The organism is Comamonas resistens (genome assembly GCF_030064165.1).
GTDB classification, from domain to species: Bacteria; Pseudomonadota; Gammaproteobacteria; order Burkholderiales; family Burkholderiaceae_C; genus Comamonas; species Comamonas resistens.
Map to the genome: position 1 here is coordinate 2214246 of NZ_CP125947.1, position 115343 is coordinate 2329588.

A 115343-nucleotide genomic window follows, 5' to 3' on the forward strand; every position below is an offset into this window, starting at 1 on the left:
GCGTTCCATTCTGGATCTGCTGCGCAAGGTCAACCGCGAACTGGGCGTGACCGTGGTGCTGATCACCCACCAGATGCTGGTGATCAAGCAGATTGCCGACCGTGTGGCCGTGATCGATGGCGGCGAGATCGCCGAGCTGGGTTCGGTCATCGATGTGTTCACCCGTCCTCAGCAGGCGATTACCAAGAGCCTGATCGACGAGATCGTGCCTCAGCAATTGCCTGAATCCGTGATGACCCGTGTGAGTCAGCTGGCCGCCCAGTTGCAGTCCGGTCAGCAAGGTCGGCTGCTGCGCCTGTCCTATGCGGGCGAGAGCGCCTATCAGCCCATTTTGTCGCACCTGATCCGCGAACTGGGTCTGGATCTGTCGATCCTGCACGGTCAGATCGACGAGATTCAGGAGCAGACCTTTGGCTCGCTGGCCGTGTATGCCAGTGGCGAGGCCGCCAAGATTGAGGCGGCCGTGGAACACCTGCGCGCCAGCGGTGTGCTGGTGCAGATCGTGCCGAGCAAGGACTGATAGAGATGTTTGAGAATTTTTCGGAAATGATGCTCCAGCTGCTGCTGGATTCCTTCTGGGAGACGCTGATCATGGTCGGCGTCTCGGGCCTGATCGGCGGCCTGATCGGTATTCCTCTGGGCGTGTTTCTGCGCCTGACCGACCATGGTGGCATTTTGCAGAACGGCCCGGCCAACAAGATCGTGGGCTGGATCGTCAACGCATTGCGCTCCACGCCTTTCATCATCTTGCTGGTGGCCATCATTCCGCTGACGCGGCTGATCACGGGCTCCTCCATCGGCACCTGGGCTGCCGTGGTGCCGTTGACGATTGCGGCCGCACCTTTCGTGGCCCGTCTGGTGGAGACCGCGCTGCGTGAGGTCGATGGCGGCCTGATCGAAGCAGCTCAGTCCATGGGCGCGACCACCGGCCAGATCGTCTGGAAGGTGCTGCTGCCCGAGGCGCTACCCGGCATCGTCGCGGGCCTGACCATCAGCTTCGTCAGCCTGACCGGCTACTCGGCCATGGCGGGCGCCATCGGCGGCGGTGGCCTGGGTGACCTGGGCATTCGCTATGGCTACCAGCGCTTCCTGCCCGACGTGATGCTGGTCGTGGTGATCATTCTGATTTTCTTTGTGCAAGCCATTCAAAGCCTGGGTGACTGGGCCGTACGTCGCCTCAGCCATCGCTGAGCAGCGGCGCACATTACAAAAAATTAAGAAAAGGGGCGCCGTCTGGAAACAGGCGCCAGCCCTAAAATGCAGGTTCAAAATTTTTTGAAAGGCCGCTCTTGTTCAAGGGCGGCCATGATTTTTTTTGGGTAGATAACAGCAAATGATGGATGGTTTGATTACCGGCCGACTGACCGGCGTTCCCGAAAGCCGCGTGGACCGCAACCGACGCCCCTATATGGTGGCTCGCATGCGCGCCAACGCTGGCGATGGTTCTTCGATTCCTGTGAATATCGTGGCTTTTGACAACGCACCCTGTGCGGTGCTGCGCAGCCTGTCCGAAGGCGATGCGATTGCGTTGCGCGGCAGCTTCACGCCCAAGGTCTGGATTGACAGACAGGAGGAGTCGCATGCCGTGCTGGACGTGGTGGCCCAGCAAGTGCTGGCCGCGCCCACGCTGTCCGACCTCTGAGTCAGCCCGCTGCCTCATCGCCATCAAAAGCCCGCCTCTGCATTGATGGCGGGCTTTTTTGTGAGCGCTTGCACAGGCATCTATCGCGCCGTAGTTTGCAAGTAAGCAAACTGTCTAAGCGCCAGCGTCCGTAGGCGCCGAGTAAGCGCTACAGTAGCCGCCACCTAACCCTCATAGGATTGACGCAAACAAGGGTGCGCCAAGAACTGTTGCCTGAAAGCGAAGCTCTTGCCTGAACCTGATTTGCGCAAGTCTTGCTTTATTTCCAGCGCAAGGATTTCTCATGCTGAACAAGCGCGCATTGCTGCGTAACTCTCTGGCCCTGGCTGCGGCCGCAACCCTGGGTCTGACTGCCCAGGCCGAAGAAAAGACCATCAAGATCGGCGTGACTGCCGGCCCCCACGCCCAGATCATGGAAGTGGTCAAGAAAGTGGCTGTCAAGAATGGTCTGAACCTCAAGATCATTGAGTTCGGTGACTATGTGCAGCCCAATGCAGCGCTATCGGCGGGCGACCTGGACGTCAACAGCTACCAGCATCGTCCCTATCTGGACGCCCAGGTCAAGGACCGTGGCTACAAGATCGGCTGGGTGGCTGATACCGTGAATTTCCCCATCGGCATCTACTCCAAGAAGATCAAGTCGCTGGCCGATCTGCCCAGCGGCGCCAAGTTCGGCCTCCCCAACGATCCCACCAATGGTGGCCGCGCATTGCTGCTGCTGCAGACCCAGGGGTTGATCAAACTCAAGGACGGCGCGGGTCTCAAGGCCACACCGCTGGATGTGGTGAGCAACCCCAAGAAGCTCAAGTTTGTCGAGCTTGACGCCGCCCAGCTGCCGCGCTCGCTGGACGATCTGGATGCTTCCACGGTCAATACCAACTTTGCCATCTCGGCCGGTCTGAACCCCAAGAAGGATGCGATTGCACTGGAATCAGCCAAGAACCCCTATGTGAACATCATGGTGGTGCGCGACGCCGACAAGAACCAGCCCTGGGTGGCCCAGCTGATCAAGTCCTATCACTCCGAGGAAGTGCGCCAGTTCATTGACAAGGAGTTCAAGGGCTCCGTCTTCCCGGCGTTCTAGAAGCTCCCCCTGAGCCGCTTTGCGGCTTCCCCTGGCCGGGCGCCCCCGAGGGGGACGGCAGCCTCGCTGCGCGGCGGCGCTTGCTTGCTGTCTCTTTGATGGGGCGTGCCTGGTTTGAGGGCATTGAGCGAAGCGCTGCACTTGCAGCGCTTTTTTTGACTCCTGATTTTGTAGCTGCTTGCGCTCACCCTTGCTGGTTTTTGGTTTGAAATTGCTGAAAACCCAATGTGGATAAGCGCTGGAAGCTATCTTTATTCAAGAGTCTGAAACCATTCGGCGATCGGGGCGCGGGTGGTGTGGGTCTGGTTGACGGGGGCGGCGTCGTCGGCCCAGCCCAAGGCCAGGCCGCAGACGATGTGCTGGTGTTCGGGCAGCTCCAGGACGCGGCGCACGGTGGCGGGGTAGGACGCCAGGGCACCGATGGCACAGCTGCCCAGGCCCATGGCTGCTGCGGCCAGTTGCAGACCGTAGAGCGTCATGCCCAGGTCCATATAGCCGCCGGGGCCGAAGTGGGAGTCTATGGTCACGACCAGCGCCACGGGGGCGTCAAAGAACCGGTAGTTGCGGGCAAACTGCGCGTCGCGCCCGGCGCGGTCGTCGCGGGCCACTCCGAGAGCGCTGTACAGGGCCTGCGCCGCCGCCACCTGGCGCTTGCGCAACTGCATGGGCATGGGGCGGGGGAAGTAGGCATAGTCTTCCTGCTCCGGGGCCTGGCTTTCAAAGTCCTGCAGCAGTGCATCCGTCAGTTGTTGGCGGCGCCGGCCTTGTACCGCTATCAGGCGCCCGGGTTGCAGATTGCCGCCGCTGGGCGCGCGTCTGGCAGCCAGAAGCAGCTGTTGCAGCAGTTCATCTGGCACGGCATCGGGCAGAAAAGCGCGGCTGGAGCGGCGCTGCAGCAGCCATTGCAAGGCTTGCGAATTTTGCATGGCGGTATCGTTCAATCGCATATCGGTCGCATATCGGTCAAGGGGCAGGTGCCATGAATGATGGTGGTTCTGTCATTGCAACCGCAGCACTCATCAGCAGTTATGCCAGCCACTGCACCAGAGTGCCGGCGCCAATGCCGCCAGCGCCTGCAATGGCGGCCATGCCCAGTGCGCCGGGTTGGCTGGCTGACTGCAGCTGAGCCAGGCAGCGCACCAGTGCGATCGCGCCCGATGCCCCGATAGGGTGGCCGCGAGCCAGGCCGCCGCCTTGGGCGTTGATCTGCTCGGGCTGCAGGCCCAGCGCCGCGCAGAAGGCCAGACCCTGCACGGCAAAGGCGTCATGCAGCTCGATCGCGGACAGCTCATCTACTGAGAGATCCGATTGCTGTAGCGCCTGCGCGCCACGTTGCAGCAGCTTGTGCGTGGCGGTGATGGAGGCAAGCATTGGCGTCTCGGGCGCTGCCCCTACGGAAGCGCTGGCCAGCCATTGGGCACGTGGCTTGAGCTGCCAGCGCGCGCATGCTTCGGGCGTGGCCAGCAGCAGCAGGGCTGCGCCATCGGCCTTGGCCGAGATGGTCAGTGCGCTCAGCCCGTGCATGTCGTCCAATCCGCTTTGCGCCACGATGGGCATGCGCGCCGCACGGCTGACGGTCAAGTTGCGGGGATAGGCGTCATGACCCAACCCTGCGAGCGCCGTGATTTCGGCACTCAGCAACGATTGCGCGGCCGTGGCGCGATGATGGCTTTGCAGGGCGTAGCGTTCCTGTGCCTGGCGGCTCAGGCCTTGCCGCTGGGCATAGTCGGCGGCGGACTGCAGCATGTCCGGGTCGCGCGCCGGGTCGGGGGCAAATGGCGGGCGCTCGTAGCTTTGTGGCAGCTCTTCGGCATGGCGCGGGCGGGTCTGGCGTATGGGGGCGCGGCTCCAGGCTTCGGCACCGCCTGCAATCACCATCTGCGCCTGGCCGGACTGCAACAGACCCACGGCCATGGCCACGGCATCCAGGCCGGAGCAGCATTGGGTATCGATGCTGTGGGCCGCGCAACTGTCGGGCAGGCCTGCAGCCAGAGCCAGCATGCGGGCGGGGTTGCCGCCGGCGCCCAGCGCATTGCCCAGCACCACGGCGTCTATGGCCTGAGGCGGCAGGCCGGGTTGCGCCAGCAGCGCCTGCAGCAGCGGCGCGCCCAGTTCGTGACAAGCCAGCTGGCTCAGCGCACCACCCACGGGCGCCACAGGGCTGCGGGTCCAGGCCAGAATGGGAACGCCGCTGGAGCTGGTCTTTAGCTGTGCCATGGCTGAAGCGCTGGCAGGTCGGCGGTGCTGCTGCCGGTGTTTTGCATTTGCTGCAGGGCTTTGCCAATGCGGCCGTGATCGGTCTTGCCGCTCGCGGTTTGCGGCCAGGCGCTGCATATCCACCACTGGCGAGGCACTTTGAACGCCTCGGTGCGTTCGCGCAGCCATTGGGCCAGTTGCAGTGCACCGGGCGGCTGGGTACCTGGCCGCCACTGCAGCACGGCCTGGACTTGCATGCCGCGCAGCGCATCGACCTGACCGTGCAGCGAAACCTGGGCAATCGCCGGATGGCTGGCCAGCAGGTTTTCCACCTCTTCGGGAAACAGATTCTTGCCCTGGGTGACGAGCATGCGGCTCTGGCGTCCCGCCAGGCAAAGCATGCCGCGTTCGTCGATATGGCCCATATCGCGCACGGACAGCCAGTCGCCGTCGCGCAGCACGGCCGTGGGGTCGTGGGCATCGCCCACATAGTCCATGAACAGCATGGGACTGCGGATATAGATCAGGCCGTCTTCGGCGTGAGCTGCTCCCGCCTGCGCAATGCAGGGGTCCGCAGTGGGACGGATATCGATTTCCACATTGCTGAAGGTGCGTCCAACGGCTTGCGGGCTGCTGGCTTCGTCGGCTTCCATCCAGGCGACAAAGCTGGCTTCGGATGCACCATAGAACTCGATGATGCGGGCCTTGGGAAAGAGCTTGCGCAGTGCAGGCGTGTGGTCGCGCATCCAGCGTGCGCCGCTGATGGTGATCAGCTCCACCTCGGGGATGGGCGCGATATGGCGGTGCTCGGCCCATTGCAGCATCAGCAGCAACTGGCTGGGCACGGCGACCAGGCAGGGCGTTGCGCCGCTGGCCAGAGTCGTCAGGCAGCGCGCGGCAGAGAATTTCTCCTGCATGACGGCGCCCGTGCCATACCAGATGCCTTGCATGGCGCCGAACAGAAACAGCGAGTGCGAAATACGGCCCGGCGCCAGGGTACGCTGGGCCACCAACGGGCCAAAGTCCTGCAGTCCCACACGAAAGCTCTCTGTCCACGAATGGTGGTGGCGCTTGAAACCCTTGGGCAGGCCAGTGCTGCCGGAGGTAAAGCCAGTATAGAAGGCGTCCAGCGGGTGGGCTGCGTCGTGGGTTGATGGTTGCAAAGGCAGCCAGCCCGCTATGCGCTGGCGTACAGCGGGCTGCCAGTCGGGGTCGGCCACGGCGGCGCAGCGGCCGCTGGCGATGATGGCGAGAAAATCCACCAGTCGTTGCAGTGTGGACTGGTTGGCGTCTATCAGCACCATCTGTGGCGCGCGCCTGGCAATCAGCGCCTGGCAGCGCTTCTGTACCTCTGCATGCAGCTGGGCAAAGTTCAGAGTGCCTGCTTCGCTTTGCAGGGCCACGACATCTGGTCGGTGCCGGGCCCAATGCGCAAGAGGGCCATGCACCAGCTGCCAGAAGCCTTGTAGCGGCGCATGGGCGGGAGCAAGGCCTCCAGCGGCTTGCATGGCAGTCACGTGGACAGAGTTCATTGACGTCCGCCAAAGCGCCAGTCAGGCATGCCGCGTGCAACAGTGTGGACGATGATGGCGCAGAGGATGCACTTGATGAAGTCGCCGGGCACAAAGGCCAGCGTCACCTTGAAGGCCTGGTCCAGGCTCATATTGGCCAGCAGCATCAGGCCCAGCACACCAAAGGCATGCAGGCACACCAGGCCGCCCAGCAGTGAAGCAATGAATGCGCTGATGGCCGTGCGGCGGGGCGAGCTTTGGGGAAGTGCGGCCATCAGAGCGCCCACTATGCAGGCTGCCAGCGCATAGCCGAGCAGATAGCCGGCAGACGGCGTCATGAATACGCCAAGGCCGCCGCGCCCGCCTGACAGCAGGGGTAGGCCTACGGCGACGGCTGCAAGGAACAGCAGCATGGATTGCAGGCCGCGCCAGGGGCCCAGCATGACGCCGGCCAGCATCACGCCCAGCGACTGGATGGTGATGGGCACACCCAGTGGCAGATCGATCTTGGGAATCAGGCCCATGACGGCCATGAGCGCCGCAAACAGCGAAACCTGCGCCATGGAGCGCGCGCCGCTGCGCGATACGGTGTGAGAGGGCGTGGTCATCATCAAATCTCCTAAAAACCCAGTCTTGCCCAGAGGGCATCAGCCACGCGGCGCGTGGCTTGCAGCATATGAATCGTCAGCGGGGCGATCAGACGCAGGCCGCCACTTTTGCCGGTGCGCAGCCGGTGCGCATCGTCGAGTTTTTTCCATTGCACAAAAAAATGCTCGGTAAAGCGCAGCATCAGCGCTATCTGCATGGCGACGCGCTCAACAGGGATGCCAAGTTTTGCCAGCGGCGAGAGCAGCCATTCCAGTACTTCCACCAAGTCGCTGGGGCGGGTGGTGATGGTCAGCGCAATTCCCAATGTGGAGGCACAGATCAGGCGCAGCGCGCTGACGGCCGCCAGCTCGTAGTTGCTCATAAAGGCATGAAAGCCAGCCACCAGCAGCGCGGCGATGATGACCGAGCACATGAGCCGCCGGGCGATCTGTGTGGCCTGCCCCAGAGACAACCAGAGGATCAGGCAAACCAGCCCGGCACCTGCCAGCAGCAAAGGGGAGTTTGTCAAAAACAATAGCGTTCCGCCTATCGCCAGCAGCAACAGCTTGAGGCCGGCGCGCCAGCCGTGCAGCCAGGTGGGGAACTCGCTGTAGAGGCTACCCATGAAGCGCCCCGCCTTGTGCGCGACTGTGTGCGCTTGCCGCAAGACGTGCGGCCACATCGGCCTCGTAGGCGCGGCAGACATGCGAGCCTGGACCGTCGCCGCGTATGCGACCTTGCTCCAGCCACAACACGCGCTCGAAGCCTCTGACATGGTCGAGCACATGGGTGGAGACCAGGATCTGCTGCGATGCTGCCGCAATATCCTGCGCCAGCTTTGCCTGGCCTGGCAGATCCAGGCTGGCGAAAGGCTCGTCCAGCAGCAGCACGCTGGGCGCGGCAATCAGCAAGGACAGCCAGCAGACCTGCTGACGTTGACCCTGGCTCAGGCTGCTGACCGCCCGCTCGGCCCAGTGAGCCAGCCCGCGTTGCGCCAGCATCTCGCGCGCCGCAGCCATGGCTTGCTGCTTGTTCAGACCCTTGGGGCGCAGGCCCAGTGCCAGCTCTTCTCCCACGGTGGGGAAGATGATCTGGTCATCGGGGTTCTGAAACATCAGGCCCACCAAGCCCGGCTTGCCCTGGCGTGCCTCCAATAGCGGCACGCCGTTGATCTGCACTTGACCGGTGGCCGGTGTTTCCAGCCCGCACAGCATGCGAAACAGGCTGGACTTGCCTGCTCCGTTGTCACCGATCACGCCAATGCGTCGCTCGGTCAGCTGCAGCTTGAGGCCGTCAAACACCGTGGTCTGACCGCGCTGCAGGCGCACGTCGACGATCTGCAGCTCGGTCATAGGGCCGGCAGCCGCAGGGCGGCGCTCCAACAGGGATGCAGGCAGGGAAGCACAGGGGCGGACAGCATGAAAACCAGAAACCTCGAATCAATTCACGCCACGGACACCCATGGCGAGGCGGATTCTAGCTCTGTGGAATTGCCTATAAAAGCTTTCAAAATCGAAGCTTTTTATGTGATTTGCATATAAGAAATCGCATCTTCAGTTTCCTGAATTTTGTGACTGAAGAAGGGGATGTTTTATCGACATTTGTAAGGCAGTTGAAGGTGATTTGCTTGCGGTTGAAAGATCCATGCCTTATCGGGATTGCTTTTGTATTTAACTCCGACGAAATTGAGGCAGAGGGTGTTGGAGAAGTCGGTGTAATCGACGAACTTGGCGGGTTTTGCAGGGCGTTTTCGATCGATTGCCATGCGATTGATTGCAAGAGATGCAAGGCGCAGTCTTGAAGGACTGGGTAAACCGTTTTTTCGAGGCGATTTGGCTTTGTTTGAGCGCATCAAAAAAGTCTCGGAAAAATGCAAGAAACGCTGTAGCACAGCACGGGAGACGGTGCGGGATGCAAAAAAAAGCGGGCCCAAGGCCCGCTTGGCCGTTCTGCAGGGCCAGCTAGAACTGGTAGCCAAGGCTGGTGCCCAGCATCCATTGACGCCCAGGTGCGGCTTCGTAATAGCGCTTGTTGCTCTCGTTGACGATGACGGAGCCGACATAGCTTTTGTCGGTCAGGTTGTCGATGCGGGCAAAAGTGTTGAGCTTCCAGGCCCCCAGGCGGTAGGTGTAGCCCACGCTGAGGCTGGCCACGTTGTAGCTGGGCGCGTAGACACTGTTGTCATCGTTGGCTGCGACCTGGCCCATGCGGCGCCAATCCAGACCCACGCGCCAGTCGGTGGCGGGAAACCAGTCCAGTCCCAGATAGGCCATGTTTTTGGCCGTGCCTGCGATACGTTTTCCGGCCGGAACAGTGGTTGTGCTGCCGTTTGAGTTCAGGTAGCCGTAGGCGCTACGCAGGCGGGCATCGAGCAAAGTCAAAGAGCCGTTGAGTCGAACTTGGGGATGAAGCCAGGCCGTGGTACTTAGCTCCAAGCCACGGCGGCGTGTCCTGCCTGCATTCTGGTAGCTGGTGTTGCCTTGATTGCTGGCCACCACAATCTCGTTGTCGGTCTGGGTCTGGAACAGTGCCGCAGATAAATCGCCGCGCATGCCTGCCATGTTGAAGCGCCGCTTGATGCCCAGTTCGGCGCTTGTGGAAACAGCGGGTTTGAGACTGAAGTTCAGGCCCGCAAGGTCACCTGGGCGGTAGGAAATCTCATTGAAAGTGGGCGTCTCCATGCCCCGACCCAGTGAGGCATAGAGAGTGCTGTCTTCGTTGAGCTGATGCTGCAGCGAGACCACTGGCAGAAGTTTGTGGAAGCCCGTGCTGCCGCTGCCGTTTCCGTCGGCCGGAAAGTGGTCGCTGGACTTGAACTGCACATTGCTCCAGCGCAGACCCGCATCAAGCTTCCACGTAGGAGCCAAAGCCCATGATGCCTGCAGATAGGGGTCGATATTGCTCAGCGTGTTGCGCTCGTCGCGCACCAGATCGCCTATCACGCCCAGCTGAGTTCCTGCAAAGTTCTTGTAGCCTTGGCGGTCTTCCTTGACGGTATTGGCAGACAGGCCCGCGATCAGCTTGAATTCGCTGTCGCCGAGCCGGTATTTGCCGCTCCAGCGTAGATCCAGGCCGCCATAGTCGCGTTGCAGACCGATGACGCCTCCCTTGAAGCCGGGTTGAGAGGCCTTGGGAGTGGACTGGAACTGCATCATTTCGCGTTGGCCCGCATAGACCATGAAGCGCAGTGCATTGCTGCCATCAAGCTGGCGTTCATAAGTCAGACCGGCCTGAGTCTGCTTGATGTGTTTGCGCGAGTCGTAGAGCAGGGCATTGGGCGTGGTCATGCGTGAATCCCTGGCCCAGTCTTCAGGGCTGATGCCGCCAGGGTCCTTGGCGTCGATTTTCACATGGTTGGCCACCAGTGTCAGCTTGCTGTACTCGTCCGGTTTGACGTCGATGCGCGCGTTGAACAGGTTTTTGTCGGCCGCGCTTTGCGCGCGGTAGCCGTCGGTGAGAAAGCGGCTGGCACCGAGCACATAGCCAATCCCGTTGGCTTCGCCCTTGGCTTTGAGGCCCAGGCGCTTTTGACCGTTGCTGCCCAGGGCGAAAGTGCTTTCAAGCCGGGGCTTGCCTTCGCCCTGTTCGGTATAGGCGTTGATGACACCGCCCGAAGCATTGCCGTAGAGCGCAGAGTAGGGACCACGCAGCACTTCCATGCGCTCCAGCGAGCCGATGTCGATATTGTTGGTCTGACCCTGGCCGTCGGGCATGGTGGCGGGAATTCCATCCACATAGATCTGTATGCCGCGCACGCCGAATGTGGAGCGGGCGCCAAAGCCGCGAATGGAAAGCTGCAGATCCTGGGCGTAGTTCTGGCGATTCTGCAACTGCAGGCCAGGCACGCTGACCAGCGATTCAGAAACATTGACCTGCCACTGGCGGTCACGCATGCGCTCGCCATCAATCAGGCTGATGGCTGCCGGTACCTGCTCCAGCGTGCTGGACTGCAAGGTGCTGCGGACGGTGACCTCTAAAAGCTGGGGCGTTGCTGCGTCCTGGGCCTGGGAGGGGGAAGTCAGCAGACTGGCTGTGATGACTGGCCAGCCGGCCAGACCACGCAGGCGTGGAAAACGCATTGAGATACCCTGGAGATAGTCACGAAAAAGCGGCTGCCGGTTTGACAGCCTGCCTTATCCTGTCCGGGTCGGAGCCATGCGTCACGGGGGCTATCCAGAATGTGGGCCCGCCGCATCGCTTTCAGCGTTGGCGGCCCGTGGTCTGCGCGTGGTCCATGGCGTCGATGATGGTGACGCCGGTTTGCTGTACACCGGGGGCATTGAAGCCCGGGCCTGGAGTGACCGCCGGGTGGTTCAGCAGCTTTTCCGCCATGCTGGGCTCGGCGGGACTGGCAGTTTGAGCTACGGGCTCCGATGCAGCCATATCGACGGGTTCGCTCTCGTTCTTGGCCGTGGGCGCTGTCTCCTGCGTGGATTGCAGATAGTCGTTGTAGCGCTGATAAGTCTGGCGCTCTTGCCGGCTTTGCTCCTGCTGCTTCGAGTATTTCAGGTATTGATAGCCGACGCCGAGCAGCACCATCGAAGCGACCAGAAACACCACCACTGCCGTCATGACCCAGTTTTCGTCGGAGCGCTGGAGAGCTGGCGGCTGGGAATGGGCTGGGTTGTGGAGCTTGGACATGTAGGGGTTGAGCCAGTTGCCGCTGCAGGGAGCGGGAAGCTGGAAGTATCTGGATGTTTTTAGCGTATCAAAAAAATATTGCCGCAGAGCATGTCCAGACAATTGTCGGGAACAAGATTTGTGCGCGCGCAAAAAAGCCGGGTGCCGCATGAGCGACCCCGGCTTAGCTGCTTCTCTATGCTATCTGAAAGATAGCTGAAGACGCTTTGTCAATCAGGCTGCAACGGCTTCCAGAGCTTCGATCTGAGCCTTGGCGCCCTGCACGGCGGTTTCACGGGCTTCGGGGCCCAGGCCCAGGCCTTCGGCGCGCACAAAGCTGATATCGGTCACGCCCATGAAGCCGAAGATCACCTTCAGATAGCTTTCCTGGTGTTCCATGGCTTGGCCGGCTTCGCTGGTCGAGTAGAAACCGCCACGAGCCGATGCCACGATGACTTTCTTGTCACCAGCCAGGCCGACCGGGCCTGTGGCGGTGTACTTGAATGTACGGCCCGCTTGGGCGATGCGGTCAAACCAGGCCTTGAGCTGGCTGGGGATGCTGAAGTTGTAGAAGGGAGCGCCAACCACGATCACGTCAGCCGCCAGGAACTGGCTTACCAGGGCTTCGGAGATGGCGTTTTCCTGGCGCTCGATCTCGGTGGAAGCGGCTTGGCCAGTGCGAAAGCCCATGGACTGTGCGTTCAGGTGAGTGGGGGCGTTCACGGCCAGATCCAGATAGTCCACACGGGCTTCGGGATGGGCTTGCTGCAGGTTGGCCACGATGCCGGCAGTCAGTTCACGCGAGACGGAGTTGGCGCCGGTGATTGCGGAGTCAATGTGCAGAATTTGCATGATGTTCTTTCAATCTCTGTCAAAAAAGGTGTTTGGAATGGATCAGGCCTTGATCTGCAAACAGCAAAACAGCGGCTAGATTCGTTTGTCGATGGGATAGATTATGGATTTGATGAGATTGAACGATAAGTCTGCAAAAATGCGATAGATTGTTCCAAATATCAATCCAATAAGAGCAGAGGATTTATGCATGGTCGATCTCAATGACATGCTGTACTTCGTCGAGGTGGTCGAGCGCGGAGGTTTTGCTGCTGCGGGGCGCGCTTTGGGCATTCCCAAGTCGCGGCTGTCCCGCCGCGTGGCGGATCTGGAGAGCTTCCTTGGTGTGCGGCTGCTGCAGCGCACCACACGCAAACTGTCGCTGACCCAGGTGGGCGAGACCTATCTGCGCCACTGTCAGGCCATGCGCGATGCGGCCCTGGCGGCGTCGGATGCGGTGGCCGAAGTGCAGACGGAGCCGCGCGGCACCATTCGCGTGACCTGCCCGGTAACGCTGGCCCAGACCGTGCTGGGTGAGCTGATGCCGCAGTTCCTGCGCAACTGCCCATTGGTGCAAGTGGAGATGCAGGTCACCAACCGGGCCGTGAATCTGGTGGAAGAAGGGGTGGATGTGGCGCTGCGTGTGCGCGCCAGCCTCGATGAAAGCGGCTCCATGGTGGTCAAGAGGCTCGATAGCTCGCGTCAGATTCTGGTAGCCAGCCCTGATTTGCTCGAGCGTCAAGGCACTCCCCGTACTCTGGAGGACCTGCAACTGCTGGACAGCATGTCCATGTCGGCTGTGGACGGGCACTCCAGTCTGCTGCTGGTGGGCCCCGAGGGCAAGGAGCACCGCTTGCAACTGCAGCCGCGCTATGTGGTCGATGATTTGCTGACGCTGAAATTTGCGGCCCTGGCTGGCAGCGGCATGTGCTGGCTGCCTGACTATATGTGCCAGCACGAGCTGGAGCAGGGCTCCCTGGTGCGGCTTCTGCCAGACTGGGCTCCGCCGCAAGGCATTGTGCATGCGGTGTTTCCGTCTCGGCGAGGGCTGGCGCCGGCGGTGCGCCACTTTCTGGATTTTCTGGGCGAGCAGATGCCGGGGCGCAGCAGCATCGAGCTGCATTAGCTTCTGCCCATAAGATAAGAACAAATCATTCGTTGGGTTTTGCCGGCCCGACTTTCACAATGCGGCCTGTTGAACAAGAGCCTCAGGAGGCCGCATGCATTCCCCTTACCGCATCGTCATCGTGCCGGGCTGGCGCAATTCCGGGCCGGGCCATTGGCAAAGTCTCTGGGCCGAGCAACTGCCCAATGCCGTGCGCGTGCAGCAGCAGGATTGGCTGGTGCCGCACCGCGATGCCTGGGTGGGGGCGCTGGAGGCATTGCTGCTGGCTGACGAGCGGCCTGCCGTCATCGTGGCGCACAGCCTGGGTTGCATCACCACGGCCCATGTGGGTGAAGAGGCGGCGGCGCGCATACATGGCGCGTTGCTGGTGGCTCCGGCAGACCCTGAGCGCCGAGCCCAGTTGGCTGACTTTGCGCCTGTGCCCTATGCACCGTTGCCCTATCGCAGTGTGTTGGTCGCCAGCAGCAACGACCCCTATTGCCCCATACGCCGTGCAGGCGCCTATGCGCGCGCCTGGGGCAGCGAGCTGGTGCGCCTGCAAAATGCCGGACATGTGAATATAGAGTCGGGTTTTGGGCCCTGGCCGCTGGGTTTGGCATTGCTGCAATCCTTGCTGGGAGAGCAGGCCTGGCACGGCAGCGGCCATGCGAGAGCGGTGGAAGCCTTGAGTGTTTAGCAAGGCGCGAGAGGGGTTTTAAAGCAGCGAAAGCTGCTTTTTTTATAGCTATAAGCGCTGTGTGTGCAAGGGCTTGATAGCTATTTGGCCTTGGTTTTATTTTATATATGAAAAATCAGAAAAACAAAGAAAAATATATTCTTTTGAGTTTTAAGGAGTCGTTCGCACAATGTCTACATCTGTACACATTGCTTAAGAAAAGGCCGCGAACCATGCATTCCGTGAAGCTCAAGACATTGTTGACATCCATCGCACTGGCAGCAGCAGGCGCTGCTTCTGCACAGACTCAGCTGCTCAATGTTTCCTATGACGTGGCCCGCGAGTTCTACAAGGATTACAACGCTGCCTTCATCGCTCATTACAAAAAGACCAAGGGCGTGGACATCAAGGTGGATCAGTCCCATGGCGGCTCCAGCGCCCAGGCGCGTGCCGTCAACGACGGTTTGGCTGCCGATGTGGTGACCTTCAATACGACCACCGATGTGGATTTTCTGGCTCAGAACGGCGTGGTCGCCAAGGATTGGAACAAGAAGTTCCCGCATGACGCATCGCCCACTACTTCGACCATGCTGTTCCTGGTGCGCAATGGCAATCCCAAGAATATCAAGGACTGGTCCGATCTGATCCGCCCCGACGTGAAGGTTGTGGTGGTCAACCCCAAGACCGGCGGCAATGGTCGCTATGCCTATCTGGCCGCCTGGGGCTCGGTACGTGAAAAGGGCGGCACCGATGCACAAGCCGCCGAATTCGTGCAAAAGCTCTACAAAAACGTGCCCGTGCTGGGCAAGGGCGGTCGTGACGCGACCAGCATCTTCCTGCAGCGCAATATCGGCGACGTGCTGATCACCTTTGAATCCGAAGTCGTGTCCGTGGACCGTGAATTCGGCCAGGGCAAGGTCGATGCCGTCTACCCGTCCGTGAGCATCGTGGCCGAGAACCCTGTGGCCGTGGTCGAGCGCACCGTGGCCAAGAAGGGCACGACCCAGTTGGCCAACGACTATCTGCAGTGGCTGTACTCCGATGAGGCCCAGGAAATCGCTGCCAAGCATGCGATCCGTCCGCGCTCCGAGGCCGTGCTCAAGAAGCACGCCGACCAGTTCAAGCCCATCAAGCAGTTCACCGTGGCCAAGTACTTTGGTTCTCTGACCGAAGCGCAAAAGGTGCACTTCAACGATGGCGGTCAGTTCGACAAGCTCTATACCCCCGGTAAATAACTGCTTCAGCCCCCGAGCCGCTTTGCCTGGGCGGCCCCACGGCGTCCCCCTCTCTCGCTGCGCGGGAGGGCGACGACATCCTCGCTGCGGGGCAGCCCTTGCTTGATGTCTCTGATCCGGGTCATACCCGGTATCTAGGAGCGGGGCGTGCACGCGAAACCTCTCCGAGTCTGACCTCCGATCTATGTCTTCTGCTGCTTTAGCCCCGCGCAAGGCGCGTAGCGCCAAACGTGTGTTGCCCGGTTTCGGGCTGACGCTGGGCTACACCATCTTCTATCTGAGCATCATTGTGCTCATCCCGCTGGTCGCCCTGCTAACCAAAAGCTTTTCCCTGACCTGGGAGCAGTTCTGGACTGCTGTTTCGGCTCCGGCCGTGGTTGCATCCTACGAGCTGTCTTTCACCATGTCTTTTATTGCGGCCTGCGTGAACGTGGTGTTCGGCATGCTGATCGCCTGGGTGCTGGTGCGCTACCGGTTTCCCGGCAAGAAGGTGGTGGATGCACTGGTGGATCTGCCCTTCGCCTTGCCTACGGCTGTTGCTGGCATCTCCCTGTCGGCCCTGTATGCGGGCAATGGCTGGATCGGGCAGTATTTCGAAGCCCTGGGTATTCAAATGGCCTACAACCCCAAGGGCATCGCCATCGCGCTGATCTTTATTGGCCTGCCATTTGTAGTGCGCACGGTGCAGCCGGTGCTTGAGGACTTCGAGAAGGAGTTGGAGGAGGCTGCGACCAGCCTCGGTGCGTCGCGCTGGCAGATTTTCTACAAGGTCATCCTGCCGCATATCGGCCCGGCCTTGCTCACGGGCTTCGCCATGGCATTTGCACGCGCCGTGGGCGAATACGGCTCGGTGATCTTTATCGCCGGCAATATCCCCATGGTTTCCGAAATCACTCCGCTGATCATCATGGCCAAGCTGGATCAGCATGATGTGGCAGGGGCCACGGCCGTGGCGGTGGTGATGCTGCTGATCTCTTTTGTATTGCTGCTGCTGATCAACGCGCTGCAGGCATGGCAGCGCAAGGCGCAGGGAGGCCGCTGATGTCCAATATTCATGCAACCATTCAAGCGCTGTTCCCCAATCTGCTGCCCATCTGGGCGCATCTGCTGACGGTTGTTGTCATTGCCCTGGTGGTCCTGCTGGCTCTGTACAAGATCACGGCACCGCCCAAGAGCGTCAAGCTCGAGAAGATGAGTACCACCGAGCCGCGCTGGGTGCGCTGGGTTCTGACCACGATGGCCCTGCTTTTCATGCTGGTCTTCCTGATCCTGCCGCTGCTGTCGGTGTTCGGCGAAGCGCTGCGCAAGGGCTGGGATGTCTATGTCACGGCGCTGGGTGAGCCCGATGCACTCTCGTCCATCAAGCTCACACTGATCACGGCGTTGATCGCCGTGCCGCTGAATCTGGTCTTCGGCGTGGCCGCCGCTTGGTGCATCGCCAAGTACGAATTCAAGGGCAAGGCATTTCTGACCACCTTGATTGATCTGCCGTTCTCGATCTCGCCCGTGGTGGCTGGCCTGATGTATGTGCTGGTGTTCGGCGCCAACGGCTGGCTGGGCCCCTGGTTGGCCGAGCATGGGATCCAGATCATCTTTGCCGTACCCGGCATCGTGCTGGCCACCGTGTTCGTGACCTTCCCCTTTATCGCCCGCGAGCTGATTCCTTTAATGCAAGCCCAGGGCAGCGACGAGGAACAGGCGGCGATTGTGCTTGGTGCCTCGGGCTGGCAGACCTTCTGGAACGTGACGCTGCCCAATATCAAATGGGGTCTGGTCTATGGCGTGATTCTGTGCAACGCCCGGGCCATGGGCGAGTTCGGTGCTGTGTCTGTGGTCTCGGGCCATATCCGCGGCCAGACCAACACCATGCCGCTGCATGTGGAAGTGCTGTATGCCGATTACCAGGCCGCAGCAGCCTTCGCCGTGGCGTCTCTGCTGGCGCTGCTGGCCCTGGTGACGCTGGTCATCAAGTCCCTCGCCGAGTGGCGTGCCGAGCAGCAGGCCAAGGCTGCAGCCGAAACGCCACCCGAGCGCCCAGGCCAGATCAGCCTCGCAACGAACCAAACCGCCAAGGCAGCCTGAGCTGCCAGGATCAGAACAAGAGATTCATCATGAGTATCGAAATTCGTAATGTCAGCAAGCAGTTTGGCGATTTTCAGGCCCTGCGCGATGTCAGCCTCGATATCAAGTCGGGCGAGCTGATTGCGCTGCTCGGGCCCTCCGGCTGCGGCAAGACCACGTTGCTGCGCATCATCGCTGGCCTGGAGACTGCCGATGTGGGCAGCATCCACTTCAGCGGTGAAGACACCACCGATGTTCATGTGCGTGACCGCAACGTGGGCTTTGTGTTCCAGCACTATGCGTTGTTCCGTCACATGACCGTGTTTGACAATGTGGCCTTTGGTCTGCGCGTCAAGCCGCGCAAGGAACGCCCCAGCGAAGCTGTGATCAAGGAGAAGGTCATGAAGCTGCTCAAGCTGGTGCAGCTGGACTGGATTTCCGACCGCTATCCCTCCCAGCTCTCGGGCGGTCAGCGTCAGCGCATTGCACTGGCTCGTGCCCTGGCGGTGGAGCCCAAGGTGCTGTTGCTGGACGAGCCCTTTGGCGCGCTGGATGCCAAGGTGCGCAAGGAGCTGCGCCGCTGGCTGCGCCAGTTGCACGACGAGTTGCATGTGACTTCCATTTTCGTGACCCATGACCAGGAAGAGGCGCTGGAGGTAGCCGATCGCGTGGTTGTCATCAACCAGGGCAAGATCGAACAGGAGGGCACGCCCCAGGAGGTCTGGGACAACCCGGCCACGCCTTTTGTCTACGGTTTCCTCGGCGATGTGAATCTGTTCAAGGGCCGTGCCAGCGATGGCCGGGTCTATCTGGACGATGGCATGCAGCTGGACAGCTCGGATGCGCGCGGAGCCAATGACAGTCAGGCTTTTGCCTACGTGCGTCCCCATGATCTGGAGGTGGAGCGTTATTCACCGGGTCAGAATCTTGACGCGCAAGGCCGCCCCACAGGCATCGTGGCCCAGCTGTCGAGAGCGATTGTGGTCGGCCCCATCGCAAGACTGGAACTTATTCCTTCCGAGAACACACCAAGCTCCGGTGATGCAGGGCAGGAGGCTTTGATCGAAGCCCAGATTCCTGCTCAGCAGTTCAAGGAAATGGGCCTGCGCGAAGGTGAGACCCTGGTGGTCACGCCACGCCGCGCCAAAGTCTTTTTGGATGAGGCTGCGGGGATATAGACTTCCCCTGCGCGGCTGCGTCGCTTTCCCCGGAAGGGGGTGGCGCCTTCGCTGCAGGGCTGCCTTTGCTCGGCACCTCTGACATGGGCTGCGACTTGTTCGCAGCCCATGGTCGTTCATGAATCGGGTTTATTCGATGAAAGAGATAGCTGATGCTTCAATGGTTTGAAACCGCGCCCCGGCGCATCCTGGCGCTGATCTGCGCTGCCTGTGTGGCCATGCTGGTGTTTGGCCTGTATCTGCAGCATGTGGTAGGGCTGGAGCCCTGCCCCATGTGCATCGTGCAGCGCTATGCACTGATTCTGGTAGCTATTTTCACAGGACTGGCAAGCCTTAGAGGCCAAAAAGGCTGGTGGATGAGCTTCGGTGTTCTGGCGCTGCTGACCAGCGGTTTCGGCGCCTTTGTCGCGGCACGCCAAAGCTGGCTGCAGTGGTATCCACCCGAGTTCGCCACCTGCGGCCGTGACTTCTATGGCATGATTGAGCACTACTCCTTCAGCCGCTCCATTCCCATGATCTTCCAGGGCTCGGGCGACTGCGCGGCCATTGACTGGACTTTGCTGGGCGGCTCGATTGCCAACTGGTCCTTTATCTGCTTCGCGCTGTTCTTCGTGCTCCTGGCCCTGCTTCTGGCCAAGGGTGGCAAGCGCTGAGCGCCATCGGATCCCCAAAGAAAAAGCCCCTAGGCCATGCGGCCCCGGGGCCTTTTTCATGGTCTGGAGGCGGCTCAGTCGCTTTCCGCGCTGCTGCCCATGAACACAGGGCCCGCCGTGCCGGGGACCCAGCCAGGATAGGTTTCCATCACCTCGGCAAACAGGGCAGAGTCGATCCAGCGCTGCAGCCAATCCTGTAGATGAGGCCATGGCTGTTCGTTCCACTGGGCTTCGTCGATGCGGGCGTACTGACGCACGAAGGGGCGCAGCGCCATGTCGGCCAGGCTCGGGTTCTGGCCAAACAGATAGCCGGAATCTTCCAGCTGGTCGTTGAGGTCGGACAACCAGGTCAGTGCATCGGCCTGGGCCTGGTTGACGGCTTCGGCATTATGGCGCTCGGGGTATTTGCAGCGGTCCAGCGCCTGCTTGAAGAAGCTGTCATTGCGTTCTATCAGCGCCAGCATTTCCTCAAGGCTGCCCTCGGTCGGAGTCAGCCAGCTGTCGGGGTCGTTGCCACGCAGGGCGTGCAGCATGACTTCCAGGCTTTGATCAATCACCTGTCCATCCTGCAGCACCAGCACAGGTACCGTGCCCTTGGGCGATGCGTCCAGCAAGGCCTGGGGCTTGTTGCGCAGATTGATTTCACGCAGCTCGCAGGCCAGGCCTGCATGTGCCAGCGCCAGACGGGCGCGGATGGCATAGGGGCAGCGGCGGAATGAGTACAGCGTGGGCAGGGCGGCGGGGGAGGGTGGTAAGTCGGACATGGAAACTTGGCCTCGGGAAAGAGAGGCGCAGAAAGGGGGCAGAATGCGCGGCCAGGCTGGCTAATGTACCTGTTGCCACGAAGCCTTGCATGGCCCTGTGCATAGGGCCATGTCTGGGACTATTTCGGTTGATCGCTGCTGTCCGTTGCGTCCAGGAGGCCTGCATCGCCGGTCGGTAACTCGCTCAGCCATTGCGCCAGCGGCATAGGTCGGCCGAACCAGTATCCCTGCAGACCCTGGCAGTGGTTGGCGGCCAGGAAGGCTGCCTGGGCTTGGGTTTCCACGCCTTCGGCAACCACGGCCAGACCGAGATGGTGTGCGACCGAAAGTATGGACTGCACGATGGCGGTGTCGCTGGCGCTGCCGGGCGTGTCCTTCACAAAGCTCTTGTCGATCTTGAGTTCGTACAGCGGCAGGCGCTTGAGGTAGGCAAAGCTCGAATAGCCGGTGCCGAAGTCGTCGATCGCAAACCGCAGGCCCAGGTTCACGAGCTGCGTCATGCGCTCGGCCGTGTCGTCCACGGCGGCGATCAGCAGACTTTCCGTGACTTCCAGCACCAGACGCTCGGCAGGCACGCCCGTGCGCTCCAGCAGCGAAGCCATGCGCTCGACAAAATCGTCCTGGCGAAACTGGAGCTGGCTCATGTTGACCGACAACGTGAGCTGTGGATGCGTGGCAGACAGCGCAGCCAATGTGGTGCAGGCCCGCTCCAGCACCCACTCTCCCAGACGCAGGATAAGGCCGGACTCTTCCGCCAGCGGGATGAACTGGTCCGGCGCTACCGCGCCGCGCTCAGGGTGGAACCAGCGCAGCAGCAGCTCTGCGCCAATGATTTGCCCCACCCCATTGACCTGTGACTGCGCGTAGATGGCAAACTGGCCCAGATCCCATGCGCGCTGCAGATCCTGCGCCAGGCTCAGCTCTTCCTGGGCACTGGCCTGCATCTCGGGCTCATAGAACGCCATGTGATTGCGTCCCGCAGCCTTGGCGCGGTACATGGCGGTATCGGCCTCCCGCAACATATCCTGGGCATCGGCCTGGCCGCGCGGAAACAGGGTGCCGCCAATGCTGCCCGTGCTGCTGTATGGGCGGTCCTGCAATGCATAAGGCGTGTCCAGCGCCTCGCGCAGACGTCTGGCCAGCGCTTCGGCTGCACGCCGGGCCGTTGCAAGGTCCTGTCCCAGGTCCTGGGCCAGCACCACGAATTCGTCGCCACCAAGACGGCCGACCAGGTCTTCGGGCCGCAGCAGGTCCTGTAGGCGCCGGGCCACCTGTATCAGCAGCGTGTCGCCCATGGCGTGGCCTTGAGCATCGTTGATGCGCTTGAAGTGGTCCAGGTCGATGAAGAACAGTGCTCCCATGCTTTCGTTGCGCCGAGCTCGCGTCAGCGCATGCTGGGCCTGTTCCACGAGCATGCGGCGGTTGGGCAGGCCGGTGAGTGCGTCGTAGTAGGCCAGACGGTGGGTGCGGGACTCCGCCTCCTTGCGCTCGGTAATATCGCGCGACAAGGCAATGAACGTGGGCTGGTCGCCGGGCTGTTCACCCTGCTTGCGTGCGATAGACAACTCGAACCAGTGCGTGCTGCCATCCGCCACGCGTAGTGGAAACTGCCAGCCGCGCGTGTTCCCGTCGCGTTCAGCCTGGGCGATGGCGTTCATATAAGCGGATGCGGCCTCGGGCGGCACGACTTCGGAAAGCAGGCGGCCCAGGAAATCGTCTGGAGGCGAGTGCAGCAGATCGCTGCGCGACGTGCGATGGCGCAGCAGACGCCCGTCGCGCGACAGCTCGAACAACAGGTCGGGGATGGCGCTGAGCGTGCTTTCCAGCTCGTCACGGGCGCTGCGCAGTTCCTGAGTCATGTTTCCGGCCAGTTGCTCCGCACGGTCACGTGCCGTCATGAGCACCCAGGCGAACCAGCCCGTGGCCAGGCTCAGAACCGCGCCAAGTGCCGCCACCACGGTGCTGTGCTGGTGGTCCGTGCGCTGTGAAAACGCGGCGGTGGGCGACATGGCCAGTGTCCAGGTGCGCCCGCCCACCTCGAAGTGGCGCAGCGTGGTCACGGCATTCGGTGCAGGCTTTGCATCCAGGACGAAAAGCCGATTCGCAGGGTCTGCATCGGGCGCATCGTAGATGGTGAGGGCCACGTCGGGCGCAAATTCCGGAGTCAGACTGTGAACGATGTCCTTGACCCGGAACGGCAGGCTTGCCCAGCCGCGCAGGGCAGCCGATTTTGCGCCGTGGCTGTACAGGGGCATATAAAGCACCGAGGAAATGTCCTGGTTGCGGTCGGTGTTCCTGTCCCGCGCCAGCACATAGCCTCGGCTCAAGGCTGGCTGCCCTGTGGCGGCACTTTGTGCCATGGCCTCGCGGGCCACATTGATGGTGTTGAGGTCGAAGCCCAGCGCAGCGCGCTTGCTCTCGCTCCAGGGCTCGATCTGCGTCATCGGGGCATAGGCTTCGCGCACGCCCGCAGGATGAACGTGGTAGTCGGCCATCCCGTCGGCACGCATCCGGGCCTCGTGGGCGTGGAGTTCTCGCGCCGGCACATGGGCAATCAGGGACACGCTGGCAAGGCCCGGGCGCGTTTCCTCCAGGTGCAGGGCTTGCATGTAGGAGCGGAATTCGCCGGGGCTCACGAATTCGGAGGCATCGAAATAGCCCTTGATACCACGCAGCACGATCTCGTAGGAGGCCATGCGGTCCTGGAGGCTGCTGGAAATCTGCTCCACCGCCAGGTCGAAATTGCGGCGCTCGCGCTCATGTGCGGCCTGGTTTTCGCTGTGCCAGTAAAGATAGGTCAGCCCCAGCATGACAGCGCAGAGCAAGACGGCCAGCAATGCCTGTAGCCCGATGCGAGAGCAGGGCGAGGAGCGATGGTTCATGAGCGACAGATGCGTGGGGCGGCGGGGTTCAGGTTGAAATGAATATCCGTAGGACTTACGCAAACAAGGATGTACAAGGAATATGCCCATAGGGCAAACGTCTTGCCTGAACCTGATTTGCGTAAGTCGTGATCCGGTAACCGCAAGTATGCAGGCTCAGCGGTGCCCCTTTGTTACCTGCAGACGGCCTGGCGTGATATGGCGCAATTCTGTTGGGACTTGCGCAAACAGGGATGTACCGGGGCGCTTCCCTTGTGGAAAAACGCTTGCCCGGGCCTGATTTGCGTAAGTCGTACCTGAGCCTCTCAGGCCGAATCCTGATCAAGTGCTTCGGCCGGCAAGCTGTTTGCCGAAGCCCCTTCATGCTGTAACTGCGCCAACAGCCAGTGCCTGAAGGTCTGCAGCGCAGAGCTGGCTTGGCGCGACTTGAGATGGGTGAGCCAGTAGGCACCGGTGTTCACCTCCTGCGCAAAAGGCCGCACCAGCCGACCCTGGTTCAGCATGTGCTCGAACAGGCGCGTGGGCAGCAGCGCAATGCCGGCTCCCTGGGCAGCGGCCTCGGCCAGGGTCAGCGAGGAATCGAACATGGCGCCGCGCGCCAGCGGCGCCGGCTGTCCGGCTGCCGCAAACCAGCCTTCCCATTCCTGCGCGCGGTAGGAGCGCAGCAGCGTCTGGCTGGCCAGGTCGCCGGGATGGCGCAGGCGTTGGGCCAGGGCCGGTGTGCACATGGGCGACAGCGGTGCACGCAGCAGCATGTCGGCACGCGTGCCGTGCCAGGAGCCATCGCCGAAGCGTACGGCTGCATCCAGCCCTTCGCCGGCCAGATCCACGCGGTTGTTGTTCGTAAGCAGGCGCAGGTCGATATAGGGGTGCAATTGCTGGAACTCGCTCAGGCGCGGTATCAGCCATCCGATGGCAAATGTGCCCACGACACCCACGGTCAGGATTTCACGCGGCCTGGGTTCTGCCAGTTGCTGCAGCGACAGGGCAATGCGCTCAAAGCTCTGGGACACAGCAGGCCATAGGGCATGGCCTTCGTCGGTCAGCGCCAAGCCTCGCGGCAGGCGGCGAAACAGTGGCTTGCCCAGGCGTTCTTCGAGGTTGCGGATGTGCTGGCTGACGGCGGCCTGGGTGACGTGGAGTTCCTCGGCGGCGCGGGTCAGGCTCAGGTGGCGTGCTGCGGCATCGAACATGCGCAGGGCATTGAGGGGCAGCTGCATGGATATAAGTTTATCTAATGGATGGTGTTAAATATTGTCGCTGGTTCAATCCAATTGCGGCTTCTACACTGGGAGGATCAAAAATAAAGCAAAGAGGAACTTATGCAAAGACGTCATCTTCTGGCATCCGGGCTGATGTTGGGGCTGGGCTCCTGGGGTTTGTCCGGCTGTGCCTCGAATACCCAAAAATGGTCCACCTCCAGTCTGCTGCAGACCAAGGATCTGGCCAGGCTGGAAGTGTCCTCCGGCGGGCGCCTGGGTCTGCATATGCTGGACACGGCCACAGGCTTCGAGGCAGGTTGGCGCAGCCAGGAGCGCTTTCCCATGTGCAGCACTTTTAAGACCCTGCTGGCTGCCCATGTTCTGCATGAGGCGCAGAACGGGGGGCCGCAGTTGCAGCGCCTCTATCAGTTCCAGCGCACTGACTTGGTGCCCTGGTCGCCGGTAACGGAAAAGCATGTGGGCACCGACGCAGGGATGACGCTGCAGCAGCTGTGCGAAGCCGCCGTCGTGGTGAGCGACAACACTGCGGCCAATCTGCTGCTCAAGGCTTCCGGCGGGCCTGCGGGGCTGACAGCATGGCTGCGTGAGCTGGGTGATGGCCAGACCAGGCTGGATCGGCATGAACCCGAACTCAACACGGCCATAGCAGGTGATGAGCGCGACAGCACCACGCCTGCGGCCATGCTCAGCACCTTGCACAAGCTGCTGTTGGGATCTGTGCTTTCAGATTCGGGGCGAGTCTTGCTGCAGCAGTGGCTGCTGGAAAGCCGCACGGGCGACAAGCGCCTGCGGGCAGGTATGCCTGCAGACTGGAAGGTGGGTGGCAAGACCGGCAGCGGCGAAAACGGCACGGCCAACGACACCTTGATCGTCTGGCCGGCAGCTCAGGCAGCGCCACTGCTGGTGACCGCCTATCTCACGGGCAGCCATCTTCCAGCAGAAGGCCGCGACGCGGTTCTGGCCCAGGCAGGCGATGTGGTACGGCGCTGGTATCAGGAGCTCTGATTGCCCTGAAGCCTTCATCGCGCGGGCGGGCGCCACACCATCGATGTGGCAATTGCCAATGTGCGTGATATGAGTTGGGGCGCAGAATAGGTCCATTGACCGCATGCTGTCCCCATCTCGCCTCGCCCATGCAACAAGAGCCAGATTTTTTCCATAACCTCAATGAAGAAATACGTGACGGCAAGCGCTGGCTGGAGCGTACCGTCGTTCTGGCCTATGCCGCTGCCGCGGGCCTGAGTGTTGTCGCCTTCACGCTGCTGGCCGACGCCGCCTTCGGCTTTTTCGAGCGCATCTATCAGTGGAATGGCGGCTGGCTGGTGCTGCTGTGGATGCCGGCTATCACGGCAGCGGCTGTCTGGGCCACGCGCAAATGGGCGCCAGGGGCCGGGGGCTCGGGCATTCCGCAGGTGATTGCGACGCTGGAGCCCTCGGTCGATGCAAGCTTGCGCAAGCGCTTTGTGTCCCTGTGGCTGTCGTTTTCCAAGATTGTCCTGTCCAGTACCGGCTTTCTGGCGGGCCTGTCCATCGGGCGCGAGGGGCCATCCGTGCAGGTGGCCGCCGGTGTCATGCATTCGGCAAGGCGCTGGCTGGGGCCCAACTCCGCCATCAATACCCATGCGCTGCTGGTGGCAGGCGGCGCGGCCGGCATTGCCGCGGCTTTCAATGCGCCGCTGGCCGGGGTGGTGTTTGCCATCGAAGAGCTGTCGCGCAGGCTGGAGTCACGCTCCAGTGGTCTGATCATTGCGGCCATTGTGCTGGCCGGCCTGATGGGGGTGTCGGTATTCGGCAATCTCAGCTACTTTGGTCGCATTCGCGTGCAGGAGCTGAGCTGGAATGATTTGCTGCCCTGTCTGGCGGTGGCTCTGACCTGCGGTGTGCTGGGCGGCTTGTTTGCCAAGCTGATGACGATTTCCCTGACCTCTTCGACGGAGCGGCTCAACAAGCTCAAGTCCCGTTTCCCGATTCGGTTTGCGGCGGCGCTGGCGCTGCTCATCGCCATCATCGGTCTGGTTACGGGCGGCGCCACATTTGGCGCGGGTTCCGAAGCGGTCAAGCACATGCTCCAGGGCGAGGCCGATGTGCCCGAGTTCTATGTCACGCTCAAGTTCATTGCGACCTGGCTGTCGGCCTGGGTCGGTGTGCCTGGCGGCATTTTTGCGCCCTCGCTGTCCATAGGTGCCGGTGTCGGCAACAACGTGGCCTCGATTGTCGGAACGACGGATATAGCGCCCGCCTTGATTGCAATGGGCATGGCCGCTTTTCTGGCTGCTGTCACCCAGGCGCCGCTGACGGCTTTCATCATCGTGATGGAGATGGTCGATGGTCACTCGCTGGTACTGAGCCTGATGGCTTCGGCCATGATTGCCAGCATGATCTCGCGCATGATCGCGCGGCCGCTGTATGAATCGCTGGCTCTGCACATGCTCAATGTGGCCAAGGCTTCCATGGTCCTGCCGGAGCCGCCGGCCCAGGATCAGACCGGACCGGACAGTCAGGCGCAAGACTCGGACCTCATGCCGGAAGACGTGGTGGAGGAGCAGCCAGCTCGGCAGCGCGAGCTGGAGTTCGACGCACAGCCGGATGCCGAAGCCCGGGATGCGGGAAATACTCCGCGCAGCTGAGTCGCGCATCTAAGCCGCGCGTCTTGCGATCCTTCAGCGATCCATTTGCTCGCGTGTCATAGGCGGCTGCTGCGCGTGCTTGCGGCTGGCTCCCGCGCGGCCGGCCTTGCTCCATTCATAGGCCTGACCGTCGGGGGTCTGGCCGTCTTCCACGGCCGCCACGCCCACGGGGCCGACCATATCGCGCAGCTCGGACGAAATCGTCACATGTGCATTGCGCAGATCGCCGCGCAGCAACTGGCATTGCTTGAGGGCCTCGCTCATCTGCGTGTCGCTGAAAGGCAGACATTGCGGCAGCCACTGGGGCTGCTCGCCCTCGGGCTGTTGGTTGCGAAGGTAATAGACAACGATGCTCATGTGCGCAAGGGTAACGCCAAATTTCGGCGCTTACCCGCAGGAACCCACATAGCCGCAGGCGGTGCAGAAATTGCATCCGTCCTTGCGGATCATGGCGTGTGCGCCGCAGTCGGGACACTTTTGACCACGGACCTGGCCACTGATGGCGGACTGGCTTTTGGGCGCTGACGCCGGCGAGGCGCTGGTGCTGGGCGTGGGCTGCGGCAGGCCCCGGTTGGCAATGATGCTCTGGATGGCATAGGCCAGCAGCGCGACCTCACTGTCATGCCACAGGGGGATGCGGGCTCCGTCATCACGCGTCTTGTAGCCATAGCGCACGGGGCCGCGGTCCCAGGCGACCTTGCGCAGGTCGGCCAGTGCCTTGTCCAGAAAGCCGCCGCGCGCGGCCAGGCTCAGGCTGCGCATGGTGGCCGTGATCCACTGCTGGCTCTCTCCCGTCTGGCCCACGGGCATGAAAAACTCTATGGGACGCTCCACACCATCGACCACCATGAAGCTGACCACCAGATACAGTCGCCTCACACCGTCATGGGTGAAATATTCGATCTTGTCGACCACGGCGTTGAGCGGCCCCTCGGGCCGGCGTTCGATCACGGTGTCCATCCCCGATCCCGCTGTATTGCCAGCTGGCGCTACGGGTGGCTCCACGGCCAGCACCGCGCCCAGCGTGTCGTTGGGGCGGTAGGTGGCGCAGCCCTTGAGTCCAGCTTCCCAGCATTCCATGTAAAGGTTCTTGAAGTCCTCGAATGGATAGTCGGCCGGGATGTTGACGGTCTTGGAGATCGATGTGTCGATATACGGCTGCACGCAGCGCATCATGGCCACATGCTCGCTGGCACTCATATCGAGCGCGCTGACGAAATAGTCAGGCAGCGGCGCTGCTTCGCCATGCAAGGATCGGTAAAGCCGGTAGGCATGGTCTTCGACGGTATAGAACTGTTCGCCGCCGTTGGCCGTGCGTTTTTTGCGCGTATAGGTCCACGAAAAAGGTGGCTCGATACCGTTGGATGCGTTGTCGGCAAAGGCCAGGGACACCGTGCCCGTGGGTGCGATGGACAGCAGATGGCTGTTGCGCAGGCCGTGCTTTTTGATGGCTGCGCGCAAATCCTTGGGCAGGCGTTTGGCAAAGCCGCTTTGCAGATATTGCTTGGCCTTGAAGAGAGGGAAGGCTCCTTTTTCCTGCGCCAGCGCAACCGATGCGCCGTAGGCCGCATCGCGCATGGTGCGGGCTATGGCTTCGGCTTGTCCCAGGCCCTCATCGCTGGCGTAGCGCAGACCCAGCAGGATCAAGGCATCGCCCAGGCCCGTGAAGCCCACGCCGATACGGCGCTTTTGCCGCGCTTCATGCTGCTGCTCGGGCAGCGGCCAGACGGTGGCGTCCAGCACATTGTCCAGTAGCCTCACCTGGATGGCGACGGCGGCGCTGAAGGCTTCCAGGTCGAAGCTCGCTTGCGGCGTGAAGGGTTCACGCACAAAGCGGGTGAGGATGATGGGGCCCAGATCGCAGCAGCCATACGGCGGCAGCGGCTGCTCGCCGCAGGGGTTGGTGGCGGCAATCTGCTCGGCATACCAGAGGTTGTTGTCGGCGTTGATATTGTCCAGAAACAGAATGCCGGGCTCTGCGAAGTCATAGGCCGACTGCATGATGGTGTTCCACAGCGTGCGTGCCGTTGTGCTTCGGTAGACCCAGAGCCCGTCGTCACGGCGATGGGCGCCGGCCTCAATCTGCGCATCGCCGGGGCGGGCGATATGCACCAGATCCCAGCCGGCATCGTCCTTGACGGCCTGCATGAAGGCGCTGCTGACGCCCACCGAGACATTGAAATTGTTCCAGCGGCCCTTTTGCCGCTTGGCCGTGATGAACTCCAGCACATCGGGGTGGTCTATGCGCAGCACGCCCATCTGGGCGCCGCGCCGCGCGCCGGCCGACTCCACCGTGGTGCACGATGCATCGAACACATCGATGAAAGAGCAGGGGCCCGAAGCATGCGAGAGCGTGCCCCGCACTAGCGCGCCACGTGGGCGCAGGTTGGAGAAGTCATAGCCCACGCCGCCGCCGCGGCGCATGGTTTCGGCCGCCTGCGACAGCGCGGTGTAGATGCCGGGGTTGCCCTGGGCGTCAAAGCCGTTGGTGGCGTCGGCCACGGGCTGGACAAAACAGTTGATCAGCGTGGCCTTGGTATCCAGTCCAGCGGCCGCCATGATGCGGCCCGCGCCAATGGCACCGCGCTGCAGATTGGCCAGAAACTGCTGCTCCCAGTGCTTTTGCAGCTCGGGTTTTTCTACTGCTGCCAGAGCCCGCGCCACGCGGGCAAACAGCTCTTGCTCCGACTGCTCGCCAGCGGCCAGATATTTTTCGGCCAGCACATCCAGGCTGATGGCCTGGGCAGGGAGTGTGTTCATGGCATGCCTCACGCAAATTTCATACTGGCTTTGTAGCGCAGACAGCTGGAATGTGCTGTGACGTAGCGCAACATCGACGCCGGAGCAGCTGCAGTAACCCCAGGCGCCTCATGTCGATTAGAGTGTGCTGACCACCTGTTCCATGCTTTGAAAGGCTCTGCGTCATGACAGTCAAAGTCTTGTGCTTCGGCATCTCGCTCGACGGTTACTCCGCCGGGCCGCGCCAGGATCTGGAGAACCCGCTGGGCGTCGGCGGCGCTGCACTCATGGAATGGTTCTTCCCCACCCAGGTCTTTCAGCGGATGCATGGGGGCGGCCATGGCGGTGAAACCGGCATGGACAACCGGATGGCCGAGCGCTCCTTCGACAACATCGGCGCCTGGATTCTGGGGCGCAATATGTTCGGCCCGGTGCGCGGCCCCTGGCCCGACGAAAACTGGAAGGGCTGGTGGGGCGATGAGCCTCCCTATCACGTTCCGACATTCGTGCTGACCCACCATGCCAGACCCATGCTGCGCATGCAGGGGGGCACGGACTTCCACTTCGTCACCGAGGGTGCGATGTCTGCGCTGGCGCAGGCCAGGGCTGCTGCGGGCGGGCGTGATATCCGCATCGGCGGCGGCACCGCCACGGTGCGCCAGTTTCTGCAGGCCGGGCTGGTCGATGAGCTGCATCTTGCCGTGCGCCCGGTATTGCTGGGCGAGGGCGAAAATCTCTGGCAAGGCCTCGATATGCGTGCCCTGGGCTATGAGGTGGCCGAGGTCATACAGGGCGAGCGTGCCACGCATGTCATGGTGCGCAAATCGAAACAGGGCTGACTCTCAAAAAAATAGCTGCAAGCGCTTGACGGGCAAGCGCTGCAGCTGTTTTTCGTGAAAGAAAATTACAGCTTCTTGACCAGCACCTGGCTCTTGCGGCTCCAGTTGTACTTGGCCTTGCGCGCTTCAGGCAGCCATTCGGGGTCCACGGGCTGAAAGCCGCGCTTGATGAACCAGTGCATGGTGCGCGTGGTCAGCACGAACATGCTCTCGCAACCCAGGGCGCGCGCGCGCTGCTCTATGCGCTTGAGCAGTTTTTCGCCGTCGCCCGTGCCCTGGCTTTTGGGCGAGACGGTCACGGCCGCCATTTCGGCGGTCTTGGCTTCAAGATAGGGGTGCAGGGCCGCGCAGCCGAAGATCACGCCGTCGTGCTCGATCACCGTATAGCTAGCGATGTCGCGCTCGATCTCGGTGCGGTCGCGCTTGACCAGCGTGCCGTCACGCTCGAAGGGTTCGATCAGCTGGATGATGCCGCCCACGTCGTCAATCGTGGCCTCGCGCAGCTCCTCGAGCTTTTCATCGATGATCATGGTGCCTATGCCGTCGTGCACATAGATTTCCAGCAGCAGTGCGCCGTCGGTGGAAAACGGCAGGATATGGCTGCGCTCCACGCCGTGCTCGCAGGCGCGCACGCAGTGCTGCAGGTAAAAGCCCACATCGGTAGGCTGCTGCGCCGGGGGGAGCTGGGTCAGCAGGCGGCGGGCCGCATCCAGCGGCAGCTCGGTGTCGATGGGGTTGTTTTCGTCGGGTGCGCCCGTGGGGTCCATGCGGATGCCAGGCACCTCGGTCAGGAACAGCAGCTTGTCGGCCTTGAGCTCGATGGCCACGCGGGTCGCCACTTCTTCCATGCTGAGATTGAAGGCTTCGCCCGTGGGCGAGAAACCGAAGGGCGAGACCAGCACCATGGCTTCGGAGTCCAGTGCGCTGCGAATGCCTTCCACGTCCACCTTGCGCACCAGACCCGAGTGCATGAAGTCCACGCCGTCGACAATGCCCACGGGGCGGGCCGTGAGGAAGTTGCCCGAGATCACGCGCACGCGCGCACCGGCCATGGGTGTGTTGGGCAGGCCCTGGCTGAAGGCGGCTTCGATCTCGTAACGCAGCTGGCCGGCCGCTTCCTGGGCGCAGTCCAGGGCGATGGAGTCGGTCACGCGCATGCCGTTGTAGTAGCGCGGCTCCTGGCCCTTGAGGCGCAATTGCTCGTTGACCTGGGGGCGGAAACCGTGCACCAGCACGATCTTCACGCCCATGGCCTGGATCATGGCCAGATCCTGCACGATGGAGCCGAGCTTGCCGGCATCGATGGCTTCACCGGTCAGGCCCACCACAAAGGTCTGGTGTCGGAACTTGTGGATATAGGGGGCCACGGACCGGAACCAGGGGACAAAGGTGAAGTTGAAAACGGTGGACATGACGGTGCGCGGAGACCTCGAAAAGCGGTAAAAAAGCCCGCGCTCCAATTTTCGTGGTCACGCAGGCCTGCGGCGCAAAGTGTAGCGGCTACTTGCGTCTCTCGCCCGCTTGCAGCAAGGATTTGTGTGCGCAGATCGCGCAGTCTGTGGTGTCGGAGATGCAGTGCTTTGAAAAAAATAGCGCATTGCGCTCACTGCAGGCTTGTTTGAAGCGTAAACAATCTTCAAAGCTATACATATAGAGCGCAGTCAGCTTTAATATTGATAGCATCAATGGCAAATCAGCAACTGTAGCTGGCTTGAGGCCGCTGGTCGGTGACCATGCCCGTGGATAATGATTTTTCATCAAATAGTGCGGTCCATACAGCGCAGCTTGTTGCAGGTGATATGCCTGCACGGCTGAAATGCATGGCCTGCCGGGCCCGGCCATTTCTGATTTTTTCTATTCAAGCGAATCTGTGGCTTGCATAAGTCTTATATGAAATTCAGCTGCTTCCCCTTGACCATGAGCCTGCTGATGGCGACGGCGGCGTTATCCGCCCAGGCCCAGGCGCAGACCACTGCGGCAGGCAGTTCAATGAGCTTCGAGCAGGCCCGCGCGGCGCTGCTCGAACGCTCCGAGCAGATGGCCGCCTCGGCCAAGGCCGTGGACAGCGCCCGCCTGCGCCGCGAGGGCATGCAGGGGCTGGGCGGCCCGTCGGTGGCCATCACCGGCATGGGCTACCGTTATTCGGCCAATGTCGACCTGGACCTCGACCCGGCGCGCCGCGCCCTGGGCAATGGCATCTCGCACCTGCCGCCGCAGCTGGGCGGCGCCGTGGGGCAACTGCCCAGCCTGCCGGCCAATTACGACCTGCAGCGCAAGAGCAATGTGGCCTCGGCCAGCCTCTCGGCCGTGTGGCCCATCTATATGGGCGGCCTGGGCGATGCGGTGCGCGGCGAACTTGACGCCATGACCGATGAAGCGCTGGCCGATGCCGCCACCAGCGCCGATCAGCTCAACACCTTGCTGGTGCAGCGCTATTTCACCACCCAGCTGGCCGAGCGTGCCGCGGCCTTGCGCCGCCGGGCGCTGGAGGGCGTGCGCGCCCATGACGACGCGGCCCAGCGCATGCTCAAGGCCGGCGTGATCGCCCAGGTCGAGCGGCTGCAGGCCAGCGCGGCCCTGGCCGATGCCCAGCAGCAGGCGCGCAAGGCCGACGACGATGCGCGCCTGGCACGCAGCGCCTTGCTGCGTACGGTACATGCAGCCGGCGGCGTGCGCCCCAGTTCCCCCTTGTTCGTCAGCAGCGAGGCCTTGCCGCCGCTGCAGCAATTCCTGGACGCGGCCCAGAGCCGCCATCCGGGCCTGAGCAAGGTGGCGGCCAAGCGCCGCCAGGCCGAGTCGCTGCACGATGCCACCGAGGCGTTGCGCAAGCCCCAGGTGCTGGCTTTTGGCATGCGTGAGGTCAATACCTCGGGCAAGCCCAACTGGGTGGCCGGCGTGGCCGTGCGCTGGACGCTGTGGGACAGCATAGACCGCGACAAGCTTGCGGCCGCCGGCCAGCGCAAGGTGGAGCAGGCCGAACTCACCGACGCCCAGGTGCGCTCCGACATCGCGCTGCTGGTGGAGAAAAACTGGCTTGCCGTGGAGCAGTCCCGCACCCGGTATCTGTCCGGCCAGGCCCAGGAGGATCTGGCGCGCGAGCTGCTGCGGCTGCGCGCGGCCGGCCTCAAGGAGGGCACCAGCACGGCGCTGGAGCTGATCGACGCCCAGCTCAACCTGGCCAAGGTGCAGACCGAACGCGCCGTGGCCGCCAACCAGTATGTGCAGGCGCTGGCCGCCTTGCTTGAAAGCACGGGACAGACCGACGATTTCACCCGCTACATGGCCCGTGCCGATATCCAGATCAAAGCAGACGCTCCATGAATACACCCGTACCGACCCCGCCACCCTCCAGCCCCAGCCCTGAAGTGCCGAAGCAGGCCAGGCGCCTGCCTGTGGCCGCGCTGATCGCCGCGGCCGCCGTGCTGATCTTCATCATCTGGGGCTTCTGGCGCGCCGCCCAGCCCGCGGCCCCGTATTTCCAGGGGCAGATGGAAGCGCGCGAGGCCGATATCGCGCCCAAGGTCACGGCCCGCATCTCCAAGGTGTATGTGAGCGAGGGTCAGATCATCCAGTCCGGCGACCTGCTGGTGGAAATGGACAGTCCCGAGGTGCAGGCCAAGCTGGCCCAGGCCCAGGCGGCCCGCGATGCGGCCCAGGCCGTGGCCGCCAAGGCCAGCAACGGAGCCCGGCCCGAGGAGGTGCAGATGGCCCGCCTGACCTGGCAGCGCGCCCAGGCGGCGGCCGAGCTGGCCAGAACCTCGTACGACCGCGTGCAGAGCCTGTTCAATCAAGGGCTGGTTTCGGCCCAGAAGCGCGACGAGGCCCAGACCAACTGGCGCGCCTCGGATGCCCAGGCACGGGCTGCCAAGGCACAGTACGACATGGCGGCCAGCGGTGCGCGCGCGGAGGACAGGACCGCCGCTGCCGCCCAGGCGCGCCAGGTCGAGGGCGTGGTGGCCGAGGTCAAGGCCGCAGAAGCCGAAACTCAGCTGCGCAGCCCCGTGGGCGGCGAGGTGGCGAATGTGCTGGCCAAGCAGGGCGAGCTGTCGCCCCAGGGCGTTTCGGTGGTCACCGTGGTGGACCTGAACGACCAATGGGTGGTGCTCAATGTGCGCGAGGACCAGCTGCAGCGCTTTGCGATGAAGAGCCGCTTCACGGGCCGGCTGCCGGCGCTGGACAACCGTGAGGCCGAGTTCGAGGTGTACTTCCTCGGCGTGCTGCCCGACTTCGCCACCTGGCGCACCACGCGCGGCAGCCAGGGCTTCGATGCGCGTACCTTCGAAGTGCGGGCGCGGCCAGCCAAGCCTATCGAGGGCGTGCGCCCCGGCATGAGCGTCATTGTCGAGGGTGGTGCGTGAGTCCCTTTGCCGCCAGCCTGCGCCGCGAATGGGGGCGGCTGCGGGCCAGCCCCTGGGACTGGGCCATGGTCAGCTGGCTGCCCATGCTGGCCCTGGGCCTGATGTGCTGGATTTTTTCGGCCGGCCAGCCTTACCGGCTGCCTATCGCCGTCTGGAACGAAGATCCTTCCTCGCTGTCTCGCCAGCTGGTGCGCATGCTGGCAGCCACACCGGGGCTGGAAGTGCGCCAGATCGTGCTCAACCGTGGCGAGGCCGCCGATGCGCTGCAGCGCATGGACGTCTATGGCGTGGTGCATATTCCGCCAGACCTGGCGCGTGACGTGAAGCATGGTGCGGGCGGCGCCATCACGCTGCTGCACAACGCACAACTGGCCACCGCATCGAGCCTGCTGCAGCGCGATGTGCGCCAGGTGGTGGGCACGCTGTCGGCCGGTGTTGAAATGCAGGTTGCGGCCAAGCGCGGCTCGCCCCACCAGGCGCTGCGCGTGCAAATGGAGCCCATCAAGACCCAGCTGGTGGCGCTGTTCAATGTCTCCACCAATTACGAGCAGTTCCTGGCCGCCACGCTGGTGCCCGCGCTAATCCATATCCTGGCCATGACGGCCGGTGCCTGGTCCGTGGGCCGCGAGCTGCGCGAGCACACCTTGGGTGAGTGGCTGAGCCCGGATGGACAGTCCGCGAGTCTGGCCAGAGTGGCGGCGGCCCTGTTGGGCAAGCTGCTGCTGCCGGCCGTGCTGCTCTGGGGCAGCGGCATGGCGGCTTTGCTGTATTTGGCGCAACTGCGTGGCTGGAGCGTGGCCGGCAGCATGGCATGGATTGGCGTGGGGCTGGCGGCCCTGGTGGTGCTGAGCCTGGCGGCGGGGGCCGCGCTGGCGGGCGTCACGCTTTCGCTGCGCACGGCGCTATCGGGCACGGGCCTGCTGTCGGCCCCGGCCTTCGCATTCAGCGGCGTGGGCTTTCCGCTGCTGGCCATGACGGGCAGCGCGCGCGGCTGGGCCCTGGCCATGCCGTACACCCATTACGCAAGGCTGCAGATCGAGCAGTGGCAGATGGGCGCACCCGTGGCTCAGACCCTGCCCGTGGTCGGCGGCCTACTGCTGGCCACTTTGGTGCTGCTGGCGCTGGCCGCTGCGGGACTGCTGCGCGGTCTGCAACGGCCCGACAAATGGGGAGGGCGCTGAGCCATGGACGCCCAAACCGGTTTTTTGCGCCTGTGGCTGGACAGCCTGGTGGCGATGCTGCGCGACAAGGGCGCGGTCCTGCTGCTGCTGGGGGCGCCCGTGCTCTACGGCTTTTTCTACCCCTGGTTCTACAGTTCCGAAGTGGTGCAGCGCGTGCCCGTGGCCGTGGTCGTGCAGGACAGCTCGGGCCTGGCCCGGCAGATGTTGCGCTTTGCCCAGGCCAGCCCGCGCATCCATCCGCAGCTGGTCACGGCCGATGAAGGCGAAGCGCGCGCGGCCGTGCTGCGCGGCGAGGTCATGGGCTATGCGCTGCTGCCGCGCGATCTCAAGCGCGATGTGCTGCGCCGCGCGAATGTGGTGATTCCCGTCTACGCCAATGGCGCCTATCCCTTGGTCAGCAAGCAGGTGCAATACGGTTTTGCCGAGGCTTTCGGCACCGTCTCGGCCGGCGTGGAGATCAAGCGTCTGCAGGCCGGTGGGCAGAGCGCGCCGCAGGCGGCCGTGAGCCGCTCGCCCGTGAACGCCCAGGCCGTGGCCCTGTTCAACCCCACCGAGGGCTATGGCAGCTTTGTGGTGGCGGCCGTGTCCGTGCTGATTCTGCAGCAGACCCTGCTGATGGGCAGTGCGCTGCTGGTCGGTACCTGGCGCGAGCAAGGTGCCGACCGCGTTGGCTCGCGCCAATGGCTGGCGCGGCTTTTGGCACTGTGCGTACCGGGCTGGCTGGCCGGGCTGTTCTATTTCGGCTGGATCTTCATCTGGCAGGACTTTCCGCACGGCGGTAACCCCTGGGGCGCGCTGGCGCTGCTGGCCTGCTTTGTGCCGGCCGTCGTGGGCTGCGCCTGCCTGCTGGGCTGGTGGCTGGCCGATCGCGAGCGGGCCCTGCAGGTGGTGCTGTTTTCCTCGATTCCACTGGCCTTTCTGGGCGGCTTCACCTGGCCCGTCGAGGCCTTGCCCGAGCCGCTGCAGTGGCTGCGCTGGCTCTCGCCGAGCACGGCCGGCATACAGGCCTCGCTGCGCTATAACCAGCTGGGCGCACCCCTGGTCGCTGCCCTGCCGCATCTGGCCTGGTTGGCCTGTATGGCGCTGACCAGCTGGCTGGCCGTGCTGTGGCTGGGGCGTCAGCCGCAGATTCCAAGGGGCTAGGGATCAGATCGGCGCAAGACCCTGGTTGGGCTTGCGCTGGTAGCTATGAATTTCATGCCGATACCATCTTCTGGCGACGCGCCTGCAGGCCCAGCATCAGCAGCACCACGGCCACCAGGGGCAGCATGCCGTAGTTGATGCCGTTCCAGCCGGCCGTATGCAGCAACTCGCCCGAGCCGAACGAGGCCACGGCCACGGTGCCGAATACCAGAAAATCGTTGAAGGCCTGGACCTTGGCGCGTTCGGCCGGGCGGTAGCACTCGGTCAGCAGGGCCGTGGCGCCGATGAAGCCGAAGTTCCAGCCCACGCCCAGCAGAATCAGCGCGCCCCAGAAGTGCAGCAGCTCCAGACCCAGCAGGGCCAGGCCGCCGGCCATGGCAATCATGATCAGCCCAAGAGCCGTGATGCGGCGCTTGCCGAAGTGCGCAATCAGCCGGCCCGTGACGAAGCTGGGCGCGAACATGGCCAGCACATGCCACTGTATGCCCAGCGCGGCTTCGCCCACGCTGTGGCCGCAGCCCACCATGGCCATGGGCGCGGCCGTCATCAGAAAGGCCATGAGGCCGTAGCTCACCACGCCGGCTGCGGCTGCCACAACAAACTGCGGCGAGCGTGCGATCTCCTTGAGCGGCCGCGCATCGCCGGCCACGGCTCTGGATTGGGGCGGCGGCAGGCGCAGGCCCATGAGCAGCGGCAGGGCCAGCAGGGCGAGCGCCGCCTGGCTGTAGAAGCTGCCAGCGAACGGTGTGGCGGGCAGGGCGTCGCGTGTCCAGATCACCACCTGCGGGCCGATGATGGCCGCAATCAGTCCGCCGACCATGACCCGCGAGATCGCCTTGGCCTGCTGCGCAGGCTCGTCCACCAGATCGGTGGCCGCAAAGCGGTAGCTCTGCACGCAGGCCGCATAGAACCCGGCCAGTGCCGTGCCTATGCAGAAAGTCACGAAATCGGAATGCGCAATGCCCTGGGCCGCGATGACGCCCGATACCACCCCCAGCAGCGCACCCAGCACATAGGCCTGGCGCCGGCCCAGGCGGTTCATGAGCCAGGCCGCGGGCAGGGTGGACAGGGCCAGGCCCAGCTGGTAGATGCTGACCGGCAGTGTGGACGCCGTGGGATTGCTCGACAGCTGCTGGCCGACCAGGCCGCCCAGCGAGATGATGATGGGCGGGGATGCGCCTCCCAGGGACTGGGCCGCAACCAGCAGGCCCATATTGCGGCGGGTGTTGTTATCTGTGCTCATGAAGTCGCCAAAATGCATTGCCAGCGGCAAGATTGGGCTATCTTGCCGCAAGCATATTGGCTTTGCATTAAGAGCCGCCAACAGCGCCCGGCAAATCTTTGATTTGTAGTTGAGACCAGGCACGAGGCCACAGGCAGTGCAGAGGCGTAGGACAAGGCAAAGCAATGACGTATAAGGGCGGTGGCAGCGGGTCCAGGGGCTGCCAACAGCCTGTTCCATCCCTAACCAAGCTCCGGCTTAGCTCGACTGAAGAACTCTATGTGGTTGCGAAAATTACTTCTCCTGTGTGGCCTGGCTTTGGGCCTGCAGAACATGGGCTGCGCATGGGCGGCGGGAAGGGCCGGCCATCAGCCAAGGCCCGAACTGTTCGAGGTCGTAAGCTGGGAGGCGGCCTATGGGGGGCGTATTGCCGGCAAACCGGTAAAGGTCACGCTCTGGCGGCTGGGCGGTGCTGTCATGGGAAATTACTGCTACGAGCCTTGTAATCCCAAGCGCAACGGCATTCGGCTTGAAGGTCTGGCCAATGGACAGGTGACGGAAACGCCTATCGATTTACCCAAGGGCCAGACCGAGGCAATGCCTTCCGGGCGTTGGCGCATAGGGCAATTGCCGGGACTTGCGCCACAGCAGATCAAGGGGCAATGGCAATCCATGGATGGCAAAAAGCAGTGGCCCCTGGAGCTGATCCTGGAGCCTTCGTCATTTGCCCATGCGGTCGATCAGGAGGTGCGCCTGATGATGAACCAGCGCATAGCCTCTCCCAAGGACTGCGATACGGACAGCAATCTGCAGGTATCGGCGCTGCGCATTTATCGACAAGGAAAGCTTCAGCAGTCGCTGAGTACCGCGGCCTGGGGAAGCTGTCTTTTTGTGCAGCCGCGTTGGGTGGATGCCAATTTCGATGGCTGGCCCGATCTGAGTCAGGCGCTGGAACTGCCTGCAGGCCCCAATATTGGCTACGCGACCTGGCTTTATGACTCCGCACAGGGCAAGCTGGTGCCAGGGCCCAAGGATCTGCAGGAAATCACCTCTCCCGTGTTCGATGGCCAGGCCCAGCGTATTTACAGCCAGTGGCGCGCGAGTTGCTGCAGCCATGGCATCGGTATCTACGCCTGGAAGAACGGCAAGCCGCAGCTCGTTGAGCAAGCCGAGAGTTATGTGATGCCTGTACGCCAGGGCGGCAAGCTCATGGGCTGCTACATCATGCCGGAGTACAAGAGCGGCCATGTCGTATGGCCTGATGCGCTGTATCGCAACAGCGACGGGCTGGCCATGGGCAAGCCGCCTGCCGAAGACTGGTGTGATCTGGAAGTGTCCTCCTCTTTGTCCCAGGCACAGCTGCAGGTATTCGCTCCGCAGCAAGACGGGCAAAAAGCCAGACAGCTGTCTGTCTATGGCATGGGCCGAGTGGAAGTGCAGACGCCCGAAGGCGCGCGCTACTGCCCTGATCTGATGGTGTTCGACACTGATGCACGCAAGCTGGTGCGTATCCAGTTGACCGAGAATGCGGCTCAATCTTGCGAAACAGAGAAGCCCGGCCAGTAGGTATGAAACTTGGTTCAAGACCAATGTCGAGCAGCGCTGGGTGCTGCTGGTCACAAAATGTCGTTGAGGCGCCCGATCATCAACGGGGTGGGTGCCTATCCACTCTTCAACGGGCCAGGCCGATCATGGCGACCGCTGATGCAAGAGTGACATCTACCCCAGGGCCGCTTCCTGTTGGCGCAATTGCTCAATGAACCGAGCCGCTTCCAAGGGGCGGCCCAGCAAATAGCCCTGGGCAATGTGGCAGCCATGCTGCCGCAGGAAATCAAGCTGCGATTGCGTTTCCACGCCTTCCGCCACAACCGTCAGTCCCAGGCTCTTGCCCAAGGACACGATGGAGCGTGCGATGGTCGAATCCGTCTCCGAATCAGGCACGTTCTGGACAAAGCTGCGATCAATCTTGAGGCATTGAATTGGAAAGCGCGACAGATAACCCAGGCTGGAGTAACCCGTACCAAAGTCATCGATGGCCAAGTGCACGCCCAGTTGGCGCAAGGCACGCATGGTGGCTGCCGCCTCGTCGGGTTTGTGCATCATCATGCTTTCAGTGATCTCGAGTTCCAGCCGGTGAGCCGGCAAGCCGGAGTGCAGCAAGGCCGTTCGAACCTTCTCCAGCAAGGCGGCATCCTGGAATTGCTTGGCCGAAAGATTGACTGCGATGCTCAATGGAGTGCCGAGGCATCGATGCCACGATTCGGCTGCCATGCAGGCCGTTTGCAGCGCCCATTCGCCTATGGCGACAATGAGCCCGGTTTCCTCCGCCAGTGGAATGAACTCTGCGGGCGGGATCAGGCCTTGAACCGGGTGCCTCCAGCGCAGCAAGGCTTCGGCGCCCATTGCTTGACCGCTGGCGATATCGACCTTGACCTGATAGTGAAGCTCGAAAGCTTCTGTCCTGATCGCTTCTCGCAACTGATCCGCCAGTTGGAGACGCGTCTGGGCTGCGTGGTCAAGGGCAGGAGAGAAGAACGCCATCTGGTTGCGTCCATTCTTCTTGGCACGGTACATCGCAACATCCGCCAGACTCAGGAGACTTTCCGCGTCTTCGGCGTCTTGCGGATAAATGACGACGCCAATGCTTGTCGTGAGTTGAATCTCCTGCTCTAGGATGAGGCGAGGCTGGGCAACTTCCGCCAGTATTTTTCTTGCAATGGAACCGGCAAGGCTTGCCTCGCCAAGCTGATTCAATACGACGACGAATTCATCTCCCCCCAGCCGGTACACCGCATCCGCAGAGCGAACACAACGGCCCAGGGACTGCGCAACCGCTTGCAGCATGGTGTCACCTGCCCGATGACCCAGACTGTCGTTGATACTCTTGAAGTCATCCAGGTCCAGCAGCAGCACTGCCAACCGTCCCTTGGCATGGCGCATGTGTTCGATGCTCCGGTTGAGCTCATGCTCGAGCATTGCCCGGTTGCCCAGTCCCGTCAGGCTGTCATGGGTCGCTTGCCACTCAAGGCTCAGGTTGGCGCTTTCCAGTGCTCTGGTGCGCCGTCTGACCATTTGAGCGAGCTCGACAGGGCGCATCAGCATGGATCGCGTCAGGGCGCCGGCAGCCGCAGCTGCCAGCACCACCATCAACCATGCCGCCAGGCGTGTGGAACTGAAAAGGGAGTCCGGCTCTATCGGGGAAACCGTAAGCTGCCAGGGTTCCCGTGGAACGCCAATGGAAGCGGTCATTGTGGCCTTGGTAAGTGGCTCGGAGCTGCGCAGCAAGGTCTGGGGCTCACCAGTCATTGGGTGGGCGCGCCAAAGATGATAGGCAAGCCCCTGTTGTTTCAAGCGGTCGAATTGACCAAAGCTCTTCACCGTATCCAAAAGCACCACCGCACTCACAAATCCCCAGAAACTTTGACGGCCTTGCTTGTCTGTGAGGAACAAGGGATAGCGACCCACGAATCCTGGCCGACCTTGCCGCAACTGGGCTGGGACAGCGATATGCAGGTCGCGGGTCGCAAGGGCCAGCTCAGCTTCGTCCTTGCTGTGCGGATCGTTGAGAAGATCGTGCCCGACCGGGCCTTGATGGGCTGTGGCAGGGAATACCTTGCGGACAACACCGGCTGGCGCAAGCTGCAGGTTGTCTACCCCTGCATAAAGAGGGAGCAATTCACTGGCCAGGCGTTCAAGGCCAGCGATATCCATCGGGTTTTGCTGCAGCACGGTGGCCATCGCATAGGTGATCGACAAGGAGCGATCTACCAATTGCTGTACCAGAGCGCCATGTGCGGCAGCAGTTTCGGTCAATCTTTGCTGACGCTCGGATGCCCGAACCCAGTCAAGAGAGACGACGATGGCGACCCCGATACACAAGCCCAGAAAGCACACCAAGCCGGCTAGCAGATTGGCTTGTCTTGTCTCAGCCCGAGTCGATGATCGCGCTCTCGGTGATTTGACGGTTAGTAGCGGAATGGGTGTGAGCATCCGACCTCAGCAAAGACGCCTTTGACAGCTTGGGTGTAGTCCAACAGTTTTTCAGCCATTTCCCATATATCGGACTTCAAAGGCTGCAGTTGAGGGCTCAAGGCGGTTTCGTCAAATCTGAGTCAGGCTTTTGTCTTGCTTGATCACGCCGACGATTGGCTGCAAGAGCCTGCCGTTTGGTGTGAATTCTTCTGTTGTAACAACTCTCGTCAATTCAGGATGTCACAGTCAATTGGCCAACGCCCATTGGGCGAAATCGAGCGAGAAATGATGAGCCAGGGAGGCGAAGCACGGTTTTCTGCATAAGTGAAAACCTCTGGTGCAGGGCGGTGCCAGTCGGGCTGCCTGTCGGTCCATGATGAAGGCCAGTAGGGCGCAATATCAGATGCTGCAGACACAGTTCGACATGCTTGAGGAAGGCATTACCGTCGCCCAATCAAGAGAAATCGCCAGGGTGTTGCAAAAGTACCGGGCGCTGACTGAGGTATTTGAAGGATTTTTCTGGCTGCTAACACGCGAGGCGGGGTATCTCGAATCTCTCGAGGTACTGTGATCGGTTGAACGGCCCAGAGTCGGGATTGCGTGGCTTGTGATTGGGTCGTTCTTGGCCCGGGAAATGAAAAGTGGTTTTTATGACCGTTTTTTTTTGAGATCAGCTGTTGGCTTTACGACTCATGAATTTGGCCTTCCCAAATAAGGGATTTACGCTGAGTTACATTTTGATTCACTCATGGGAGTTCACAAAATTTCTCAAGCCGGATGAATCGGACCACTCAAGGAGGCGTAAGCAATGGATCGTTTAAAAATTTCCACTCGGCTGACTTTTTCGTTCATGGCAATGATGGCGCTGATACTGGTGCTGGGAACTGTGGCACTTTGGGGGTCTTCGACACAGCGCTCGGTCCTTACCGATATCACCCAAAGGCAAATCCCCATCATCCGGATTTTGAACACCATCACGGATGGAGCCAATGAACAGGCGATTCAGTTCCGCAATCTGGCGATTTTCTCTACTGAAAAGATCCAGACATCGGCACGTGCCATGATTCAGAAAACCCGAACCGAGGTGGCTGCAGAAATGGATTTGCTGCAGCAGCATATCCAATCTGCTCAGGGAAAATCTTTGCTGGAGAACCTGAAGCTGCGCAGGGCCGCCTTTCTCAAGTCTGGCGACGAGTTTCTCGGGCTGATTGATCGGGGCCAAAGAGAGGAAGCGCTGGCCTTGCTGGAAACTCAGCTGCGTCCCCATCAGCTTGAATATCAGCGCGTCATCCGCGAGCTGCTGGATCGCCAGACGCAAAACGCCGAAGTGGCCAGCGAGAAGGCGGAAAGTGCTGCCGACAACCTGTTCAAAGAGGTATTGGCCACTGGCGCAATCGCCATTGTTTTGGCGGTGGTTCTTGCCATCACGATCACCCGATCCATCACCCGTCCGCTGTCCCTGGCGGTGGCTGCGGCAGACCGTGTGGCTGGCGGCGATCTCAGCGGCCAGATCACGGTGAAGTCTCAGGACGAAACAGGGCAACTGCTGCATGCATTGCAACGCATGCAGCAAAGTCTGGTGAACACGGTGACGGCGGTGCGCAGCAATGCCCAGGGGGTGGCTTCGGGCAGCGCCCAGATCGCCGTGGGCAATAGCGATCTGTCCGGCCGAACCGAGGAACAGGCCAGCGCGCTGGAGCAAACGGCTGCGTCCATGGAGCAGCTGGGGGCCACGGTCAAGCAGAATGCCGACAATGCTCGCCAGGCCAACCAGATGGCCATGAATGCATCTTCCGTGGCGGCCCAGGGGGGAGAGGTGGTCGCCGAGGTGGTCGAGACCATGAAGAGCATCGACGAAAGCAGCAACAAGATTGCCGACATCATCAGCGTCATTGACGGCATCGCTTTCCAGACCAATATCCTGGCCTTGAATGCTGCCGTCGAGGCGGCGCGTGCCGGCGAGCAAGGCCGCGGCTTTGCCGTGGTGGCCAGCGAAGTGCGGGCCCTGGCAGGGCGCTCCGCTGAAGCCGCCAAGGAGATCAAGCAGCTCATCACCACCAGCGTCGAACGTGTGGAACAAGGCTCAGCTCTTGTGGACAAGGCTGGCAAGACCATGACCGATGTAGTCACGGCCATTCGCCGGGTCACCGACATCATGGGAGAGATCAGCGCGGCCAGTCATGAACAAAGCTCTGGTATGGCCCAGATCGGGGAGGCAGTCACCCAGATGGATCAGACCACGCAGCAGAACGCGGCTCTGGTCGAAGAAATGGCCGCAGCCGCCAGCAGCCTGAACAACCAGGCCCAATCGCTGGTGGAGGCCGTGGCTGTCTTCAAGTTGTCTGCCCACGAGCAGCCTATCCGTGCCGAGATACCAGCAGCTTCGGTCGGCACGGCCAGACCGGTGAAGGCAGCCACGGCAGCAGAGCCGCTGCAAAAGGCTTCTGCAGCCCTCAAGCCTCCTGCGCTGCGTCGTCCAGCGACCATTGCCGGAACGCAGCAGCCGACAGGAAAGGATGACAGCGAATGGGAAACCTTCTGAGTTGAACGCTGGGCCCTTTCCAGGCTTGGGCCTGACCTTTTTGCATGCAAGTTCCTGCGGCTAAGCCAGCCATCGTCAGATGGGTTCGGATGATTTAGGTATTTACCCGTGCTGTCGTCATTGGGTAAATCACTGGCGTGCTTGGAGAAATTGCTCGCCCGGATGTCTTCTACATTCACGCCTGATGCAATCGGTCTCGCCCTTGGGTGGACTGATTGCGGTGGCGAGACATGAAGGTGCTCGCTGATCCGGATTTTGGTTTTGATGGGAGTTTGTATGGCGAAGTTGACCCGTTTTCATGAAGTTGGCGGCCCTGAAGTGCTGCGCTACGAAGAGGTCGAGGTGGGCGAGCCCGGCCCGGGCCAGGTGCGCCTGATTCACGGTGCTGTTGCGCTGAACTTTGCCGATACCTACTTCCGCTCGGGCCTGTATCCTGCGCCCCTGCCCTCGGGCATTGGCAGCGAAGGCTGCGGCACGATCACGGCCGTGGGGGAAGGTGTGACGGACTTCAGGGTCGGTGACCGCGTGACCTATACCGGCGCACTGAACACCATTGGCGCATACAGCACCGAACGCCTGATCAGCGCTGCGCCGCTGATCAGACTGCCCGATGCTATCGACTTTGAAACCGCTGCCGCCATCACCATGCGCGGCCTGACGGCGGCCTATCTGATGCGCCGTATCTGGGACTTCAAGAAGGGCGACACCATCTTGCTGCACGCCGCAGCCGGCGGCGTGGGCATGCTGGTTTCACAATGGGCCAAGCTCGAAGGCCTGAATGTGATCGGCACGGTCTCCAGCGACGCCAAGGCCGAGGTGGCCAAGGCCAACGGCTGTGTGCACACCATCAACTACAGCCATGAAGACGTGGCCAAGCGCGTGCGTGAGCTGACGAATGGCGTGGGCGTGAACGCCGTTTTCGACAGCGTCGGCAAAGACACTTTCGAGGGCTCGCTCAACAGCCTGAAGACCCGCGGTCTGATGGTCTGCCTGGGCACGGCCTCGGGTTCCATTCCGCCTTTCAACCCGCAAATCCTCGCGGGCAAGGGCTCGCTTTTCCTGACCCGTCCCGCATCGGCGCACTACATCGCCGATCCCGTGGAGCGCGCAGAGCTGGCCAATGAGCTGTTCAGCCATGTGGCCGAGGGCCGCATCAAGGTCGATATCAGCAAGCGCTATGAGCTGGCCGACGCCGTTCAGGCTCACCGCGACCTTGAAGGTCGAAAGATTGTGGGCTCGGCGATTTTCACCCTCTGAACCATCGCCGCAACAAGCCTGCGCCGCGAGGCTACGGAGCCGCTTGAAAGCTCTGTGCTGAACGGCGTTTGGTTTTTATGAACTCCGGCAAGCGCTTTGCCTCGCTCAAGAACAGAGATCACGATGACGAATCCCAACTACCCAGCAGACATCACATTCCTGATTGTTCCCGGTCTGCGCGACCATGTGGAGGAGCACTGGCAGACCTATCTGGCAGCCCAGCTTGCCAAGGTGGTGACCGTACCGCCGCTGGAGCATGACAAGCTCAGCCGCGAGGCCCGTGTTCAGGCGCTGAACAGCACGCTGGCCAGCATAGAAGGCCCTGTGGTCATCGTGGCCCACAGCGCGGGCTGCATCACCACCGTGCATTGGGCGCAGCAGCATGCCCCGCAAACAGGACGTATCAAGGCTGCCTTGCTGGCGACGCCAGCGGATGTGGAAAACGCCATGCCTGCAGGCTATCCCACGGTGCAGCAACTGCAAAGCAATGGCTGGGCACCGATTCCGCGTCGGCCCCTGCCTTTCAAGACCATGGTGGCGGCCAGCCGCAACGATCCCCTGGCGCAGTTCGCCCGTATCGAAGGCCTGGCTGCGGACTGGGGCGCCAGCCTGGTGGACCTGGGCGAAGTTGGGCACCTGAACCCTGCCGGAGGCTATGGTCCTTGGGACGGTGTACACCAGCTGCTGCAGCAACTGGTTTGAGGAGAGCGCATGACACAGGACAAACCTGATGCCGCCTTGCAGGTCGATTTTTCGCTGGACCTGATCTGCCCCTGGTGCTGGATAGGCCTGCGCAATCTGTTGGCGGCCAGAGAGGCTCTGAGCGCCAAATTTCCGCAGCAACGACTGGCCATCCATTGGCACGCAGACACCTTGCTGCCCCAGATTCCCGAGCAGGGCCTGCCTTACCAGGCGTTCTACGAAGCACGTCTGGGCGGTCCCCGTGCCGTGGAAGTGCGTCGTGCCCAGGTTCGCGCAGCGGCCGAAGCTGCAGGCCTGCAGCTCAATCACGAGGCGATTCAGACTTTTCCCAATACGCGACTGGTCTGTGCCTTGGTCAATTACGCCCAGCAGCAGCTGGATGGCGAAGCCATGATCGGCTTTGTCGAATCGATCTTTGCCGCCTATTTTGTGCAGGGCCGTGATATCGGCTCGCCTATGGTGCTGCAGCAGCTTGCCGAAGCGGCGAAGCTGGACTGGGACCCGGCCGGCTTTGATGCGCTGTGCTACCAAAGTGCGCAGGGCCATGCGGGCGGAGTGCCGCATATGGTGTTCAACCAGCGCTTGCAGGTAACAGGGGCCGTGCCCCCGGCCGAGCTGCTGCGCGCCATGGAGCATGCCTGTGCTGCCGAAACCGTTCTTGGCTGAGTCGCCTTTGCTGGCGGCAGGGGCCGTGCAGGATTTGCCGCCGGGCGCACGCAAGCTGGTCTTTGCGCCTGGCGGTGAAACGGTTTTGCTGCTCAATGTCGAAGGCGAGTTCTACGCCATGGAAAACAGCTGCCCACATGCGGGCGCTTCCCTGGCCAGCGGCAGCTGCGAACAGCATGTGCTGAGCTGTCCAGCCCATGGCCTGAAGTTCGATATCCGAAATGGCCGGTGCACGGCGTCGCCGCAGCTGCTGATCCCTTTGTATGAAGTGCTGGAGCTGGAAGGGCAGCTTTGGCTCAAAAGGCCTGCCGGCGGAAGCTGATGCTCAGGCGAAGCCCGATTGGGCTGCAATATCAGCCAAACAGCCTGAAAACCTATACAGAACAGGCGTAAGCAGCTCCTGTTTTTGATAAATCTTCCCGAAATTCAAGCTATGACAACCCGAGACATCTTCGTCGTCAGCGCAGCGCGCACGGCCATCGGCACCTTTGGCGGCAGCCTCAAGGACGTCCCCAACACCCAGCTGGCCACCACCGTGGTCAAGGCCGCCATAGCGCGCGCAGGCATTGCCGCCGATCTGGTCGGCCATGTGGTCATGGGCAATGTCATCCCCACCGACACGCGCGATGCCTACCTGTCCCGCGTGGCCGCCGTCGATGCCGGCTGCCCCATCGAAACCCCGGCCTTCAACGTCAACCGCCTGTGCGGCTCGGGCCTGCAGGCCATCGTCTCCGCGGCCCAGGCCATCGCGCTGGGCGACTGCGAAGTGGCCATCGGCGCCGGCTCCGAATCCATGAGCCGTGGCCCCTACTTCGACCAGGCGGCCCGCTGGGGCGTGCGCATGGGCGATGCCAAGAGCATCGACTACATGCTGGGCATCCTGCATGACCCCTGGCAAAAAATGCACATGGGCATCACCGCTGAAAACGTGGCCGAACGCTACCAGATCAGCCGCACCATGCAGGACGAGCTGGCCGTCATCAGCCAGCAGCGCGCAGCTGCCGCCATAGCAGCCGGCCGCTTCAGGGAACAGATCGTCCCCGTGGAAATCGCCACGCGCAAGGGCACGGTGGTCTTCGACACCGACGAACATGTGCGCGCCGCCACCACGCTGGACACCCTGGCCGGCATGAAGCCCGCCTTCAAGAAGGAAGGCGGCACCGTCACCGCCGGCAATGCCTCGGGCATCAACGACGGTGCAGGCGCCGTGCTGATGATGAGCGAGCAAGCCCTGAAATCCTCGGGCGCCAAACCCCTGGCCCGCCTGGTCGGCTACGCCCACGCCGGTGTCGACCCCGCCTACATGGGCATAGGCCCGGTCCCCGCCACACAAAAAGTGCTGGCGCGCACCGGCCTGACTATCGCCGACATGGACGTGATCGAAGCCAACGAAGCCTTTGCCGCCCAGGCCTGCGCCGTGATCCAGGAGCTGGGCCTGGACCCGGCCAAGGTCAACCCCAACGGCTCGGGCATCTCGCTGGGCCACCCTGTTGGGGCTACGGGCGCCATCATCACCACCAAGGCCATCTACGAGCTGCAGCGCACGGGCGGTCGCTACGCGCTGGTGACCATGTGCATCGGTGGTGGCCAGGGCATTGCCGCGATCTTCGAGCGCGTGTAAGCGGCTTTGAATCCGCAAAGCAAAAGGCCTGCCGGAGTGATCTGGCAGGCCTTTTTTTGATAGCTGCTTACGCATGTCCAGCCATGTTTTCAATATCAAAGAATATTGAAATTAATGTGTATCCAGCGATAACAGCTACTCCATTCATAGCATCAGAACGGTGCTTCCTCCGGCGCAGTATCTGCAGGCGCCACGGCAGGCCCTGTCACCGTGCCTTGGCCGCGCCCCTGAGCCAGCCGCACTGGCAGGGCATGCATGCAGTGCTCAGGTCGCATGGGCCAGCAGGCTTTTAGTTCTCGGGCTTGTAGCCGATGGATTTGAGCAAGGCCGCCTGCTTTTGACTGGAGTCCTTGAGGTCTGCGGTCATTTCCTCGGTGGTCAAGGCTTGCCCTGGCTCCATGCCCAGGGTGGCAAGCTGCTTGAGCGTGGACTCCTTGCGGAAATGGGCAAGTGCCACATCGCGCAGCTTTTGCTGAATGGCCGCAGGCGTCTGGGGATGCGACCAGACGGCAAACCAGCCGGGCTTGGACAGCTGGGGGTAGCCCAGTTCCGTGAACGTAGGCACCTCGGGCAAGGCCTTCAGGCGGGTGGGGTAGACGGCTGCCAATGCCTTGATCTTGCCGCTGCGAATCAGGGGCAGCGAGGTTGTGACCCCGTCGAACATGACGGGAATATGGCCGCCCATGAGATCAACCAGGGCAGGGGGCGAGCCCTTGTAACCCACATGGCGCATATTGATCCTGGCCAACTGCCCCAGCAGCATGCCCGAGGTATGGCCTTTGAGGCCTGCCGCATAGGAGGCAAAGTCCACGCCGTCTTTTTGTTGTCTGGCATAGGCGATGAAGCCGGACAGGTCCTGAAAGCTCTGCTCCTTGTTGGCCACCATGACCAGCCCGGTGCGCGTGAGCTGGGCCAACGGCGTCAAATCCTTGAAAGGGTCATAGCTGACTTTCTGCGCCAGCGGGGCCTCGCTGATCGCGCCCTCCTGGATTACTAGGAAGGTGTAGCCGCTTTTGCCATTGGCCTTGAGTTCATGGATGCCCAAAGCGCCTGAAGCCCCGGCCTTGGACTCCACGATCACGGGCTGCTTGAGTTGCTGCTGCATGCCCTCGGCCAGCAGCCGGGCCAATGTGTCGGCCGTACCGCCCGCAGGGCCGGTAACGATCAGCCGTATGGGTTTGCTGGGCCAGTCTGCGCTCGGCTGGGCCTGTACGGGCAGGCACAGACCGGCAGACAGGGCCAGCATGGCCAGACCAAGGCGGTGCGGCAATGTATTGCTTGTCGCCGCAGGCGTGGCGGGATGGGCGGGTGTATGGCGTGTGTCGGCCTTCATTGTTTGTCTCCTTGGTCGGGCGCGGCAGCTTCGGCTGCCTCTTGCCTTTGTTTTCTGGAATGGGGAGGGCGGGCGGCAGTCAGTCGGTGGGACCACCCATGATGGCCGTGCGTTCCATCTTGCGGTGACAAGGCTGGTAGTCCATCACGGCGTAATGCTGGGTGGAGCGGTTGTCCCAGAACGCCATGCTGTTCTTGCGCCACTTGAAGCGCACCTGGTACTCGGGAATCATGGCCTGGCTTGTCAGGTAGTTGAGCAACTGCGAAGAGCCGGGCGACTTGTCCAGGCCAAAGCGCACATTGGCAGGTGTGTTGTAGTTGGTGAAATGGGTGGTGAAGCTGCTGTTGACGAACAGAATCTTTTCGCCGGTTTCGGGGTGGATGCGGACCACGGGGTGCTCGGCATCGGGGTACCTGGCCTTCAGTGCCAGGCGCTTGTCGATGGGCATGGCCGCGCCAAAGCTGGCTTCAATGCTGTGGCGGGCACGCAGATGCTCGATCTTGGCCTTGATCTCCTCTGGCAGGTTGTCGTAGGCCATCACCATATTCGTCCACATGGTATCTCCCCCAACGGGCGGGCATTCCACACAGCGCAGCACGCAGCCCATGGGGGGCTGCTCGCGCCAGGTCGCGTCGGTGTGCCAGGAGTTTTCGTTGCGGTCCAGCGGGCTGTCGGGGGTCTTGTAGATCTGGACCAGGCCTGCATGGTCTGGGTGGCTTCCCACCACGGGATGGTCTTCCAACTCGCCGAACCTGCGGGCAAATGCCACATGCTCGGCGCGCGTGATGTCCTGATCGCGGAAGAAGATTACGCGGTGCCTGAGCAAGGCCTGGCGGATTTCAGCCAGCAGACCTTCGTCCTCGGCGGCTGCGCCCAGGTGCACATTGGACAGCTCGGCACCGATGGAGCAGGTCAGCGGGTTGACTTCCAGTGACCGTGTCAGAGAGCTGGAACGGATCACGGAAGGGGCTGCGCCAAGGTCGGTTTTCATGGGGAAGTCTCCTTATAGAATTGATGTTCGTCAGTGTGAAAACACCCTCTCAATGGCGCTTGTCATTACATGACTGGTGCTTTGCATTTAGTGCCAAGTCCGTACTACCCATGGCATCTCTCGTTCGCGCAGCCTGCTTGACCAACTACGACGAAGTGGCTCGTGCTTCGGGGCTGAACAGCACGCGCATGCTGCTCGACGCCGGGTTCAGTCCAGGCGTGCTGGAAGATCCGGATCTGATGATTCCGGTGGACAAGGTCGGGCGTTTGCTGCAGGCATCGGCCATCCAGTCGGGCAATGAAAGCTTTGGTCTGTGCATGGCGCGTTCGCGCCTGTTGTCCAATATGGGGCCGGTCGGTCTGCTGATCCGCGATCAGGAAACCTTGCGGGACTCGCTCAATCTGCTGGTGCGCTATCTGGCCTTGCTCAACGGCGCAATGACGCTGGAGGTGGACGAGCAGGCCGACACGGTGCTGATCCGGGAGTTGCTGCTGGCCGGTCGTGCCCATGAGCCCACACGCCAGCGTGTGGAGCTGGCTTTGGGCGTGATGGTGCGCGCGATTCGGCAGCTGATAGGGCGGGACTGGCAGCCCCGCCTGGTGTGCTTCGAGCACGCTGCGCCCAAGGATCTGAGCATGCACCACCTGATGTTTGGCCCGCGTCTGGAATTCAATCAGGAGTTCAACTGCATCGTCTGCGCCAAGGCGGATCTGGATACGCGCAACGAGTTTGCGGATCCCGCCATGGTGCGCTATGCACAGAAGTTGCTGGAGTCCGCTACCCCTTTCAGCGACGAAGCGGTGCTGGACGATGTGCGCCGCACCATCTTGCTGCTGTTACCCAGCGGGCGCTGCAGCATCGAAAAAGTGAGCCAGCATCTGGGCGTGGTGCCGCGCACCATCCAGCGCAGGCTGATGGAAAAAGGCCAGAGCTTTTCATCGCTGATGAACGATATCCGCAAGGAACTGGCCGCGCGCTATGTGTTCGAGAGCAGTCGTTCCTTGACCGAGGTGGCCGAACTGCTGGGTTTCACTGCGCCCAGCAGCTTCTCGCGCTGGTACCAAGGCCAGTTTGGCTGCAGCGCCAAGGACAGTCGCGCCAAAGCGCAGAACGGTGTCGGCGAGGAATAAAAAAGCGGGCTCAAGAGCCCGCCAAACACACTACCAAAAAATGTCGCGGCCCTCAGTTGCTGGCGATCCTGAGCTTGCCCAGAATTTTGCGGTTCTGTTCCACCGTGGTCAGCATCTTTTGCTGCAGCTCCTGCTGGGTGCTGGGTTGCGGCGCGTCAAAGCCCTGGGCCTTGAGCTGTGACTGAAACTTGGCCGATTGCGTGATTCTTTCCATTTCCTGGCGCACTTTTTTCACCACGGCGGGTGGCGTGCCGCTCAGTACAAACAGGCCCACGCTGGCATCGGGCATCACAAAATCGGACATGTTCTGTTCGGCAAAGCTGGGCACGTCTGGCAGCAGCCTGGAGCGGGTAGGGGAGACCACGCCCAGGGCCTTGAGCTTGCCAGCCTTGACGAGAGGCGCGGCATTGGTGACGACCTCGAACGTCATCTGCACCTGATTGCCCAGCAGATCCACGATGGCAGGGGCGGAGCCTTTGTAGGGCACGATGGTGATCTTGCGGCCGCTTTTCTCGCTCAGCAGCTCGCCCAGCAGATCGGAGCGGGTGCCTGGGCTCAGGTTGGCCACATTGATGGGGTCCTTGGACTGGCGAGCCAGGTCCAGCACTTCCTGAATCTTGTTGGGTGCAAAGCGGTTGTTGACCACCAGGATGTGGACCATGCTGGCGACGTCGGACACATAGGTGAAGGTCTTTTGCACGTCGAACGGTGTCTTCACCGTGAGCGGAAAATCTGTCCAGATGCTGGATGGCGCAATCATCATCGTGTGCCAATCGGCGGGGGCATTCATCACGGCGCGCTCGGCAATCACCGCCGAGCCGCCAGGCTTGTTGTCCACGATGACGGGCTGCCCCAGATTGCTCTGCAGGTGTTCGGCGACCAGGCGTGCAACCCCGTCCGAGATGCCGCCGGGCGGGGCGGGAACGACGATGCGCAGCGGTTTGCTTGGCCAGTCTTGCGCTGGTGCCTGTGCCTGCGCTGCGCTGCTAGCCAGCAGCCCCAGACCAAGGGCCGCAGCGCAGCCACGCAGTTCTTGCGTAAGCTTTTTGATGGCAATGCTCAACGGTCCGGCCTGCACGGCTGACCTGGTTTCAGGGCGGCTGAATCTGCGCGCTGCCGCGTTGTCGGGGAAGTGAAATTTCACTGCTTTGCTCATCTTTGTCTCCTGTACTTTTCTATAGGGAGTCAGGCATGCATCGGCCATGGAGCCGATTGCTGCCACTTTTTTTGAGAAGGGCTGCGCAGGGCTGGAATCAGCGCTGCGCCTACCTTTCGTGCCGGGGTGTTGCTGCACGACTTCATGATGGAAGCAGGTCATGCCTGGTACTTGACGCTTTGTGCCTGGGACTTCGCATTTGGTGACTGGAAAGTTCGGCAAAACCCGAGGCTCAATGGCAGGCAGCTGCTGCCTTGTCCTGCCTGTCGCGTTTGAGAAAGCGGCTGTCCTGAAATGAAAAGTGCGCTTGCATGGAGCGTCTGATACTGGATTCGTCCATCACCGCCGTGATGCTTCATATCCAAATCGGAGACATAGCAAATGAACTTTCTTGACGGTCACCTCTATCCCGAAAACCAGCAGCCGCTGATCATTACGGCCGCTCCCTACGCCCCGGGCTGGATCCCTTCCGACTTTCCTGAAGACATTCCCATCACCATGGAAGAGCAAATCCAGAAAGCGGTGGATTGCTACGAAGCCGGCGCCACCGTGCTGCATCTGCATGTGCGCGAAGATGACGGCAAGGGCAGCAAGCGCCTGTCCAAGTTCAATGAGCTGATTGCCGGTGTGCGTGAGCGTGTGCCAGAAATGATCATCCAGGTCGGTGGCTCCATCAGCTTTGCGCCCGAAGGTCCGGACGGCCAGGCCAAATGGCTCTCCGACGACACGCGCCACATGCTGGCCGAGCTGACGCCCGTGCCCGACCAGGTGACGGTGACCGTGAACACCACGCAGATGAACGTGACCGAGCATGCGGGCGAAGACGATTTTCGCGGTGTCTCGCGCGGCTTCCCGCATCTGCACAAGACCTACAAGGACATGATCGTTCCTTCGAACCCCAGCTTCGTGGAAGAGCATATCCGCCGCCTCTCCGAGGCCGGCATTCAGAGCGCGTTTCAGGTCTACAACATCAACAGCTTCGAGACCATAGAGCGCATGATCCGTCGCGGCGTCTACAAGGGCCCGCTGGTCATGAACTGGGTGGCCATCAGCGGCGGCATGGACCAGGCCAATATCTACAACCTGGCCAATATGCTGCGCGCCGTTCCCGACAACGCCATCGTCACTGTGGAAAGCTCGGTGCTCAACGTGCTGCCCATCAATATGATCGGCATGGCCCTGGGTCTGCATGTGCGCTGTGGTATCGAGGACGTGCTGTGGAACCAGACGCGCACCGGCAAGATGAGCACGGTGGAGCAGATCAGGCAACTGGTGCGCATTGCTGGCGAGTTCGGTCGCCCTATCGCCACGGCCCAGCAAGCCCGTGAGATCAAGCAGATCGGTGTGTTCTATGAAACCGCTGATGAAACCTTGGCCAAAAACGGCTTCGCGCCCAACCGCAAGGGAGGCAATCAAGGTTTCTTGCGCAAGCCCATGGATGCTGTGGCTTGATTCGTGGACCAGGCTCGGCAAGCCCGGCGACACTCCAGGAAATCAAAAGGGGCTTGCGCCCCTTTTTTTGTGGAGGGGGGCTGACCCACTCCAGTGGAGCATTCCTGGCCCCAAGCCCGGGTGTGCTCAAGCGCCCAGGGTCAGTCCACGACTTGTTTCAGTGGCGATGAAGCTAAATCATTGAGGCCACTCCGCCTGGCGTGTGACAGCATTGCCTCTACTCTGCCGCACGCGCCCGCTTACAGTGGCAGCGACATGGTGTAGTAGTCCTCCGGCTTGGTATTTTCAAAGCTGATGTCAGGGTAGAAGCGCCCCTCTACATGCACACGATCTCGCCCTGCATTTTTGGCGCTGTACAGCAGGTGGTCGGCCTGTTTCAGTGCACCTTGCAACTGCTCTTTGCTGGCAATCGAAGCGATGCCAAAGCTCAGAGTCAGCACTGGCCCTTGAGGCAAGACTTCTTGGTCGTGCCTGAGCTCCATGCAGATACGCTTGGCGACCTGCTCCGCACCCTGCAAATCAATTCGGGTCAGCAGCAGCACGAACTCTTCGCCGCCAAAGCGAGCCACCAGATCCTGGTTGCGCACATTGTGTTGCATGGCATTGGAAACGAGTTGCAGCACCTCATCGCCTTTAGCGTGCCCCCAGTTGTCGTTTATGCGTTTGAAGTGATCGATATCGCCAGCGAGAATCACCATGGGATACAGGCGCTGGTCTGCCAGCCTGCGCTGTGCAAGCTCATGAAACGCTCGTCGGTTCAGAATCTGGGTCAGCATGTCTATATCTCGCTCAATGCGCAGCTGGTTCAGGGTCTCCCTGATCGTTGCCGCACAGAGCAGCACCGTGAAGAGCAGTGCGAAAAACAGAATGCTCATCAACGTCGTTACCCAGTAGGTGGAGTTGGCTTGCATGGCATTGCTGAGGCCGGTCGTTCCCAGACACATCACCAGTGCAGGACGCAGCATTGTGAATACTGCGTAAGACACGTAAGTCCATAGGAGGGCGCGGTCCAGCCAGTCGTCGGACAGCCCTCTTTTCAGGACTGGCGACACCGGCAGCAGAAGAACCAGTGCAGCCCCAATACTGAAAGCTTGAATTCGCCCCACCAAACTGGGCGCAATCTGGACAAAGTAATAAAGCGACGCCAGGGTGGCGACGCACACTGACGCAGTCGGCATCGGGGGCATGAGGACCCCTCGACGAACTGAAAAACTCTTGGCCATGCACCAGGCTCCCACCAGAAACAGCGCATTGACGGGCACCACATAGTGATTGAGGAGCTCAAGCTTCAATACGCTGCGAATGCCGATAGAAGTGGCTGTCAGCAGGTAGGCGGTGCATAGCCAGAACAAAAAACGTTGTTGGCGTTGGATCACCCAGCACACACCCAGCAGGCCAGCCAGAAAGAGCAAGGACACTGATGGCATCAGCACATAGATGTAATCGTTGCTCGTGTGCATACTTGCAGCCCTTCTGCTAGTGATTACCAACAGATAGGCCAACTGGCCATACCTCAAGTTGAATCTAAATGCCAAGGCGTCCGGCTATGTGTCAGCGATTAACCTTTGGGTGCACAAAGTAACAACTTTTTGTGATCTTTGACAGTTCACTTTTTGACTTTCTGTCGCAAAAACTTCGGAAGCGACATTAGCTGACAGATCGCAGTCGGCATGACGATTTTTAGAGATAGGGCGGGCAGTCACAGTGCGGCGATTGGCGATTGGATTGTCTGTGTTTGTAGAGGTCACTACAGGATTGCAGCGGTCGAGACGGAATCCTATGCTTTCGCCATGACTCTCACTTCGGACTCCTGGCTGGCTCTGATCGTCAGTCTCCCGGCCTCCAGCGCTACGCCACGTATGCGGATCTGGCGTGCCGTCAAGGCATTGGGCTGTGCCGCCCTGCGCGACGGTGCTTACTTGCTGCCCTCGAAGGCGGAGCAAGCCTCGCAATTACAAACGCTGGTTGACGATGCTCTGCAAGAAGGGGGGCAAGCCTGGCTGCTCCATGTCCAAGCCAAGGACATGGCCGAGCAGGCCGTCTACCAGGCCCTGTTTGACCGCTCGGACGACTACACGCTATGGCTGTCGGACCTGGCCGAGTCTCGCAAGGCGCTGCCTGGTTTCGGCTCGGCGGAGCTCAATCGCCTGCAGCGTCGGCAAGCGCGTGTTTATGACGCTATTCGCAAGATCGACTTCTTCCCAGGCGAAGCCTCTATACGTGCCGAAGCCCAGTGGAGGGACTTCTCCAACGCCATCGACGCCATGCAGTCGCCTGGCGAACCACAGGCAACTGCCGGATGCATTGCTCGGCGCGATCGCATGCAATACCAGGGGCGTCTCTGGGCGACGCGCCGCAATCTCTGGGTAGATCGTGTGGCCAGCGCATGGCTGATCCAGCGCTTCATTGATCCCCATGCACGTTTCCAATGGCTGGAAACTCCGGCCGACTGCCCACCCGACGCCCTGGGCTTCGACTTCGATGGCGCAACCTTTTCCCACGTCGGTGACCAAGTGACATTCGAAGTGCTGCTGGCGAGCTTTGGTCTCGACGGCGACCGTGGCCTCTCCCAACTGGGCGCCATGGTGCATGCACTCGACGTGGGCGGCACATCCACGGCCGAGGCTGCTGGGTTCGAAGCCGTGCTGGCAGGCGCCCGGAAGCGCTGGTCGGACGACGACTCACTGCTAGCAGACATAGGCGGAGTGCTGGACTCGCTTCATGCGCATTTTTCCAGCCTACGAAAGCCATAGCCATTCCCGCACTTCAAAGTCGAACATGAACGACCTCAACACAACGGTAGTGGCCGACACCAGCGCCGCAAGCCCCCCCGGCTACACACTCTGGCAGCTTGTGCGCTACATGCTGGCTCTGGGCGCCTGGGGCTTTGGCGGTCCCGTGGCCCTGGCGGGCTATATGTACCGCGATCTGGTGGAAAAGCGCCAGTGGATTACCGATGCCGACTATAAGGAAGGCCTGGCTCTTGCCCAACTGATGCCAGGACCGCTGGCCGCGCAATTGGCCATCTATCTGGGCTATGTCCATTACCGGTTTCTGGGTGCGTCCCTGGTAGGGATCGCCTTTGTCGCCCCATCCTTCTTCATGGTCGTGGTGCTTGGCGCGGCCTACGTCGCCTACGGTGGCATCGGCTGGATGCAGTCGGTGTTCTATGGTGTTGGCGCTGCCGTGATCGGCATCATCGCCATGAGTGCCTACAAGCTGACGACCAAGAGTATCGGCAAGGACAAGCTGCTGTGGGTCATCTTCCTGATCAGCGCGGCCGTCACCGTGATCACCAAGTCGGAAGAAGTCTGGCTGTTTCTCGGGGCAGGCGTGCTGGTCTGGTTCTGGCGATCCCCTCCCGCCTGGCTGACGCGTAAAAGCGGCATCAACAGCGTTGCAGTGCCTCTGCTCGGGATGTTTGCACTCAGCACCATCGACTGGAACAAGCTAAAGCAGATCGGTCTGTACTTCGCTTATGCAGGCAGCTTTGTCTTCGGCAGTGGCCTGGCGATCGTGCCCTTCCTCTACGGCGGCGTCGTCAAGGAATACGGCTGGCTGACCGATCAGCAGTTCGTGGATGCGGTGGCAGTGGCCATGATCACGCCGGGCCCGGTGGTGATCACCACGGGCTTCATCGGCTACCTGATCACAGGCTTCTGGGGCGCCGTGGTGGCAGCGCTAGCCACTTTCGTGCCTTGCTACCTGTTCACGGTGATCCCCGCGCCGTACTTCAAGAAATACGGCAAGCGTCCGGATGTCATCGCCTTTGTCGATGGCGTCACGGCCGCCGCCATCGGCTCCATTGCGGGGGCAGTGATTGTCATCGGTCAGCGCTCCATCTCCGACTGGATCACCGCAGCGCTGGCAATCGCGACTGCGGCCATTCTGTGGCGCTTCAAGAAGCTCCCCGAGCCCGCCATCGTGGTTGCGGCAGCCGTCATCGGGCTGGTCGTCCACCCGCTGGTGACACATGGCTGATGCCCTTTAGCCATTCCGCCCGAAATTACCAATCCACGTTCGATAGTTTTCAAGGTGCATTCCCGCGGTCCTTCAACTGCGCCCTCTCACTATTGATCCGGCGATGCTCAAAGGCCTGTCGGAAAAGCGGATCGTCAGCCATCAGGCGAACAACTACATCGGAGCTGTCAAGCGCTTCAACTATCTGCCCGCAGTTGGACCGAAGCGATGAGGCATAGCTTCAGAGCCGCTTCAAAGGCGTCTCGTACCGCTGGCGTTTCGCGGGAAGCAAAGTTTTAGCACCATGGATCACCCGAGAACGCCCGAATACTGAGCTCGCCCCTGCTGCTCAAGCATTCTGGCCATCAGTTTTTTGTTCAGGTGATTGAAGCAATTCATCTTCATCTCCACCGGAGAGCTTCGGTGGTAGCCGCTACAGTGTTCCCAGATTGCGCGACCCAATCGCTTGCATGCTTTGGCTGTCTCATCGCGGTGGCTGAAGGTCAGTCCTTTGAGAAGCCTGGTTCCTTTGCAAGGTGCAGGAGTAGCATCTCGTCTGTAGTTTGAGTGCCGTTTTCTGCGAACGGGTTTCACACATTTTTCATACCGCACAAACAAAAATGCCCGCTTTTTTGGCGGGCATTTTTGCTGCAAGCTCTGGTTTTGCTTGCGATGTTTGGTAGGCGCGATTGGACTCGAACCAACGACCCCCACCATGTCAAGGTGGTGCTCTAACCAGCTGAGCTACGCGCCTGTCGTTGAAGCATCAAGTATAACTGCGCGAAATTGCTGTTTTGGAAAGAAAACGAACTTTTGATCGATTCTCTGCAAAAAATTTAAGAATCGATGTTCAACAGGCGCAGGTCCAGCTTGCCTTGTTGCATGGGCGGGCACCAGAAGTAGCTGCCTGTCAGTGGTTTCGAGAATCCGAACAGGGCATCGCTGATGCCGTCGTCCAGGCCCAGCATGCGGCGCATCTGTACTTCAAAGGCATCGAAGCTGCAACCGAAGGCCGAGAACATCAAGCCGGTTCGGTCGGTGCCTTGGGGACTGACCTGCCACCACGGCATGGAGCGGCGCAGCATGAAGGCTTCGGGTTCGAAGCTTTCTTGTGCCGTGCGCTTGACGTGGGCGGACTCGGGAGCATCGTCCAGTTCTTCGTTGTCGCTGAGGCGGCGGCCAATGGCGTGATCCTGAGCGTGTCTGGACATTTTTCCAAATGCAGTGAAGTCATGCAGCCACTGCTGAAGAGCCCAGAAGCTGCTGCCGTCGTGCCCTGCGCCATGGCCTTGCGCTACGGCGCAGGCAATGGCGTCATCGTTCTCGGGGTTCTCGGTACCGTCTTCGTAGCCGGTCAGGTCACGGCCATGCTTGCCCTGGCCGCGTTGGTGCACAAAGGTGTCGACCACATGATCGAGCTGCAATGCAGGAGCCAGCAAGGCGCTGAGCTCGCGTGTGCGCGCAATCAGTTCACCGCGCTCATCGCCGCGCAGCCACAGGCATAGCGCTGCGGGTGTGCTGGGGGCTTCGAACTGGGGGCCTTGCAGATGCGGGCATTCATGCAGCAACGGGATCTGTGCATCCAACTGCTGGACCAGTTGTAAGCCAAGGCCTGCGACCAGTTTGTCCCCATCGACCTGGGTTTGCAGGCGGGTGAGGGCGCTACGCAGCTCACCTGCGCTGCAGGCGGCCAGGGAATAGAACACATAGCGCGCTTGCGCAGGAACGGGTGCCAGAGTGCCGGCTTGTGTTTGGGTCATGAGTGCGATGGAATTGTAGAAATTGGTGTTTCAAAGTTTAGTGTGGAATACCGGCAGCCGCGGCTTGCCGACTCTCGTCTCATTGTGCAGTCAGACAATGCAACCGAAGTGCATGGGGCGTGAAACCAGACTGTTGAGAGAAGGCAAACAGAAGATATGACCGATAGTTCAGATGCGCATCTGATAGAGCATTGCATCCGCAGCGAGCTGGTGCACCAGGGTAATTTCTTGCAGGTTCGCAAGGACACGGTGCGACTGCCCCATGGTGGTGAGGCCACGCGTGAATATGTGGTTCACCCCGGTGCGGTGGCCGTGATCGGCTTGCTCGATGATGGGCGTGTGCTGCTGGAGCGCCAGTTTCGCTATCCCGTGGGGCGGGTGATGATTGAGTTTCCAGCTGGCAAGCTCGATGCGGGCGAGCAGCCCCTGGTTTGTGCCCAGCGCGAGCTGCTGGAGGAAACTGGCTACTCGGCGCGGGAGTGGGCCTATGCCGGGCCGCTGCATCTGGCGATTGGTTACTGCGATGAAGTCATTCATGTCTTCTTCGCTCGCGGTCTGACGGCTGGAGAGCGTTATCTCGATGCCGACGAATTTCTGGATGTCTGCAGCATGACGCCTGAGCAGTTGCTGGCAGGTGTGCAAAGCGGACAGGTGACCGATGCCAAGACGCTGAGCTGCTGTGTCTGGCTGCAGAACGTGCAAAGCGGAGCCTGGTCGCTGGACTGGAAGGCGCTTTGAGCTACTTATTTGGTAGCGGCTGGCGCTGTCTATATAAGCAATCCATATGGAAACAATGCCAAGAACGAGAAAAGGAGCGCGGTAGGCGCTCCTTTTTTATGGGCGTTGCTGATTTACAGCTTGCGCAGGCGCTCGGCTGCAGCAATCAGGGTTTCGTCTTTTTTGGCGAAGCAAAAGCGCACCACGCGCTGGTCGAAGCCGTTGCCATAAAAGGCCGACAGCGGAATGGCGGCGACACCATGCTCCCTGACCAGCCATTGGCAGAACTCGGCTTCGTTGAGATTCGAGACGGAGGAAACATCGGCGCAGACAAAGTAGGTACCGGCGGTGGGCAGGATCTTCAGGCGCGAACCGGCCAGGCCTTGCACAAACAGATCGCGCTTGGCCTGGTAGAAGGCCGAGAGGTTCAGATAGGGCGCAGGGTCTTGCATGTATTGCGCCAGGCCCGCCTGCATGGGGGTGTTCACGGTGAAGACGTTGAACTGGTGCACCTTGCGGAACTCGGCTGTCAATGCAGCGGGCGCGGCCACGGTGCCGACTTTCCAGCCCGTGACATGAAAGGTCTTGCCAAAGCTGGAGACGATGAAGGCGCGTTCGGCCAGGCCCGGATAGCGGGCGCTGCTCAGGTGCTGGGCACCGTCGTAGACCATGTGCTCGTAGACCTCGTCGCTGACCAGCATCAGATTGGTGGGGGCCAGCAGCGCTTCGAGTTGGCGCATTTCCGCATCGGTCCAGATGGTGGCGCTGGGGTTGTGCGGGCTGTTGATGATCAGCAGGCGCGTGCGTGGCGTGATGGCCGCTGCGATCTTGGCGAAGTCAGGGCGGAAGCTGCCAGGCGTCAGGGGCACACGCACGGCCACACCGCCGGCCAGCTCGATATTGGGCACATAGCTGTCGTAGCAGGGGTCGAGCACGATGACTTCGTCGCCCTTGTGCACGGTGGCCAGAATGATGGTGAGAATCGCTTGCGTGGCGCCGGCGGTGATGGTGATCTCGCTGGCTGCGTCATATTGGCGGCCGTGCGCCGCTTCGATCTTGGCGGCTACGGCCTCGCGCAATGCGGGCCAGCCTGTCATCGGCGGGTACTGGTTGTGGCCTGCGCGCATGGCGTCGTTGACGGCATCGAGCAGCTTGGGGTCGCAGCCAAAATCCGGGAAGCCCTGCCCCAGATTGACGGCCTTGTGCTCGGCTGCCAGGGCCGACATGACGGTGAAGATGGTAGTGCCCACATTGGGCAGTTTGCTGGGGAAGTTAGGAGTCACGATAGTCTTGCAAAGCAGTTGCGGGGCATGGCGCCCCGCGACACAAACCGGTGGGTCAGAGCCCGAAATCGTCCACACTGCCGTTCATGGCGCGCATGATGAGATCGCGCGAGAGGCGGTCACTGAGCAGCTCGGCAAACTTGTAGACGAAGTTGCGCAAGTATGCGCCGCGCTTGATGGCCACGCGTGCCACGCTGGTGCCGAAAAGGTGGCCGACGGGGCGTATGACCAGATCATTGACCGGGTCGTCGCGCATGGCCATTTCTGCCACGATGCCAATACCCAGGCCCAGGCGCACATAGGTCTTGATCACGTCGGCGTCGATGGCTTCGAGCACGATGTGCGGGTTCAGGCGGCGCATCTCGAAAGCGTGGTCGATCTTGCCCCGCCCCGTGAATGAGGGGTGATAGGTGATCAGCGATTCCTGCGCAATGTCTTCCAGCGTGATGCGGTCTTTCTGCGCCAGGGGGTGGCCGGTGGGAATGACCAGTACATGCTGCCACTCATAGCAGGGCAGGGTGACGAGATCGGGATAGTCGGCCAGTGATTCTGTGGCCATGCCGATTTCGGCCACTTCATCGATCACCATGCGCGCTACCTCGGCAGGAGTGGCCTGGTGCAGACTGATGGTGACCTTGGGGTACATATCGCGCAGGCGAGCCACGGCAGGCGGCAGCACATAACGGGCCTGGGTGTGCGTGGTGGCAATGCTGAGCGTGCCGCTGTCCTGGGCGCTGTACTGCTCGCCGATGCGCTTGAGGTTACCCACCTCGCGCATGATCAGTTCAATGCTCTTGAGAACTTCCTGGCCTGGCTCGGTAATGCGCTTGAGGCGCTTGCCGTGGCGGGCGAAGATGTCGATGCCCAGCTCTTCCTCCAGCTCGATGATGGCTTTGGAGACGCCGGGCTGCGAGGTATGCAGGGCTTTTGCCGCTTCGGTGAGGTTGAGGTTGCGGCGAGCGGCTTCTTGAACGAAGCGGAATTGATGCAGGTTCATGACAACATGGACTAAGAACTTGCATCATTATGCGTCAAATATCTAAAGAATCTATTTTTTATCTGGATTCTGTATGTATGAGGCAGATTCGCCACGGCAGGCTTCTATTGCAAGCTGTGCCAGTAAGGCAGTGACACGCGGATTCTCGCCCGCTGCCGTCATCAACTCGAACCGGCATTCGGGATATTGCTGGCAAAGTTCCTGCAACAGGCGCGGAATGTCTTCGCGCGCATGCTTGCCCGTGCCCAGAAACAGCGGAAGTATGGTTATATGGCCTGCCCCTTGCGCTGTCAGCGACTGTACGGCAGCTGGCAGGTCAGGCTCGCATGCATCCAGATAAGCGCATACGCAAGGCAGATCGGGCTGCACGGCCTGCACAGCCATACGCACGGCCTCAATAGGCTGGCGCCAGAGCGGATCTCTGGAGCCATGGGCCAGCAGAATCAGGCTGTGTAGGGGAATGTCAGGGGCAGTGATGCTTGTCATGACTTAACGCCGCAGCACCAGCCAGCCAAAGGCCGAGAGCGATAGTGCCGTGTAAAGCAGGCCGGGAGCCGCAGCCGCCAGCCAGGGCAACCAGGACTGCAGCGTGCCGATGTAGCCGAACACGTTGTTGAGCAGGAAAAAGCTGATGCCGGCCATCACACCGCCGAACACATAGGCCGTGATTCCCCCCGAGCGGAAGTGCAGATAGGCAAAAGGCAGGGCGAGCACCACCATCACCAGGCAGCTGAGAGGATAGAAAACCTTGCGCCAGAATTCGATCTCGTATTTCTGGGCGGCCTGACCGTTGGCTTCCAGGTGGCGAATGAACTGGAACAGGGCAATCGTGGTCATGCGATCGGGCTTGAGCAAGGCGCCGGAGACCATGGCCGCAGTGACCTGCGTTGGCCATTGCATCTGTGCTTCATGCTTCTTGGTGATGCGGGTCTTTTCACCTTCCTGGCTGACCTGGGTGAGTTCTGCGCCTTGCAGCAGCCATTGGTCGTTCTTCTCATCGACCTGCGCTGCCTGGGCACGAATCTGGCCGGTGATATGGCCATTGGCATTGAATTCGAAGATGCGCACATTGACAAAGTCGCCGGGAGCCTTGATGGCTCCCACGTTGATGGCGATGGAGTGATCAGCCTGCTTTTCCTTGAGCCAGGCGCCCGTGGCTCCGCTGGATATCTGGCCCTTGCCCAGAATGCGCAGCTTCTGGCTGTAGTTGTCAGCGGCAGGGGTAATGTAGTCGCCAACCAACACGGTCAATGCCACAAAGGCAATGCCCAGAGTCAGCAGGGTTCTGAGCGCCAGCCATGGCCCCATGCCGCTGGTGCGCATGATGGTGAATTCCGAACTCTGGGCAAACCGCGCCATCACAAAGATGGTGCCGATCAGCACCGCAATAGGCATGAGCTCGTACAAATGGCCGGGAATCGCCAGCGCGACAAAAAGCAGGGCAATGCCGGCGGTGTAGCCGGTGCTGCCTACCCAGCGCATTTCATCGACGAGATCGAAGAAAAAGAACAGTGCCAGAAAGGCCAGGGACACATAGAGGACCGCGAGACAGATTTCGCGGTAGATGAGATTGCGTAGAACTTTCATCGTGCCGCCTCCTGACGCGGGCTGGAGCGACGCAGCAGATCACGGGGAGACCAACGGAAGTGGCGTGCCAGCAGGACCAGAATGCTACCGGCCAGAATGCCGCCGTGCAGCACCAGCAGCAGGCCCCACATGCCGATCTTGTCCGCTCGCACCCAGCTTTCGCCCAGTGTCATGAGGTTGTAGTAAACGATGAAGGCAAACAGGGCAATCATCAGGCTGGTGCTGTTACCGGCGCGTGGGTTCACGCTGGAGACGGCCAGGCCCAGAATCACGAAGTTCAGGGCAGCAAACGGCAGACCCAGGCGCCAGCCCAGAACGGAATGTGCGATGGGGTCGTCGAGCTTGACCAGCTCACGAGTAGGCATGGAGCGCGCGTTGGCTTCCTCCACCGAGGTGGGATTGTCTCCGTCGACCTTGACCCCGTATTCCTTGAATTCCGTCATGCGCACCGATCCATCGTCGTTACGGGTCTCCATGCGCTGGCCGTTTTCCAGGATGACCATGCGTTCGCCTTTGATCGTTTCCAGGCGGGCTCCCTTGGCCGAGGTCACGGACTCCTTGCCCGGATCGCGGGACACAATGAAGACATTGCTGGCCGCCATGGCCGATGGTGAATCCTTGTCGACAAAGAACACGCGCGTACCGCCTGCAGATTCCTGAAACTCTCCGGGTGCAATACGGTCCAGGTCGCTGCGTTGCTGGAACTGGGTCTTGATCTGCTCGATCTGTTGATACGACCAGGGCAGCACGCCCAGCGCCAGAACGGCGGTGATCAAGATGACGGGCCAGGCAAAGCGCAGCAGCGGCTTGAGCAAGCTTGCCAGGCCCTGGCCTGCTGCAAACCAGATCACCATCTCGCTGTCGCGGTACATACGTGAGAGCGTGCCGACGATGGCAACGAAAAGACTCAAGCCCAGAATGGTAGGAAGCTGGCCAAGCACGGTGAAGCCCATGACCAGCATCACGTCGGAAGGGCTGACACTGCCCTTGTAAGCTTGACCCAGGGTGCGGATCAGCATCATGGTCATCACTACAGTGATCAAGACCACAGCCGTCGCACCAAAGCTGCGGGCCAGCTCTTTGCGTATGGATGAATCGAATAACATTGGCTAAAAGGAAAACACCGATTATGAACTTTGAACTGAAGGCTTTGACCGCTGCTGCTGCAGCGCGTGAAAAATGTGATCTGCTGTTGGTGCTGGTTTCCGAACAGGCCGCACTGGGCAGCGATGCCATTGGCGCTATTGCTGCCCATGCGGTGAAGCAGGGTGATTTTGCCTTGTCCTGCGGCAAGCAGCTGCCTTTGTATCAGGTGCCCGCTGTCGCGGCCCGTCGCGTGTTGCTGCTGGGCGTAGGTGCAGGGACTGCCAAGGATGTGCGTAACGCTCTGGCGGGCTGTGCTGCAACTCTCAAGGCGGAGGGCGTGGCCAAGGCGGTGGTGCATCTGGCCTTTGAGGCCGATGTCAAGGTTGTGGCCAGCACCGTGCAGGCATTGGGCGACGCAACTTACCTTTACACACATACCAAGTCTCAGGCAAAGCCCATCAGCCTCAAGAAGATCGTGCTGGGTGTGCAGTCCAAGACTGCAGCCATTGCTGCGGCATTCGACATTGGCGTAGCCCAGCAGGAAGGTGTGGCTCTGGCGCGTGAGTGGGCAAATCGCCCAGCCAATCATGCAACGCCGACCATGCTGGCCAATGTGGCCAAAGGCATTGCCAAGGCTGCACGCATGAGCTGCAAGGTTCATGGCCCGGCCGAAGTGGCAAAGCTGGGCATGGGCGCTTTCATGGCCGTGGCCCAGGGCTCGCGCGAGCCGCTGCGCCTGATTGAGCTGCACTACAACGGCGCGGCCAAGAGCGACGCACCGATTGTGCTGATAGGAAAAGGCATTACCTTCGATACCGGCGGTATCTCGCTCAAACCGGCGGCTGAAATGGACGAGATGAAGTACGACATGGGCGGCGCTGCCAGCGTGCTTGGCGTGTTCCAGTCGCTGGCCAGGCTGCAGCCTGCCATCAACGTGGTGGGCCTGATCGCCGCCTGCGAAAACATGCCCGATGGTGCGGCGGTCAAGCCCGGTGATGTGGTTACCAGCATGAGCGGCCAGACCATCGAAATCCTCAATACTGACGCCGAAGGTCGTCTGGTGCTGTGCGATGCGCTGCACTTCGCGGCGCGTTTCAAGCCTGCATCCATGGTGGACATGGCAACCTTGACCGGCGCCTGCGTGATTGCTTTGGGCGGTCTGCGCAGCGGCCTGTTCTCGACAAACGACGAGCTGGCTGCGGAGTTGCAGCAGGCCGGTGATGTGGCGCTCGATCCCTGCTGGCGCATGCCCCTGGATGATGAATATGCCGAAGGCCTCAAGAGCAATTTTGCCGACATGGGCAATGTTGCTGGCCGCGCCGCAGGTGCGGTGACGGCTGCCAAGTTTCTGCAGAAGTTTGTAGGTGACATTCCCTGGGCGCATCTGGATATCGCCGGTACGGCCTGGAAGAGCGGTGCGGCCAAGGGCGCTACAGGTCGGCCTGTGGGGCTGCTGCTGCAGTTTTTGATGAGCAAGGCTGTGCCAGCAAAGCCTGCCAAAGCGGCCAAGACCGTCAAGGTCGCAGCGGCTCAGAGCGCTGCTACGCCTCGCAAACGCGCGACAACTACGGCCCGCAAGGCTGAAGCCTGATGAAAACGGCGGGCATGACCTTGTTCAAGCTCAGGCCCGCCGGAGTGTGATGTGACTGAAATCGCTTTTCATTTCAACGCGCCCGACAAGCTGGCCTATGTCTGCCGTTTTGCGCGCAAGGCTTTGCGCCATGGCGCGAAGCTGGTCATTCTGGGGGAGGCCTCGCAGCTGACCCGTCTGTCTGCCCAGTTGTGGGGTGTATCGCCTGTCGATTTCCTGGCGCATGCTTCACAGGCCGATGGGACGCAGATGTTTGCGGCTTCGCCCATTGTGCTGGCCCAGCATCTGCAGGACTTGCCTCATCATGAGGTGCTGGTGAATCTGACACCGCAGGTGCCGGCAGACTTCGAACATTTTGCGCGCGTGGTCGAGATCGTCTCGTCTTCGGACGAAATGGATCGTCACGAGGCCCGTGCACGCTGGCGTGACTATGCGGCGCGCGGTTTGTCCATTGTCCGGCATGATTTGCAGCTCAAGAGTTAAGCCATGAACAGCTCATCCAAGACCCCGCCGCGTTTTGTTCCGACTCTGACAGAGATCGTGCCTGTTGAGGTGGCAAAGGAAGAGGCTGGCGAAGACGGCTCTTCATCGATGCGGGCTCATGTACCAGATGCAGCGGCAGACTCTTTGGTGATTGCTGCAGCTCCGCTGGCACCTTTTCATTCGCCCTGGTTGGCCGACGGCCTCTACGTGCGTGGTCTGCCTGCTGCCATTCCTCATGATTTGCCGCCGCTGCCAGAGTCTCTACCGCCACAGCAGCCTTTTGCAGATCCTTCCGTGGAGTTTCAGGACAGCCCTGTGCAAGGTGTCGAGCCCTTGCTGGAGCAGCGAGAGCTCGAATCTGTGCAGGGCGAGAGCATTGCTGATCATGCAGACTTGGTCGTAGAGGCTGCTATGGATCAAGCTGACGTACAGCCGGGACTGGATATGCAGCAGCAAATGCTGAATCAGCTGATGCAGCATGTCGAGCAAGTGCTGGATGAGCGTCTTCAGGCGATGATTGCTGCCGTCGTGCAGCAGCAGACACAGTCTCTGGCGCAGCGTCTGCGCGAAGAGATGAAGTCAGTGCTGCGGCAGACGCTTGAGCAAGCCGTTGGGACTGCAACGGCTTCGCACAAGGCATAGAGTCGACCGAGTTGCTGCAATCAGCGTCCCATGCGCACAGGGCCGCTGAAGACTTCGGGATTCAATATGTGGGAAGGTTGTCCATTGACAAAATTCACCACGTTTTCGAACGCGGCGCGGAAATACATCTCGTAGCTGTCTTGTTCCACATAGCCGATATGTGGCGTGCAGATGCAATTTTCCAGCCGCAGCAAGGCATGGCCCTGGAGGATGGGCTCGCTCTCGAAGACGTCGATGGCAGCTAGGCCAGGTCGGCCCCGGTTCAGGGCGCACAGCAGTGCCTCTGGCTCCACCAACTCGGCGCGCGATGTGTTCACAAACAACGCCGTGGGTTTCATCCGGGCAAGGTCTTGTGCCGTGACAGCTCCACGCGTCGCGTCGTTCAGGCGCAGATGAATCGACAGTACATCGCATTGTTCGAAAAATGCCTCCTTGGTCGGCGCAGCCAGATGGCCATCGCTTTCCGCTTTCTGGCGTGATGTGTCGCTGCCCCAGACGCAGACCTGCATGCCAAAAGCCTTGCCATAGCTGGCCACCAACTGACCAATGCGGCCGTAGCCCCAGATGCCCAGCATGCGGCCGCGCAAAACATTGCCCAGGCCGAAGTTCGAAGGCATGGATGCAGCCTTGAGGCCCGACTGTTGCCAGGCTCCATGCTTGAGGTTGGAGATATATTGGGGCAGGCGTCGCATGGCTGCCATGACCAGCGCCCAGGTCAGCTCTGCGGGTGCAACAGGTGATCCGATGCCCTCGGCAATCGCCACACCACGTTCCGTGCAGGCTTGTATGTCGATATGCGCGCCGGCCTTGCCCGTTTGGGCAATGAGTTTGAGGCGCGGCAGCTTTTCCAGCAACTGGCGTGATATGGGGGTGCGCTCGCGAATCAGGACGATGACATCTGCATCCCGCAGACGAACAGACAGCTGACCCACACCCTTGACCGTATTGGTGTAGACCTTGGCATTGAAGGGATCGAGAAGTTGTGCGCAAGCTAGCTTGCGCACGGCGTCCTGGTAGTCGTCCAAAATAACTATATTCACCACCGGGATCCTTTAGTAAGTGGCTGAATTTATTGATGAAGATCTCAGTCGCGTCAATCACGCGGGTGTTTGATCTCTCAAACCTGTACCCCAATTGATGTACCGCCAGCCGGCCATGGTGCGTCCATATGAACCATAGCCTAGCGCAACTTTCAAAGAGCTGCGCCGAATGGAGGGCGGGCTGCATACATCTTCGCAGGGAATGCTGCTGACCGTATTGTCGTTCAAGCTTGTGCCGGATTAGGGCTGCTGGCGATGGCGTCAGAGAATGCGAGGTTTGCTCAATCTTCAAGTTTGGTCACACATTGCCGCTCTGGTGGAGCTTCGCGTGCGAGGTACGTGTCCATAATCCGGCCCTTGATTGATCAAAGAAAAATGGCCACGAGACCTAAAAACGCCGAAGCACCGCCTTATGGTTCCTGGGATTGCCACGAGGAACTTTCCGCCATGCTACTCAACGCTCCACAGATCGGAACGGTGGCGAGGCTGGCTGTCGGTGATTGCCTGTTCCGACAAGGTCAGGTGCTGCGCAGCTTTCACCTCATACGCAGCGGCGTGTTCCACTCAAGAATCTTGCGTCCCGATGGGACAGAAATTTTGGTCGAGCTCTTCGGCCCAGGTGCCGTGGTCGGAGAGGGGCCAGCTTTTTCCGGAGCGAAGCGAGGCACCTCTGTTCGAGCCGTCAGTGATGCCGTGGTCAGCAGCTACACCGCAGAGGAAATGGCGGAATGCTTCGGGCAGCAGCCTGAAATTGCCGTCTCGCTAATCAAACTCTTGGGGTTGAAGAATCGCATGCTGCTGGATCGCATCTCTTCGATCACCTCGCCGCAGCCGCTTTTCAGAGTGGCGAGTCTGCTGTATCAGTTGGCCAATCACAGCTCGCGGCAAAGCGCTGACGACAATTCTGCGGATCATCTACCAGACGTTTCCCTCTCGCATGAGGCCATTGCCTCCATGACAGCCTTATCGCGGGTATCGGTGACTCGCACCATAGCCAAGCTGGTGGATTGCGGCGCCATTGTCGATGCGAAAAAGGGCCATATCACCGTAGACCTTGCAACTTTGCGTGAGGTCCTAAAAAACAGCTAGTACCGTATACCGGGATACAAAGGCCTGAAAGAGCCCGTCAGAGAATGAATTTTTCAATACTGAAGGGTAGAGACCATGCAAAAAGCGTCGCTGTGGATGGGTCGTAGTTACAGGAGCAGCGCTTTGGTTTTTCTGACTATAGGCCTGTGCAGCTCGGCTTTCTCGATGGAGCAGTCCAATCCTGTGCGGGAGTTTGCGCAGAATCCGGACTATTGCCATTACATGATGGCGCCGCCTGGTGGTGCAGACGATGAATTCGAGAGCCGGTACAGCGCGGCTCTGCAAGCATCTCTGAATTTTCTTCGGCAGCGCGCGCCGGATATGACGAAACTGGACAGCATTCTTTGGTTGCGAGAGCAATGTGAAACGGCGACTGCTGAAGCAGCCCAAACACCCAAACAATAGATTCAGATCAGAAGCCGGATGGCGGCCTTGTGGCTTTCCCAAGCTTGAACATATCGATCAACTCTGCGCTGCAAGGCTGTAGTTTCTTCCAGAGGCTCCAAGTCGCTGGACGCCATCGATCGCCAGCGATGGGCCGATGCCCTGAGCGAACCACTCTGGCTCGATCGGTGGTTCACGTAAATAAAGGCCGATGCCTTGCGGCGTGCCCGGGGAATTGGAGGGAGGGATGAGAACCTCAGGCTCGGCTGAAAATCAATGAGGTTTCGTTGTCATGGGATCTGACTGCAAAACAGCAGCTTGCAAGCTGCGCATTACGGTATGCGCAAAGCCTATGTGCAGCACCGATTTCAAGCAATACCGCATTCATACAGTCTCCCTGGGAGCAAGGCTTGACCTGGTGGGAAGACTCCGCGTTTATGTCTGTGTACTGCTGGGATCTGCAAATACCAGTGCGCTCAAAAGCCGCTCACGCCGCCACAGTCATCTGGGGGGCACAGCCCCGCGGCGTTTGAGCGCGCCCGAGCTTGAAGCTCAGAATTGTCTGCTGGAGTGGAGGTAGTTCACTCAGGCCTGCATGGCCCGTTCGTTGCGTGCCATATTTTCCAGGGCAGCGCAGACATCGGCCATGCGACCGGAAATCAACAGGCATTCGGGTTGCTTGCGGGGTTCGCGCTGGACGATTTTGAGGGTGCGGGCCGTTGCAAGCGCTGCATCTGCGTCTGTCTGCAGGGGCAAGCTGAGCTGAGGGCTCGCTGGTACGGCGCTGCGCGTTGCCTTGCTGCGAGTTCGGCTTTTGCGCATGGTGAAGACGTTCAAATAGGCGCTTTGAACATCGTGTGCAACGATATTCTCGCTTTGGTTTGGAGATGCCGGAGCTGGAGCCGCAATGCTGCACAGGTTGGCCGAAGGGGAGACCGGGAAGACTTTGAGTTTCCAGCGAGTCAGAGCGAGCAAAGGTTTGGCGAATTCCATAAAGCAACTCCTCAGGGCCTTTCGGCGTGGATCGGGCAGGATTGCGGATTTCGGGCAAAGCTCCGCCCAGGGCGAAGCATCCGGCTTCGCGCCTACCACCTGGACTGGAGAAATTCGGGGGGCGAGTGGCTGCTGAGCGATCTCGTCGGGTGGTTGACCAGCGCTTACATGAACATGGTGTTGCGGATCAGGCCTACGGCCAGGCCTTCGATGGCGAAGGGCTCTTCGGGGTCGACGTGGATGATCTTGTAGTCGGGGTTTTCGGGCAGCAGCTCAATGCCCTGGGGGGTGCGCTTGAAACGTTTGACGGTGACATCATCCCCCAGGCGCGCAACAACGATCTGGCCGTTGCGTGCTTCGTGTGCGGATTGCACGGCCAGAAGGTCGCCGTCCATGATGCCGGCGTCACGCATGGACATGCCGCGCACCTTGAGCAGGTAGTCGGGCTTGGCCGCAAACAGGCTGGGTTCCACCGAATAGGTTTGGTCGATATGTTCCTGAGCCAGAATGGGCGAGCCTGCGGCCACGCGGCCGACCAGAGGCAGGATCAGCTGGCTCAAGGCCGTCATGGGCAAGGCAAAGCTGGTGCCACGGGCAGCGTTGATGTTGCGTACGGTATCGGCGCGCAATCGAATGCCGCGCGAGGTGCCGCTGACCAGATCGATCACACCTTTGCGGGCCAGGGCTTGCAGGTGCTCTTCGGCGGCGTTGGCGGATTTGAAGCCAAAGGTGCTTGCAATCTCTGCCCGAGTCGGTGGCGCACCGGTACGCGCGATGGTGGACTGGATGAGGTCCAGAATCTGCTGCTGGCGGGGTGTGAGTTTGGGGTGGTCTAGCATGTCTGGCTTCCGGTCACCGAATTGTTGATCTGTGGGTTTATACAGTACCTGTATTTTTAACCAGTTTGATGTGGAGAGCAAGTGCCAAATCCAAAGATTGTGATTTTGGGAACCGGTGGAACGATTGCCGGTGAGGCTGCAGAGAGCACGCAGGGCGTGGGTTATAGGGCGGGGCAGATCAGTGTGCAGGGGCTGATTGCAGCCGTGCCGGATTTGCCACGTATTGCTGCAGGGCGCACCGGCGCGGTGCTGGATGCCGTGCAATTGGCGCAGGTGGACAGCAAGGACATGGACTGGGGTGTGTGGCGCACGCTGCTCAAGGCGACGGCACAGGCGCTGGATGACGCTGACATTCAGGCGCTGGTGATCACCCATGGCACGGATACGCTGGAAGAAACGGCCTGGCTGCTGCAGGCCGTGCTGCAGCCGGGCAAGCCCGTAGTGCTGACTTGCGCCATGCGGCCCGCCACATCGCTGCAAGCCGATGGCCCGCAGAACTTGCGCGACGCCGTGGCCGTGGCCGCTGGGGGGCAAGGAGGTGTGTGGGTCGCCGCTGCCGGTGAAGTTCATGCTGCGCGGCAGGTGCTGAAGGTTCACCCCTATCGCTTGAACGCCATGCATTCTTATGAAGGCGGGCCATGCGCTTATGTGGAAGAGGGGCGAGTGCGTTGGGTGGCCGCCCCTTCTGCCGCTTGCAGCGCCTGGGCGCAGGCAGACCTGCTGGATCTGCTGAGCTGTGACGAGCTGCCCTGGGTCGAGCTTTTGCAGTCCGGTGCAGCGCAGGGTGCGCGTGCTGTCAATGCGTTGGTGGGGGCCGGTGTGCAGGGCCTGGTGGTGGCGGGAACGGGCAATGCCACCGTGCATCATGAGTTGCAACAGGCGCTGCTTCGCGCGCGGGAGCAGGGGGTGATGGTTTGGTGCGCGACGCGTTGCCTGGAAGGACAGACGGTGGGCCAGGGTGAGCCCGTGGCCGGCGACGCAGGCGAGGCCGGCCTGATGGATGAGATCAAGGCTCAGCTTTGCCGGGCTGCAGACCCGCAGATGCTGGATTGCGTACTGTTGCCGCCCAGCAAGGCACGGGTGGCGATGATGCTTGAGCTGCTCAGAAGCTCCTGAAGCCATAGCTTCACTCGCTTGCCGTACCTGACGCGGACAACAAAAAAGCACCTGGGCGGTGCTTTTTTGGAGTGGTGAATTCACTGCGGTTTACTGGGCCAGGGCCTTCAGTGCACGCTCGGTGATTTCTTCCACGCTGCCCAGGCCGCTGATTGCGCGGTACTGAGGGGCGCTGGCAGCGTCTTGCTTGGCCCAGTTCTGGTAGTAATCCACCAGGGGGCGTGTCTGGCTGCTGTACACGTCCAGGCGCTTCTTGACGGTTTCTTCCTTGTCGTCTTCGCGTTGAACCAGGTCTTCACCGGTCACATCGTCCTTGCCTTCCACTTTGGGGGGGTTGAACTTGACATGGTAGGTGCGGCCCGAAGCGGGGTGGCTGCGGCGGCCGCTCATGCGCTCGATGATGGCCTCAAAGGGTACGTCGATTTCCAGCACATAGTCCAGTTTCACGCCGGCAGCCTTCATGGCGTCGGCCTGGGGGATGGTGCGAGGAAAACCGTCAAACAGGAAACCGTTGGCGCAATCGGCCTGGGCAATGCGTTCCTTGACCAGATTGATGATCAGGTCGTCGCTGACCAACTGGCCGGCATCCATCACGGCCTTGGCTTGCAGGCCCAGGGGCGTGCCAGCCTTGACGGCGGCACGCAGCATGTCGCCGGTGGAGATTTGAGGGATACCGTACTTTTGGCAGATAAAGGCGGCCTGAGTGCCTTTGCCGGCGCCGGGTGCACCCAACAAAATCAGTTTCATGGAAATCCTTGAGGAGAGTAGAAATTCTTGCTGGCCAGAGCAGGCGGGTGGACGCCTGTCAGCCTCGGGCCGTATTTTTCGCGGGCAAGGATAGCACGCACAAGACCAACACAGGCTTACACGCCATAGACAAAACTGTCACAAGTGCGGCCACCTTGGGCTTGTTCATCGTCGCCAGCACGACTGTTGTCGTTGTAACGCAGGCCTGCTGGGCTGTGCATGTGCTGTTCGGACTATGTAAAAGTATAGCTGTCAGCGCTTGACCAGCTTGAGATACCTGGCAAAAAGATACCAGGTCATCTGTTTTGGGCAGGTCAGGGGGCTGGATGCAAAATCGGGGTTTGCCCGAGGGCCGCCAACAAGGGGCTTGTCGAAGAGGAGTCTGCCTGCCGCAGGCAGATTCATTGCTTCAGCTGGCGAACAGGGCGCGCACGCGCTCCAGGTCTTCAGGCGTGTCCACGCCAGCGCCGGGTGCGTCGGGGGTGATGTGTACGGCGATCCGATGGCCGTGCCACAGCGCGCGCAACTGCTCCAGCTGCTCCATGGCCTCGGTGGGAGCGGGAGCCAACTGCGGGAACTCACGCAGAAAACCGGCTTTGTAGCTATAGATACCGATATGGCGCAGCGGGGTGAAGCCGGTATGGCCAGACTTGGCAGTTGCCGTCTTCCACCATTCTTCATCGGCGTGGTCGCGCGAAAAGGGAATCGGTGCACGGCTGAAATAGCTGGCCAGACCATTGGCGTCGCAGACCACCTTCACCACATTGGGGTTGCGGTAGTCGGCCAGAGTGTCAATGGGATGGGCGGCCGTGCCCATGCTGGCTTCGGGGCGGGATAGCAGCAGCTTGGCCGTGGCGTCGATCAGCAGCGGGTCGATCAGGGGTTCGTCGCCCTGGACATTGACAACCACATCGTCACCGCTCAGCCCCAGCTGTTCGCAGGCCTCGGCCAGTCGGTCGCTGCCGCTGGGGTGGTTCTTGCGGGTCAGGATGGCTTCAATGCCGTGCCGAGCGCAGGCAGCGACGATGCTTTCGTCATCACCTGCGACCACGCAGCGCGCAGCGCCCGCTTTGGCGGCGCGCTGGGCTACGCGCACGACCATGGGCAGACCGCCGATATCGGCCAGGGGCTTGCCGGGCAGGCGGCTGGAGGACAGGCGGGCGGGAATCAGTACCGTATAGGACATAGAAACAGGAAACAGCTCACAGAGGACTGGTCAGAGACGGCCAGCAAGGGCCGTCCCCCTTCGAGGGGAAAGACGCGAAGCGACTCAGGAGGCTTCGTCGATTTCGTCATCGGTCAGGGTGCGGGCTTCGTTTTCCAGCAACACGGGAATGCCGTCACGCACGGGATAGGCCAGGCGCGCGCTGTGGCTGATCAGCTCCTGGCGCTCGCGGTCAAAGCGCAAAGGGCCTTTGGTCACGGGGCAGACCAGCAGTTCAAGAAGTTTGGCATCCATGGGAAAGTCCTGCAATCAATGAGTGGTGCAGCCGGTCGGGCTGCGAAATTTCCGAAAACTGGCGCTAATGATAGTCAGCGATCAAGACCTTCCGGGGCCTGATGGGCAAACCGCGGCCAGTCTGGCGTCGAGCAGGGCCCAGAACGCATGGGGCAGCTGCAATTGCAGCGGCACGGCCCAGGCATCGGGAAAACTGCGCCAGAGTTTGACCGCATCTTTTTCCGTACAAATCAATGCTGATCCATTATCCAGCTTGCGTGAGAAGCTCTCGAAATCATAGTGGTCCGGTAGTGCCTGGGTGGCGTCCAGCGTCAACCCCTGAGCCAGCAGCATGGAGAAAAAGGATTCCGGCCGGGCCACCGCGGCCACGGCCTCCACGGGGCGAACCGCCAGATCGCGCAGAGAGCGGCTCTCGCCCCGCCCATTGCGCGCGTGATCGGCCAACTGCCGTCGCAGCGCAAAGGCTGGTGCACTGCCTGTGGGTTGGGGCGCTTGGCCAGCATACAGCGTGGCGGTCACATCGCGGGGCCAGGGTTCGCGCAAAGGGCCTGCGGGCAGCAAAAAGCCATTGCCCACACCTTCGTCGTTGAATACGCACAGCTCCACATCGCGGGCCATGGTCAGATGTTGCAGGCCATCGTCGCTGACCAAAATGTCGACCTGCGGATATTTTTCGCGCAGCGCGCGGGCCGCATCCAGCCGCTTGGTCGCCACGAAGACGGGCGCACCCGTGCTGCGGGCCAGCAGGGCGGGCTCGTCGCCGACCTCGCTGGCCGGGCTGTCCGGCAGGGCTTCGCGGCAGTCGTCGGTCTTGCGGCCATAGCCGCGCGAGAGAATGCCCGGCGTCCAGCCGGCAGCCTGCAGATGGGCGACAACTGCCTGCGTCACGGGCGTCTTGCCCGCACCGCCGGCAATCACATTTCCCACCACGATCACAGGCAGCCCCGTGCTTTGCTGACGCCGGCGCATGCGCCACGCGTTCCAGCCCTGCAGGCCGCCATAGAGGCAGGAAAGCGGCCACAGCAGCCATGCGCCCAGCCCCCGCTTGCGCCACAAGGCACGCAAGCCTTGGGAGGATGGACTGGAGGAAGAGGAGGTCTGAGGCATGGGGGGCGGTTTCAAGCCTGCCGATCATACGGCTTGAAAGCCGTGAAAAATGGCAGCTGACGCTCCCTGCTGCATGTGGTTTGCTCGCCCCAGCGAGAAGGGCGCTTTTCATCTTTCGGCAAGCCAGCGATGAAAAATGGCCCCCACGCTTCCTCGCTTCGCGTAGTGCGCTGCCCCCCGAGGGGGTGTTTTTCACCTTGGGGCGGCCCGGCGATGAAAAAAGCCGCCAATCGGTGAATTGGCGGCTTGCTAGCGGCTTGATGAAGGCTGGCTTATTTTGCCTTGCCCGCAGAGGCCGAAGACTGTGTCGCAAAAGTAATCTGCGACAGTCCTGCACGGCGGGCGGCTTCCATGACGGTCACCACCGACTGGTGGGGAGCGGTGGCGTCGGCGCTGATGATGACCACGCTGTCCTTGCCTGCAGCGGCCGCGCCCGACAGTGCGGAGGCCACGGCTTCCATGGTGCGGTCGTCCAGAGCCTGCTTGTTGACGGCGTAGCGACCGTCGGAGGCCACGGCGACAATGATTTCCTTGGGCCGGTCGCGCTGCTGCTCGGCGTCGGCCACGGGAAGCGTCAGCTCCAGCTCGGTGAACTTGCTGTAGGTGGTGGAGAGCATCAAAAAGATCAGCACCACCAGCAGCACGTCGATGAAGGGGATCAGATTGATCTCGGGTTCATCACGGTGGCGGGGACGGAAGTTCATGGTGAGCTTTCCGCTTACTTGACCAGCTTCAGACGGGCCAGATGGCGCACGAACTGCTCGGAAGCCAGCTCCATGCCCAGCAGATAAGCATCCACGCGGGCGCGGAAGTAGCGCCAGAAGATCAGCGTGGGAATGGCCACGATCAGGCCGAACGCCGTGTTGTACAGCGCGATCGAAATACCATGTGCGAGCTGCGCAGGGTTGCCGCCGCCCACGGCACCGCCGCCGGATTGGGAGCCGAAGATCTCGATCATGCCGATGACCGTGCCCAGCAGGCCCAGCAGAGGGGCGGCCGAGGCGATGGTGGCCAGGGCGCTCAGATACTTCTCCAGCTTGTGGGCGGCCGCACGGCCTGCGCCTTCCATGGCGGCGCGCAGCTCGTCTTCGCTGCTGTCCGGATGGGCCTGCAGGGTGCGCAGGCCGGAGGCCAGCACATCACCGAGTGCCGAGCTTTGGGCCAGTTGCTGAGTGGTCTCAGTATTGGGCAGACTCCTGGCCGATACCGAAATCGCTTCATTGAGCAGATTGGGCGGTGCGACCTTGCTGGTCTTGAGAGCGGCGAAGCGCTCAAAAATCAGGGCCAAGGCCAGAATCGAGCAGGCAATCAAAGGCCAGATAGGCCATCCTGCGGCTTGTATGATCGACAGCAACGTTGCTCTCCCTCGTCGTTCGAAATTGCAGTCGGCGATTATGACCCAGCCCCGCGCTGCCTCAGCCTGTATTTGTGCTGTCGATGGCCTTTGGTTTGCGCCAGCGCAGCAAGACGAGGTGCTGCCGGCCCATGGGCGCTGGCACCATGCCTTCGGCTTGCTTTTGGATGGTTTGGCGCTTCTATAACACAAAATTCTGTGGATAACTTTGTGCGCTAGTGCGTCTGCTCGGCTCGGGTACCGCAATGTTCAGCGATGTGTGACAACTGTGTCGCGTGTGTGAATGGAAATAAACCATTGAAAATCAAATATTTGCGTTTTGTTTTTGCACTGATCTCTGAAGCGGGGCCGACTTTGTCAACGAAAAGGCTGGAGGCCGACAGCTGTGGAAAAATCCGGGCTTGCCAATCCTGCCCGACATCGCATGAATTCAATGTTTGAAACTTCAAAGCCAATGACTGCGCCACATGTGTGGGATGTTGGGGCTCTATGCCACGCCATTGGTGATGCTTTGCAGGCACGATTCAACCCCGTGGCGGTGCGTGGGGAACTCAGTGGTTTTTCGCGCGCAGCCAGCGGGCATTGTTATTTCAACCTCAAGGACGCCAGCGGCCAGATTCGCTGCGCCATGTTCCGCCGTGCAGCCGAGCATGTGGGTTTCTCGCCACGCGATGGCGAACTGGTCGAGGTGCGTGGGCGCTTGGGCATCTATGAGCAGCGCGGCGATCTGCAACTGGTGGTTGAGACCATGCAGCGCGCGGGTCAGGGCGCGCTGTTCGAGCAGTTTCTGCGTCTCAAGGCTCAGCTGGAGGCCGAGGGTCTGTTCGATGCAGGGCGCAAGCGCAGTCTGCCGCCGCTGCCGCGCGGCATCGGCGTGGTGACTTCGCTGGGTGCGGCGGCTTTGCATGACGTGATCACGGCCCTGCGCCGCCGCGTGCCGCATATTCCCGTGGTCATTGTTCCGGCCCTGGTGCAAGGTGCGCAGGCGCCGCAGTCGCTGGTGCAAGCGCTATCAAAGATGTATCGTTTGGCGCAGGCTGGGCAAGCGCTGGACGGTGATTTGGCTCAAAAAGCGGGCCAACCCCTCATCGACACCATCCTGCTGGTGCGTGGCGGTGGCTCGCTGGAAGACCTCTGGGCTTTCAACGACGAGCAACTGGCGCGCACCATTGTGCAAAGCCCCGTGCCGCTGGTCAGCGGCGTGGGTCACGAAACCGACTTCACCATCGCCGATTTTTGCGCCGACCTGCGCGCGCCCACCCCCACGGCTGCGGCCGAACTGGTGGCGCAGCCGCGCGAAGTCTGGCTGGGAGCTCTGGGGCTGATGCAGGACCGGCTGGACAACGCGGTGCAGCGCATGCTGGATCGCCAGGCCCAGCGCCTGGATCTGGCTGGACAGCGCCTGGGCAGGCCCAGCCAGCAACTGGCACGCGAGCAGTTGCAGCTCTCGCGCCATGCCCAGCGCCTGCGTCATGCCATGCTCATCAAACTGCAGCATAAAGCGCAGAACCAGCAAGCGCTGGAGGCCAATTTGCCACAAATTCTGCAGCGCAGTCTGGAGCGGCAAAAGCAGCAATTGGAGCGCATGGACCTGCGTCTGCAGTTGCTGGACCCGCGGCTGGTGCTGCAGCGCGGCTATGCCTTGCTGACGGACGACGGCGGCAAGCCCGTGACCCAGGTGGCGCAGGCGCCGGCCGGCAGTGCGCTCAAGGCGCAGCTATCCGATGGCTCGCTGGATCTGGTCGTGACCCCGCCGCGCCTGCTATAGGGCTGCAGGTATCGGTGAGGTGGCTGGAGCCGGTAAACCCCTTGGTGCAGCGCAGCTTCTACATCAGTTCTCTTTTGCCAAAGAGGCGCCCAATGCTGGCAACCCCCATAGGCATAGGCTGCAGGTGGTGAGCGAATGCTTTGGCTGCGTCACGCAATAGTCTTGTTGAACGGCGACCATGGGCTTATTTGTTCCTACAATGGCCCGGTTGGTGCAATACTTGACGGCTGTAGTACAGCAATATGCCCGCCGCACCAGCGGGTGCTCAAGCAGACACCACGGCTTTATCGCCCGCGGCTTCGCCTCTTGTCGATGCGATGCCGGACCACAATTTCAACCACGAGGAAAACCATCATGGAACGCACTCTGCCACCACTGCCTTATGCCATCGACGCCCTGGCTCCTGCCTACAGCCAGGAAACTCTGGAGTACCACCACGGCAAGCACCACAACGCTTATGTGGTCAAGCTCAACGAGCTGCAAGTGGGTACCGAGTTTGAAAACATGGAGCTGGAAGAAGTCATCAAGAAGTCTTCCGGTGGTATCTACAACCAGGCCGCCCAGATCTGGAACCACACTTTCTTCTGGAACTGCATGACCCCCAATGGCGGTGCAGAACCTACGGGCGCCCTGGCTGATGCCATCAACAAGAAGTGGGGCTCCTACGCCGAGTTCAAGAAGGCCTTCGTGGCTTCCGCCGTAGGCAACTTCGGCTCCGGCTGGACCTGGCTGGTGAAGAAGGCTGACGGCTCCGTCGACATCGTCAACATGGGCGCCGCAGGCACTCCCCTGACCACCGGCGACAAGGCGCTGCTGACCGTGGACGTCTGGGAACATGCCTACTACATCGACTACCGCAACGCACGTCCCAAGTTTGTCGAAACCTTCTTCGACAAGCTGGTGAACTGGAAGTTTGCTGAAGCCAACTTCGCTTAATTGCTGGTTGGCAGGCAGCGGCTGTTGGACGGCCGCAGTCTGCCCGCACGAAAAGGCTCGCTCATGCGGGCCTTTTGTCATTTATAGGGCTGCGATTTCTGCATGCCATGGTTCCAGTGTTGGCGTTTACCACTTGCCTACCGGCACGTAAGCGATCACCAAGTTTGACCAATCGCTGACGAGCCCGGGCCTTCGCACCTGGTGCGCAGGCTGTTTTCATTGACCGAAGGCTCAGGCTTTCGATATGGTGCTCCCTTTTGTCCAGGTTTCGAGATAAAGAGGGAGAGCTTTTGATGCAGCGCCGGATGAAGGTTGCGGAGTCCGTCCGCAGCGCACAGACATTGCCCGCCAAACGTATCGGACTGGTGTGCGCCACCACCTTGCTGCTGGGCGCTTGCACTGGTGTGCCGGCGGGCAAGGCTGGCCAGGCCAGTGATGCGAATCTGCAGGTCTCGGCCCTGGAGGCCCAAGGGCCGCTGCAACTGCCCTTTGACAGCGCCTATCGCTGGCTCAACTTTCCCATGTATCACAACGATAGGGCGCATGCCGTGGACCTGGGCGCCTTGCGCTGGCGGACAGATACCCTGCTGCAGACGGCGAGTCGCTACCCGCTGCATGGTGGCGAATCCTGGCCCAGGGAACTGTATGACCGCGCCTGGTATGTGTATGCCAAACGCCTGGTCGATTGCCAGACCGGCCACGATGCAGAGATCAGCGAAGCACTGCTGGATCGCAATGGCGAGGTGTTGCTGGAGCGTCCCGCCAAGTCGACTCCCCGCATGATAACTGACAGGCGTGAGGGCGCCAATCGCTGGCTGGGCAGCTCGGAAATAGGGCTGGCCTGCCTGGCTGCGGGCGACCCTAAGCTACTTGATCAGCGCCGTGAAGCCGCGCGCAAGCCTGCACCCAGGCTCAGCCATTTGCCCATCTCGGCGCAACTGCAGGACGATGCCGGGTTGCTGCGGACCAAGCTGAACTTCCAGATCGATCAGGCACAGCTGCAGGCGGTCAAGTCCCGGGGCGCATCGGCCATGCTGGCCGATATCGCACGCCAGCGTGTGCAGTGGCAGCGCGAGCTGCATGGCCCGGGGTCGGAGCCCGGGAATACCGTGGTGCCCTGGTCCGATGCTGCCACTCGCCAGGCAATGGAGGACAGAATCAATGCGCGCCATACCTTGCTGCCCTTCAAGGCATTGCCGAACGGTGAATACGAGCGCTGGGAAGATGTGCGCAGGCCCGAGCCCGTGCCCAAACCGCCAGAGGGGATGGATGCGCAAGCGTTGAGAGATGCCGAGGTCGTGGCACTGCGGCGCGGCAGCTGCCTGTCAGGCTCGGCGCTCAGCACGCAATACCGCTGGTATGGCTGGCGCAGCGGTGAACTGCTGGGCGAGCGCGCGGCAAGTTTCGATGAAAGCCTGGCCAGCATTCAGCCTGCAGATAACTTCTGTCAGCAGCTGAGGGCACTGGCTTCCAGCATGAATGAGGCACAGGACGAGGATTCCAGCGGAAATGGGTTTTTTGCCCAGGTGCAAAGCCAGATAGAGCCACTGATGAAAGCCGAGCAGACACCCGAGGTACGGGCCCGGATTCTGCTGACGCTGCGCAAGCTGCAGACCCTTGATGAGGTGCAGCAATGAACACAAGCCAAGTCATGCAAAAAGATATCAGGGGACAAGCCGCTCCAATTGAACTCGGGCGCCCGGTTGCCCATGCTGTACGCCAGTTGCTGGTGGGCCTCGCCGCAGGCAGCTTGCTGTACGTTGCTGCAGGCTCTGTTCAGGCGCAGGAAGAGATGGGTCAGAGCTGTCTGCGTCCCGTGCAGGGCACGGTGTCTGCCATGGAGGAAGTCTGCGCTTTCTCGGAAGGTCTGGCCGCTTTCAAGCTCAATGGCCTATGGGGCTATATGGACCGTGAGGGCAGGGTGCAGATTGCGCCGCAGTTCAAGCAGGCCAAGGCTTTCTCTCAAGGGCTGGCGCCGGTTTTGGAGGTCAAGGCCCGCAAGAGCGAGGATTGTGGTTGCGAGCAGGACGATGATGGGCGCTGGGGCTTTATCGACGCTCAGGGACAGTGGGCCATAGCGCCGCAGTTCCATGATGCCGCGCCTTTTTCCCAGGGGTTGGCTGTCGTGTCCTGGCCCGTCAAGGGCGGGATCGACATGGGGTTTATCGACAGCCAGGGGCGACCTGCCATGTCTGCACGCTTTTACCGTGCGAAGTCCTTTGTGGGTGACAGGGCGTTGGTCGAGCCCAGCGAAGGCGCGCAGGCTTTTGTCACACAAGGCGGCCAGCTCTTGGCTTTGCCCAAGCCGCCAGCCGGCCTGCCGTCCGACACGCGGGTGCATATCACCCAGGGCCGTGCGCAGCCGCAGCGCTGGCTGGCCGATCTGGAGGTGCCTGCGCGCTCCATCAGCAAGCAGGGCAAGGTGTTGCCCTTGACACGGCAGCAGCGTTTCGAGGATCCGGTTTCGCCCGAGGCGGCTGTCATCTCGGTCTTTCAGGATCAATGGCGCAAAGGTTTGATGCACGAAAGCGGTCGCTGGTTGCAGCCGCCGGAGTTCAGCCGTCTGGGCGATTTTGAAAATGGCGTGGGTATTGGCGTGCGCGAGGCCAAGGCCAAAGCAGTTGTTCAGTCTGCCCGGCCTGGGGGCACTGGCCATGCTCAGGCCATCACTCGGCCTGCGCCGCCTTCGGTGGGAGGCGGTGCTGGCGAGTATTTCCTGGTCAGTGCCGCAGGCCAGCTGCTGACGCCGGCCTACGCAGAAATCCGGCGTGAGCGCGGTTTTTTTGTCGCCAAGAGCGGTGCCGGCAGCGAAGTCTTGCTGCTTGGTGCGCGTGGAGAACGTCTGTCCACGTTGAACTGCCAGAAAGATAGTTACTACCCGGCGCGTGCATTGACTACGGGCGCGGGGGGCTGGAGTGTGGTCAACACCTGCGATGGCCAGCATTGGGTGCAGAGTCCCCAGGGGCGCAGCTGGTCTGGCACCGGTCAGGTGGAGAGCCTGCGCACGACTGCGGATATGGCGCTGCTGCGTTTCAAGGACGATGCCCAGCTCTTCAACCGTCAGGGCAAGGCGCTGTTGAGCGCCAGCATGCGTAGCCAGCTCAAGGGGCTGGAGCGAGTCTGGCTGACGGCGGATGAGCAGAATACTGCAGCCAAGGCCACGCGCCCGCTGGCGGTTTTTGCGACCTATGTCCGCGGCAAAGACGGCAGCAGCGAACATGCGCACTACGCACTGACTGCCACTGAGCGCTGGGTGCAACTGCCAGCCGCGCGCAGTGTCGAGTGGTACACCCCGCGTGATTCTCAGGAACATGCCCCACCCGTTGTGCTGCGCACGGACGAGGGCATGGGCGTGATTGATGCGCAAGGGCGCTGGCTGGTCAAGCCCGAACGCAACCGCAGCCTTTTCTCCATGGCCGGTGGTTGGGTAGGGCAGCGAGGAAAAGCATCCCAGCCTGATCTGCTGTGGAATGCGCGTGGTCAGCAAGTGGAGGTCAGTCCGGGCATGCGTGCCCATGCCGTGGCTATGGGCCTGAGCTGGCTGGAGCTGGAGGGGCGCTGGCAGCTGCTGGATGCGCAGCAGGCGCGTCTGCTGCCGCTCGATGGCCTGGATGGTGCGCAATTGCTGCAGGTAGCGGGCGGGCAAGTCATCATGAGCAAGCCTGCGCCGGGAGGTGAGGAAGATGAAGAAGGTGTGCAGGGGCGTGGCCTGCGCGCACTGTACTCGCCAACGGGGCAGCGCCTGTCGCCCTGGCTCCGGCTCGATTACCTTCAACCCATTCTGGACGACAAGAAGGTGCTGCATGGCTGGGTAGGATCGCGCTCCGACGAGGCAGCAGGCAGCTATTCCATGCTGCTCTCGGCTCAGGGCAAGCCGTTGACGCGCTGGCTGTCGCTGAAAATGCGGCCCGCCGAAAGCGAGGCCCTGGTGCTGTTTGGCAATGGAGACGGGCAGGGGGTGATGACGCCGCAAGGCAAGGTTCTGCTGCCTGCGCTGAACGGCCAGGTTTCCATGGCCAAGCATCACTGGATCAGCGCCAGTGAAGGTAAATGGAAAGGATTGCTTGACGATCAGGGCCGCTGGCTGGCGGTGGTTGCCGATAGCCGCGGGTTTGATGCCCTGGCCAATCACAACGTGGCGCGGCTGGGCAGTGCCTATGAAGGCGATGGAGCGCTGGATCTCAATGGCCGTCACACCCGTCTGGTGCAGGTCCCGGAGCTGGCGCTGGACGCAACGGCTTTGCCTCCCAAAAAATGGCAGGTTGCGCCCTCGCCGCTGCCGGCTGCAGAACAGCTGGCCGTGGATGATGGGTTGCCGCTGAACTGGTTTGTGCAGGGCTTCGGCAAAAACGCTTCGGTGAGAGACATGCAGGGCGTGCCAAGACTGCAGGCCGCTGCCGATAAGAGCTCGCTTCAGGTACTGCCCGGTTCCGTGGCGCGCCGTGTTGAAGTGCAGGGCGGTGACGATGAAAACGACAGTCGCCGGACCGAGCTGCTGGATGCCAAGGCCCGGCGCATTGCCATCTTTGACGACGCCAGCCTTTGGGCCAACGGCGAATCCCGTCTGAGCCTGCAAAGCCTGCAGCAGCTTCCGGCAGAGCATCCACTGGCTCGCCCGTTGCTCAGACGGCAAAAAGCCGGCGAGCAGGGCCACAACCAGGCTGCAGCCGGCAGTGAACCTGCACAGGAGCTGCAACTGAGCCTGGTTGACGAGCGCGATGGCCGGATTCTGGGCGGCCGCTTTGACGCATTGGGCCAGCTGCGTGAAGGCCGCGCACCTGTCAGTCATATGGGCAATCTGGGTGTGACGGATGCGCAGGGTGAACTGGTGGTGCAAAGCGCCTGGCGCTGCGGCACCACGGCCGTGCTGCTGGACAAGGCGGGAGAGATCCGCTGGCCGCCCGAGCTCAGCGGCAAGGCCGGGCAGGCTTGCGCCAAGCCTTGAGTTCAGAAAAGGGTTGAGGGTGTTTCCTTTGCCCTCCAAACGTTTTGATGACTGGCTGACCGGGACCATGCAAGCGGAGCCGCAAAAGCGCAACCAGCGATTGTGCAACTGGGATCTGGTCCCGGCGGCGCGCATCGCCGACCTACGCAAGGAGCATCTGCTGCCGCTGATGGTGGTGGTGGGCTCTGCCGAGAAAGAGCGGGCCAGCCGGGTGTTTTACGAAGAGGTCTTCATGGACTCGGCCTCGGTGTCCAGCTGGCGCCTGGGCTGAGCATGTTGTGAGAGCTGCATGAGTCAATCCTGGTCCAGCAGGCCAAGCAGAAATTCTTCGCGATCCTGGTCGATGCTGTCTGCTGCTGCCTGCAGATAGGCTTCAAAGCTGGGCGCGATCCACTGTATCTCGTCGGGGTCGTGCACATAGGCAATGACCTGCCCCGCAGTCCCTTCGGCGCCGGGATGTCTGTCGACCAGCAGCACGATGTCGCCATAGAAGCTGGCAAAAGGCAGCCAGCCTGCATGCCACCAGTGGCCGGTAAGTCGCTTGTCGGTGCTGGCCGGTCCGGCCAGATCCCACATGCGCTGGGCGCGCTTTGCCATGCTGCGAGCCTGAGCCAGGGCCTGCCTGGGTGTCAGAAATTCCAGTGCATCCACAAAGCCGGGGCGCTGAAACATGGGTTGTTCACCGTTGCTGCCCTCGGTCATGCGCCACAGCGCAGCCAGTGCCGGGTCCAGTGGGCCCAGGGCCATAGTCAGCTCAGCCAGATCGGCCTCGGTGGCAGATCGCTTGCGCTCAAACGGCAGGTGATATTCGGCATACACGGCCTGGAGGTGTTGCAGGTATTGCTCGGAGGTCATGCAGTTTCTCAAGAAAAAGTACCCGCCTGAAGCGGGTATGGGAGCAAGGGTTTCCGCATTGAATATGCCGGTTACCCTTGCCAGTTTTGCGTAGGCAGCTATGCTTTTTACTTGAGCTTGTGGCCGCATTCACCGCAGAACACATCGTCTGCCGACACATGCGCGTGGCAGTTGGGGCAGCTTGGTGAAACAGCAGCCTGACGGGCTTTTTCCTCGGCTTCGGCCTGAGCTTTGAGGCGTGCGGCTTCTCGTTCAGCTATCTCGCGCTCGGCTTGCAGCCGGACTTGCTCTTGCTGGCGGGCCTCGGCTTCAGCCTGTTCGCGCAAGCGCTGCGCTGCGGCCTGAGCCTCTGCCCGCTCGCGGGCGGCCTGTTCGGCAGCCAGTGCCTGTTCACGGGCAGCGCGCTCTGCGGCTTCAGCTTGTTCTCGCAGGTGGGCCTGCTCGGCGGCTGCCTGGGCTTGTACCTGCTGCTCTGCGGCACGTTGTGCTGCGGCTTGTTCTTCTGCACGGGCTCGTGCTACTGCTTCAGCTTCTGCAGCGGCGCGCAAGCGGGCGGCTTCTGCTTCTGCGGCGACGCGGGCACGTTCGGCGGCCATGGCTTGCTCGCGCGCCATCGATTCGCCTTGAGCGGCATCCATGGGGGCGGCTGGTGAGGCACCCGCGTTGCTTGCAGCGATTCCTGCTGCAGCTGCCGCAGCGGCGCCATAAACCGTGGGCTGATGGGCTTCAGCGCTGTTGTAGGAAGCCGGTTCAGCTGCCGATGAGGCAACAGGTGGAGGGGCTGCGGAATCATCGACTGTCCTCTTGGCAGACAGGTCCTGGGCCGCCTGGCGGGCACGCTCCTTGGCCTCGGTGGCTTTCTTGCGTACATCGCCCATGAAATCGTCGAGCACATCTTCAGCCTCGGAGTGGTCGAGGTTGCCGCGCGCCTGTAGGTAGATGAGGTTCATGCCCATGATGCCCACCTGGGTCACCAGTGCACCCACCACGCAATACAGCACGCCCAGGCCTGCCATCAGGCCCCAGGTGTTGCCGCCGGCGTACAACATGCCCAGCGGGCTGACGCCGCGTCCACCCATGCCTGAGGCGGCCATCGCCATCATGGCGTTGGAGTCTCCCATGATGGAGGCTCCGAGGGCGGTCAGCGAAAAGCTGGCCGGCACCAATCCCGCAAACAGCATCACGCCGATCAGCGACAGGATGATGTAGAGCACCACCTCCATGAGGACCACCTCGATGAGGCGCTTGCGGGCGATGGCAATCACATTGCCCATCGCTGCCTTGACGGGCATGCCGCTCCACAGCGCGGGCGCCATCAGCGGGCCGATGACCCAGATCAGGGCCACCAGTGCAGCAGCAAACACCAGCACCAGAACGGGGTGGGCGATGAAGGCAATGAGGCCGCCGATGAAGGGAATCTTGCCGATGAAGTAGATGACTGAGGCCAGCAGCATGTAGACGATGAATGCCGCCATCATGGCTAGACCAATGAGCAGAAACTTGGGCAGGCACAGCAGGCCAGCCGATGCCGCCGCCGCAAAGGAGCGCACGGGCTGCTCCTTGGCCTTGTCCATGAGCATGATGCCGACGCCGGAAAAACCGCCCATGAGTACGACAAATGCCAGCAGCATCATGACCAGGGCCAGAATGCCTGCCACATTGAGCGCCAGCCATTGGCCGAGAGTGATGACCACGCCCGTGAGCAGCAAGGTCAGAAAAGCCAGCAGCAGCGGCCGCCATTGCGTCAGGCCTTCGGCGGCGCGGGCCAGCGTGCCGAAGCGGATATCTCCCAGTGATTGAACTTCTTTCATGTACCGTCCTGTTCTAGGGTGGTTGATGTTTTTCGAGTCGGGGCGGTGCGAGTCCCGCCTGGCGCGCAGGCTGCCCGAAGGATCCTGGTTCAGAGCTTGCCGCGAATCTCTCCCGCTTCGATGGTGTAGCGCTCGATGCCCACGGGCAGGCCGCTGTCCACTTTCTTGCGCACGTTCACGGGCTTGCCGTTCTTGGTCTGCGTGGTGCCGGAGCTGGTGTTGACGCGGCCCGCGCTCACATCGGCGTCGGCTTGCTCTACCAGAATGGTCGAGGAGCCGCGATTGTCGGCCAGTTCGTTGGCAAGGTCCTTCAAGGAGTCCATGGCACGGGTGTACTCACCGCGACCCTTGGCTGCCAGCGGCATGTCCACGCTGAGAGAGGAGAAGGCCTGCAACTGGCTGGTCACACCGCTTTGTCCATCGGTGATGGGTACGGGCCGGGTGCGCAGAGGCCCTGCCACGGAGCGCTGACGCACGGGCAGCTTCTGCATGGCTTGAACAGCTTGCTTCTGCAGCTCGGCAGCATGGGCTGTTTCCTGATCCAGCGCGGCTTGCAGGCGGGCAAAGCGTTCGTTCTGGCTGCCGGCGGCCGACCCGGCTGGCGTTCTGGCTCCACCCGTGGTGACAGGGCCGCCGCAGCGTGGATCGGGCGAGCTGGTTACGCGCGAGAGCATGCAGCTGAAGGAGGTGGAGGCTTCTTCCATCGTGGCGCAGCCGCTGATCAGGGCTGCGGCGCAGCTTGCCGCGGTCAGCTGTGCCCAGCGGGCGATTCTGTGGGTTTTCATGGCTTTTCTCATTCAGATCAGTCCAGCAGGTCGTCCAGCGTGGGAGAGCCGCTGCGCACGGCGGGGCGTGATTGGGGCTTGGCGGGTCTTGCCGGAGCGGGGTTGGGTGCAACTGCCGTGTCGGGCGAGGGGCCGGCAGGGCTGACGATCACTTCGGGAATGGCCGGGGTTGGCGCCGGTGAGCTGATCGTGGGCTGTGCTGCGGGAGGCGCAGCGACATCCACATTGTCCGCAGGCGGGTCGATGGTGACCACGGATGGGTCGTTGGCAGGAAGCGGCGCATTTCCTGCGCCCTGAGGACCCACGAGGGCATCGGCCTTGGCCTTGTCCTCTGCGGAGATAGCGTTCTTGTCGACGGGCGCGGCAGAAGAAGAGGGCGTCTGGCTTGCGCTGCCGCCCATGCCGGGGAAGGCCCCCATATTCCTGGCCAGCAGCACGCCTGCGCCAATGGCGATCAATATCAGCACCAGAACCAGCCACTTGATCCAGGACTGGTTGTGCCTGGCGGGCTCCTGCGGCATTGCTGGTGCGTTGTGAGTGGCGCGAATATCGCGCAGGAATGGCGGCGGAGGTGGCGGGTAGCCGGCGTGGTCGGAGGGCAATGCGGGCGCCGGGCGCAGAGGCTCCGCCGTCATGGGTTCTATGCGTGGCGGCTCGGTGCTGCTTGTGCTGGTCAATGATGCCGGCATCTTCGGTACCGGTTGAGACGCAGCCGTCGCAGCGGCCCCCAATCCAGCAATGGCTGGTGCCGAATCTGCCAGCGCCGAATCTGAAAGCGCAGCCGGGGTGCTTGAAGGCGCATTTGAGGTAGAAGCCTCAGCGGATGCGGCTGATGGGGCGTTGGCGTTCGCTGGAAAGGAATTGCCGCACCTGGGGCAGAACTTGGCCAGGGGCTTGCAGACGGCCTGGCACAAGGGACAGTTTTTTTCGGCAGCAGTCGTTACTGTGGCGGCTGCGGCACTCAGATCAGAAGTGGTGGTGGGCGGTGTTTGTCGGGTGCCACAGCGATTACAGAATTTGGCATTCGCAGCCAGTGCGTTGCCGCATTGAGAACAGTTCATTGTCTGCAATAGTTAAATGATGTTGCGGGCGATGAGCGGGCCTCAACGAAAGAACCGTCCCATTCTGAGCTGCATCTTAATGGTGCATTGCCGGACGGTGGAGATTGCCGCCGCATCAGATTGTCAGCAAATGGCCGCACAGCAGACTCATCGGCAAGGGGAACACTGCGCATGAGTGCCGTTTTGCGCGGATATCGTGGCCGTGGGCTGACCGTCATATCCACAAGGCGATGATTTTTCTGGAGATTTGAGAGTTTTTCCCTGGACCATGGTCAGGCCGAACGGGGCCTCATCGGTCCTGTATTTTTCAGAAGGAAACAACAAAGAGTATGGGCGAAAGCAATTCATATTCATCTTCGGCTGTTTCACTTTGAAACTGCAGCCTGGGTGATTATTGGGCCTGCCGTTGCAGTGTCAGCACTTCGATATGTGGCGAGATGCCCAGCCTCACGGCAAAACCGGCCCACAGGCCTGCGCCCGAGCTGACGATAAGGCGCATCTTGTCCACCTCATAACTGCCACGCACAAAGCCGTTGTTCACCGGCGCCACCAGCAACCTGTCCATGCCACGGATCAGGCCTCCGTGGGTGTGACCTGAGATTTGCAGATCAACGCCGTAATCTGCGTTGTCCCGCGCGAACTTGGGCTGATGGGCCAGCAGCACATGAAAGTCGGCCTTGGCCACCGTGGCCTGTTTGGCGACGGCCGCCACATCGGGGGCGATGCCTTCGGGTACGCCCGGTTTGCGGTTATAGGGAGAGGTGCGGCCATAGACGGGATCACCGATGCCGGACAGGGCCAGCTTCGCTCCGTCCACCTCGATCAGCTGCATGCGGTTTTCCAGCAGATTCAAACCCAGCCGCTGAAACTCGGCCATCCAGCTGTCGTAGCCGCTGTAATACTCGTGATTGCCCGGTGCAACCCAGACGCCATAACGCGCATGCAACTGAGCCAGTGGCGCAATATTCTGACGGCCGCTGGCTATGTCGCCGTCCACCAGATCACCCGGCAGCACGATGAGATCTGGCTTGGCGGCCAGGGTGCGGTCCACGATGGTCTGCACATAAAGCGCATCGTTGACAGGGCTGGCATGGATGTCGGCCAACACGGCAATGCGCAGCCCTTCAAGCCCCTGGGGCAACTGTGACAGAGGTACATGCACTTCCTTGACCCGCGGCGGTTGCAGGGCGTTGTATACGCCCAGGCCAGACAGGGCAGAGGTCAGAACCAGAGCCGCCAGCGTAGGCGCCGCGCCATGGGCCGCGCCGCTCCAGCGGGGCTTGCCCAGCAGCTTGCCGGCCAGCCAGACACCGTCGCGCAGCAGAACCAATACCAGCAGCATGAGCAAGGTGGCCAGCACCCAGCCTCCGGGCACCTGCAGCGGGGCGATGGTGGTGTAGGCCAGCACACCGGTCTGTGCAGCCTTGAGCAGCAGAGCCGGAAAAATGCCGACAAGCGCTGTCAGCAGCACCAGAACGATGCGGGTGAGCCGGCTCAGACGGCAGGGCCACCATAGCCAAAGAGCGAGTAAGGGGATGAACAGCGTGGCAGACACAACCATGGGAGAACAGGCGCAGAAAAGCAGAAATTCGAAAGCGGAAGGCGCCAGAGCATAGCAAGCCCTTGTGACTCGCGAGCGAGCTTTGGATCGTGAACAGGTTCTGAGATCAACCTGCTCGGCGCAGAGCCTGCCAAGGGCTGGGATAATCCCAGCCCTTATGCCTTTGCAGATCAACTTCCCCGAGTCGCTCCCCGTATCCAGCCGTCGCCAGGAAATCATGGAGGCCATGGATCGCCATCAGGTCATCATCGTCTGTGGCGAGACCGGCTCGGGCAAGACCACGCAACTGCCCAAGATCGCTCTGGCGCTGGGCCGGGGCAGGCTCAATGCCGCGCCCGACGCCAACGGCCAGGTGCGCGGCCATCTGATCGGCCACACCCAGCCGCGCCGCATTGCTGCCAGCTCGGTGGCCAAGCGCATTGCCGAGGAGCTGAACACCCCTCTGGGCGAAGTGGTGGGCTACAAGGTGCGTTTTCAGGACACGCTGCAGAAGAACGCCTCCGTCAAGCTGATGACCGACGGCATCCTGCTGGCCGAGACCCAGACCGATCCGCTGCTCAAGGCCTATGACACGCTGATCATCGACGAGGCGCACGAGCGCAGCCTGAACATCGACTTTCTGCTCGGCTATCTCAAGCAGATCCTGCCCAAGCGCCCCGATCTGAAGGTGGTGGTCACGTCGGCGACCATCGATGCGGACCGCTTTGCCAAGCACTTCGAATCGAAGAACGGTCCTGCGCCCGTGATCATGGTCTCGGGTCGTACCTATCCGGTGGAGATGCGCTATCGCCCGTTCGAGGGTGAAAAGGACAAGGATCTGAACGACGCCATTGCCGATGGCGTGGACGAACTCTGGGCCGGCGGCAAGGGCGGCGATATCCTGATCTTCCTGCCCGGCGAGCGCGAGATTCGCGAAGCCGCCGACCATCTGCGCAAGCATTTGCAGCACTCTCCCGTGCTGCGCAATGCCGAGGTGTTGCCGCTGTTCTCGCGCCTATCGCAGGCCGAGCAGGACCGCATTTTTGACGGCCATACGGGCCGGCGCATCGTGCTGGCCACCAATGTGGCCGAAACCTCGCTCACGGTTCCGGGCATTCGCTATGTGATCGACGCCGGTACGGCGCGTGTGAAGCGTTACTCCTTCCGAAGCAAGGTGGAGCAGCTGCTGGTCGAGCCGATCTCGCAGGCCGCGGCCAACCAGCGCGCGGGCCGTTGCGGCCGTGTGGCCAACGGTATCTGCATTCGCCTGTATGACGAAGAGAGCTTTGTCAGCCGCGACCGCTTCACTGACCCCGAAATCCTGCGCTCCTCGCTGGCCGGCGTGATCCTGCGCATGAAGTCGCTGGGTCTGGGCGATGTGGTGCATTTCCCCTTCCTCGAAGCCCCCTCGGGCCGCGCCATTGCCGACGGCTATCAGCTATTGGCCGAGCTGGGTGCGGTGGACGATCACGGCCATTTGCTGCCCATGGGCAAGGAGCTGTCACGCCTGCCGCTGGACCCGCGCGTGGGCCGCATGATTTTGGAGGCGCGCGAGCGCCGCGCCTTGTCCGAGGTGCTGATCATCGCCTCGGCTCTGAGCGTGCAGGACGTGCGCGACCGGCCCATGGAAGCGCAGCAGCAGGCCGACCAGGCTCATGCCAAGTTCGACGACGAGAAAAGCGAATTCAGCGGCTATTTGCGTTTGTGGAAGTGGCTGTCGGATGCGCGCGGCGGCAAGGTCGTGGCCAAGAGCCGCAAGGAGATGGCGGTCCAGCACGCGCCGGCCGCCAGGCCCAATGCGCGCAACCAGGCCTTCCTGCCCGTCAGTCAGCGTGCCAGCGGCGCGCAGGTCGAAGGCACGGTGGAGGAGCGGCTGGCGCTGTTCAACCCTGCCGATCAGGCCCAACATGCCGACGAGGCCACGCACAAGATCAGCAACCGCCAGTGGGAGCAGTTGTTGCGCCAGAACTTCATCAATATCCGCCGCGTGCGTGAGTGGCGCGACATTCACTCTCAGCTGCTGACCGTGGTCAAGGAGCAGAAATGGCTGCTCAACAACGAGGCGGCGGGCTATGAGGCCGTGCACCTGTCCATGCTGTCGGGCCTGCTCGGCAATATTGGCTATCGTGCAGAGGAAAGCGAGAGCTATCTGGGCGCGCACGGCATCAAGTTCCATCCGCACCCCGGCGCCCACCTGAGCAAGAAGCCCGGCCGCTGGATCGTGGCGGCCGAGCAGGTCGAGACCTCGCGCCTGTACGGCCGCGGCATTGCAGCCATAGAGCCGCAGTGGCTGGAGGAGGTGGGCGGGCATCTGCTCAAGAAGCAACTGCTGGATCCGCACTGGAGCAAGAAGCAGGCCGATGTGGTGGCGCTCGAGCGCGCCACGCTCTACGGTCTGGTGGTCTACAACGGCCGCCGCGTCAGCTACGGCCGCGTCGATCCGCACGAGGCGCGCAATCTCTTCATCCGCCAGGCCCTGGTGGAGGGCGAGTGGGAAACGAAGTGGCATTTCCTGCCCGCCAACCTCAAGCTCATGCGCAAGGTCGAGGAGCTGGAGCACAAGAGCCGCCGCCAGGACGTGCTGGTCGATGACGAACTGATCTTTGCCTTCTACGACCAGCATCTGCCCAAGGATGTGTACAGCGGCGCGACCTTCGACAAGTGGTTCCGCGCCGAGAGCAGGAACCAGCCCGAGCTGCTGCGCCTGTCCAGGGACGAGCTGATGCGGCACGAGGCCGCAGGCATCACCACGGACAAATTCCCCAAGACCGTGAAGCTGGGCGGTGCCGATTGCAGCGCCAGCTATCTGCACAGCCCCGGCGACGCGCGCGACGGTATCACGGTCACCGTGCCGCTGTTCGTGCTCAACCAGGTGTCTGAGGAGCGCGCCGAGTGGCTGGTGCCGGGCATGCTCAAGGACAAGATCCAGGCGTTGCTCAAGAGCCTGCCCCAGCGCCCGCGCAGCCGTTTTGTGCCGCTGCCCGAGAGCGCGGCGAGGCTGGCCGAGCTGTTCACCGAGAGCGAGCGCTGGGCCCAGGGGGGGCTGATCGACGCCTTGCTCAAGCAGGTTCGCGACGAGACCTCGCTGGATGTGAAGCGCGCAGACTTCAAGCTGGACATGCTGAGCCCGCATCTGTTCATGAACTTCCGCATCACCGACGAGCATGGCCGCCAGCTGGGTCAGGGCCGCAATCTGGGCGCGCTCAAGGCCGAGTGGGGCGCCAAGGCTCGCGGCGCTTTTCAGGCACTTGCTTCATTAAAGGTAGCTGCTGGCGCAAGTGATACAAGCATTTCAGAGTCAAAAGAATCTGAAAATGATAATAGACAAGCGCAAGCAGCTCCTAAAAATGATAAGGCTGCGGGGGGCAAGCCGGCCCAGTCGCATGATGCTCGCTACAAGGACTGGAGCTTTGGCGAGCTGCCCGAGCTTATGGAAATCAAGAAGGGCGGCAGCACGCTGATCGGCTTTCCGGCCCTGATCGACCATGGCGACGCCGTCGGTATCGAGGTCTTCGACGAGCCCGAAGCGGCTGCCGCCAAGCACCGCGTGGGTCTGCGCCGGCTGTTCGCGCTGCAGATTCGCGATGCGCTCAAGTATCTGGAAAAGAATATTCCCGATCTGCAGAAGATGGCCGTGGCCTATATGCCGCTGGGCACGCAGGAGGAGCTGCGCGGCCAGATCATCGATGTGGCCATAGACCGCGCCTTTTTGCAGGAGCCGCTGCCTAGCAACGAGGCCGACTTCAAGCAGCGCGTGCAGGACGGCCGTGGGCGCCTTACGCTGATTGCCAACGAGGTGGCACGCATGTCGGCCACCATCCTTGCCGAGTACGCGGCAGCCGCGCGCAAGATCAAGGACACCAAGAACGCGCCCGAGGCCACCAAGGACGCGGGCGAGCAGCTGCAAAAGCTGATGCCCAAGAACTTCATCGCCGTGGCCCCCTGGGCGCAGCTCGGTCATTACGCGCGCTACCTCAAGGCCATTAGCTCGCGTCTGGACAAGTACCGGGCCGACCCGGCGCGCGATGCCGCCAAGCTCAAGGAGCTGCTGCCGCTGGAGCAGCGCTACTGGCGGCTGGTGGCCGAGCGCAAGGGGCAGGTCGATGCCCGAATGCAGGAGTACCGCTGGATGCTGGAGGAGCTGCGCGTGAGCTTTTTTGCCCAGGAGCTGCGCACGCCGTATCCGGTCAGCGCCAAGCGGCTGGACAAGGTTTGGGCGCAGCTGCAGCAGTGATGCCGGCCTGACGGCCTGACGAATGGGGCTCTGCCTGACTAGGCGAGCCGGCTTTCGCCCTGCAGCAGCGGATTGCGCGAAAACAGCTCCACCACCCAGTCCACAAAGGCGCGCACCTTGGCGCTGAGGTGGGAGTTGGGCGGATAGACCACATAGATCGGCAGCAAAGGGTGTTTCCAGTCCTCCAGCACCCGCTGCAGCTGGCCGCTTTCCAGGTACTTGTGAATCTGGAAGCGGCTGAGCTGTCCTATGCCCTGGCCGGCAAGGATGGCGCTGATATAGGCATTGCCTTCGTTGACACCAAGATGTGCAGGACTGGCGATCTCTATCACTTCGCCGCCCTTGTGGAATTCCAGCGGATAGCGCCGCGCCGAGACCGGGGAGAAATAGATCACGTTGCGATGGCCGGACTCCAGATCGCGCGGGTGCTGTGGCACGCCGTGGCGCTGCAGATATTCGGGTGCGGCAACGGTGATGAATTCCAGATTGCCGATGCGGCGCGCCACCAGGGACTGGTCGGCCAGCTCGCCGCCGCGGATTACGCAGTCCACGTTGTCGCTGATCAGGTCCACGGTGCGGTCGCTCACGCCCAGATCGATCTGTATCTCGGGGTAGCGGGACTGGAATTCGCTCAGATGGGGAATGATGAGCAGACGCGCCACGGTGGTTCCCACATCCACGCGCAGGCGCCCGCGCGGCGTGGTGCGGGCCTGGCTGACGCTGGCCTCGAGATCGTCGAAGTCGGTGAGCAGGCGCACCGCACGGTCGTAATAGGCCGCACCATCGGCGGTCACGGTGACGCGGCGCGTGGTGCGGTTGAGCAGCTTCACGCGCAGGCGCTCTTCCAGAGCCTGAACGTTCTTGGTCACACTGGCTTTTGGCATTTGCAGCGAATCGGCTGCACGCGTGAAAGTGCCGGCTTCCACGACCCGCGCGAAAATACGCATGGCCTGTATCTGATCCATGGGATCTCCTTGTCCTCGCGAAAACCCGGACTCGCCGAGGATGCGGGATTCTCACACACAGCTCACACCGTCATTGTTCGAGAATTGGAAACAGTGTGGCCGCGTTTGCGGGGTTTATGCCGTCAAGTGCTGTTGCTACATTTCTGTTCCATCACCCGGTCCTGTCCGGAAAATCCATGTCAAACACCAAAGCCACCGCATTGCAGCCGATTCCTCATACCGACACCACGATTTCCGTGGCCGATGGTGTGCAGGCCCATGTGCGCATATATGGCGGCAAGCGGCGCGGCGAAGTCGTCCCGCTGGTGCTGCATTTCCATGGCGGCGCCTTTGTGGCCGGAGATCTGGACAACGGCTGCACCGTCGGCAGCTCGTTGGCGGCGGCCGGGGCCTGTGTGGTGTCGCTGGCCTATCCGCTGGCACCCGAGCATCCGTTTCCGCGTCCGCTGGAGCTGGGCTACGAGGTGCTGCTGTGGGCCTACAAGCAACGTACCAAGCTGGCCGGAAAGGGCGCTCCGCTCTATCTGGCCGGTGAAGAGGCAGGCGCCAATCTGGCGGCCGGCGTCTGCATGATGGCCCGCGATCAGCAGCAGCCGCCGCTGGCCGGGCAGATTCTGATCTCTCCCATGCTGGACCCTTGCTCGGCAACGCCTTCGCAGCGTGCCGCCCAGGGCGAGTCCGTCGAATGCAAATGGGCTTCGGGCTGGTGCCAGTACCTGGGCGAGCCGCATGATGCGGAGCACCCCTATGCGGTGCCGGCGCGGGCCCGCCGCCTGGCGGGACTGCCGCCGACGCTGATTCTGGTCGGCGAGGCCGACCCCATGCGGGATGAGGCACTGAACTATGGCGCGCGGCTGGAAGCTGCCGGCCTGAGCGTGTTTCGCCATGTGTTTGCAGAAGCGGGGGAATGGCCGCAGGCACTGCTGGAGCAGCCGCCCGAGTCCTGCCCTTGCGCCGCGCAGTTGCAGGAGCAGCTGCGCCAGTTTTTCGAAACCACCCGATGTCGGCTCTGAGCTGATCTTTCCCTGCTGATACCGCTGACCTGATCCGGCCTGCTGGGCCGGACGCAGTACGGCTGCGCCTTTTTCTTCTCTTTCTCATTCGATTCCTGGCCTGAGCGCTGGAAGGGATGAGTCTTGCCTGCCGCCGAAAGAGCCGCTACCGCTTTCAACCCTTGAACCAAAGACATTGCCATGAACGAGCACTCCAAACTCTCCAATCGCCGCCGGTGGGCCGCCGCCGGCGTCGCCGCTGCTGTGATCGCTACGACCGCCGCCATGCTGGGCCTGCAGGCATCGCACGCGGAAGCACCGGCTGCGCAAGCCGCCGCGCCGGCCGTGCCGGTCTCGGCTGCCCAGGTCCTGCAGCAGGACGTGACGCTGTGGAATGAATTCTCCGGCCGCCTTGAAGCCGTGCAGCGCGTGGATGTGCAGCCGCGCGTCTCGGGTGCGGTGCAGGCCGTGCATTTCAAGGAAGGCGCGCTGGTCAGGGCCGGTGATCTGCTGTTCACCGTGGACCCGGCTCCCTATGTGGCAGAAGTCGATCGCGCCGAAGCCCAGGTGGTTGCCGCCAAGGCACGCATGGCCTATACCCAGAGCGAGTCCGAGCGCGCCACGCGTCTGTGGGACGAGCGGGCGATCGCGCAAAAGGAATACGACGAACGGGTGAATGCCCGGCGCGAGGCCGATGCGAATCTGCGCGCCGCCCAGGCTGCGCTGCAGACCGCCAAGCTGAACCTGGGCTACACCCAGGTCAAGGCGCCGGTGAGCGGGCGCGTGGGTCGCATCGAGGTCACGGTGGGCAATCTCGTGAGCTCGGGAGCCGGTGCTCCGGTGCTGACCACCCTGGTATCAGTGGACCCCATGTATGCCAGTTTCGACGCAGACGAGCAGATCGTGGCCCAGGCGCTGCAGGGTCTGCAGAGCGCAAGCCAGGGACGCAGCACGCGTGCGCTGATTGAAACCATTCCCGTTCAGATGGGGGTGGGTACCAGCGGCGGCACGCCTTATGCCGGTCATCTGCAGCTCATAGACAACCAGGTCGATGCCAAGAGCGGCACGGTGCGCGTGCGGGCCGTGTTCGGCAATGTGGACGGCACGCTCATGGCCGGCCAGTTCGCGCGCATCCGCATGGGCCAACCCCAGACCACCCAGGCCGTGCTCATCAACGAGCGCGCCGTGGGCACGGACCAGAGCAAGAAATTCGTGCTGGTGGTGGGCGAGGGCAACAAGGCCGAGTACCGGGAGGTGCAACTGGGCGCACCGGTGAACGGCCTGCGCGTGGTGACTTCGGGCCTCAAGGCCGGCGAGCGCATCGTCGTCAACGGACTGCAGCGTGTGCGCCCCGGCGTGGTGGTCGCGCCTCAGGAGGTGCCCATGGACGCCAAGGCCGAGCTGGCCGATGGCCGCAGCGCCGCCAAGCTACCCACGGTCTGAGAACCCTTAATCCTCCGACACCATGAACCTTTCCCGATTTTTCATCGACCGCCCGATCTTTGCGGGTGTGCTGTCGGTGCTCATCTTTCTCGCTGGCCTGATCGCCATGCGAACGCTGCCGATCTCGGAATACCCCGAGGTCGCTCCACCCTCGGTGGTGGTGCGCGCCCAGTACCCGGGCGCCAATCCCAAGGTAATTGCCGAAACCGTGGCCACGCCGCTGGAGGAATCCATCAACGGCGTGGAAGGCATGCTCTACATGGGCAGCCAGGCCACGACCGACGGCGTGATGACGCTGACCGTGACCTTCGCGCTGGGCACCGATCCGGACAAGGCGCAGCAGCTGGTGCAGAACCGCGTCTCCCAGGCCGAGCCGCGCCTGCCCGAGGAAGTGCGCCGCCTGGGCATCACCACGGTCAAGAGTGCGCCCGACCTGACCATGGTCGTGCACATGGTCTCGCCCAACGGCCGCTATGACATCGACTATCTGCGCAACTATGCCGTGCTCAATGTGAAGGACCGCCTGGCGCGCATCCAGGGTGTGGGCCAGGTGCAGATCTTCGGCGGCGGCGACTATTCCATGCGTGCATGGCTGGACCCGCAGAAGGTGGCGCAGCGCGGTCTCTCGGCCGCCGATGTGGTGGCTGCCATCCGCGGCCAGAACGTGCAGGCTGCAGCCGGCGTGGTCGGCGCTTCGCCCGGTCTGCCCGGTGTGGACATGCAGCTGTCCATCAATGCGCAAGGCCGCTTGCAGACCGAGGAAGAGTTCGGCGACATCATCGTCAAGACCGGCTCCGACGGTGCCGTGACGCGCTTGCGTGACGTGGCCAGGCTGGAGCTGGGCGCGGCCGATTATTCGCTGCGCTCCCTGCTCAACAACGACCCGGCCGTGGGCATGGGCGTGTTCCAGGCTCCGGGTTCGAATGCCCTGGAAATCTCGGCCAATGTGCGCTCCACCATGGCCGAGCTGCAAAAGCACATGCCTGAAGGCGTGGAGTTCCGCATCGCCTACGACCCCACGCAATTCGTGCGGGCTTCGATCAAGTCCGTGATCCAGACCCTGCTGGAGGCCGTGGCCCTGGTGGTGGTCGTGGTGATTCTGTTCCTGCAGACCTGGCGCGCCTCCATCATTCCGTTGCTGGCTGTGCCGGTCTCGGTGGTGGGCACGTTCGCCGTGCTGCACCTGCTGGGCTTTTCCATCAATGCGCTGAGCCTGTTCGGCCTGGTGCTGGCCATCGGCATCGTGGTGGATGACGCCATCGTGGTGGTGGAGAACGTGGAGCGCAACATCGAGGCCGGTCTGTCGCCGCGCCAGGCCACCTACCGCGCCATGCAGGAGGTCAGCGGGCCCATCATCGCCATCGCCCTGGTGCTGGTGGCCGTGTTTGTGCCGCTGGCCTTCATCAGCGGCCTCACGGGCCAGTTCTACCGCCAGTTCGCGGTGACCATCGCCATCTCCACGGTGATCTCGGCCATCAACTCGCTGACCCTGTCGCCTGCGCTTTCCGCGCTGCTGCTGCGCGGCCACGACGCGCCCAAGGACGCGCTGACACGCGGCATGGAACGGGTGCTGGGCGGCTTTTTCCGCCGTTTCAACGCCTTGTTCCGGCGCGGCTCCGATGCCTATAGCGGTGGCGTGCAGCGCGTCATCGGCCGCAAGGCGCTGATGCTGGTGATCTATGCCGTGCTGGTGGGCGCGACCTGGGGTCTGTTCAAGCTGGTGCCCGGCGGCTTTGTGCCGGCCCAGGACAAGCAGTATCTGGTCGGTTTTGCCCAGTTGCCCGATGGCGCCACGCTGGACCGCACGGAAGACGTGATCCGCCGCATGGGCGAGATCGTCAAGAAAAATCCCAATGTGGAAGATGCCATCGCCTTCCCGGGCCTGTCCATCAACGGCTTCACCAACAGCTCCAACTCGGGCATCGTCTTTGTCACGCTCAAGCCCTTTGCCGAGCGCACGCATGCCGACCAGAGCGGCGGTGCCGTGGCGGGTCAGCTCAACCAGGCCTTTGGCAGCATCCAGGAAGCCTTTATCGCCATGTTCCCGCCGCCGCCCGTGGCCGGCCTCGGAACCACCGGCGGCTTCAAGCTGCAGATCGAGGACCGTGCCTCGCTGGGTTACGACGCCATGGACGCGGCCGTGAAGGCCTTCATGGCCAAGGCCTACCAGACGCCCGAGCTGGCCGGCCTGTTCACCAGCTGGCAGGTCAACGTGCCCCAGCTCTATGCCGCAATCGACCGCACCAAGGCGCGTCAGCTCGGCGTGCCCGTGACGGATATCTTCGAGACGCTGCAGATCTACCTGGGCAGCTTGTATGCGAACGACTTCAACCAGTTTGGCCGCACCTATAGCGTGCGCGTGCAGGCTGACGCAGCCTACCGGGCGCGCGCCGAAGACGTGGGCCTGCTCAAGGTGCGTTCCACCACAGGCGAGATGGTGCCGCTGTCGGCGCTGATGAAGCTCGAACCCAGCTTCGGGCCCGAACGCGCCATGCGCTACAACGGCTTTCTGGCCGCCGACGTGAATGGCGGTCCTGCGCCCGGCTTCTCCTCGGGCCAGGCCCAGGCCGCCGTCGAGCGCATTGCCGCCGAAACCCTGCCGCCCGGCATAGGCTTCGAGTGGACCGAGTTGACCTACCAGGAAATCCTGGCCGGCAATTCCGCCGTGCTGGTGTTCCCCATCGCCATCCTGCTGGTCTTTCTGGTGCTGGCGGCGCAGTACGAAAGCCTAACCCTGCCGATTGCCATCATCCTCATCGTGCCCATGGGCCTGCTGGCTGCCATGACGGGCGTGTGGCTGAGCGGCGGCGACAACAATGTGTTCACGCAGATCGGGCTCATCGTGCTCGTGGGGCTGTCGGCCAAGAACGCCATCCTGATCGTGGAGTTCGCCCGCGAGCTGGAATTTGCGGGCCGCACGCCCGTGCAGGCCGCCATCGAAGCCAGCCGCCTGCGCCTGCGCCCCATCCTCATGACCTCGCTGGCCTTTGTCATGGGCGTGCTGCCCCTGGTGCTGTCCACGGGCGCGGGAGCCGAGATGCGCAGCGCCATGGGTGTGGCGGTGTTCGCCGGCATGATCGGTGTGACGGCCTTTGGCCTGTTCCTCACGCCGGTGTTCTATGTGGTGCTGCGTCGTCTGGCCGGCAACCGCCCGTTGCAGCAGCATGGCAGTCATGTGGCGCCGATCAGCGAGCCCGGTCACGGCGCCTCGGCCCTGCCCATGCCTGCTGCGCCACGCGGCCATGACGAATAAGCCCCAATCAACCATGGATTCCGATATGAAAACGATGCAAGGCATTCGATCCCTGATGCCGTTCCTGAGCGCGCTGACGGCAGCCTTGGTGCTGGCGGGTTGCGCCAGCGCACCGCCCACGGTGGCCGAGCATGCCGGCGTTGCCGTGCCCGCAAGCTTCAGTGCCCAGGCTGCAGCCGCGGGCTGGACGCAGGCCGCCCCGGCCGAGGCCCAGCCGCGCGGTGCCTGGTGGCGGGTATTTGCCGACACCGAGCTCAGCGCTTTAGTGGAGCGTGCGGGTGAAGCCAATACCGATGTGCAGACCGCTGCGGCGCGCCTGGCCGAAGCCCGCGCGCTGCTGCGCTCGGCCGATGCGCAGCGCCAGCCGCAGATCGGGGCTGCGGGCGGTGCCGCGCGTCAGGCCGGTGCGAACACGGCGAACGGCATGCAACCCGCCACACTGGTCACGGCCGGCCTGAACTTCTCCTACGAAGCGGATCTGTTCGGCCGCCTGTCGCGGGCCAGCGAAGCGGCACGCGAGGATGCCAATGCACGCGAGGCCTTGCTGCAGAGCACGCGCCTGATGGTGCAGGCCGATGTGGCGCAGACTTATCTGCAGCTGCGTTCGCTGCAGACCGAGCGCCAGCTGGTCGAGCAGAGTCTGGCGGCCTATCGCGAGACGCTGACGCTGATCGAGAAGCGCTTCCGCGCCGGCGATGCAGCCGAGCTGGACGTGGCGCGCATGCAGACCGAGGTTTCGGCCACCGAGGCCGAGACACTGGCGCTGGAGCGCCAGCAGGCGGCCCTCACGCATGCGCTGGCCGTGCTCGTGGGGGATGTCGCCACTGGCTTCACGCTGGCTTCGCAGCCTGTGCTGGCAACGCTGCCCGTGATTCCGGCAGGCGTGCCCGCGACGGTACTGGCGCGCCGCCCCGATGTGTCGGCGGCTCAGACATCCGTGCTGGCGGCCCAGGCGCGCGTGGGCGTGGCCCAGGCCGCATGGTTTCCGGCCATCACGCTCACGGGCAATGGCGGCTATGCCTCGCCGGAGCTGGGCGATCTGTTCAAGTGGTCGGCGCGCTCCTGGGGCATAGGCGCCTTGCTGTCGCTGCCCATCTTCGACGGCGGCCAGCGCGCCGCGCAGGAGGAGGGGGCCCGTGCGCGCCTGGAAGCCGCCGTGGCGGCCCAGCGCGGCCAGGTACTCGCAGCCTTTCGGGATGTGGAGGATCAGCTCAGTGCCTTGCGCCTGCTCTCGGGCCAGGCCCGCGTGCTGGGGCAGGCCGTGCAGTCTTCCGAGCGGGCCACGCACCTTTCGGACGTGCGCTATCGCAACGGTCTGGTGAGCCAGCTGGAGCTGCTGGATGCACGTCGCAACGAGTTGCGCAACCGGCGCCAGGCCTTGCAGGTGCGCACCGCGCAGTACACGGCCACGGTGGCGCTGATTCGCGCGTTGGGCGGAGGCTGGGACAGCGGCGAGTCCGTGGCGGCCAGCAGCTGAGGCGAGAGCTGTCCTGTCCGCCCTGGCGGGCGGTTTGCCGGCTTGTGACTCCTGCTGCTGAGCCAGCCGGTGTTTGCAGCGCCCAGGCAGGCTCCGCGGTTTGATGGGCATCAAGGCAAGACTTGAGGCTCTGGCAGCGCAGGCGCCAGTGGTGCTAGATTCATTGACGGTCCATGTGGATCGTCAATGGATGCTTCATGAACATCACTTTTCACGGTGCGGCGCAATCGGTCACGGGGTCCTGTTTTCTGGTCGAGGCGCATAGTTGCCGATTTCTGATCGACTGCGGCATGGCCCAGGGCGGCCGCGAGGCCGACGAGCACAACCAGCAAGCCTTTGCCTTTGATGCTGCAAGCCTGGATTTCGTCGTTCTGACCCATGCGCACATCGATCACAGCGGCTTGTTGCCCAAGCTCGTGGCTCAGGGCTTCAAGGGCCCCATCTATGCCACTCTGGCCACCAAGGATTTGCTCGAGGTCTTGCTCAAGGACAGCGCCCATATCCAGATGATGGATGCCGAACGGGCGGCGCGGCGCCGGCGTGAAGGCCGAGGGCACGAGCGCGAGCCGACGGTTCCTCTGTATTCGTTGGCCCATGTGGCGAGCACGCTGGAGCAGGTCCAGGCCAGAGCCTATGGACAGCGCTTTGAACCTCATCCTGCGGTGACGGTACGTTTTCAGGATGCCGGGCATATTCTGGGCTCGGCCATTGTGGAGCTATGGCTGGCAGATGGTCATGGCGGCTCGCGCAAGCTGGTGGCCAGCGGCGATCTGGGCCAGCCGGGGCGGGTGATCCTGCGCGATCCCACGCCGATCACGGACGCTGATCTGCTGCTCATCGAGTCCACCTATGGCGACCGGCAGCACAAGAGTACTGGCGATACCCTGGAAGAGCTGGTCGATGTGGTCACGCGCACGGTTCCCCATGGCAATGTGGTCATCCCGGCATTTGCCGTGGGGCGCACGCAGGAGCTGCTCTATCACTTTCTGCAGCTGATCCAGCAGCAGCGCCTGCCGCCGGTAGAGATATTTGTGGATTCGCCGATGGCGGTGGCAGCTACGGATATCACGCTGCGGCATTTCAACGTGTTCGACGAGGAGGCCAGACAGTTGCTGGGCAGCGTCAAGAGACTCAAGGAGTCGCCGCACATTCATTTCATCAGCGATGTGGAGGACTCCATCAAGCTCAACCGCATCAAGAGCGGCGCGATCATCATCTCGGCCAGCGGCATGTGCGACGCGGGACGGGTGCTGCACCATCTGAAGAACAATCTGTCCAGGCCCGAGTGTGCAGTGGTGATTTGCGGCTATCAGGCCGATGGTTCGCTAGGTCGAAGGCTGGTCGACGGTGCCAGGCAGGTGCGCCTGCTTGGTGATGAAGTGGAAGTCCGTGCCGGCATCCATACCCTGGGCGGCTTTTCGGCCCATGCCGACCAGCAAGCTCTGCTGGACTGGGCGGCCGCGTTCACCCGCCCGCCGCAGCAGACCTTTGTGGTGCATGGAGAGCCGCATGCCTCCCTGGCCTTGGCCACGCTGCTGCACGAGCGCCTGCATTTCTCGGTGCAGCTTCCGCAGCCGGGCCAGGTCTTCGAGTTCTAGAACGTGCCAGGAGTCTCCGAGATGCGAAATCTTCCTTGCCCGTGGCCTGTTGCATGATGTTCTGGCGGCGAAGCCTGATGCCGGTCGAGGCCGGATTCGTACAGCGGCTTTTCGGCACTGCGCTGGATGAGTTGCTGCCCGGCATGCGTCTGCATGTGCGGCGTCTGGGCGATACCAGGCGCGCGCTGTCCCTGGGCGGCGGGCGCATCTATCTGCCGCGCAGCTTTTTTGAGCACAGGGACCCGCATAAGCCGCTGCGGCTTGCCCACCCTGTGGTGGCTGGCGTCTTCGCCCATGAGCTGCTGCATCAGTGGCAGCGCCTGCAAGGCCGGGCGGTGACGTGGGAGGCGTTGGGCCTGCATCTGCGCGCGGCATGCCTGCGGCGCAATCCTTATCACTATCAGGTCTGTGCAGATCCGCAGCAGATGCTGCAGTGCTTTCTGGACGCAAACGTGGAGCAGCAGGGGCAGATCTGGCAGGACCATGTTCAGGCCCTGGTGCAGGGCCAGCCTCTGGCCTGCATGGAACTGGTTGAAGAGCATGTGCGCCAGACTAAGCCAGGTCGGACCAGCAAAGACTAGGCCGCCGGGTTAAGGGCTGCAATCAGATCTTGCGCGTCCACATCGCGTGCCGCGCCAAAGCCAGCGACATGCCTGCCGCTTTGTGGCGTGATGCAGACAAAACGAAAATCGCCCAGCGCCGTCATAGGCTCGGCCTCGGGAAAACGCGCCAGATAAGCCTTGCGGGCACCTTGCCAGAGCACACTACCCTCAGGCGGAGTGGAAGCGACACCCTGGATGCTGACCCGCTCCAGCGCATGCACACCCTGGCCCGTTTGTTCGGTGGCCGTCATCAGCAGACTGACTGCCGGGTGTTGTTCCATGGCCTGCGTGTGGCTGGCCAGGCCGCTGACATGAATGATCAGCGTGAAGAACTCTGCATCCCAGGCCCAAGGCACCATGGAAATCTGCGGCGCAGGCAGGGCTGAGACATTGATGAAATCAGCCAGAGGTTGCACGGCCAGGGCCGCAGTGCGCTGGCTGAGAAGCAATTGACGCAGCGACTGCTGCAGGCGGGATTCATGCGACATGGCTGCATGGTAAATGCACGGCGTGCTGGCCGTCAGGGGGATTGCTTGCCGAGGGGTGAACCCGTTAGCGAGGTCACTTTGGTGACGGGCTCTAGTGGCCTACCCGAATGCCACCAAGGTGCTGGCGCACTAGCCTAGGCAATCGATGCTCTAGTCCGTCAGGACTATGACTGTTCCCGTGCTGTATTGCAGTACCTGCGTTCTCACCGACTCATGCTCCAGCCCATGTCCTCTCACTACAAATTCTGGCCTGCTCGTCTGCCGCACTCCATTACCGTTCCCGCTTCCAGCGTTTGGGAGAATCTGCACATCAACGCGTGCCGTTATCCGGACAAGACCGCGCTGGTGTTTTTGGGGCGCAAGACAACATACCAGCAACTGTGCGAGGGTACGCAGCGCATGGCGGCCTATCTGCATAGTCTGGGGGTGGGCAAGGGCGATCGCGTCATCTTGCTGATGCAAAACTCCTCCCAACTGGTGCTGGCGCATTACGCCATCTACCGCGCCAATGCTGTGGTCGTTCCGGTCAACCCCATGAATACGGCGGAGGAACTCAAGCACTACATCACCGACTCAGGCGCCAAGGTAGCCATCACCTCGGCCGATCTGGCGCAGGCGCTGGCCAAGGCCAGCAACGCGCTGCCGCAAGAGCAGCAACTGTCGCATATGGTGGTGACCCGCTTCACCGAAGGTTTTGATCCCAATGTTCAGGGGCTGGATGCTCCGCCGCAGAGTTGGCATCACTGGCTGCTGAGCGAGCACGAGCCCGCGCAACTCAGCCACGGACAGGTGCATGCCTGGGCTGATGCGCTTGCTTGCCAGGATGAGCCACCGGCCCATACCGTGGGGCGTGACGATTTGGCCGTGCTGCCATACACCAGCGGAACGACCGGCCAGCCCAAAGGCTGCATGCACAAACACCGAAGTCTCAACCACAACGCGGTCGCCAGTGCTGCCTGGGGCAATGGCACCAGCGAAAATGTGGTGCTGGGGGTAGTGCCCATGTTCCACATCACGGGCCTGGTTTCAGTGCTGCACAGCGCCATTTATCTGGGCGCTACCCTGCTGATCATGCCGCGTTGGGACAGGGAGCTGGCTGGGCGGCTGATCTCGCATTACAAAGTCACCAGTTGGACAAACATCCCCACCATGGTGATCGATCTGCTAGGTAGTCCCAACTTTGCTTCATTTGATCTGTCCAGCCTCAAATACATAGGCGGCGGCGGCGCAGCCATGCCCCAGGCCGTGGCTCAGCGTCTGCTTGAGCAATACGGACTGCGCTTTTGTGAAGGTTATGGCCTGACGGAAACCGCCGCACCTTCGCACAGCAACCCGCCCGACCATCCCAAGCAGCAATGTCTGGGCATTCCCTTCATGAGCACCGATGCGCGCATCATTGACCCGGACACCCTTGAGGAAGTCGCGCAAGGTGAGCAGGGCGAAATCGTGGTGCATGGTCCTGAAGTCTTTGAAGGCTACTGGCAGCGCCCTGAAGCGACCGAACAGGCGTTCTTGGAGTTGGATGGCAAGCGCTTTTTCAGAACAGGTGATCTGGGTCGAATTGACGAGGATGGCTACTTCTTTATCACCGACCGCCTCAAGCGCATGATCAATGCCAGCGGCTTCAAAGTCTGGCCGGCCGAGGTGGAAGCGCTGATGTTCCGTCACCCCGCGATTCAGGAGGCCTGCGTGATCTCCACCAAGGACGATTACCGTGGGGAAAGCGTCAAAGCCGTGGTGGTGCTGCGCGCCGGCCATGAAACCACAACTGAGCAGGACATCGTCAACTGGTGCCACGAGAACATGGCCGTCTACAAAGCGCCACGCAGTGTCACTTTCATGCAAGCCCTGCCCAAGAGCGGCAGCGGCAAAGTGATGTGGCGGCTGCTTCAGGAGCAGGAGAGCCGCTGAGCGGAGTTTAAGAGGAGAGACCAAGTCCCGCCTTGGGTAGCCTTTCATATGAGCGATCTTGTCAGCCAGAATGGATGGGGCGCGTTATTAAGTTAGTGCCTTTATGGCACTGTTGAGAGCAAGCCCCCGGTCTTTGGACTTGAGGGAATAAAACTTATATACCCCTGATCTATGCCTTCTTCGCGTATTTCGTATAAGGCGTTAGCTGCACTGGCACTGACCTGTGCTGTAGGCTTTTCCCAGGCTCAGGCCTATATCAGCGGTTCCATCTCGGGACAACTGGCCCCTGGCGTCTATGGCCAGGTCAATATCGGTAACGCCGCACCGCCAGCACTGCTCTATGGGCAGCCCATGTGGGGTGGACCGGTGGTACAGCAGGCGCAGCCCATTTACATGTGGGTGCCGCCCGGCCATGCGCGCGACTGGCGCCGTTACTGCGGCCGCTACCACGCGTGCGGCCGCCCTACCTACTTTTTGCGCGATGCTCCGCCTCAGTGGCGGGGTGGGCCGCCACCCCGTCATGAGCGGCATTGGGATCGCGATGACCATGATGATCATCGCCGCTGGGACAGGGACGAACGCAGGGACCGTCACGAGCATCGCGGTTGGGAGCGGCGCGACCGAGAGAACGACCAGGGCCACGGCCGTGGCCGAGGTCATCGGCATCATGACGATTGACTAGGGTTAACCACTAAATTTTCTGTTGCTTAAGTGCAGCTTCCAAAGCCTTCTACTATTCAATAAATAGCAGAAGGCTTTTTGTTTTTGTGAGATTTATGCATATTTCATAGGTATATTTTTGATGTGGTGAGTAAGTGCTTTGATATGTGTTCATGGCATAGCTGCTAGCGGAGAAGGGGGCTGGAGCCCTGCATGCCGCGTGGCCACAATAAGCACACGACTTACGCAAATCAGGTTCAAGCAAGATGTTGGCCCTATAGGCATGTTCCTTGTGCATTCTTGTTTGCGTAAGTCCTCGCATATTCATTTCGTTTAGATGGTTGCGCTGCTGCAGTGCTGTGATCTTCAAAGCTATGAGACCTGGGCGGCTTGACGGTGTGCAGGATCTTGGCGGATCACGGTACTGGCGGACAGCTCGACAAGGCTCAGGAGATTCAGGCATGAAGGGCATTTCGTCCATGGCAACCCGCCAGGTTCTGGCAGATCTGACCCAGGCTTGGAAGGAGCAGGGCGGCGAGCCCGTAGACATTGAGTCCGTGGGGGGCGTGGACGCAGCCCAGCGTGTGCAGGTCGGTGAAGAGGCCTTTGATCTGGTTTTCCTGGCCTCCAATGCCATCGACAAATTGGAAGCTGCCGGCCGCGTGCTGCCGGGCAGCAAGGTGGATCTGATGCTCTCCAGCACTGCGGTTGCCGTGCCTGCCGCCACCACTCAACCCGATATCCGCAGCGAAGAAGCTGTGCGCGCTGCGGTGCTGGCTGCGCCCAGCATTGGTTTTTCGACCGGCCCCAGTGGCATAGCGCTGCAAAAGCTGTTCGAGCGCTGGGGCATTGCCGAAGAGATCAAGCCCCGCATGGTGCAGGCCCGTCCTGGCGTGCCCGTGGGCTCCATGGTGGCTTCGGGTGAAGTGGCTCTGGGTTTCCAGCAACTGAGCGAATTGATCCACGTACAAGGCATTCAGATTGTGGGCGCACTGCCCGCGGCCATTGCCATCGATACGGTTTTTTCTGCGGCGGTCGTGAGCGGCGCAGCGAATGCAGAAGCGGCCCAGCGTTTGCTGGCTTTCATGGCTTCGCCGCAAGCGGCCGAGGCCAAGCGCCGCCAGGGCATGGAGCCCGCGTGAATTGAAGCAGTCGTCCGGGCAGGGGGCCTGGACGCTGCGACCCCATCCAGCAAAAGGGCAGTCATAGCCCTTTCGTGACGGACGTACAGGAGCCTGAAGGCTTTGGCGCCAGCCGCGAGACAGGAGATAGAGGCGACAAAGAGAGGCAACTGAGATACCAAATATGACTTCGCAAGCTAGCAATCCAAAAACCGACGCCACGGTCGCAAACGTGCAGACCGTGCTGAACGATCAGCCGTTCTCCGGTTACCAGTGGGTGATTTTCGCCCTGTGTTTCTTCATCGTTTTGCTCGATGGCTTTGATACCGCTGCCATCGGCTATATCGCGCCATCGCTGTTGGGCGAGTGGGGCTTGGCCAAGGCCGACCTGGCTCCTGTGCTCAGTGCGGCGCTGTTCGGCTTGGCCGCCGGCGCCATGAGTTCCGGCCCGCTGGCCGACAAGTTCGGCCGCAAGGCCGTGCTGGTGGGTTCGGTGCTGGTGTTTGCCGTGGCCTGCCTGGCTTCGGGCTATACCCATGACCTGACCAGCATGACGGCCTGGCGCTTTGTCACCGGCCTGGGCCTGGGCGCTGCCATGCCCAATGCCGTGACACTGATGAGCGAGTACTGCCCTGAGAACCGCCGTGCCACCATCACCAACGCCATGTTCTGCGGCTTTCCGCTGGGCGCCGCCTTCGGTGGTTTCCTGGCTGCCTGGATGATTCCCCATTTCGGCTGGCGCAGCGTGCTGCACCTGGGCGGTATTGCTCCGCTGGTGCTGCTGGTGCTGCTGGTGTTGCTGCTGCCCGAATCCGTGCGCTATATGGTGGGCAAAGGCTACTCGGCAGACCGTATCCGCAAGCCTCTGGCCCGCATCGCCGGCAATGCCGTGCAGCATGTGCAGAAGTTCGTGATGACAGAGAACAAGGCTGCCGTGGAAGGCAAGAGCGGCATGGGTGTGGTGCTGTCCAGGCAATATGCAGTGGGCACGGTCATGCTGTGGATTGCCTATTTCATGGGCCTGGTCATCTTCTATGCGCTGATGAACTGGATGCCCGTGCTGTTCAAGGAAGGCGGCCTGGATCCCAAGACGGCCACGCTGGTGGCGGCGCTGTTTCCGCTGGGCGGCGTAGGCGCGGTGTTCTTTGGCTGGCTGATGGATCGCTTCAACGCCAATCGCATCATTGCCGTGGGCTATGCGCTGACCGCTGTATCCATCTGGTGGATCGGCCAGGAAGCTGGCAGCCTGGGCTGGCTGGTGGTCTCGGTCTTTGTTGCCGGCACCATCATGAATACCGCGCAGTCCTCCATGCCGGCACTGGCCGCCGCTTTCTATCCCACCAGTGGCCGCGCCACCGGTGTGGCCTGGATGCTGGGCATCGGCCGCTTTGGCGGTATTGCCGGCTCCTTCCTGGTGGCCGAGCTGACGGTGCGTAACCTGGGCTTCAGCCAGATCTTCACGGTGGTCGCGATTCCCGGCCTGATCGCCGCAGCGGCACTGATCATCAAGCAGATGGCCACACCCAAGACCGAGCGCTGAGTTTTTGCCAAGCTTTTGAATAGCGGCCGGCCCTGGTGCCGGCCTTGACGGTCAACCGTTGATTTCCAACCTTCGAGGGGTTCTTACATGATTATTGACGTACACGGACACTACACCACGGCGCCTGCGGCCCTGGGCGCATGGCGCGATCTGCAGATCGCCGGCCTCAAGGACCCGAGCAAGACTCCTTCGGCGGCTGACCTGAAGATCAGCGACGATGAAATCCGCGAGACCATCGAAACCAACCAGCTGCGCCTGATGAAGGAGCGTGGTTCCGATCTGACCATCTTCAGCCCCCGTGCCTCGTTCATGGCGCACCACATCGGTGACTTCCAGACCTCCAGCACCTGGGCCGCCATCTGCAACGAGCTGTGCTTCCGTGTCAGCGAGCTGTTCCCCGATCACTTCATTCCCGCCGCCATGCTGCCCCAGTCGCCCGGCGTGAACCCCGCGACCTGCATCCCAGAGCTGGTCAAGTGCGTTGAGCAGTACGGCAACGTGGGTATCAACCTGAACCCCGATCCCTCGGGCGGCCACTGGACTTCGCCACCGCTGTCCGACAAGAGCTGGTACCCCATCTACGAAAAGATGGTGGAGTACGACATCCCCGCGATGATCCACGTCTCCACCAGCTGCAATTCATGCTTTCACACCACGGGCAGCCACTATCTGAATGCCGACACCACGGCCTTCATGCAGTGCCTGACTTCGGATCTGTTCAAGGACTTCCCGACCCTGAAGTTCCTGATTCCCCATGGCGGTGGCGCCGTGCCTTACCACTGGGGCCGCTTCCGCGGTCTGGCGCAGGAGATGAAGAAGCCGCTGCTCGAAGAGCATCTGCTCAACAACATCTACTTCGACACCTGCGTCTACCACCAGCCCGGCATCAATCTGCTGACGGAAGTGATTCCCACCAAGAACATTCTGTTCGCCAGCGAAATGATCGGCGCCGTGCGCGGCATCGATCCGCAGACCGGTCACTACTACGACGACACCAAGCGCTACATCGAAGCCACGCAGAACCTGACTGCCGATGAAAAGCACGCCGTCTATGAAGGCAATGCCCGCCGCGTGTTCACGCGCCTGGACAAGGCGCTCAAGGCCAAGGGTCTGTAACTTCTCAAAAAAGAGAGCTGCTATCGCACGGTATGAAACGTTTTCAGAATGAAAACTATTCAAATATGATGAATAGCAAGCGATAGAAGCTCACTTTTTTGATTCAATCACGTCAAAGCAAAGAGGTATTTCCATGTACGAACTGGGAGTTGTCTACCGCAATATCCAGCGCGCCGACCGCGCTGCCGCTGACGGCCTGGCCGCCCTGGGCTCCGCCACCGTGCACGAGGCCATGGGCCGCGTCGGTCTGCTCAAGCCCTACATGCGCCCCATCTATGCCGGCAAGCAGGTCTCGGGCACCGCCGTCACGGTGCTGCTGCAGCCCGGCGACAACTGGATGATGCATGTGGCCGCCGAGCAGATTCAGCCCGGCGACATCGTGGTCGCGGCCGTCACCGCCGAGTGCAGCGACGGCTACTTCGGCGATCTGCTGGCCACGAGCTTTCAGGCGCGCGGTGCACGCGCGCTGATCATCGATGCCGGCGTGCGCGACGTGAAGACGCTGCAGGAGATGGACTTCCCCGTGTGGAGCAAAGCCATCTCTTCCAAGGGCACGATCAAGGCCACCCTGGGCTCGGTCAACATCCCCATCGTCTGCGCCGGCATGCTGGTCACGCCCGGTGACGTGATCGTGGCCGACGACGATGGCGTGGTCTGCGTGCCCGCTGCCCGTGCCGTGGAAGTGCTGGCCGCCGCCCAGAAGCGCGAAAGCTTCGAAGGCGAAAAGCGCGCCAAGCTGGCTTCGGGCGTCCTGGGCCTGGATATGTACAAGATGCGCGAGCCCCTGGAAAAGGCCGGTCTCAAGTACATCGACTAATCGGAGCATCG

At 61.8% G+C, this 115343-nt stretch carries 99 protein-coding genes, 1 tRNA gene and 2 pseudogenes (1 of these 102 only partly in view); 55 read left to right on the forward strand and 47 right to left on the reverse strand.

Features of this window, described 5'->3' with window-relative positions; all coding sequences use genetic code 11:
• The 4 genes from QMY55_RS10385 to QMY55_RS10400 all read left to right on the forward strand — a co-directional run.
• Positions 1–520, forward strand: partial view of a methionine ABC transporter ATP-binding protein gene (locus QMY55_RS10385; RefSeq protein WP_283488506.1) — the final stretch only. Its footprint begins 527 nt before the window's first position; only the last 520 of its 1047 coding nucleotides appear in the window; the start codon falls outside the window, past its left edge; the stop codon is at positions 518–520.
• 5 nt (positions 521–525) lie between these two features.
• Complete coding sequence (locus QMY55_RS10390; protein ID WP_283488507.1) at positions 526–1191, forward strand: methionine ABC transporter permease; 666 nt, start codon at positions 526–528, stop codon at positions 1189–1191.
• 142 nt (positions 1192–1333) lie between these two features.
• Positions 1334–1642 carry a single stranded DNA-binding domain-containing protein gene (locus QMY55_RS10395; protein WP_283488508.1) on the forward strand — a complete coding sequence of 103 codons (309 nt, stop codon included), beginning with the start codon at positions 1334–1336 and terminating at the stop codon, positions 1640–1642.
• Positions 1643–1925: 283 nt separating this feature from the next.
• Positions 1926–2726: a MetQ/NlpA family ABC transporter substrate-binding protein gene (locus QMY55_RS10400; protein ID WP_283488509.1), complete on the forward strand. Its 801-nt coding sequence runs from the start codon at positions 1926–1928 to the stop codon at positions 2724–2726.
• 251 nt (positions 2727–2977) lie between these two features.
• Here QMY55_RS10400 and QMY55_RS10405 read toward each other — a convergent pair whose 3' ends face one another.
• The 9 genes from QMY55_RS10405 to QMY55_RS10445 form a co-directional block, all read right to left on the reverse strand.
• Positions 2978–3652: a nitroreductase gene (locus QMY55_RS10405; protein WP_283488510.1), complete on the reverse strand. Its 675-nt coding sequence runs from the start codon at positions 3650–3652 to the stop codon at positions 2978–2980.
• A 100-nt stretch (positions 3653–3752) separates the two neighbouring features.
• Positions 3753–4943 carry a thiolase family protein gene (locus QMY55_RS10410; RefSeq protein WP_283488511.1) on the reverse strand — a complete coding sequence of 397 codons (1191 nt, stop codon included), beginning with the start codon at positions 4941–4943 and terminating at the stop codon, positions 3753–3755.
• Entirely contained in the window at positions 4931–6454 is a 1524-nt protein-coding gene (locus tag QMY55_RS10415) for an AMP-binding protein (protein WP_407650671.1), read from the reverse strand. The genes QMY55_RS10410 and QMY55_RS10415 overlap by 13 nt, the downstream gene beginning before the upstream one ends.
• Positions 6451–7044, reverse strand: coding sequence for a biotin transporter BioY (locus QMY55_RS10420; protein ID WP_407650672.1), 594 nt, complete (start codon positions 7042–7044; stop codon positions 6451–6453). The genes QMY55_RS10415 and QMY55_RS10420 overlap by 4 nt, the downstream gene beginning before the upstream one ends.
• Positions 7045–7052: 8 nt before the next feature.
• Positions 7053–7646 (reverse strand): energy-coupling factor transporter transmembrane component T family protein, encoded by a 594-nt coding sequence (locus QMY55_RS10425; protein ID WP_283488513.1) that lies wholly within the window; start codon positions 7644–7646, stop codon positions 7053–7055.
• A complete protein-coding gene (locus QMY55_RS10430; protein ID WP_283488514.1) occupies positions 7639–8373 on the reverse strand; it encodes an energy-coupling factor ABC transporter ATP-binding protein in 735 nt (244 codons plus the stop codon). Before QMY55_RS10430 ends, QMY55_RS10425 begins: the two co-directional genes overlap by 8 nt.
• A gap of 609 nt (positions 8374–8982) precedes the next feature.
• Positions 8983–11100, reverse strand: a complete 2118-nt coding sequence (locus QMY55_RS10435; RefSeq protein ID WP_283488515.1) for a TonB-dependent receptor family protein — start codon at positions 11098–11100, stop codon at positions 8983–8985.
• Positions 11101–11221: 121 nt separating this feature from the next.
• A complete protein-coding gene (locus QMY55_RS10440) occupies positions 11222–11662 on the reverse strand; it encodes a hypothetical protein (RefSeq protein ID WP_283488516.1) in 441 nt (146 codons plus the stop codon).
• Between the two features lie 213 nt (positions 11663–11875).
• Complete coding sequence (locus QMY55_RS10445; RefSeq protein WP_283488517.1) at positions 11876–12493, reverse strand: FMN-dependent NADH-azoreductase; 618 nt, start codon at positions 12491–12493, stop codon at positions 11876–11878.
• 190 nt (positions 12494–12683) lie between these two features.
• Between QMY55_RS10445 and QMY55_RS10450 the strand changes: the two genes are divergently transcribed.
• The 7 genes from QMY55_RS10450 (at position 12684) to QMY55_RS10480 (ending at position 19380) form a co-directional block, all read left to right on the forward strand.
• Entirely contained in the window at positions 12684–13598 is a 915-nt protein-coding gene (locus tag QMY55_RS10450) for a LysR family transcriptional regulator (RefSeq protein ID WP_283488518.1), read from the forward strand.
• A gap of 94 nt (positions 13599–13692) precedes the next feature.
• On the forward strand, positions 13693–14274 hold the full coding sequence (locus tag QMY55_RS10455; protein WP_283488519.1) for an RBBP9/YdeN family alpha/beta hydrolase: 582 nt from the start codon (positions 13693–13695) through the stop codon (positions 14272–14274).
• Positions 14275–14486: 212 nt separating this feature from the next.
• The gene (locus QMY55_RS10460; RefSeq protein ID WP_283488520.1) at positions 14487–15488 is read left to right on the forward strand and encodes a sulfate ABC transporter substrate-binding protein; all 1002 of its coding nucleotides are present in this window, start codon (positions 14487–14489) and stop codon (positions 15486–15488) included.
• A gap of 184 nt (positions 15489–15672) precedes the next feature.
• Positions 15673–16530, forward strand: coding sequence for a sulfate ABC transporter permease subunit CysT (gene cysT / locus QMY55_RS10465; protein WP_283488522.1), 858 nt, complete (start codon positions 15673–15675; stop codon positions 16528–16530).
• Positions 16530–17570, forward strand: a complete 1041-nt coding sequence (cysW, locus tag QMY55_RS10470) for a sulfate ABC transporter permease subunit CysW (protein ID WP_283488523.1) — start codon at positions 16530–16532, stop codon at positions 17568–17570. Before cysT ends, cysW begins: the two co-directional genes overlap by 1 nt.
• 29 nt (positions 17571–17599) lie before the next feature.
• A complete protein-coding gene (locus tag QMY55_RS10475; RefSeq protein ID WP_283488524.1) occupies positions 17600–18727 on the forward strand; it encodes a sulfate/molybdate ABC transporter ATP-binding protein in 1128 nt (375 codons plus the stop codon).
• A gap of 149 nt (positions 18728–18876) precedes the next feature.
• Entirely contained in the window at positions 18877–19380 is a 504-nt protein-coding gene (locus QMY55_RS10480) for a disulfide bond formation protein B (protein WP_283488929.1), read from the forward strand.
• Positions 19381–19454: 74 nt separating this feature from the next.
• On the opposite strand, the gene QMY55_RS10485 is transcribed toward QMY55_RS10480, so the two are convergent.
• The 3 genes from QMY55_RS10485 to QMY55_RS10495 form a co-directional block, all read right to left on the reverse strand.
• Entirely contained in the window at positions 19455–20144 is a 690-nt protein-coding gene (locus QMY55_RS10485) for a glutathione S-transferase (RefSeq protein ID WP_283488525.1), read from the reverse strand.
• 119 nt (positions 20145–20263) lie between these two features.
• On the reverse strand, positions 20264–23026 hold the full coding sequence (locus tag QMY55_RS10490) for a bifunctional diguanylate cyclase/phosphodiesterase (protein WP_283488526.1): 2763 nt from the start codon (positions 23024–23026) through the stop codon (positions 20264–20266).
• Positions 23027–23331: 305 nt separating this feature from the next.
• Complete coding sequence (locus QMY55_RS10495) at positions 23332–24246, reverse strand: LysR family transcriptional regulator (RefSeq protein ID WP_283488527.1); 915 nt, start codon at positions 24244–24246, stop codon at positions 23332–23334.
• A gap of 102 nt (positions 24247–24348) precedes the next feature.
• Between QMY55_RS10495 and bla the strand changes: the two genes are divergently transcribed.
• Positions 24349–25254, forward strand: a complete 906-nt coding sequence (gene bla / locus QMY55_RS10500; protein ID WP_283488528.1) for a class A beta-lactamase — start codon at positions 24349–24351, stop codon at positions 25252–25254.
• Between the two features lie 128 nt (positions 25255–25382).
• Complete coding sequence (locus tag QMY55_RS10505; RefSeq protein WP_283488529.1) at positions 25383–26876, forward strand: chloride channel protein; 1494 nt, start codon at positions 25383–25385, stop codon at positions 26874–26876.
• 33 nt (positions 26877–26909) lie between these two features.
• Here the strand turns inward: QMY55_RS10505 and QMY55_RS10510 are convergent, their stop codons facing one another.
• Positions 26910–27233: a hypothetical protein gene (locus QMY55_RS10510; RefSeq protein ID WP_283488530.1), complete on the reverse strand. Its 324-nt coding sequence runs from the start codon at positions 27231–27233 to the stop codon at positions 26910–26912.
• Positions 27234–27263: 30 nt separating this feature from the next.
• Positions 27264–29636, reverse strand: a complete 2373-nt coding sequence (locus QMY55_RS10515) for an adenosylcobalamin-dependent ribonucleoside-diphosphate reductase (protein WP_283488531.1) — start codon at positions 29634–29636, stop codon at positions 27264–27266.
• Between the two features lie 164 nt (positions 29637–29800).
• Here QMY55_RS10515 and QMY55_RS10520 point away from each other — a divergent pair, with 164 nt between their 5' ends.
• Positions 29801–30454, forward strand: a complete 654-nt coding sequence (locus tag QMY55_RS10520) for a dihydrofolate reductase family protein (RefSeq protein WP_283488532.1) — start codon at positions 29801–29803, stop codon at positions 30452–30454.
• 65 nt (positions 30455–30519) lie between these two features.
• Here QMY55_RS10520 and argA read toward each other — a convergent pair whose 3' ends face one another.
• The gene (argA, locus tag QMY55_RS10525) at positions 30520–31866 is read right to left on the reverse strand and encodes an amino-acid N-acetyltransferase (protein WP_283488533.1); all 1347 of its coding nucleotides are present in this window, start codon (positions 31864–31866) and stop codon (positions 30520–30522) included.
• Between the two features lie 88 nt (positions 31867–31954).
• On the reverse strand, positions 31955–32263 hold the full coding sequence (locus QMY55_RS10530) for a hypothetical protein (RefSeq protein WP_283488534.1): 309 nt from the start codon (positions 32261–32263) through the stop codon (positions 31955–31957).
• 120 nt (positions 32264–32383) lie between these two features.
• Between QMY55_RS10530 and QMY55_RS10535 the strand changes: the two genes are divergently transcribed.
• Genes QMY55_RS10535 through QMY55_RS10550 form a run of 4 tightly spaced genes read left to right on the forward strand, consistent with a single transcriptional unit; the run spans position 32384 to position 37136 of the window.
• Complete coding sequence (locus QMY55_RS10535) at positions 32384–33775, forward strand: TolC family protein (protein ID WP_283488930.1); 1392 nt, start codon at positions 32384–32386, stop codon at positions 33773–33775.
• Entirely contained in the window at positions 33772–34812 is a 1041-nt protein-coding gene (locus QMY55_RS10540; RefSeq protein WP_283488535.1) for an HlyD family secretion protein, read from the forward strand. Before QMY55_RS10535 ends, QMY55_RS10540 begins: the two co-directional genes overlap by 4 nt.
• On the forward strand, positions 34809–35993 hold the full coding sequence (locus QMY55_RS10545) for an ABC transporter permease (protein ID WP_283488536.1): 1185 nt from the start codon (positions 34809–34811) through the stop codon (positions 35991–35993). The genes QMY55_RS10540 and QMY55_RS10545 overlap by 4 nt, the downstream gene beginning before the upstream one ends.
• 54 nt (positions 35994–36047) lie before the next feature.
• A complete protein-coding gene (locus QMY55_RS10550) occupies positions 36048–37136 on the forward strand; it encodes an ABC transporter permease (RefSeq protein WP_407650691.1) in 1089 nt (362 codons plus the stop codon).
• A gap of 52 nt (positions 37137–37188) precedes the next feature.
• Here QMY55_RS10550 and QMY55_RS10555 read toward each other — a convergent pair whose 3' ends face one another.
• Positions 37189–38379, reverse strand: a complete 1191-nt coding sequence (locus QMY55_RS10555) for an MFS transporter (protein ID WP_283488538.1) — start codon at positions 38377–38379, stop codon at positions 37189–37191.
• A 258-nt stretch (positions 38380–38637) separates the two neighbouring features.
• Here QMY55_RS10555 and QMY55_RS10560 point away from each other — a divergent pair, with 258 nt between their 5' ends.
• The gene (locus tag QMY55_RS10560; protein ID WP_283488539.1) at positions 38638–39924 is read left to right on the forward strand and encodes an XAC2610-related protein; all 1287 of its coding nucleotides are present in this window, start codon (positions 38638–38640) and stop codon (positions 39922–39924) included.
• A gap of 153 nt (positions 39925–40077) precedes the next feature.
• Here the strand turns inward: QMY55_RS10560 and QMY55_RS10565 are convergent, their stop codons facing one another.
• A complete protein-coding gene (locus tag QMY55_RS10565) occupies positions 40078–42114 on the reverse strand; it encodes a putative bifunctional diguanylate cyclase/phosphodiesterase (RefSeq protein ID WP_283488540.1) in 2037 nt (678 codons plus the stop codon).
• Between the two features lie 589 nt (positions 42115–42703).
• Here QMY55_RS10565 and QMY55_RS10570 point away from each other — a divergent pair.
• The 7 genes from QMY55_RS10570 to QMY55_RS10600 all read left to right on the forward strand — a co-directional run bounded on the left by QMY55_RS10570 (position 42704) and on the right by QMY55_RS10600 (position 49118).
• Positions 42704–42901: a hypothetical protein gene (locus tag QMY55_RS10570; RefSeq protein ID WP_283488541.1), complete on the forward strand. Its 198-nt coding sequence runs from the start codon at positions 42704–42706 to the stop codon at positions 42899–42901.
• Between the two features lie 237 nt (positions 42902–43138).
• Entirely contained in the window at positions 43139–44872 is a 1734-nt protein-coding gene (locus QMY55_RS10575) for a methyl-accepting chemotaxis protein (RefSeq protein WP_283488542.1), read from the forward strand.
• A gap of 276 nt (positions 44873–45148) precedes the next feature.
• Positions 45149–46129, forward strand: a complete 981-nt coding sequence (locus QMY55_RS10580; protein WP_283488543.1) for a quinone oxidoreductase family protein — start codon at positions 45149–45151, stop codon at positions 46127–46129.
• 123 nt (positions 46130–46252) lie between these two features.
• Positions 46253–46831 carry an RBBP9/YdeN family alpha/beta hydrolase gene (locus QMY55_RS10585; protein ID WP_283488544.1) on the forward strand — a complete coding sequence of 193 codons (579 nt, stop codon included), beginning with the start codon at positions 46253–46255 and terminating at the stop codon, positions 46829–46831.
• A 9-nt stretch (positions 46832–46840) separates the two neighbouring features.
• Positions 46841–47497 carry a DsbA family protein gene (locus QMY55_RS10590; RefSeq protein ID WP_283488545.1) on the forward strand — a complete coding sequence of 219 codons (657 nt, stop codon included), beginning with the start codon at positions 46841–46843 and terminating at the stop codon, positions 47495–47497.
• Positions 47466–47819: a Rieske (2Fe-2S) protein gene (locus QMY55_RS10595; protein ID WP_283488546.1), complete on the forward strand. Its 354-nt coding sequence runs from the start codon at positions 47466–47468 to the stop codon at positions 47817–47819. Before QMY55_RS10590 ends, QMY55_RS10595 begins: the two co-directional genes overlap by 32 nt.
• Positions 47820–47930: 111 nt before the next feature.
• Positions 47931–49118, forward strand: coding sequence for an acetyl-CoA C-acyltransferase family protein (locus QMY55_RS10600; protein ID WP_283488547.1), 1188 nt, complete (start codon positions 47931–47933; stop codon positions 49116–49118).
• Positions 49119–49407: 289 nt separating this feature from the next.
• On the opposite strand, the gene QMY55_RS10605 is transcribed toward QMY55_RS10600, so the two are convergent.
• Entirely contained in the window at positions 49408–50451 is a 1044-nt protein-coding gene (locus QMY55_RS10605) for a Bug family tripartite tricarboxylate transporter substrate binding protein (protein WP_283488548.1), read from the reverse strand.
• A 79-nt stretch (positions 50452–50530) separates the two neighbouring features.
• The gene (locus QMY55_RS10610) at positions 50531–51442 is read right to left on the reverse strand and encodes a TauD/TfdA dioxygenase family protein (RefSeq protein ID WP_283488549.1); all 912 of its coding nucleotides are present in this window, start codon (positions 51440–51442) and stop codon (positions 50531–50533) included.
• Positions 51443–51552: 110 nt separating this feature from the next.
• On the opposite strand from QMY55_RS10610, the gene QMY55_RS10615 reads away from it, so the two are divergent.
• A complete protein-coding gene (locus QMY55_RS10615) occupies positions 51553–52572 on the forward strand; it encodes an AraC family transcriptional regulator (protein WP_283488550.1) in 1020 nt (339 codons plus the stop codon).
• Positions 52573–52624: 52 nt separating this feature from the next.
• On the opposite strand, the gene QMY55_RS10620 is transcribed toward QMY55_RS10615, so the two are convergent.
• Positions 52625–53728: a Bug family tripartite tricarboxylate transporter substrate binding protein gene (locus QMY55_RS10620; RefSeq protein WP_283488551.1), complete on the reverse strand. Its 1104-nt coding sequence runs from the start codon at positions 53726–53728 to the stop codon at positions 52625–52627.
• Between the two features lie 381 nt (positions 53729–54109).
• On the opposite strand from QMY55_RS10620, the gene QMY55_RS10625 reads away from it, so the two are divergent.
• Positions 54110–55180, forward strand: coding sequence for a BKACE family enzyme (locus tag QMY55_RS10625; protein WP_283488552.1), 1071 nt, complete (start codon positions 54110–54112; stop codon positions 55178–55180).
• Between the two features lie 239 nt (positions 55181–55419).
• Here QMY55_RS10625 and QMY55_RS10630 read toward each other — a convergent pair whose 3' ends face one another.
• Complete coding sequence (locus tag QMY55_RS10630; protein WP_283488553.1) at positions 55420–56640, reverse strand: GGDEF domain-containing protein; 1221 nt, start codon at positions 56638–56640, stop codon at positions 55420–55422.
• Positions 56641–56970: 330 nt separating this feature from the next.
• Between QMY55_RS10630 and QMY55_RS10635 the strand changes: the two genes are divergently transcribed.
• Both QMY55_RS10635 and QMY55_RS10640 read left to right on the forward strand, forming a co-directional pair.
• The gene (locus tag QMY55_RS10635; RefSeq protein ID WP_283488554.1) at positions 56971–57933 is read left to right on the forward strand and encodes a chromate resistance protein ChrB domain-containing protein; all 963 of its coding nucleotides are present in this window, start codon (positions 56971–56973) and stop codon (positions 57931–57933) included.
• Between the two features lie 25 nt (positions 57934–57958).
• Positions 57959–59161 (forward strand): chromate transporter, encoded by a 1203-nt coding sequence (locus QMY55_RS10640; protein WP_283488555.1) that lies wholly within the window; start codon positions 57959–57961, stop codon positions 59159–59161.
• A 321-nt stretch (positions 59162–59482) separates the two neighbouring features.
• On the opposite strand, the pseudogene QMY55_RS10645 reads toward QMY55_RS10640, so the two are convergent.
• The 3 genes and pseudogenes from QMY55_RS10645 to QMY55_RS10655 all read right to left on the reverse strand — a co-directional run.
• Positions 59483–59701, reverse strand: a pseudogene (locus tag QMY55_RS10645) (IS5/IS1182 family transposase); the annotation flags it as partial.
• A 116-nt stretch (positions 59702–59817) separates the two neighbouring features.
• Positions 59818–59894 (reverse strand) — tRNA-Val (locus QMY55_RS10650).
• Between the two features lie 82 nt (positions 59895–59976).
• Entirely contained in the window at positions 59977–60900 is a 924-nt protein-coding gene (locus tag QMY55_RS10655; protein WP_283488556.1) for a Dyp-type peroxidase, read from the reverse strand.
• A gap of 156 nt (positions 60901–61056) precedes the next feature.
• Here QMY55_RS10655 and QMY55_RS10660 point away from each other — a divergent pair, with 156 nt between their 5' ends.
• Entirely contained in the window at positions 61057–61638 is a 582-nt protein-coding gene (locus QMY55_RS10660; protein ID WP_283488557.1) for an NUDIX domain-containing protein, read from the forward strand.
• A gap of 113 nt (positions 61639–61751) precedes the next feature.
• Here QMY55_RS10660 and QMY55_RS10665 read toward each other — a convergent pair whose 3' ends face one another.
• From QMY55_RS10665 to lptF, 5 genes are read right to left on the reverse strand one after another with little or no spacing between them, the layout of a single operon-like run.
• Positions 61752–62918: a pyridoxal phosphate-dependent aminotransferase gene (locus QMY55_RS10665; protein ID WP_283488931.1), complete on the reverse strand. Its 1167-nt coding sequence runs from the start codon at positions 62916–62918 to the stop codon at positions 61752–61754.
• Positions 62919–62955: 37 nt separating this feature from the next.
• A complete protein-coding gene (locus tag QMY55_RS10670; RefSeq protein WP_283488558.1) occupies positions 62956–63897 on the reverse strand; it encodes a CysB family HTH-type transcriptional regulator in 942 nt (313 codons plus the stop codon).
• 51 nt (positions 63898–63948) lie between these two features.
• Positions 63949–64383 carry a sirohydrochlorin chelatase gene (locus tag QMY55_RS10675; RefSeq protein WP_283488559.1) on the reverse strand — a complete coding sequence of 145 codons (435 nt, stop codon included), beginning with the start codon at positions 64381–64383 and terminating at the stop codon, positions 63949–63951.
• Positions 64384–64386: 3 nt separating this feature from the next.
• Positions 64387–65484: an LPS export ABC transporter permease LptG gene (lptG, locus tag QMY55_RS10680; protein WP_283488560.1), complete on the reverse strand. Its 1098-nt coding sequence runs from the start codon at positions 65482–65484 to the stop codon at positions 64387–64389.
• On the reverse strand, positions 65481–66590 hold the full coding sequence (lptF, locus tag QMY55_RS10685) for an LPS export ABC transporter permease LptF (RefSeq protein WP_283488561.1): 1110 nt from the start codon (positions 66588–66590) through the stop codon (positions 65481–65483). The genes lptG and lptF overlap by 4 nt, the downstream gene beginning before the upstream one ends.
• 23 nt (positions 66591–66613) lie before the next feature.
• Here lptF and QMY55_RS10690 point away from each other — a divergent pair, with 23 nt between their 5' ends.
• Genes QMY55_RS10690 through QMY55_RS10700 form a run of 3 tightly spaced genes read left to right on the forward strand, consistent with a single transcriptional unit; the run spans position 66614 to position 69286 of the window.
• Positions 66614–68161 carry a leucyl aminopeptidase gene (locus QMY55_RS10690; protein ID WP_283488562.1) on the forward strand — a complete coding sequence of 516 codons (1548 nt, stop codon included), beginning with the start codon at positions 66614–66616 and terminating at the stop codon, positions 68159–68161.
• Positions 68162–68212: 51 nt separating this feature from the next.
• On the forward strand, positions 68213–68644 hold the full coding sequence (locus QMY55_RS10695) for a DNA polymerase III subunit chi (RefSeq protein ID WP_283488563.1): 432 nt from the start codon (positions 68213–68215) through the stop codon (positions 68642–68644).
• A 3-nt stretch (positions 68645–68647) separates the two neighbouring features.
• Positions 68648–69286: a hypothetical protein gene (locus QMY55_RS10700; RefSeq protein WP_283488564.1), complete on the forward strand. Its 639-nt coding sequence runs from the start codon at positions 68648–68650 to the stop codon at positions 69284–69286.
• Positions 69287–69306: 20 nt separating this feature from the next.
• On the opposite strand, the gene QMY55_RS10705 is transcribed toward QMY55_RS10700, so the two are convergent.
• The gene (locus QMY55_RS10705; protein WP_283488565.1) at positions 69307–70326 is read right to left on the reverse strand and encodes a D-2-hydroxyacid dehydrogenase family protein; all 1020 of its coding nucleotides are present in this window, start codon (positions 70324–70326) and stop codon (positions 69307–69309) included.
• 375 nt (positions 70327–70701) lie between these two features.
• On the opposite strand from QMY55_RS10705, the gene QMY55_RS10710 reads away from it, so the two are divergent.
• Complete coding sequence (locus tag QMY55_RS10710) at positions 70702–71415, forward strand: Crp/Fnr family transcriptional regulator (protein WP_283488566.1); 714 nt, start codon at positions 70702–70704, stop codon at positions 71413–71415.
• 75 nt (positions 71416–71490) lie between these two features.
• Positions 71491–71820: a hypothetical protein gene (locus QMY55_RS10715; protein ID WP_283488567.1), complete on the forward strand. Its 330-nt coding sequence runs from the start codon at positions 71491–71493 to the stop codon at positions 71818–71820.
• Positions 71821–72384: 564 nt separating this feature from the next.
• Here the strand turns inward: QMY55_RS10715 and QMY55_RS10720 are convergent.
• The gene (locus QMY55_RS10720; protein WP_283488568.1) at positions 72385–72792 is read right to left on the reverse strand and encodes a hypothetical protein; all 408 of its coding nucleotides are present in this window, start codon (positions 72790–72792) and stop codon (positions 72385–72387) included.
• Between the two features lie 164 nt (positions 72793–72956).
• Positions 72957–73631 carry a transcriptional repressor LexA gene (gene lexA, locus QMY55_RS10725; RefSeq protein WP_283488570.1) on the reverse strand — a complete coding sequence of 225 codons (675 nt, stop codon included), beginning with the start codon at positions 73629–73631 and terminating at the stop codon, positions 72957–72959.
• Positions 73632–73712: 81 nt separating this feature from the next.
• On the opposite strand from lexA, the gene QMY55_RS10730 reads away from it, so the two are divergent.
• Positions 73713–74747, forward strand: coding sequence for an asparaginase (locus tag QMY55_RS10730; RefSeq protein WP_283488571.1), 1035 nt, complete (start codon positions 73713–73715; stop codon positions 74745–74747).
• A 90-nt stretch (positions 74748–74837) separates the two neighbouring features.
• On the opposite strand, the gene adk is transcribed toward QMY55_RS10730, so the two are convergent.
• The 6 genes from adk to QMY55_RS10760 all read right to left on the reverse strand — a co-directional run bounded on the left by adk (position 74838) and on the right by QMY55_RS10760 (position 79414).
• Entirely contained in the window at positions 74838–75494 is a 657-nt protein-coding gene (gene adk / locus QMY55_RS10735) for an adenylate kinase (protein ID WP_283488572.1), read from the reverse strand.
• 409 nt (positions 75495–75903) lie between these two features.
• Complete coding sequence (gene kdsB / locus QMY55_RS10740) at positions 75904–76680, reverse strand: 3-deoxy-manno-octulosonate cytidylyltransferase (protein ID WP_283488574.1); 777 nt, start codon at positions 76678–76680, stop codon at positions 75904–75906.
• Positions 76681–76764: 84 nt separating this feature from the next.
• Positions 76765–76953: a Trm112 family protein gene (locus QMY55_RS10745; protein WP_283488575.1), complete on the reverse strand. Its 189-nt coding sequence runs from the start codon at positions 76951–76953 to the stop codon at positions 76765–76767.
• A gap of 81 nt (positions 76954–77034) precedes the next feature.
• The gene (gene lpxK / locus QMY55_RS10750) at positions 77035–78060 is read right to left on the reverse strand and encodes a tetraacyldisaccharide 4'-kinase (RefSeq protein WP_283488576.1); all 1026 of its coding nucleotides are present in this window, start codon (positions 78058–78060) and stop codon (positions 77035–77037) included.
• Positions 78061–78332: 272 nt separating this feature from the next.
• A complete protein-coding gene (locus QMY55_RS10755) occupies positions 78333–78764 on the reverse strand; it encodes an ExbD/TolR family protein (protein WP_283488577.1) in 432 nt (143 codons plus the stop codon).
• Positions 78765–78778: 14 nt separating this feature from the next.
• Positions 78779–79414, reverse strand: coding sequence for a MotA/TolQ/ExbB proton channel family protein (locus QMY55_RS10760; protein WP_283488578.1), 636 nt, complete (start codon positions 79412–79414; stop codon positions 78779–78781).
• A gap of 433 nt (positions 79415–79847) precedes the next feature.
• On the opposite strand from QMY55_RS10760, the gene xseA reads away from it, so the two are divergent.
• The 5 genes from xseA (at position 79848) to QMY55_RS10785 (ending at position 87334) form a co-directional block, all read left to right on the forward strand.
• The gene (gene xseA, locus QMY55_RS10765) at positions 79848–81182 is read left to right on the forward strand and encodes an exodeoxyribonuclease VII large subunit (RefSeq protein ID WP_283488579.1); all 1335 of its coding nucleotides are present in this window, start codon (positions 79848–79850) and stop codon (positions 81180–81182) included.
• A gap of 354 nt (positions 81183–81536) precedes the next feature.
• On the forward strand, positions 81537–82118 hold the full coding sequence (locus QMY55_RS10770; protein WP_283488580.1) for a superoxide dismutase: 582 nt from the start codon (positions 81537–81539) through the stop codon (positions 82116–82118).
• A gap of 293 nt (positions 82119–82411) precedes the next feature.
• The gene (locus QMY55_RS10775) at positions 82412–83755 is read left to right on the forward strand and encodes a hypothetical protein (protein WP_283488581.1); all 1344 of its coding nucleotides are present in this window, start codon (positions 82412–82414) and stop codon (positions 83753–83755) included.
• Positions 83752–87063 carry a WG repeat-containing protein gene (locus tag QMY55_RS10780; protein WP_283488582.1) on the forward strand — a complete coding sequence of 1104 codons (3312 nt, stop codon included), beginning with the start codon at positions 83752–83754 and terminating at the stop codon, positions 87061–87063. The genes QMY55_RS10775 and QMY55_RS10780 overlap by 4 nt, the downstream gene beginning before the upstream one ends.
• A gap of 28 nt (positions 87064–87091) precedes the next feature.
• Positions 87092–87334: a class III extradiol ring-cleavage dioxygenase family protein gene (locus QMY55_RS10785; protein ID WP_283488583.1), complete on the forward strand. Its 243-nt coding sequence runs from the start codon at positions 87092–87094 to the stop codon at positions 87332–87334.
• 23 nt (positions 87335–87357) lie between these two features.
• On the opposite strand, the gene QMY55_RS10790 is transcribed toward QMY55_RS10785, so the two are convergent.
• The 6 genes and pseudogenes from QMY55_RS10790 to QMY55_RS10810 all read right to left on the reverse strand — a co-directional run bounded on the left by QMY55_RS10790 (position 87358) and on the right by QMY55_RS10810 (position 93136).
• Complete coding sequence (locus QMY55_RS10790; RefSeq protein WP_283488584.1) at positions 87358–87918, reverse strand: SMI1/KNR4 family protein; 561 nt, start codon at positions 87916–87918, stop codon at positions 87358–87360.
• A 107-nt stretch (positions 87919–88025) separates the two neighbouring features.
• Positions 88026–89729 (reverse strand): zinc-ribbon domain-containing protein, encoded by a 1704-nt coding sequence (locus QMY55_RS10795; protein WP_283488585.1) that lies wholly within the window; start codon positions 89727–89729, stop codon positions 88026–88028.
• A gap of 89 nt (positions 89730–89818) precedes the next feature.
• Positions 89819–90514, reverse strand: coding sequence for a hypothetical protein (locus tag QMY55_RS10800; RefSeq protein WP_283488586.1), 696 nt, complete (start codon positions 90512–90514; stop codon positions 89819–89821).
• 17 nt (positions 90515–90531) lie between these two features.
• The gene (locus tag QMY55_RS10805) at positions 90532–91149 is read right to left on the reverse strand and encodes a hypothetical protein (protein ID WP_283488587.1); all 618 of its coding nucleotides are present in this window, start codon (positions 91147–91149) and stop codon (positions 90532–90534) included.
• A 240-nt stretch (positions 91150–91389) separates the two neighbouring features.
• Positions 91390–91575 (reverse strand): annotated as a pseudogene (locus QMY55_RS24840) (double zinc ribbon domain-containing protein); the annotation flags it as partial.
• A 391-nt stretch (positions 91576–91966) separates the two neighbouring features.
• Positions 91967–93136 carry a metallophosphoesterase gene (locus QMY55_RS10810; RefSeq protein ID WP_283488588.1) on the reverse strand — a complete coding sequence of 390 codons (1170 nt, stop codon included), beginning with the start codon at positions 93134–93136 and terminating at the stop codon, positions 91967–91969.
• A 157-nt stretch (positions 93137–93293) separates the two neighbouring features.
• On the opposite strand from QMY55_RS10810, the gene hrpA reads away from it, so the two are divergent.
• The gene (gene hrpA, locus QMY55_RS10815) at positions 93294–97349 is read left to right on the forward strand and encodes an ATP-dependent RNA helicase HrpA (RefSeq protein WP_283488589.1); all 4056 of its coding nucleotides are present in this window, start codon (positions 93294–93296) and stop codon (positions 97347–97349) included.
• A gap of 38 nt (positions 97350–97387) precedes the next feature.
• On the opposite strand, the gene QMY55_RS10820 is transcribed toward hrpA, so the two are convergent.
• Positions 97388–98314 (reverse strand): LysR family transcriptional regulator, encoded by a 927-nt coding sequence (locus tag QMY55_RS10820; protein ID WP_283488591.1) that lies wholly within the window; start codon positions 98312–98314, stop codon positions 97388–97390.
• A gap of 176 nt (positions 98315–98490) precedes the next feature.
• On the opposite strand from QMY55_RS10820, the gene QMY55_RS10825 reads away from it, so the two are divergent.
• From QMY55_RS10825 to QMY55_RS10850, 6 genes are all read left to right on the forward strand, one after another.
• A complete protein-coding gene (locus QMY55_RS10825; protein WP_283488592.1) occupies positions 98491–99327 on the forward strand; it encodes an alpha/beta hydrolase in 837 nt (278 codons plus the stop codon).
• Positions 99328–99507: 180 nt separating this feature from the next.
• Positions 99508–100749 (forward strand): efflux RND transporter periplasmic adaptor subunit, encoded by a 1242-nt coding sequence (locus QMY55_RS10830; RefSeq protein WP_283488593.1) that lies wholly within the window; start codon positions 99508–99510, stop codon positions 100747–100749.
• Positions 100750–100771: 22 nt separating this feature from the next.
• Complete coding sequence (locus QMY55_RS10835) at positions 100772–104002, forward strand: efflux RND transporter permease subunit (RefSeq protein WP_283488594.1); 3231 nt, start codon at positions 100772–100774, stop codon at positions 104000–104002.
• A 13-nt stretch (positions 104003–104015) separates the two neighbouring features.
• Complete coding sequence (locus tag QMY55_RS10840; protein ID WP_283488596.1) at positions 104016–105479, forward strand: efflux transporter outer membrane subunit; 1464 nt, start codon at positions 104016–104018, stop codon at positions 105477–105479.
• A gap of 197 nt (positions 105480–105676) precedes the next feature.
• Positions 105677–107077, forward strand: a complete 1401-nt coding sequence (locus QMY55_RS10845; RefSeq protein ID WP_283488597.1) for an MBL fold metallo-hydrolase RNA specificity domain-containing protein — start codon at positions 105677–105679, stop codon at positions 107075–107077.
• 53 nt (positions 107078–107130) lie between these two features.
• The gene (locus tag QMY55_RS10850; protein ID WP_283488598.1) at positions 107131–107658 is read left to right on the forward strand and encodes a hypothetical protein; all 528 of its coding nucleotides are present in this window, start codon (positions 107131–107133) and stop codon (positions 107656–107658) included.
• On the opposite strand, the gene QMY55_RS10855 is transcribed toward QMY55_RS10850, so the two are convergent.
• Positions 107655–108167: a pyridoxamine 5'-phosphate oxidase gene (locus QMY55_RS10855; protein WP_283488599.1), complete on the reverse strand. Its 513-nt coding sequence runs from the start codon at positions 108165–108167 to the stop codon at positions 107655–107657. The genes QMY55_RS10850 and QMY55_RS10855 overlap by 4 nt on opposite strands.
• A 225-nt stretch (positions 108168–108392) precedes the next feature.
• Here QMY55_RS10855 and QMY55_RS10860 point away from each other — a divergent pair, with 225 nt between their 5' ends.
• The 6 genes from QMY55_RS10860 to ligK all read left to right on the forward strand — a co-directional run bounded on the left by QMY55_RS10860 (position 108393) and on the right by ligK (position 115332).
• Entirely contained in the window at positions 108393–110078 is a 1686-nt protein-coding gene (locus QMY55_RS10860; protein ID WP_283488600.1) for a long-chain fatty acid--CoA ligase, read from the forward strand.
• 171 nt (positions 110079–110249) lie between these two features.
• The gene (locus QMY55_RS10865; protein ID WP_283488601.1) at positions 110250–110756 is read left to right on the forward strand and encodes a hypothetical protein; all 507 of its coding nucleotides are present in this window, start codon (positions 110250–110252) and stop codon (positions 110754–110756) included.
• 443 nt (positions 110757–111199) lie between these two features.
• The gene (locus tag QMY55_RS10870) at positions 111200–111880 is read left to right on the forward strand and encodes a substrate-binding domain-containing protein (RefSeq protein ID WP_283488602.1); all 681 of its coding nucleotides are present in this window, start codon (positions 111200–111202) and stop codon (positions 111878–111880) included.
• A 163-nt stretch (positions 111881–112043) separates the two neighbouring features.
• Positions 112044–113399: an MFS transporter gene (locus QMY55_RS10875; protein WP_283488603.1), complete on the forward strand. Its 1356-nt coding sequence runs from the start codon at positions 112044–112046 to the stop codon at positions 113397–113399.
• Between the two features lie 87 nt (positions 113400–113486).
• On the forward strand, positions 113487–114515 hold the full coding sequence (locus QMY55_RS10880; protein WP_283488604.1) for an amidohydrolase family protein: 1029 nt from the start codon (positions 113487–113489) through the stop codon (positions 114513–114515).
• 133 nt (positions 114516–114648) lie between these two features.
• Positions 114649–115332 (forward strand): 4-carboxy-4-hydroxy-2-oxoadipate aldolase/oxaloacetate decarboxylase, encoded by a 684-nt coding sequence (gene ligK / locus QMY55_RS10885; protein WP_003075867.1) that lies wholly within the window; start codon positions 114649–114651, stop codon positions 115330–115332.
• Positions 115333–115343 lie beyond the last annotated feature (11 nt).

Bases quoted from the DNA above. Each gene is read 5' to 3' on its own strand.
- QMY55_RS10390 (WP_283488507.1), top strand. From the start codon at position 526: ATGTTTGAGAATTTTTCGGAAATGATGCTCCAGCTGCTGCTGGATTCC.
- QMY55_RS10395 (WP_283488508.1), top strand. From the start codon at position 1,334: ATGATGGATGGTTTGATTACCGGCCGACTGACCGGCGTTCCCGAAAGC.
- QMY55_RS10400 (WP_283488509.1), top strand. From the start codon at position 1,926: ATGCTGAACAAGCGCGCATTGCTGCGTAACTCTCTGGCCCTGGCTGCG.
- QMY55_RS10405 (WP_283488510.1), bottom strand. From the start codon at position 3,652: ATGCAAAATTCGCAAGCCTTGCAATGGCTGCTGCAGCGCCGCTCCAGC.
- QMY55_RS10410 (WP_283488511.1), bottom strand. From the start codon at position 4,943: ATGGCACAGCTAAAGACCAGCTCCAGCGGCGTTCCCATTCTGGCCTGG.
- QMY55_RS10415 (WP_407650671.1), bottom strand. From the start codon at position 6,454: ATGAACTCTGTCCACGTGACTGCCATGCAAGCCGCTGGAGGCCTTGCT.
- QMY55_RS10420 (WP_407650672.1), bottom strand. From the start codon at position 7,044: ATGATGACCACGCCCTCTCACACCGTATCGCGCAGCGGCGCGCGCTCC.
- QMY55_RS10425 (WP_283488513.1), bottom strand. From the start codon at position 7,646: ATGGGTAGCCTCTACAGCGAGTTCCCCACCTGGCTGCACGGCTGGCGC.
- QMY55_RS10430 (WP_283488514.1), bottom strand. From the start codon at position 8,373: ATGACCGAGCTGCAGATCGTCGACGTGCGCCTGCAGCGCGGTCAGACC.
- QMY55_RS10435 (WP_283488515.1), bottom strand. From the start codon at position 11,100: ATGCGTTTTCCACGCCTGCGTGGTCTGGCCGGCTGGCCAGTCATCACA.
- QMY55_RS10440 (WP_283488516.1), bottom strand. From the start codon at position 11,662: ATGTCCAAGCTCCACAACCCAGCCCATTCCCAGCCGCCAGCTCTCCAG.
- QMY55_RS10445 (WP_283488517.1), bottom strand. From the start codon at position 12,493: ATGCAAATTCTGCACATTGACTCCGCAATCACCGGCGCCAACTCCGTC.
- QMY55_RS10450 (WP_283488518.1), top strand. From the start codon at position 12,684: ATGGTCGATCTCAATGACATGCTGTACTTCGTCGAGGTGGTCGAGCGC.
- QMY55_RS10455 (WP_283488519.1), top strand. From the start codon at position 13,693: ATGCATTCCCCTTACCGCATCGTCATCGTGCCGGGCTGGCGCAATTCC.
- QMY55_RS10460 (WP_283488520.1), top strand. From the start codon at position 14,487: ATGCATTCCGTGAAGCTCAAGACATTGTTGACATCCATCGCACTGGCA.
- cysT (WP_283488522.1), top strand. From the start codon at position 15,673: ATGTCTTCTGCTGCTTTAGCCCCGCGCAAGGCGCGTAGCGCCAAACGT.
- cysW (WP_283488523.1), top strand. From the start codon at position 16,530: ATGTCCAATATTCATGCAACCATTCAAGCGCTGTTCCCCAATCTGCTG.
- QMY55_RS10475 (WP_283488524.1), top strand. From the start codon at position 17,600: ATGAGTATCGAAATTCGTAATGTCAGCAAGCAGTTTGGCGATTTTCAG.
- QMY55_RS10485 (WP_283488525.1), bottom strand. From the start codon at position 20,144: ATGTCCGACTTACCACCCTCCCCCGCCGCCCTGCCCACGCTGTACTCA.
- QMY55_RS10490 (WP_283488526.1), bottom strand. From the start codon at position 23,026: ATGAACCATCGCTCCTCGCCCTGCTCTCGCATCGGGCTACAGGCATTG.
- QMY55_RS10495 (WP_283488527.1), bottom strand. From the start codon at position 24,246: ATGCAGCTGCCCCTCAATGCCCTGCGCATGTTCGATGCCGCAGCACGC.
- bla (WP_283488528.1), top strand. From the start codon at position 24,349: ATGCAAAGACGTCATCTTCTGGCATCCGGGCTGATGTTGGGGCTGGGC.
- QMY55_RS10505 (WP_283488529.1), top strand. From the start codon at position 25,383: ATGCAACAAGAGCCAGATTTTTTCCATAACCTCAATGAAGAAATACGT.
- QMY55_RS10510 (WP_283488530.1), bottom strand. From the start codon at position 27,233: ATGAGCATCGTTGTCTATTACCTTCGCAACCAACAGCCCGAGGGCGAG.
- QMY55_RS10515 (WP_283488531.1), bottom strand. From the start codon at position 29,636: ATGAACACACTCCCTGCCCAGGCCATCAGCCTGGATGTGCTGGCCGAA.
- QMY55_RS10520 (WP_283488532.1), top strand. From the start codon at position 29,801: ATGACAGTCAAAGTCTTGTGCTTCGGCATCTCGCTCGACGGTTACTCC.
- argA (WP_283488533.1), bottom strand. From the start codon at position 31,866: ATGTCCACCGTTTTCAACTTCACCTTTGTCCCCTGGTTCCGGTCCGTG.
- QMY55_RS10535 (WP_283488930.1), top strand. From the start codon at position 32,384: ATGGCGACGGCGGCGTTATCCGCCCAGGCCCAGGCGCAGACCACTGCG.
- QMY55_RS10540 (WP_283488535.1), top strand. From the start codon at position 33,772: ATGAATACACCCGTACCGACCCCGCCACCCTCCAGCCCCAGCCCTGAA.
- QMY55_RS10550 (WP_407650691.1), top strand. From the start codon at position 36,048: ATGCTGCGCGACAAGGGCGCGGTCCTGCTGCTGCTGGGGGCGCCCGTG.
- QMY55_RS10555 (WP_283488538.1), bottom strand. From the start codon at position 38,379: ATGAGCACAGATAACAACACCCGCCGCAATATGGGCCTGCTGGTTGCG.
- QMY55_RS10560 (WP_283488539.1), top strand. From the start codon at position 38,638: ATGTGGTTGCGAAAATTACTTCTCCTGTGTGGCCTGGCTTTGGGCCTG.
- QMY55_RS10570 (WP_283488541.1), top strand. From the start codon at position 42,704: ATGATGAAGGCCAGTAGGGCGCAATATCAGATGCTGCAGACACAGTTC.
- QMY55_RS10575 (WP_283488542.1), top strand. From the start codon at position 43,139: ATGGATCGTTTAAAAATTTCCACTCGGCTGACTTTTTCGTTCATGGCA.
- QMY55_RS10580 (WP_283488543.1), top strand. From the start codon at position 45,149: ATGGCGAAGTTGACCCGTTTTCATGAAGTTGGCGGCCCTGAAGTGCTG.
- QMY55_RS10585 (WP_283488544.1), top strand. From the start codon at position 46,253: ATGACGAATCCCAACTACCCAGCAGACATCACATTCCTGATTGTTCCC.
- QMY55_RS10590 (WP_283488545.1), top strand. From the start codon at position 46,841: ATGACACAGGACAAACCTGATGCCGCCTTGCAGGTCGATTTTTCGCTG.
- QMY55_RS10595 (WP_283488546.1), top strand. From the start codon at position 47,466: ATGCCTGTGCTGCCGAAACCGTTCTTGGCTGAGTCGCCTTTGCTGGCG.
- QMY55_RS10600 (WP_283488547.1), top strand. From the start codon at position 47,931: ATGACAACCCGAGACATCTTCGTCGTCAGCGCAGCGCGCACGGCCATC.
- QMY55_RS10605 (WP_283488548.1), bottom strand. From the start codon at position 50,451: ATGAAGGCCGACACACGCCATACACCCGCCCATCCCGCCACGCCTGCG.
- QMY55_RS10610 (WP_283488549.1), bottom strand. From the start codon at position 51,442: ATGAAAACCGACCTTGGCGCAGCCCCTTCCGTGATCCGTTCCAGCTCT.
- QMY55_RS10615 (WP_283488550.1), top strand. From the start codon at position 51,553: ATGGCATCTCTCGTTCGCGCAGCCTGCTTGACCAACTACGACGAAGTG.
- QMY55_RS10620 (WP_283488551.1), bottom strand. From the start codon at position 53,728: ATGAGCAAAGCAGTGAAATTTCACTTCCCCGACAACGCGGCAGCGCGC.
- QMY55_RS10625 (WP_283488552.1), top strand. From the start codon at position 54,110: ATGAACTTTCTTGACGGTCACCTCTATCCCGAAAACCAGCAGCCGCTG.
- QMY55_RS10630 (WP_283488553.1), bottom strand. From the start codon at position 56,640: ATGCACACGAGCAACGATTACATCTATGTGCTGATGCCATCAGTGTCC.
- QMY55_RS10635 (WP_283488554.1), top strand. From the start codon at position 56,971: ATGACTCTCACTTCGGACTCCTGGCTGGCTCTGATCGTCAGTCTCCCG.
- QMY55_RS10640 (WP_283488555.1), top strand. From the start codon at position 57,959: ATGAACGACCTCAACACAACGGTAGTGGCCGACACCAGCGCCGCAAGC.
- QMY55_RS10655 (WP_283488556.1), bottom strand. From the start codon at position 60,900: ATGACCCAAACACAAGCCGGCACTCTGGCACCCGTTCCTGCGCAAGCG.
- QMY55_RS10660 (WP_283488557.1), top strand. From the start codon at position 61,057: ATGACCGATAGTTCAGATGCGCATCTGATAGAGCATTGCATCCGCAGC.
- QMY55_RS10670 (WP_283488558.1), bottom strand. From the start codon at position 63,897: ATGAACCTGCATCAATTCCGCTTCGTTCAAGAAGCCGCTCGCCGCAAC.
- QMY55_RS10675 (WP_283488559.1), bottom strand. From the start codon at position 64,383: ATGACAAGCATCACTGCCCCTGACATTCCCCTACACAGCCTGATTCTG.
- lptG (WP_283488560.1), bottom strand. From the start codon at position 65,484: ATGAAAGTTCTACGCAATCTCATCTACCGCGAAATCTGTCTCGCGGTC.
- lptF (WP_283488561.1), bottom strand. From the start codon at position 66,590: ATGTTATTCGATTCATCCATACGCAAAGAGCTGGCCCGCAGCTTTGGT.
- QMY55_RS10690 (WP_283488562.1), top strand. From the start codon at position 66,614: ATGAACTTTGAACTGAAGGCTTTGACCGCTGCTGCTGCAGCGCGTGAA.
- QMY55_RS10700 (WP_283488564.1), top strand. From the start codon at position 68,648: ATGAACAGCTCATCCAAGACCCCGCCGCGTTTTGTTCCGACTCTGACA.
- QMY55_RS10710 (WP_283488566.1), top strand. From the start codon at position 70,702: ATGGCCACGAGACCTAAAAACGCCGAAGCACCGCCTTATGGTTCCTGG.
- QMY55_RS10715 (WP_283488567.1), top strand. From the start codon at position 71,491: ATGCAAAAAGCGTCGCTGTGGATGGGTCGTAGTTACAGGAGCAGCGCT.
- QMY55_RS10720 (WP_283488568.1), bottom strand. From the start codon at position 72,792: ATGGAATTCGCCAAACCTTTGCTCGCTCTGACTCGCTGGAAACTCAAA.
- lexA (WP_283488570.1), bottom strand. From the start codon at position 73,631: ATGCTAGACCACCCCAAACTCACACCCCGCCAGCAGCAGATTCTGGAC.
- adk (WP_283488572.1), bottom strand. From the start codon at position 75,494: ATGAAACTGATTTTGTTGGGTGCACCCGGCGCCGGCAAAGGCACTCAG.
- kdsB (WP_283488574.1), bottom strand. From the start codon at position 76,680: ATGTCCTATACGGTACTGATTCCCGCCCGCCTGTCCTCCAGCCGCCTG.
- QMY55_RS10745 (WP_283488575.1), bottom strand. From the start codon at position 76,953: ATGGATGCCAAACTTCTTGAACTGCTGGTCTGCCCCGTGACCAAAGGC.
- lpxK (WP_283488576.1), bottom strand. From the start codon at position 78,060: ATGCCTCAGACCTCCTCTTCCTCCAGTCCATCCTCCCAAGGCTTGCGT.
- QMY55_RS10755 (WP_283488577.1), bottom strand. From the start codon at position 78,764: ATGAACTTCCGTCCCCGCCACCGTGATGAACCCGAGATCAATCTGATC.
- xseA (WP_283488579.1), top strand. From the start codon at position 79,848: ATGTTTGAAACTTCAAAGCCAATGACTGCGCCACATGTGTGGGATGTT.
- QMY55_RS10770 (WP_283488580.1), top strand. From the start codon at position 81,537: ATGGAACGCACTCTGCCACCACTGCCTTATGCCATCGACGCCCTGGCT.
- QMY55_RS10775 (WP_283488581.1), top strand. From the start codon at position 82,412: ATGCAGCGCCGGATGAAGGTTGCGGAGTCCGTCCGCAGCGCACAGACA.
- QMY55_RS10780 (WP_283488582.1), top strand. From the start codon at position 83,752: ATGAACACAAGCCAAGTCATGCAAAAAGATATCAGGGGACAAGCCGCT.
- QMY55_RS10790 (WP_283488584.1), bottom strand. From the start codon at position 87,918: ATGACCTCCGAGCAATACCTGCAACACCTCCAGGCCGTGTATGCCGAA.
- QMY55_RS10795 (WP_283488585.1), bottom strand. From the start codon at position 89,729: ATGAAAGAAGTTCAATCACTGGGAGATATCCGCTTCGGCACGCTGGCC.
- QMY55_RS10800 (WP_283488586.1), bottom strand. From the start codon at position 90,514: ATGAAAACCCACAGAATCGCCCGCTGGGCACAGCTGACCGCGGCAAGC.
- QMY55_RS10805 (WP_283488587.1), bottom strand. From the start codon at position 91,149: ATGACGGCGGAGCCTCTGCGCCCGGCGCCCGCATTGCCCTCCGACCAC.
- QMY55_RS10810 (WP_283488588.1), bottom strand. From the start codon at position 93,136: ATGGTTGTGTCTGCCACGCTGTTCATCCCCTTACTCGCTCTTTGGCTA.
- hrpA (WP_283488589.1), top strand. From the start codon at position 93,294: ATGCCTTTGCAGATCAACTTCCCCGAGTCGCTCCCCGTATCCAGCCGT.
- QMY55_RS10820 (WP_283488591.1), bottom strand. From the start codon at position 98,314: ATGGATCAGATACAGGCCATGCGTATTTTCGCGCGGGTCGTGGAAGCC.
- QMY55_RS10825 (WP_283488592.1), top strand. From the start codon at position 98,491: ATGTCAAACACCAAAGCCACCGCATTGCAGCCGATTCCTCATACCGAC.
- QMY55_RS10830 (WP_283488593.1), top strand. From the start codon at position 99,508: ATGAACGAGCACTCCAAACTCTCCAATCGCCGCCGGTGGGCCGCCGCC.
- QMY55_RS10835 (WP_283488594.1), top strand. From the start codon at position 100,772: ATGAACCTTTCCCGATTTTTCATCGACCGCCCGATCTTTGCGGGTGTG.
- QMY55_RS10840 (WP_283488596.1), top strand. From the start codon at position 104,016: ATGGATTCCGATATGAAAACGATGCAAGGCATTCGATCCCTGATGCCG.
- QMY55_RS10845 (WP_283488597.1), top strand. From the start codon at position 105,677: ATGAACATCACTTTTCACGGTGCGGCGCAATCGGTCACGGGGTCCTGT.
- QMY55_RS10850 (WP_283488598.1), top strand. From the start codon at position 107,131: ATGATGTTCTGGCGGCGAAGCCTGATGCCGGTCGAGGCCGGATTCGTA.
- QMY55_RS10855 (WP_283488599.1), bottom strand. From the start codon at position 108,167: ATGTCGCATGAATCCCGCCTGCAGCAGTCGCTGCGTCAATTGCTTCTC.
- QMY55_RS10860 (WP_283488600.1), top strand. From the start codon at position 108,393: ATGTCCTCTCACTACAAATTCTGGCCTGCTCGTCTGCCGCACTCCATT.
- QMY55_RS10865 (WP_283488601.1), top strand. From the start codon at position 110,250: ATGCCTTCTTCGCGTATTTCGTATAAGGCGTTAGCTGCACTGGCACTG.
- QMY55_RS10870 (WP_283488602.1), top strand. From the start codon at position 111,200: ATGAAGGGCATTTCGTCCATGGCAACCCGCCAGGTTCTGGCAGATCTG.
- QMY55_RS10875 (WP_283488603.1), top strand. From the start codon at position 112,044: ATGACTTCGCAAGCTAGCAATCCAAAAACCGACGCCACGGTCGCAAAC.
- QMY55_RS10880 (WP_283488604.1), top strand. From the start codon at position 113,487: ATGATTATTGACGTACACGGACACTACACCACGGCGCCTGCGGCCCTG.
- ligK (WP_003075867.1), top strand. From the start codon at position 114,649: ATGTACGAACTGGGAGTTGTCTACCGCAATATCCAGCGCGCCGACCGC.